Genomic DNA, 115,343 nt, shown 5'->3' with positions numbered 1-115,343 from the left:
TTATGTATTTTATCGAGGCGGGCAGACAACATCTTTGCTAAAAGCAATACTTGGACTGTAAAAATTAATCGCTTCCTAATAATAAAAAGACGCATGAGAACCATGCGTCTTTTTTCGATTATAATGCAAACTTACTTACTTCAGCTTTTACCTCATCGAGAATTTTTTTACATTGATTCACAAGAGAGGTTGGGAAGCTTTCGCCTTCACCATATTCTACACCATGCGGGTAATAATGTTTGCCTAAAAGCGGTGTCATTAATTGAATAGTTGCTTTATCAGCGCCAATATCGCCCTCAACCGCATGACCACGTACACGCAAGTAAAATACCCCTTCTTTTAATTCAAACTTGCGGTCGTATGTAACTCGTTCGTAGTCCCATTGTCCTTCGCGAACTAAACCGTGATCTAACATTACTTCATCTAAACGGTTTAAGTCAGCCCTTAACTTTTCAATTTCAGTATTCTCGAATTTCATAATGAATCCCTCCTAAAAACAATACCATTGCCCCTATGTTTCCTATTTAAGTAGGAAAGCAATAATAATTCAATTTAATAATAGTTGAAAATGTTTCAACTTGCAATGAATACCTTCAGCGAATAAAACAATCTTGGTAGGAAACCCTAAAATAATGGTAAGAGGAATTAAATAAACTTAGGGGGCAGCAAAATGGAAAAAATCCGAGATATAATGACTGAAGAGGTAGAATGCTGTACGTTACTGGATAATGTTTATGAAGTCTCCTTAAAGATGAAGCAATTAAATGTTGGGGCTATACCAATTATTGACCAGGAAAAGCTTGTCGGAATGATTACAGACCGTGATATTGTTGTTCGAGGTGTTGCTGAAAAACATCCTGGTTCAACAAAAGTAGAAGATATCATGAGTAATGACCTTATTACTGTTACTCCTGATTCTTCCAGTAAAGATGCAGCAAAATTAATGGCAAAGCATCAAATCCGACGTTTACCTGTGGTAGAGGAAGGTAAGTTAATAGGAATTGTTTCCCTTGGTGATTTCGCGATCCGCGAATTGACTGACGACCAAGCAAAAGAGGCATTAACGGAAATATCTGAGCAAAATTATAATGGAGCACAACATTAAAAATTATTATATAAAAAAATAGTTTTACCATTAGAAAACAGGTACTCATTGTGCCTGTTTTCTTTTCGTCAGTTCATTTGTCTGACATTTTTGATAATGACTATTACTATTCAAGATATTGATGATATAATAATTTTATCTATATATATAATGATACATGAAAGTAATAGAGAGGGTGAATGCCTCTGCGTACACTGACTAGAATTCTTATTCTTTCAGCAGTTTTCTTAACTATCGGTTTTTATGTGAGTATAAACGAAAATAACGATAGTAATATTTTAATTAAAGAAGATCGTACTTCAGAAATGAAACAACCTATTTCACAAAATCCTGATAATAAGCCAAGTAAAAAAATAATCTCGGAAAAACCGAAAGAAGGTTTGGCTTTATTAATTGGGAAAAATGAAGGGGAATTAGAAAAAATACTTGGTTCACCAGATCGGATCGATGAGTCAATGTATGGTTACCAGTGGTATATTTATAATCAAGAAGATAAAAAGTATGTCCAAGTGGGTGTTGAAAATAAACGTGTAGTTACGATTTTCGCCATAGGCCAAAATCTTGATGTAGCACCTTTTGAAATAGGAGAGCCGGTTGAGGAAATCTTTAATACGCATTATATTGATACAAATATTAAGATTGACTTTAATGGTAATTCGTATCATTTTGAATTGAATGATGCTGATTTAAATCTACGGCCAATGGTGCAATTGGGTGATGTCTTTGTCCAGCTCTACATAGATAAATTTACTGGCAATCTTTCAAGTGTTCGGTTCCTTAATGCAGAAACACTAATTAAACAAAGGCCATATGAACTTGTTTATAGTGGATATTTAATCAAAGCACCTGAACCTAGTGAAGAAATGGGGCGTGCCATTGAAGAAGATACAGAACAAGAGATATTTGACCTAACGAATGTCTTACGAGTAAGACATAATTTAAAGAAATTAAAATGGGATGAGAATACGGCAGAGGCCGCGTTTGAGCACAGTAAGGATATGTCAGTAAATAACGACTTTTCACACACTTCCAAGAAATTTGGAGATCTTACCAAACGATTAAAAACGGCCCATGTGGTTTACCAGGCTGCAGGCGAGAATATTGCGGCAAATTATACAGATGGACCAGCTGTTGTCGAGGGTTGGCTAAATAGTAAAGGACACCGTGAGTCACTGTTAAACAAGGAATACTCTCATCTTGGTGTAGGGGTGTTCCAAAAGTACTATACCCAAAATTTTATATCAAAAACAGAACAATGAAAAAGGTGACGAATATGTCACCTTTTTTCAATCTTATATTGATTAAATATAAATCTGTTTTGCTCCCATTTCCCGTATAATCGGATCACATCCCCCACATTAAAAGACACTTTATTGAAATTGTTAGTAATGGGTGTGATCTTTTGGGCGGTGACTAGTTTTGTTTCTGTTTGTAGTTTTAAGGATTGAACATAAATGTAGCGATGATAATAAAACCGTTGCTTTTCTTCGACAATACTTTTAATTTCACCTGTTATGATTGCTTCTTGCTGTACTTGGCCAGTATCAAGCCACTTTGCATCGTGCTCCTTCATCTCTTTTTTTGTAAGCCAAAAAAAGTAAAGGCAAATAATTGGGATTACGATGGCGGTGACCATTATTGATCACACCTCCGCTTATTATTTTTTTATAATAAAGAATGTACCTGTGGCATAGGCGATTTTTTTTCCGTCACTCCGATATGCTTCACCTGAGATGACCATTGTTTTGCTGCCTCTATGAACAATTTCCGCTTTACAGTAGAGTGTTTCTCCGATACCTGGTGCTGTGTAATGGATATTCAATTGATTTGTTACGGCTCCATAACCTTCTGGTTGAAGATAATTAGCCAGACTCCCCATTGCTGTATCAAGAACCGTCGCAGTAATCCCGCCATGGACAATATCTAGGTTGTTATTAAGAGTTGGGTCTAAAGGAATCGTAATTTCGCAGGTTTTCTCATTTAGTTTTCTATCCATTTGTAGAATTCCGTCAATATATGTACTTCGCTTTTGTTTAATTTTTACTTGGAATCCCGATAAAAGGTAGGCAAGAGAATTTAAATCAGCCTCTGAACCAGTTTCAATACATGTTTCTAATAATCGACGTAATTCATCTTTCATTATACTTACCTCTTTCATTTCTTTGTCTTTTGACATCTTACCATTTACAAGGCAAATATTAAATATTTTAATCTCGGTGTTCTTTCACATTTGTAAAATTCTTTCATATTGTATTATTGGGACTAATTTGGGCTGAGGTGAGATAAATGACACAAAAAAAATTACACCCTTCCGTGTCACAATTCAAAGAATTTGTTAAAAACAATCCAAAACTAATTAAAGAAGTACGGAAAGGGCAGGCAACTTGGCAGGAACTATATGAAGACTGGTATTTATTGGGTGAAGAAGATAGCCGCTGGGAATCGATGGGATCTGATACTGGATCAGTGGATGAAACGAGCACAGAGTCTAAAGGTGATTGGCTTTCTAATATTATGGGAATGGTTAAGAAAATGGATCCGAATCAAATGCAAAACCACATGAATAACCTAAGTCAGGCTCTGGGGGCGATCCAAGGTGTAATTTCACAATTTCAAGGAGAAAACCCTGGTACAGGTCCTGTTAAGCCGTCAGAAGGACCTAAACATCCATTTCTATTTAGAAAAGATTGATGGAAAGGAACTTTAACTTATGCGAAGAGATATACTGCAATATATTGAAAGTCAAAAGGACTTAAAACAATTCATTCGCGAACAACCAATATGGTATAGAAAGCTGTCAAGAAATCCATATGATTTGCAATCGCTTGAAATTGAATCCTTACACTATTATAAGAAAACAATTCCTGACCAAGTGAATAAATTTTCGAATAGTGTACAAATGGCTTCGATGATGTATAACATGTTTCAGGCGATGAAAAATCAAAATTAAACAAAGTCACAGGATTTATTTTGTGGCTTTTTTTATTTGTCATAGCGGAGTAAGACTAAAAAAAGAAAAGGAGGCGAACAATACAAGCAAAAGAAGGAGTGAATTTAAATGAAAAAGCTAGTTCCGCAATTAGTCCTAATGATCTTTTTGATTGGAATCCTTACTGGATTTAATAATGTCTTACCTAGAACTGAAATTCCTTCACTATATGTCCACCACCAGATCGAAAGTGATACAGTTTTAATTAATTGTATTGTTACAGGAATCAGCTTCCGTGACGCAGACCCTTCAAAAGGAAGAATCGGGAAGATTGTTGTTTGGGTGGATGGAAAGAAAAATAGCGAGGTTAAAGCGGCAGCTTTTATAATTAAAGGTTTTTCACCGGGAACCCATAAGGTAAAGTTAGAAGTTGTCAATCCAAATAATGAACCGTATGGATTAGCGAAAGAATTTATGGTAAATATCCCTAGATAAAATGAAATTTTCACATTACTGCCACTTTCATGTTAAAATATCTTTGGAGGTGGGCGTAAAATGCTTGCAACGTTAGAGAGAATTGAATTATTGGAACAAGCTGAGCAATTGGCAAAGATGGTTTTAGAATCTGAAATAGCTGAACAATATCAAATATGTTTATATAAATTGCAAAATAACAAGGAAACACAGCGGAAAATAAATCAATTCGTTCGTCTAAAGGAGTTATATGACGAGGTCCAGCGGTTTGGTAAATACCATCCTGATTATAAAAAGGTAATGACACAAATCCGCGAAAATAAAAGGGAAATGGATATGGATCCCCTGGTAGCAGAATTCAAATTGGCTGAGAATGATTTGCAAGACCTACTAGATGCAATTAGTATTATTGTAGGCGGTGCGGTCTCTGAACATATAAAAGTTCCAACAGGAAATCAGTTTTTTGAAACGAAAACCAGCCACGTTAGTGGTTGTGGCGGTGGAGGAAGCTGTGGGTGCGGCTGAAAAATCAGCGAATTGTGCTGATTTTTTTTTGTAATTTCAATTTTTTCAGATTTTAAGCACTTATCTGGAATAAGTAGCAAAGTTTGAATTGAAAAGGAACGTTTTAATATGCTAGACTTATGTAAAATGATGGTTTGTTGAAGGGGAAAAAAGTATGTTTGTTCAAAGACAAGGATTGGTTGTTTGGCTTTACTCGTTAAAACAAGCTAAAATGCTTCGGCGTTTCGGAAACGTTCATTACGTTTCAAAAAAGTTGAAGTATGTTGTTCTGTATTGTAATCAAGAAGAGCTGAATGAAATAATGGAAAAGTTGAATTCTTTTTCGTTTGTAAAGAAAGTAGAACCTTCATATAAACCATTTTTAAGAATGGAGTATGAGAATTCGGCGCCAGATAAAGCAAAGGAATATGATTATAAAATGGGTATTTAAAAAGGTGAGGGATATTTATTCCCCTCACCTTTTCCTATTGAAGCGGAAGTAAATAATGATTAAGACGGAGAATGCCGATTAAGTGCTGGTAATACAGCTCTTTTTCATAAAAAATGGTTGACGGCTTAACAGATAGCTCATGTATTTGCTTACCATGTTTTACAGCAGTAGAAGCAAAGATATCATACCTCTTATTTGAAATAAATTTTGGGTTTGGAATACCCTCCCGACAAATATATAGGGCTTGAAATTTTCCTGGGTCTGTTGGCTTTAATACGACAACCAATGAGGTTCGTTCCTGATCATCAATCTTTGTGTGCAGTGCGAGCATATGTTGAAGTCGGTGTTGATTTGCATTTGTAAGCTCAATCAGTTCATATATATCTGAATATCCTTCTCCTAATTCAATAAAACGCTGGATCAATGAAAACTCTCCTTTAAAATGGCTTATTTCAAGAATACTCTACCACTAATTTCCGATCTTTTGAATAATAAGTAAAAAAAAACCTGCAGAAAATTCTGCAGGTTCCTTCCATATCCTCATAAAGGATAGAAGGCAAAGGGAGAGGAGAAACCGGAGGAAGAACTTATGGGGAAACGTAAGTCTTCTCCGCGGTTGGCAACAACATCCTCGAATTGATGTTGTTAATTACATTATTTCCACAACCTAAAAGCTTATACGTACTTTCGAATAAATTTTCCTGATGAAAGAATCATATTCTGTAAATCATTACTCTAATGAAAAGATATTCACTTACTAATTGTCTCCTTTTTGTATATTATGGTAGGATGGATTAAGAAATTATTTCTGAAAAAATGTGGTGATATGGTAGTGAGAGTGGTTTCAGGGATTTGCAAAGGTAGACCTTTGAAAGCTGTTCCAGGTAATACAACGAGGCCGACAACTGATAAGGTAAAAGAGGCTTTATTTAATATGATTGGTCCTTATTTTGATGGCGGCATTGGATTGGACCTATTTGCTGGAAGCGGTGGATTAGGTTTGGAGGCACTTAGTAGGGGCTTGGATAAAGTTATTTTTATTGACAGAGAATTAAAGGCCATTCAAGTGATCCAGGAAAATATTAAAGCTTGTAAATTTGAGGACCAAACGGAAGTCTATCGCAATGATGCCGATAGAGCATTAAAGGCTCTCATAAAAAGAGAAATCTGCTTTGATTACATATTTTTAGACCCGCCGTACAAAAAACAACAACTCGTCAGTTTAATGGAAAAAATGGATAAACAGGATGTAGTAAAAATAGATGGATGCGTTGTCTGTGAGCATAGCTTCGATGTTGAATTACCAAAATCATTAGGGCGGTTTATCCAAATAAAACATGAAAAGTATGGAATGATCGCGATAACTATTTATATACGAACAGATATTGAGTGAGGGGGAGTCAATTTGACAGGAATAGCCGTTTGTCCAGGAAGCTTTGATCCAATTACATATGGTCATTTAGATATTATTAGAAGAGGTGCCAAAGTATTTGATACTGTCTATGTGAGTGTTTTAAACAATTCATCTAAAAATCCATTATTCAGTGTTGAAGAGCGAATGAATCTAATCAAGGCTGTAACAAAAGATCTTCCTAATGTTAAGGTAGATGTCCATTCTGGCTTACTTGTTGATTATGCAAAGGCTGTTAATGCTAATGCTATCATCCGTGGATTGCGGGCAGTTTCAGATTTTGAGTACGAAATGCAAATCACTTCGATGAATAGAGTGCTAAATGAAGATATCGAGACCTTTTTTATTATGACCAATAATCAATATTCCTTCTTAAGCTCCAGTATTGTAAAAGAAGTGGCAAAATATAATGGGAACATATCAACGCTCGTCCCACCAATTGTTGAAAAAGAATTACAAAAGAAATTCAAAAAACAATAAAAAAGAGCTTTGGCAGCTCTTTTTTATTGTTTTTTTACGCGGGAAAACAAAATTAGCACATACACTAAAAGGGAGAAAATGGTGATAAGCGGACCAACTTCTATCATTTTATGATAAAAATGATCTGCCCATGAACCGTCTTCAAAAAAACCAACAGGTAAAGCGTTAGAAGGTTGCTCTTGATTATTGAAACGCAAGTAAACTGGCTTCCACAAAATCAATGCAAACAAGCTTGCAAATATACCTTGAAGGATTCTTGCAATAAAAAATGGTTTAAATCGGATATCTGTTTGTGCCAGGATGCTTGCAACCTGTGCTTGGACACTAAATCCACTAAATGCCAGGATAAAGCTGGTAATCATTGCTTTTTGTAATAGAGTAGCATCTTGAACCAGACTCGTTAGTTGGCTGCCTAATGTGATTTCAAATAAACCAGATATAAAAGGAATGCTTAACATTTCAGGGAAAGACAATGAGGATAACAAGATCTCCACTGATTTTGCAAGTGTCGCTGTGATATGTAAATGATAAAGTAATTTGTTAATCACAGAAAATAAAATAATAAACCCGCCAACCATTAATAAAGTTTGAATAGAAGAATTAACTGCATCACCAAGAAGTTTACCAATTGGTCGATTATCTTTTAATCTTGTTTGATGCAAAGCGGATAAAGCCAATCGGATTTTGAACTTTTTATTTTTCTTACTAATTTCGTCAGGGGATTCATTCCCATAAAAACGCATGATTAATCCAACACAAATATTTCCTAAATAGTGGGCTAATGCAAGAATAACACCTAAATGAGGATTATAGAAAAAACCTACAGATACTGCCCCAAAGATAAATAAAGGGTTAGAAGAATTTGTGAAAGAAACAAGTCTTTCTGCTTCAATTCGTGTTAAGTGGCCTTCCTGACGTAATCTTGCGGTAAACTTTGCTCCAGCAGGGAATCCTGAAGCCATACCCATCGCCCAAACGAACCCTCCAACACCAGGTACCTTAAAGAGAGGCCTCATTAATGGCTCCAATAATACGCCGATAAATTTGACAACCCCAAAGCCAATTAACATTTCAGAAACAATAAAAAAAGGTAATAGGGATGGAAAGACAATTTCCCACCACATATTTAGCCCTCGTATAGAAGCGTCTAATGACTCTTGAGGAAAAGAAATAAGGGAGGCAGCTAAAATAGTGACGGATATAGATAAAAAAATAGTTTTTAGTTTGGAACGAAACAATGAAGGAACCTCCTTCCGAGAGGGATCGATGAAACTGTGCAATCAATTAATTGAATGGTAAAATAAGAAATATTCTTATCCTGACTTGTCCTCATATAAAACAAATATACTCATAGAACGTTTATTTAGACCATAAGATTGAACGAGATTTCTTATTTCTGTGGATTGGCTTCAGGAAGTCCTGTCTGTTACGTAGAAAAAACATCTAATAGGTTTAAATAGGAGGTCTTTAGTAATGGAGCACCCTAAAATAGGCTTGGCGCTTGGTTCGGGTGGTGCACGCGGGTTTGCTCATTTAGGAGTCATAAAAGCATTGAAAGATGCTGGAATTCCGATTCATCTGATTGCAGGCAGCAGCATGGGGGCGCTGGTTGCAAGTTTTTACGGGGCAGGAATTGACATGGATCGGTTATATAAATTATCCACAGCTTTTAAAAGAAAATACTTTTTGGATTTTACTGTTCCGAAAATGGGATTTATCTCAGGAAAAAAAGTAAAGGAATTTATTAAGGTTTTTACTCATGGAAAAAACATTGAGGACTTGTCTATTCCAATAGGTATCGTCGCAACTGATTTATTGACAGGAGAAAAGGTTGTTTTTCAAACGGGGCCGGTTGCTAATGCTGTAAGAGCAAGTATTTCCATCCCGGGGATTTTTGTTCCAGAAAAATATAATGGGAGAATCCTTGTTGATGGTGGTGTATCTGACCGTATTCCTGTTTCTGTGGCTAAAGAGATGGGGGCGGATATAGTTATCGCAGTAGATGTCTCCAGAGTGAAACGGAACGCAGAAATTACCTCTATTTACGATGTGATTATGCAGAGTATAGACATTATGCAAGCGGAAATAATTAACAATAGAGAGATCGCTGCTAGTGTAATGATTCGACCCCCTGTTGAAATTTATAGTTCACGAGCCTTCACAAATATTGATGAGATCATTAATCTTGGTGAGGAAGAAGCGAAAAAACATCTAAAGCAAATAAAAACCGTGATTGAACAGTGGAAGGGGTAGAAAATGCGATGCGCAAAAAATTATATATAGGTTCTGCACTAATCGTTGCCATTCTTTTTATCTGGGGAATGTTCTATTCATTGCCTTATTATGTTTCAAAACCTGGAATGGCGAAAGAACTTGGACCAATCATTATGGTTGATGGCGGCGATAAAGATAAAGGTAATTTTATGCTTACAACAGTTAGAATGGGTAGAGCAAATATTTACTCCTATTTAGAAGCAAAGATACGAAATTATGAAGAACTTTATCCATTAGATATGATTTTAAATAAAAAAGAAACAGAGGAAGAATATAATGCAAGACAGCTCCATCTGATGGCAGGCTCAAAACTTAATGCGATAGAAGTTGCCTACCGTAAGGCGGGATTACCTGTAAATTATAAATATAAGGGGATCTATGTCATGCAGGTGATTCCAGAAATGCCTGCGGACGGAAAGCTTTCCACGGGTGACCGAATTTTTAAGGTCGATGGGCAGCAATTGCCTTCTTCGGAAAAATTTATTGATTACGTAAGCAAAAAACAAGCTGGGGACAAGGTGAAATTAACCTACTTACGAAATAAAAGTACAAAGACTGTTACATTAGAACTTCAGCCTTTTAAAGAGAATCCTCAAAAGGTGGGGATAGGGATTTCTCTAGTGGACGATAAAGAAATAGTTGTCAATCCAAAGGTTAAAGTAAAAACAGATGAAATTGGGGGACCATCTGCTGGATTCATGTTTTCATTAGAAATCTATAACCAGTTAACAGAAGGAGACTTAACTAAGGGCTATCAAATTGCCGGTACCGGGACGATTGATGTGGATGGAACGGTTGGACCTATTGGAGGAATTGAACAAAAAATCGTAGCTGCTGACAAGGCTGGGGCGGAGTACTTTTTAGCTCCTAATGAAAAAGGGATAAAGAATTCCAATTACCGGAATGCAGTAAAAACTGCAAGGGACATAAAAACCAAAATGAAGATCGTTCCAATTGATACATTTGACGACGCAGTTAGGTATTTAGAAAAACTACAGGAAAAATAAAAATGATGGTGCGTCTGCATCATCATTTTTATTTTTCCTGTATATAAATTGGCGGTTGCTCAAATTCCTGACGAAGCATTTTGTTTTTTAAATGACTAGGAATCCCTAGAGAATAAATCCGAGCTGCCTTAATATCAAGGTTTATTTCTTTTTCTTTAAATGAGGCTAGTTTTGAAATAAGGGGGAGACTAAGGTGAGACTTCATCTTATTTAAGTATTCTCTGCCCATACTGGTCATTCCTAAAAGTCTTAGATAAGAGGCTTTTTCCGAGTGTCTCGTTATTTCCCCCTTTTTTGTGTTCGTTAAAATATGAACACATAACCTTTGCAGCCTTGTCCATGTATATCTTTTTGTTTTAATTTGCTGCATAAATTTATGAAAGTTATCAGTTACAAGAGCTGCTGCTTGAAGTCGGTTCTCAAGTCCCTCTTCCATCTCATAAATTTCCCTGAGTTCACTTGGGCTAGAATGAATCAAGCGAAATTGAAGGTAGCTCCAATAATTTTCCCATTGGTGAAATCTCTGAAATTGTTGTTCATACTCTTTTAATAAAAATTTTGTTTGCTCTGGTACATATTGATCAATTTCTGCTTGGCCTTCGTTATCTGTAAAAATGGCTTTTCGAATACTCGTCGCACTTGCAATTGTTGCAGAAGCAAAATGTTCATCGTGATAGTCAGCGTTTTTTCGTGCGATTGTCATCGGTCTGACTGAACTCTTTTGTCGTTGGATTGCTTTTATGTATTCAAGTCCAAGAATATTATTTGGTTTTGCTAAATCCAAATAATTATTTGCATCAGGCAATTGTTTAAAAGCTAAGGAAAGAGCTTTAGGATAGCTGACACCAGTATCTAAGTGCCATTTGATGTTTTCATTAAATGAGTTTTGTTGTTCTTTTAAGTAATCGATAGTTTGAATGAAGGAGGGTAAATCTCCACTTTCACTGCCAAAACAGAGAGAGTTGCAGCCGACTGCATCTAAAATTGACACAGCACCGTTTGCGAACGTTTCCGCTTTCTGAGTAGCGAAGCGATAGGGAAGCTCAAAGACAATATCTACCCCATTTAACAATGCCATCTTGGTGCGCTGCCATTTGGAAACAAGTGCCGGTTCTCCACGTTGTAAAAAGTTTCCGCTCATTACTGCAATGACAACATCTGCCTCTGCAGCCTCCTTTGATGCTTGTAAATGAAAGGCATGTCCATTATGAAAAGGGTTGTATTCCACTATTAAACCAACAGATTTCATTTATTTTCTCCCTTTTTTTTTTAACTACTAACATTATATCAATAATTTAAGGAAACCAATCAAATTATATGATAAGATATTAAAGATGTTTGCAAATAGCTTATCTGGTTAAACTAGTATGGGAAACCTATATGAGCGATTGCTTTTAATCACCTGACGGGGTGTAAAGAAAAAACATTGACAAAAAATTTATCGAAGGCTATAATTACCTTTGTTGCCTTGGGGTGATTCAATTGAAATGGACATTAAGTCAATTACAAAAATATCGAAACAAGGATTTTATGATTGATGAGATGGTTCGTGTGGATGAGATCAAACAAGATGATCCAACCATCCGAGAAGTTTCTCCGATGCATATTACTGGTCGGGGAGATATCGATTCAACAAAAGTGACATTCCATTTACAAATCGAAGGTTACTTAATACTTCCTTGTTCTCGTACTTTAGTGGATGTAAAACTTCCAATTAATGTCGAAACAACTGAAACGTTCCTCTTGCAAGGTTCAGTTTATGAAACTGAAGAGGAAGCATATCAAGTAAATAGTGATGTGATTGATGTAATGCCAATCCTTCGAGAAATTCTTTTACTTGAAGTTCCAATGCAAGTTTTTTGTGACGATGTTAATCATGAAGACGCTGCTCCACAGTCTGGCAAGGATTGGGAAGTTGTTCATGAGGAAGATCAATCTAAAAAAATGGATCCGAGACTAGCTGTTCTCGCAAAGTTTTTTGACGAAAACAATTCTTCTTCCGAATCATAATCGACAAATCTAAGAAGCAAAGTGAAGACCCAGCATTCCTGGCCTTCATTACTTTCTTAATACTCTTTAAGGAGGTGGGAAGAATGGCTGTACCTTTTAGAAGGACTTCTAAAACTGCAAAAAGAAAACGTCGTACTCATTTTAAATTAAACGTACCTGGTATGGTAAGCTGCCCAAACTGTGGTGAAATGAAACTTTCACACCGCGTATGTAAAGCTTGCGGAACATACAAAGGAAAAGACGTAGTGAACGACTAATTTTAAGGTAAGATAGAAAGCACAAGGGTGTTAAAGCCCTTGTGCTTTTGTCGTTTTAAAAAAAATACATACTCTAAATAAGTAATGAAAGGTTGAGATAGATTGTCTTATTCGATTGAAAAACAGGAAAAGGGTTATTTATTATTTACGATTAATAGAACTGAAAAAAGAAATGCTATTAATTTTGACGTGATGGAAGGCTTAGCTGAAGCTATAAAAAGAGCCTCTGAACCAGATATAAAGGCACTTGTGATTACTGGAAAAGACGACCGTGCTTTTTGTTCGGGAGGAGATTTATCTGTTTTTCACAAGCTTCATACAAAGGAAGAAGCGTACCCAATGCTTTCTAAAATGGCTAATATTCTTTATTCGCTGCTAACCTTAGCGGTTCCAACCATTGCACTCATAAATGGAACAGCGATTGGAGGCGGGTGTGAACTTGCAGCAGCTTGCGACTTTCGTATTGCGCGAGAGGGTATAAAGGCAGGGTTTGTACAAGGTAAGCAAGCGATAACAACAGGCTGGGGCGGAGGTTCAATTTTATCAGAAAAGTTCACAGTCTCAGCTGCTATGAAGCTTTTAATAGAAGCTGAACTGCAAACAGCATCATATTTAAACGAAATCGGTTTTATAGATGCTTTATATAGGGGTAACTCTCTTCAGGCTTGTGAAGCATACCTTGAGAAAATGTTAACAAATGATCGAAGTGTGCTGAAATCCTATAAAATGCTTTGGGTTAGAAAGTGGGAGGAAACTAAACTGCGTGAAAGAATAGAGGAAGAGGTAAGAAATTGTTCCTTACTGTGGGAAAGTGATGCCCATCATCAATATGTAAAAACTTTTATAGGTAAAAACAATGAATAAAGATTAAAACAGCGCTTTTGATTAAGTCTATCTTTTCTAGTAGATGCATATGTATTATAAAAACACTAGGAGGGATGATTTAATGTCACCAACTCGACAAGATGCATGGTCCCAAGACGAAGACTTGTTGCTTGCTGAAGTTGTGTTACGGCACATCCGTGAAGGCGGGACACAGCTGCAAGCGTTTGAGGAAGTAGGGAAGCAGCTTTCGCGTACCTCTGCAGCCTGTGGCTTTCGCTGGAATTCATTTGTTAGAAAACAATATAAATCAGGAATAGAGCTTGCCAAAAAGCAGCGTAAAGAGTTGAAAAAGCAACCTGTCTCGAATGAAGGAGAGACTATTCAGGAAGCAGTTAAAGTAGAAACCGTTCCTTCATCAATGGGAAATGAGCCAAACAGCACAATTACATTTTCGGCTGTTATTCAATTTTTAGAGGGTCTCCATCATAAAGCGCAAGCTTCATCCGATTATGAAGCAGACAGGAAGAGATCTTTTGAAAAAATCAAAGAGTTGGAAAAGAAGGCATTCTATTTAGCAGCAGAAAATGAAAGATTATCCAAAAATTTAAAGGCAATCGAAGAGGATTATCGATCATTAATTGAAATTATGGAAAGAGCTCGAAAAATGGTCGTCCTTCAGGATGAGGACCGACAACAAAAGGTTAAATTCCAAATGGATAAAAACGGGAACCTTGAAAGAGTAGAAAAGTAGAAAAAGCGGACCTAATGTCCGCTTTTTCATTTTTTTTAATTATGATGTTGTGGTTCGACGCCTTTAGGATACCAAACCAATGGATTTTCTCCACGGTCACGCTCCATATCGTATTCTACATTGGCAAAGTCCATTTTTTCCCAGAAACTCCTTGATTGAACTCTAGGATTCGTCTTAATCGGGAGACCAAAGCTCATCGCAAATTCTACAAGCACTTTGCCATACCCCTTACTTTGATAATCAGGCAATACCTCGAGCTTCCATATTTCTAAGTAACTTTGCGGCGGATAGAAGTAGCGGTCAAATTTTGCATCAATTTGATATAAACTCATTCGTGCTACTAGTTTGTCCCCGAAATAAATCCCGTAGAATGGTGAGTCGCTATTGTTATCAACCATATTTGCTTCAAGATCTTCAAGCATAGACAATTCTTGAATCCCATATTCTTTAAACTTTTTAAACTCTTCTAGTGTTTTAAAGTTTACTTTAAGTCTTTCCACTTTAACTGCCATAGTCGACCTCCTAAATATGAAAACCTCATAATCTTGTATATATTCATTTGTTCCTGAATATCATGATATGAAATTAATTTAGCATTATTCAAATGAATTACCTTCATTATATAACAAAACCTCAAAAAATTCTTCAAATAAGTTCAGAGAGCGTTTTCAAAGATTGCAGGAAATTTAGAAAATGATGTAGAAACATATTAACGGACGTTTTTTGAGGAGGAGAATTATTGAATAATCAATTAAACGAGAACCGTAAAATAATTGAATCGGGCGGACATCCAAAATATCATGAGAAGGCTAAAGAACAAAAAAAGCTCTTTGTTCGTGAGCGTCTTGTATTATTGTTTGATGAAGGAAAATACGAAGAAGATGGTAAATTCGCCAATTTTAAGGCTGGTGACCTTCCTGCAGATGGTGTCGTAACAGCGATTGGTAAAGTTAAAGGTCAGACTGTCTGTGTCATGGCAAATGATTCAACAATCAAAGCAGGGTCATGGGGAGCAAGAACGGTTGAAAAAATAATCCGCATTCAAGAAGTAGCGGAGAAATTAAAAGTTCCGTTATTTTATCTGGTCGATTCAGCAGGAGCAAGAATAACAGATCAATTAGAGATGTTTCCAAATCGAAGAGGTGCGGGAAAAATTTTTTATAATCAAGTGAAGCTTTCCGGGATGATTCCCCAAGTTTGTATTCTGTTTGGCCCATCCGCTGCTGGTGGGGCTTATATCCCGGCATTTTGCGATATTGTCATTATGGTCGATCAAAATGCTTCGATGTATTTGGGATCACCACGTATGGCAGAAAAGGTTATCGGCGAAAAAGTAACGCTTGAGGAAATGGGCGGTGCCAGGATGCATTGTTCTGTCAGCGGCTGTGGAGATGTTCTCAGTTATAGTGAGGAAGATGCGATTGAATCAGCTAAAAAGTATATCAGTTTCTTTCCAAGCAGTTTTAAAGAAAAACCAAAGATGACTGAAGGCACTTCAGCGAAACAAGGCCGTGAACTAGAAGCGATCATTCCAGAAAACCAAAACGCACCGTTTGATATGTATGAATGTATTGATAGACTTGTGGACCAAGATAGCTTTTATGAAATTAAAAAATTATTTGCCCCGGAATTGATAACGGGATTAGTTAGAATCGATGGAAGAGCTATTGGAATTATTGCTAATCAGCCAAAAGTAAAAGGCGGCGTTTTGTTTGTTGATTCCGCTGATAAAGCCGCAAAATTTATTCAGCTTTGCGATGCTTTTCATATTCCGCTATTATTTTTGGCAGATGTACCTGGTTTCATGATTGGAACAAAGGTTGAACGTGCAGGAATTATCCGTCATGGGGCAAAATTAATTGCTGCTATGAGCTCAGCTACTGTTCCGAAAATATCTGTAATTGTTAGGAAAGCTTATGGTGCTGGTCTATATGCGATGGCAGGTCCCGCTTTTGAACCTGATTGCTGCATCGCGTTGCCGACCGCACAAATTGCCGTTATGGGTCCAGAAGCCGCTGTCAATGCGGTCTATTCAAACAAAATTAATGAAATAACCGACCCGAAAGAAAAAATTGCTTTTGTACAAGAAAAACAGAAAGAATACAAAGAGCATATCGACATTTACAAGCTTGCTTCAGAGCTTATTATCGATGAAATCGTCGCTCCGTCTGAATTACGAAATATACTTATTCAACGCTTTGCTTACTATGAAACGAAAGAATTAAATTTCAGCGTGCGTAAGCATCCGGTTTACCCCGTATAATTTTATAGACCCTATTCGGCGGTTGTCGAATAGGGCTTATTTTTTCTAATCTTTCTAACAAACTATCGACAGCATCTGATAAAATATGGGTAAAGATGACTAAAAAGAGGGGTTACCATGAGGGTTGGAATTATAGGTGCTGGATCAATTGGCTTATTATTTGCCGCTTATATTAGTAGGGCGTTTGAGGTTACGATATACTGTAGATCAACAGAGCAAACATCTGAGATAAATAAAAATGGAATCGTACTAAAGAAAAAAGGAGAACAAACGAAATCCTTTGTACAGGCCCTGCCAATTACAGAGTGGAAGGGAGTAGAGGATTTAACAATTATCACGGTCAAACAGTATCAACTTTATCCAATCATTGAGAAAATAAATCAATTACCGGTAATTCCTAACAATCTATTATTTTTACAGAATGGCATGGGGCATTTAAAACAGCTTGAAACAATCCCGTTTACTAATATTTATGTGGGCTCAGTGGAGCACGGAGCCCTTAAAGAAAATTCATATACTGTATCCCATAATGGTGAAGGTATAACTAATGTTGCTGTTTTCAAGGGAGATATAACACTTTTGAGTGAATTTGTTTTTTCAGCACCCATCGAATTTCCACTTGTTCTCAAAGAGGATTACTTTCAAATGCTGCAAAATAAATTAATTGTCAACGCAGTCATTAATCCATTAACGGCAATTCTTCAGGTTAAAAATGGCGAATTAATAAATAATCAATACTATTTTCAAGTATTAAAAAATTTATATTCCGAAATTTCTACAGTATTAAATTTGAAAAATGCTGAAGAACATCTCCTACAAATTATTGATATTTGTAAAAACACCTCCGAAAACCGCTCCTCCATGCTTAGAGATATTGAAGCGAACAGAATGACAGAAGTAGATGCAATCTTAGGGTATATTTTAGAAGAAGCACAATGCAAGAAAATGGCAGCACCTCAGTTAGAGAACTTTTATTATTTAATAAAAGGGAAAGAAATGATAAAGGGGGCAAATCCTTGATTACTTTTCTATCCTCCATTATAACTATTTTCTTCACTTTACCATTTTTAGGATTATTCATCGTTTTTTTTATAACAAAACTGGTGACAAACAATACGCGAAAATCAGTCCACAGGGCACTTGATTATACAACGATTTTATTTATTATTTCCGTTCATTTTTTAATCGCTACTATTTGGGGTAAATCACTTTTTTGGTTAATAATACTAATAATGCTTTTAATAGCGATGATTTTTGTATTTGTTCATTGGAAGGTAAAAGAAGAAATTGTTTTGAAAAAAGTGATGAAGGGTTTTTGGCGTTTTAATTTTATCCTCTTTCTCCTTGCATACATCACCTTAACGCTATATGGATTAATTCATCGTGCATTAATATTTACCTTTTCCAACTGATTTCAAGCCAAAGTTTTTTTCAAATCCGGTTGGTAGTGGTATACTCTTAAAAGAATGAATTTGGGTGATCAGAAAGGAAGTACATGAATGGAGATTTTAAATCTCTCTTTACCAGCAACAAATCGGTTTGCTTCGAATTATTTGGAACAGTCTACTGAAATCGAGTCTTTTTTTCATTACAGGTATAATGAATTAACCGATGATGCCAAAAGGGTTTCTGAACTAAGTAACCGGTCATTTCCTCGCATAGAGGTTGCTGAACACATTGAGAGCTTTATGAAGCAGTTTCCATCGTCTGAAGCTGTTATCAAGTCAGTAGATAAACTTAAAACAAATAATAGCCTCGTAGTTATTGGTGGTCAGCAGGCAGGTATCCTCACAGGACCGCTTTATTCAATACATAAAGTCATTTCGATTATTAAATTAGCAGAGCAAAAGGAAGAGCAGCTTGGAGTACCAGTCGTTCCAGTATTTTGGATTGCAGGCGAAGATCATGATTTCCAAGAAGTTAATCATGTGTTTGTGCCAGTTAATCGAAAGGTAGATAAATGGACCTATCCGGAGAGAGTAGTTAATAAGAAAATGGTCTCCGATATTCAGTTAAACAAAGAAAGCTGTCTAGCATGGGTTAATAATCTAATTGAGAATTTCGGTGAGACAGAGCATACGAATACACTATTAGAATTTGCGAAAGAACAAATATCCATATCAACCACCTTCGTCGATTTCTTCGCAAATATTATTATGGAATTGTTCAAGGATTATGGGTTATTAATTGTTGATTCAGGTAACAGAGAGTTTCGTTTGCTGCAGAAAGAATTTTTAAAAAGTCAAATTCTTCACCATGAAGCGATAACAAACAAATTATTGGAACAACAAAGGGAAATTGGAAAAAAGGGTTTTCCGATTACGCTTGATGCAAGTGAAGAAAATGCCAACCTATTCTACTATGATCAGAAAATGAGTGAACGGATTCTACTTGAGTACGATAGAGGAAATGATCGTTTTGTGGGGAAAAATGGGACCTTGGCATTTACGAGAGAACAATTAGTGGTGCTAGCTGAGGAGAATCCGGCAAATTTAAGCAATAATGTGGTGACGCGTCCGTTAATGCAGGAATGGCTCTTTCCAACTGTTGCGTTCATTGCGGGGCCAGGTGAAATATCATATTGGGCAGAACTCAAACTAGTTTTTGAGCATTTTGATATGAAGATGCCGCCGATCGTTCCCCGTTTGAATATTACCATCCTTGATCGATCGGTGGAAACAGATGTTGCAGAATTGCATCTAAATTTAGCAGAGGTTTTGAGCAATGGAACGGACAAAGGAAGACACCAATTTCTAGAAGCGATAAAAGACAAAGAAGTGGAGTCACTATTTTCAATTACTAAAGAACAATTAGTAAAGCAATATAGACAAATTGAAGCAAAAACAGCTGAGTTAGACCGCGGCCTCTTACCATTATTTAAGAAAAACGAAGATTACCTATTAAAAGAAATCGATTTTTTGAAAAAGAAACTTGATGAAGCAGTAAGATTAAAGCACGATAATATGATCAAAAAATATGCGCGTGTTGATCTTGCTTTAAGACCTGATGGTTTTCCGCAAGAGAGGGTTTGGAATGTATTTTATTATCTAAATCAATATGGATTGAATTTTATTAATGACTTAATGACAGGAAGATTCGAATTTGATGGAAGGCACAAGGTCATGAAAATATAGAAAAACTTCACTTACATTGTGGAGTTTTTCTTTTTTTTGTAAAAAAATAACATCATGAAACAGGATTATTAAGAATTAACGCGAATAGTTATAAAATAGGTGGTGGAAAGTGGGGGAATGTGGTACATTTTTAATAGAAAGTGGGGGTCATGGGTATGTTCATGGGTGAATACCATCACAGCATTGATAATAAAGGCCGCATGATTGTGCCCTCCAAATTCCGTGATGAGCTTGGTGAAATGTTTATTATCACACGTGGATTGGATCAATGTTTATTTGGTTACCCCATATCAGAGTGGGAGCTTATTGAAGAAAAGTTAAAAGGCTTACCTCTGACAAAAAAAGATGCCCGTGCTTTTACCCGCTTCTTCTTTTCTGGAGCAACAGAGAGTGAACTTGATAAGCAAGGAAGAATTAATATCCCAGCACCACTATTGCAATATGCAAAGCTAGAAAAAGAATGTGTAATTTTGGGTGTTTCCAATCGAATTGAAATTTGGAGCAAACAGATTTGGGAAGACTATTTTTCACAGTCTGAAGAATCTTTTGCGGAAATTGCAGAAAATATGATTGGCTTTGATATATAATGGATAAATTATGTTAATATATTTTCTGTTATATATCGTTCGATTGGAAAAGGTGGTTACTACATGTTTGAACATACAACTGTGTTGTTAAAGGAAGCTGTTGATGGATTAAATATTAAGTCAGATGGTATTTATGTTGATTGTACTTTGGGTGGGGCGGGACACAGCTCCTTGATCCTTTCAAAACTCGGAGCCCGCGGTAAACTATTTGCATTTGACCAGGATGAAACAGCTATTGCACATGCTAAAGAGAAGTTGGCACAATATGGAGACCGTTTAGAGATAATAAAAAGCAATTTCTTATATTTAAAAGAAGAGCTTAATGATCGAGGAATTGCTAAAGTTGACGGAGTCCTTTACGATCTTGGGGTATCCTCACCACAATTGGATACACCAGAAAGAGGTTTTAGCTATCATCATGATGCACCACTCGATATGAGGATGGATAATGATGCTGATGTTTCTGCCTATGATGTGATTAATCATTGGGCATATGAAGACTTGGTCCGCATCTTTTTCCGCTATGGCGAAGAAAAATTCTCTAAACAAATAGCACGTAAAATTGAAGCGGCAAGACTTGCAAAACCAATTGAAACAACGGCAGAATTAGTTGAATTGATTAAGGATGCTATTCCAGCACCTGCTAGAAGAAAAGGTGGACATCCTGCCAAGCGAGTTTTTCAAGCAGTAAGAATTGCTGTTAATGATGAATTAGCTGTGTTTGAAAAGTCGATAAATCAGGCAATTGACTTATTAAACCCAGAGGGGAGAATAAGTGTTATTACCTTTCATTCTCTAGAGGACAGGATTTGCAAGGCAGCCCTTAAGAAAGCAAGTGAAACCCCTAATTTACCTCCAGGTTTACCAATCATTCCAGATGAGTATAAACCGATCTTAAAGCTAATCTCACGGAAACCAATTCTTCCATCTGAAGAAGAGTTAGAACAAAACAATCGTGCCCGATCTGCAAAGCTCCGTATTGCAGAAAAATTATAAAAAATACCATCACCTAGGCATTGGTGGTAGAAAATGAATAAAATCTGGAGGGGAAGCGTTTGAGTAATCTTGCCAGGAAGTATCTAGAGCAGCAACAAACAGAGCAGAAAGTCCAAAAAAAAGGTCAAGTAATTATCAAAAAATCCTGGCTTACTCCAGGAGAAAAAATAATTGGATTAGCCTTTGCTGGATTTGTATGTTTTGGGGCCATTCACATTATTTCGAACCAATCTAAAATTTACGAGGTCAATAAGGACATCCAGGTTATCGAAGCAAAGGTGTCCGAACAACAGAAGGTAAATAGTGATTTACAGGTTCAGGTAAGCGAATTAAGTGCCTACGATCGAATTTATGAAAAGGCCAAGGAAATGGGCCTTATTAAAAATGAAAATAATGTCAAGGTAGTGCATTAAAATGAACAAGAAACAACCATATATGAATGCAGGAGCAGCCATTTTATTTGGATTATTTGGCTTGCTCTTTTTTGTATTACTCTTCAGGTATTTTTCGATTCAAATCTCTGGAGAAGTAGACGGGCAGCCTCTTGCAGCGAAAGCTCAAGAAAAATATAGCAGGGAAGGGAATTTGGCGGCATTAAGAGGCAATATCTTAGACCGGAATGGCGGGGTAATTGCTGAAGATACGAATGCCTATAAATTAATCGCTATTTTGGATAAGAAGATGACGACGAATCCCAAAAAACCGCAACACGTAAAAAACCCAGACAAAACAGCAAAGGAATTAGCTAAATACTTAGAAATGGATGAGTCAGAGATTTATAGTATTTTAACTACAGGAATAAGAAATAAGAAATTTCAGGTTGAGTTTGGCAAGGAAGGCAAAGATATTACTAATCAGACAAAGAAAAAGATAGAAGATTTAAAGTTGCCTGGAATAACTTTTCTCCGTGAGTCCAAACGCTTTTACCCAAACGGAGTTTTTGCTTCACATTTAGTTGGTTATGCAGACCGGATTGAGCAAAAGGATAAAACGATTAAATCAATTGGGAAAATGGGAATCGAGAAAATTCTAAATGATGAATTAACAGGAAAAAATGGTAAATTAAATTTTGAGAGTGATTTGTGGGGCTATATACTTCCGGACGAGAAGGAAAAAATTACTCCTGCTCAAAATGGTAATGATGTCTATTTGACCATTGACCAAAAAATTCAAACCTTTTTAGAAGATGCAATGAACAAGGTAGATAAGGAATATAAACCTCAAAAAATTATTGCGATTGTAGCCGATCCGAAAACAGGAGAAATATTAGCGATGGGGCAACGACCGTCCTTTCATCCAAAAACAAAAGAAGGAATTGATAAAGGCTGGCATAATGAAGCGATTGAAACCTCATTTGAACCTGGATCGACAATGAAAATATTTACACTTGCAGCAGCGGTGCAAGAAAAGGTTTTTAATCCGAATGAAACCTATCAATCTGGTTCGTATCAAGTTACCAAAAAGGATAAAGCAATTCATGACCATAATTACTCCGGCTGGGGAACCATCACCTATCTTGAAGGTGTTCAACGTTCATCAAACGTTGCATTTGCTAAGATTGCGAAGGAGAAGTTGGGTTTTGAAAAGTTAAGAGAATATTTAACAAAATTTGGTTTTGATAAACCTACGGGTATTGATCTTCCCGATGAAACCTCAGGAAAGATTCAGTTTACTTATCCGATTGAAAAAATTACAACTGCATACGGACAGGGAACGGCAATTACACCGATTCAACAAATTCAAGCGGCAACAGCGATAGCTAATGGTGGGAAAATGATAAAGCCGCATGTAGTCAAAAAAATTGTCAATCATGACACAGGAGAAACGATTAAATCAACCACTCCTGAGGTCGTTTCAACTCCTATATCAAAAGAGACTGCCAAACAGGTTCGTGATATCCTTGAAACCGTGGTTACCTCACCTAAAGGAACGGGTGGCCGTTACAAAATTGATGGTTACAGTGTCGCTGGTAAAACGGGGACAGCTAATATCCCAGGACCGAACGGAGGATATTTACAAGGGGCAGATAACTATATGTTTTCGTTTCTAGGCATGGCACCTAAGGATGATCCGAAGTTGATTGTATATGTTGCTGTTCAGCAGCCTGATCTTGATGGAACCGGCTTAGGTGCCCTTCCTGTCTCGGCAATTTTTAATCCTGTCATGAAAAACAGCTTGCAATATTTAAATATCCAACCTTCTAAGAGTCAAAAAGCACAATTAAATAAACTATCAGATTTTATCGGGAAGTCGGTCGAGGCAACAGAAAAAGAACTTAAGGCAAAGGACATTGAAACCGTTGTAATAGGCAAAGGAACAAAAGTTGTCAGACAACTACCAGAGTCAGGTACGACTGTTTTAGAGGGAGAAAAGGTAATCATCCAAACAAATGGAGATAAACTAGCCCCAGATATGACAGGCTGGTCACTTAGAGATGTAATGAAAGTAGCTAATATAGCTGGCTTAAAACTAAATTCAAAGGGACAAGGCTACGTAACTCAGCAAAATATCAAACCAAAAACGATTATGCGAAACGGTGATTTCTTAATAGTTGATTTAAAAACCCCTGAAGAACAGTGGACTCAAGAAAATCAGGCTAATTCAAATGGCCAAGACCAATCAGAAGAAAACATTGAAGAAATAGTTCAAGATTAAACGTTAATCCCGCTTACTAGAGCGGGATTTTGTCATAATGTCGAGAAAGGGTATATTTCTCGGCAATTTATTTATTTTGTCTAATCTAAATTACCGATTTTTTATTAATTGATTGATTGTCTCTGCTAACTGGCCTGTTAATTTCCGCTCCTGGCACTCGCTTTCCGCGGGGAGGTCCTCCGGCACGCCCGCGGAAAGCGAAGTGCCTGGAGCGCCAATCAACAGACATGTTGAAAAGCCAATATATACTACGCGGTGAGCTGATAAAGGAATTGGGTGAATTAAAAGGCTATCGAAAGTTTTTTCGATAGCCTAAGAAAATTCCGCTTCTAATGCGGGATTTTCTCTTATTTATTAACGGTTGTCTGCGTTCTAATAAAAAAAGTACAAGCATATAAATGAACGATAGAAAAAGGAGGGTCGTTCAAAATATGCGAGTTTCAAATGTAACTGTCCGTAAACGATTAATGATTGCTCTATTCGTTGGTATTCTAACCTTCTTAATTATTGATGTACGGCTTGGGTATGTTCAATTTGTTTTGGGTGATTGGTTGACCGCAGGAGCAAAAGACTCTTGGAGCCGTAATATCCCTTTCGAACCTGAACGAGGAGAAATTGTAGACCGTAATGGGGTGCCGTTGGCAACGAATATAAGTACCCCCACTGTTTGGGTAGTACCAAGACAAATAAAGGACCCAGCAACAACCGCGGAAAAGCTGGCTTCCGTTTTAAATATGTCAAAAGAAAAGGCATACCGGGATATCACATTAAGGGAGAGAATTGTTCGTATTAAGGAAGGCAGAAAAATTTCTCATGAAAAGGCTAAGGAAATCAGATCCCTGGGTCTTGAAGGGGTCTATATTGGGGAAGACTCCAAGCGGCATTATCCCATGGGGAGTTATCTCTCACATGTACTTGGGTTTGCAGGAGTGGACAACCAGGGGTTGATGGGACTAGAGCAATATTATGATAAAGAGCTAAGTGGTGAAAGGGGCTCAGTTAAGTTCTATGCGAATGCTAAAGGTGAAAGAATGAACGATATGGCAGATGATTATGAGCAGCCGATCAACGGTCTCGATTTGAAGCTGACAATTGATTCAAAAATACAAACCATTGTCGAAAGAGAACTAGATATTGCTGAGGCAAAATACAACCCAGATGGAATTATCGCCATTGCAATGAACCCAAATAGTGGTGAAATTTTAGCGATGTCGAGCAGACCAACTTTTGATCCTGCTAATTTCCGGAATGTACCCCAAGAGGTCTATAATCGGAACCTGCCAGTTTGGTCAACCTATGAACCTGGTTCAACTTTTAAAATTATTACTCTTGCTGCAGCATTGAATGAAGGAAAGGTTAACTTGGAAAAGGAACATTTCCATGATTCTGGGTCGGTTCAAGTAGCAGGTGCAAGGTTAAAATGCTGGAAGCGGGGCGGGCATGGTGATCAAACATTTTTAGAGGTTGTTGAAAACTCGTGTAACCCTGGATTTGTTGAATTAGGCGAACGACTAGGAAAAGAAAAGCTTTTTAAATATGTTAAGGATTTTGGATTTGGGCAGAAAACTGGAATTGATTTACAAGGTGAAGGAACAGGGATTTTATTTAATTTGAACCGAGTAGGTCCTGTTGAACAGGCAACAACTGCTTTTGGACAAGGAGTATCTGTAACACCGATTCAGCAGGTAACTGCAGTGTCAGCAGCGGTCAATGGTGGAATATTATACAAGCCGTTCATTGCGAAAGAGTTAATTGATCCTGTAACCAAAGAGATTGTAATGAGGAATTCTCCTGTTGAAAAAAGAAGAGTAATTTCCGAGAAGACTTCAAAGGAAATCCGCCATGCACTTGAAAGTGTAGTGGCCCAAGGGACAGGTGGCAGGGCATTTGTTGAAGGCTATCGTGTTGGTGGTAAAACAGGGACTGCACAAAAAGCACAAAACGGCAGATACTTAGAAAATAACTTTATTGTTTCTTTTATGGGCTTTGCCCCTGCTGATGACCCACAGATTGTCGTTTATGTTGCTGTTGATAACCCAAAAGGAGTAACGGCATTTGGGGGAACCATTACCGCTCCAATTGTAGGTAATATTATGAAGGATAGCATGAAAGCAATGGGGGTTGAGCCGAGAAAGGATCAAATTGAAAAAGAACTAAAATGGCCAGATACTCCTTTAATAAAACTTCCTGATTTTACCGGTTTAACAAAAATGGAGTTAATGGATCAGCTTATTAACTTAAAGGTAGATGCCAGCGGGGAGGGAGATGTGGTTATTAGGCAATCTCCTGTAGCCGGAACCAAAGTAAAGGAAGGGTCAAAAATTAGGCTTTATTTTGGTAAAGAAGAATAACTCGGGTTGAATTTCTTATTGCTAGGGCGGTCGGAATGTTTTCCGCCGCCTAATTTTTTCTTTAAGCTTATATAACTAAATAGCAAAATAAAATATTTTAATGTAAAATAAGATGGAACTTTCGTTAAGAAGAATTTTGAGGTAAATACTGGTAATATGTATGTACGGTCATGAGAGGATTTGAGAGAAATGAAGCTACAAAAGCTGCTTAAGAATTTGCATCTTTTAGTTCCTTTTAAAGGTGAAGATCTAGAAATTACATCGATCGAAAACGATAATCGGAAGGTGCAAAAAGGGAGCTTATTTATTTGTATTAAAGGTTATACAGTTGATGGTCATGATTTTGCAGAATCAGCTGTAAAAAACGGCGCAGCAGCCATACTTGCGGAACGACCGTTATCACTTGATGTGCCTGTTATTCTTGTAAAAGATACAACAAGGGCAATGGCTGTGTTAGCTGATACTCTTTATGGGCAGCCAACTAAAAAGCTGCATTTAATTGGGATCACAGGAACAAACGGAAAAACAACCACCAGTCATTTAATTGAAAAAATAATGGTAGATGCTGGTCAAAAAACCGGTTTGATTGGCACGATGTACACTAAAATAGCTGAAAAGACGATTGAAACCAAAAACACCACACCTGAAAGCTTGACACTTCAAAAAACCTTTCAGCAAATGGTTGAAGCAGGGGTAAATACTGCCGTAATGGAGGTTTCTTCGCATGCCTTAGACCTTGGCAGGGTCCATGGCTGCGATTATGATGTGGCTGTGTTTACAAATCTAACGCAAGACCACCTGGATTATCATAAGACAATGGATGAATATAAGCGTGCGAAGAGCTTATTATTTGCCCAGCTCGGTAATACATTTGATCATCATAAACCAAAATTTGCCGTTTTAAATGCAGACGACCCTGCCTCTGATATGTATAGCAGGTCAACTGCCGCACATGTAATTACATATGGAATCGACAACAAGGCCGATATTCAAGCGAAAAACATCCAAATGACTTCCTCTGGTACTCATTTCAATCTCTTTGTCGAAACGGAAAAATTTCCGATCCAAATGCAATTAATTGGGAAATTCAGTGTTTATAATGTTTTAGCAAGTATTGCTGCTTCACTTGTGTCCGGAGTCGAAATTAATGAAATTATCAAGTCCATTGAAAGTGTAGAAGGTGTATCAGGAAGGTTTGAACTTGTAAATGCAGGACAAGATTTCACGGTTATTGTGGATTATGCTCATACACCTGACAGCCTTGAAAATGTATTAAAGACGGTTCAGCATTTTGCCAAAAAAAGAATCTTCGTCATCGTAGGCTGCGGTGGAGATCGAGATCGTACGAAGCGGCCATTGATGGCTCAGATAGCCTGTCAATTGGCCACAGATCCTATCCTCACTTCAGATAACCCTAGAAGTGAAGACCCATTAGCAATATTGAAGGAAATGGAAGCGGGGGTTGAGGGTGAAAAATATATGACCATACCTGACCGTAAAGAAGCGATTCATACAGCAATACAACAGGCAACAACAGGAGATGTGATCTTAATAGCCGGTAAGGGCCATGAAACATATCAAATTATTGGCAATGTCGTTCACGATTTTGATGACAGGCTAGTAGCACGGGAAGCGATTGAGGGGAGATAGCTATGTATTTAGCTTTGAAAGACTTGGAAGGTCTATTTGATTCTAGCCGTGGAATCCAAGATGATTTTTTGTTTACTTCGGTTAGCGACCAAGCAAACGAAGCGCAGCCAAAAGGATTATTTGTGTCATTTAACGGAATGTACGGTGAGCTTTCAGAAGCGATTGCAAATGGAGCAATTGCAGCTATTTGGAATCAAGAACACGATCTTCCAAGGTATACTCCGAACCATTTTCCAGTATTTTTTACAAACGATCCTGCTGATGCAATTGTAACAATTTTAAAAAGATATATTGAAAAATTAAATGGAGAAACAGACAAAATTATGGCGATAACTAACTTTAAATTTTCAAATAAAAAACTTCTTAATAAAAATAACGAAACATATGATATATCTGTGTTATTAAACGAGGTAATTAATAAAAACGAACCTAAAAGGAGGGAATAAAATGCTCGAGCAAGTTATTTTTTTCACAATAATTATGGGCTTTCTTATATCAGTATTGCTTTCTCCTGTATTTATTCCCTTCTTAAGAAGGTTGAAATTTGGACAAAGCATTCGTGAAGAAGGGCCAAAATCCCACCAGAAAAAATCTGGCACACCTACCATGGGCGGTGTGATGATCTTGTTTTCGATCGTTATTACGACACTTGTAATGACTGGAAAATTTTCTGAACCGACCGTTAAAACATATTTGCTGCTTCTTGTAACGCTCGGTTTTGGATTGCTTGGATTTTTAGACGATTTTATCAAAGTCGCGTTAAAACGGAATTTAGGATTAACCTCTAAACAAAAGCTAGCAGGTCAAATCATTATTTCAATTATCTTTTATCTTATCTATAAACAACAAGGTTTCTCGACCGAAATTAGTATCCCATTTACTGATACAACATTTGATTTAGGCTGGTTTTTCATCTTTTTCATCATATTCTGGTTAGTTGGCTTTTCAAATGCGGTCAACTTAACAGATGGACTTGATGGCCTGGTGTCAGGTACCGCAGCAATTGCTTTTGGTGCACTAGCAGTACTTGCTTGGAATCAATCACAGATAGAAATTGCGATATTTTCTGTGGCGGTTGTAGGAGCTGTGTTAGGGTTCTTGGTGTTTAACGCCCATCCTGCCAAGGTTTTCATGGGAGATACCGGTTCACTTGCTCTTGGAGGGGCAATTGCCACTATCGCAATTCTTACCAAACTTGAAATTTTGCTGATCATTATCGGAGGAGTATTTGTCATTGAAACATTATCCGTTATTTTACAGGTTATCTCCTTCAAAACAACCGGTAAACGGATTTTCCGTATGAGCCCATTGCATCACCATTATGAATTAGTAGGTTGGTCGGAATGGCGTGTTGTCGTCACTTTTTGGAGTGTTGGATTAATCCTTGCGATACTAGGAATCTATATAGAGGTGTGGTTATAAATTGAAACAGATTAAAACTTTCAGTCATAAAAAAATTCTTGTCCTTGGTTTGGCGAAAAGCGGGGTAACAGCAGCCGCTCTATTACATAAGCTTGGAGCATTTGTGACGGTTAATGATAAAAAGCCATTCTCGGAAAATCCTGAGGCACAAGGGCTATTAGAACAAGGGATTAAAGTGATTTGTGGTGAACATCCTATTGAACTTCTTGATGAAGGCTTCGAGCTGATCGTTAAGAATCCAGGTATTCCTTATAACAACCCAATGATTGCTGGAGCTATTGAAAAAGGAATTCCGGTAATCACCGAGGTAGAGCTTGCGTATGAGGTTTCGGAAGCCCCGTTTATTGCTATTACAGGAACAAACGGGAAAACAACAACGACAACATTAGTCTATGAAATGTTGAAAGAGGATGAAAAGAACCCGCTAATTGCAGGGAATATTGGTACAGTGGCATCAGGTGTTGCGGAGGAAGCAACAGCAGACAATACGATTGTCATTGAATTATCTTCGTTTCAATTAATGGGAATTGTCAATTTTAATCCTAAAATTGCCATTCTTACAAACCTATATGATGCCCATTTGGATTATCATAGGACAAAAAAAGAATATATTACAGCAAAGGCAAACATCACAAAAAATCAAACAGAACTTGAATATCTAATTGTCAATGCGGATCAAGAAGAAACTTTAGAAGTTGCTCGTCACTCTAAGGCCAGCATCATTCCTTTTTCTACAAAGAAGAGACTGTCGGAAGGTGCTTATATTTCCGATGGCTGGATTATATTTAATAGAGAAAAAGTGATGGAAATTGAGAAAATAGCTCTACCCGGCAACCACAATCTTGAAAATATATTATCTGCTATGGCTGCGGCAAAGCTTTCAGGCGTAGAAAATAGCGCGATTCAAAGGGTTCTTCGTACATTTACTGGTGTCAGGCACCGCCTGCAATTCGTTACAGAAGTGAACGGTAGAAAATTCTATAATGATTCTAAAGCGACGAATATTCTGGCATCCATTAATGCTTTAGCTGCGTTTGAAGCTCCAGTTATTCTGCTAGCAGGCGGTTTGGATCGCGGTAACGAGTTTGATGAGCTCCTGCCTTATTTAAAAAATGTAAAAGCAATGATTACATTTGGGCAAACCGCTCCTAAGATGGAACGGATCGGGACATTGGCTGGAATAAAAACAATCATCCGTGTCGATAATGTTGACAAGGCAGTGCCTGAAGCTTATCGATACTCCGAATCAGGTGACGTAATCTTGTTATCTCCTGCTTGTGCGAGCTGGGATCAATATAAAACTTTTGAGGTCAGGGGAGACATTTTTATCGAAGCGGTGCATAAGCTTAAGTAAGGGCTTGTACCTCGCGTGGTTCTGCAAAGCCCTAAAACTAGCAGTTGAGGTGTATTGTAGTGCCGACAAAAAGAACAACTCCCGATTTTATTTTAATGATCGTAACATTCACGCTTCTGGCAATAGGGCTTATCATGGTTTACAGCGCAAGTGCTATCTGGGCCGAATATAAATTTAATGATTCCTTTTTCTTTGCGAAAAGACAAACTCTTTTTGCAGGGGTAGGAGTCGCTGCTATGTTTTTTATTATGAACATCAACTATTGGACGTGGAGGACTTGGTCGAAAACCTTTATCATTATTTGTTTTGTCCTACTTATTCTTGTTTTAATTCCGGGAATAGGTAATGAAAGAAATGGTTCTCGAAGTTGGATTGGTGTAGGGGCTTTTTCAATTCAACCTTCAGAATTTATGAAACTGGCGATGATAGCTTTTTTGGCAAAATATCTGTCCGAACGGCAAAAGCTCATTACTTCATTTAAGAAAGGTCTTGTTCCATCATTAGGGCTTGCCTTTTTAGCCTTTTCAATGATCATGCTCCAACCTGATTTAGGTACGGGAACAGTTATGATGGGAACCTGTGTCGTCATGATTTTTATTGCTGGTGCACGGATTAGCCATTTTTCTTTCCTTGGACTGTTGGGTATAGCAGGGTTTGTCGGCTTAATTGCTTCCGCACCTTATCGAATGAAAAGGATAACTTCCTTTTTAGATCCATGGTCCGACCCGCAGGGAAGTGGCTTTCAAATGATTCAATCGCTTTTTGCAATTGGACCTGGCGGATTGTTTGGACTTGGACTTGGTGAAAGCCGACAAAAGTTTTTTTACTTACCAGAACCACAGACCGACTTTATCTTTGCAATACTATCTGAAGAATTAGGTTTTATCGGTGGTTCATTTATATTACTATTATTTGCACTGTTGTTATGGAGAGGTATTCGAATCGCCCTAGGTGCACCGGATTTATATGGCAGTTTTTTAGCCGTAGGGATCATCGCCATGGTAGCTATTCAGGTAATGATTAATATTGGAGTTGTCACAGGGCTAATGCCCGTTACGGGCATTACCTTGCCATTTTTGAGCTATGGGGGTTCTTCATTGACCTTGATGTTGATGGCGGTCGGTGTTCTTCTTAATATTAGCAGGTATTCTCGATTTTGAACCTTACCCCTGTTTAGCAGCAGGGTTCTTTTTATTTTTAAGCGATATCTAATTCATAAGGTTACAATTAGATAACATTCTTTTTTCATATGCATTATTTCGTTCGTTTTTATAGTAAGATAGTTATGGCAATCAGGTGTTAAATAGTTAATGAGGTGGAAAAATGAAAATAGTTGTTAGCGGTGGAGGGACTGGCGGACATATCTATCCTGCTCTCGCACTAATTAGAGAAATTCAAAAACAGAATAAGGATGCACAATTTTTATATATTGGGACTAAAAATGGTTTGGAAAGTAAGCTTGTTCCGATGGAGAATATTTCTTTTAAAGCAATTCATATTACTGGTTTTCAAAGAAAGCTTTCCTTTGAAAATATAAAAACTGTCCTACGTTTTCTAAAAGGGGTAAAAGACAGTAAAAGAATGTTAAAAGAGTTCAAACCTGATATTGTCATTGGAACAGGCGGATATGTATGCGGACCTGTTGTTTATGCTGCATCAAAGCTCGGTATCCCAACGATTATCCACGAACAAAATAGTGTTCCTGGACTTACCAATAAATTTTTAAGCCGTTATGTAAATAAAATTGCGATTTGTTTTGAAGAAGCCAAAGAATTCTTTCCGAAAGAGAAGACTGTTTTCACAGGTAATCCTCGTGCATCCGAAGTAATTGGCAAGGATGGGATTCAAGGACGTCTTGCAGCTGGGCTTAGTACAACAATACCAGCAGTTTTAATTTTTGGCGGCAGCCGTGGTGCCAGGCCAATTAATGAGGCTGTTGTAAAGGCCTTTGGGGAATTGGCTGAAAAGCCATATCAAATTCTTTATATTACAGGAGACGTTCATTTTGAGGATGTTAAAAAAGAAGTAGATCTAATTGGAAACCCAAAAAATGTAGTAATTAAGCCATTTATTCATAATATGCCAGAGGTTCTTGCGGGGATTGATCTAGTCGTTTCAAGAGCAGGAGCAACGACACTAGCAGAGATTACCTCGCTCGGTATTCCAAGCATTCTTATTCCTAGCCCGTATGTTACAAATAATCATCAAGAGAAAAACGCTAAATCTTTAAGTGACCATGGTGCGGCAGAATTACTATTAGAAAAAGATTTAAATAATAAAAGTCTTGTGAACCACATCGATCGTATTCTCTTAAATAAAGAAAATTTAAAGGAAATGAAGCTAAAAGCTAAAAAAATGGGTGTGCCTGATTCAGCTATTAGACTGTATTCCTTAATGCAAGAGCTTGTAGATACAAATCAAAGGTAGCCCATAATCGTTTTTAGCATAAACTGAAATAAATGCATCTTCGAAAGATAGGTGGTAAATATGGACGCAATAATAACGGAATTGCAAAATTCAAATATAGGAAAAGTGAAAATAAGTGAACCTCTTGTCAACCACACCACAATCAAAATAGGCGGTCCTGCTGATCTCTTTATTGAGCCTTCATCAGTTGAAAATTTAAAACAGGCGATGGGTTTGGTAAAAAAGCACAGCTTAAATTGGCGGGCGATTGGCAGAGGTTCTAATCTTTTAGTCTCTGACAAAGGCATCGAAGGAGCGGTAATTAAACTTGGCTCTGGAGTGGATGGACTTAAAATTAATGGCACAGAGATTACAGTGGGAGGCGGACATTCCCTGATAAGTTTGGCTACACTTATTAGCAAGAAAGGGATGGCCGGATTAGAATTTGCCAGTGGAATCCCTGGATCTGTTGGCGGTGCTGTGTATATGAATGCTGGTGCACACGGCTCAGATATTAGCAAAATACTGACAAGGGCTCATATTTTATTTGAAGATGGGACGATGGAGTGGCTTTCGAATGACGAAATGAAATTCTCTTATAGAACATCTGTCTTGCAGAAAATTAGACCAGGCATTGTTGTAGAAGCTGCATTTCAACTTGTCGAAGGTGATAAATCCGTCATTGTATCAAAAATGATCAAGAATAAGGATTATCGAAAAGATACCCAACCATGGAATTTTCCCTGTGCTGGCAGTATATTTAGGAACCCGCTTCCGAATTACGCAGGAAAATTAATAGAAGATGCTGGGTTAAAGGGATATAGTATTGGCGGTGCAAAAATATCAGAAATGCACGGGAATTTTATAGTAAATGCTGGAAATGCTACTGCAGAAGATGTGCTTGCCTTAATTCAACATGTAAAGGATACCATTTACAGCCTTTATAATGTAAAAATGGAAACAGAGGTAGAAATAATCGGACGGAAATAAGAAAGAAAATAATCGTACGAATGACAAATATTGTGTTATAATTACTGATAATATTATAGGTGCAACCTCGAAAAGTAACTGACGGCATGATTTTTCGTGCCGTTGTTTCTCTTTTCAAGGTAACACTATCGAATGTTTGGACAGGCTTAGTTAGCTATTCCTGAGGCAGCTGCTTTTTATTTGGAGGAATAATAAATGGAAAAAGGTAAAATCGTTGCTCTCGAGGATCGTATCCCTAAACTTAAAGAGCAAAGACGACGAAAAGCGAATAGACGCCTTGTGCTCCTGTTAATTCTGTTTTTTACAATGATAGTAGTTATCGCCTACTCACAATCACCATTAAGTCATGTAAAGACGATAACAATAAAAGGCAATGGAGTGTATTCCGCTGAAGAATTAGTCCGTCAGAGCGGCCTTTCGAATAATACGAATATTTGGAAAATAAAGAAGGAAGAAACCATTGTAAAATTACAGCGATTATCCGAGATCAAAAAAGCTGATATTCAGATTCACTGGCCTAGTACAGTTATTATTCAAGTAAAAGAATATAAAAGAATTGCCTATCTAAAACAAGGGAATAATTTCCTTCCAGTTATGGACAATGGGGAAATTTTAAAAAATCGAGAAGCAAATAAAATTCCTGTTAATTCTCCAATTTTATTTGAGTTTAAAGAAGGGGCAGCCCTCAATCAATTGGTTAAAGAGTTAGAAAAACTTCCTAGAGAAATTTCAAACTCGATCTCTGAAATCCATTATACTCCCAAGAAAACAGATCCATTTCATATATCCTTATTTATGAATGACGGATTTGAGGTGAGTGCGACATTAAGAAGTTTTTCAGAAAAAATGGTGCATTATCCCTCAATTATCTCCCAATTAGATCCTAACAAAAAGGGAATTATTGACTTAGAAGTAGGATCTTACTTTAAGGCTTTTGAAACAGAAGGGGAGGAAAAAGAAGTTGAGCAAGATAAAGGTGAAGGGTAAACATGTTATCTTGTCCCTCGTCTGCCTTGTATTAGGATTTATGATTGCCTTTTCTTATCATTTGACGCAAATAGAAAATAAAAATGAGAAGCCAAATGTATCGGGTAAACAGTGGGAAAAGACACTTGCATTAAGAAATCAATTAATTGCAGAAGAAAAGAGTAATCGAGAACTGCAAAAGGAGTTACATCAAAAACAAGATTTGGTTCTTAAAAATGAAAAAGATCTCTCAAAGGAAGCACAGGTCTTTCTTAATCTTGCTGAGGATGCCGAAAAATATCGTATGTTCTTGGGGAAGGTGAAGGTACAGGGGAAAGGGGTTAAGATTACTCTCACTGACGGTGCATACGACCCAAAAGAAGACAATATTAATAATTACCTTGTTCATGAACACCATGTATTTAAAGTGGTGAATGAACTATATATATCAGGAGCAGCAGCTGTTGCTATAAATGGCCAAAGGCTGACAAGTCATTCCTATATTATTTGTAATGGACCGGTTATTACTGTGGATGGAATTGAACATCCAGCACCATTTATTATTACAGCAATCGGAGACCCTGACGTCCTTTCATCATCAATAAACTTAGTTGGAGGAGTTAAGGATCAACTAGTTAACGATAATATTGTTTTTACATTAGAAAAAAATGATGAAATTGTCCTAAATCCAATTCTAGGAAGTTAGCCATTTTCAAAGTAGTGTCCACGGGATGATTATATAAAAGGTTAGGTGAAAAAATGTGGACAACCAAAAAATTAATGCAAGTTTTACATTGATAGCAATCTTGGTTGGTTTCATGATTGCGATCCAATTTCAAACAGTAAAAAAACCTGCTGAACGTGACACACGCGATATTTGGCAGCTTCGTGAAGCGTTACTTAAAGAAAAAGAACTTCAATCCAATTTATTAAGTGAAATTCGTTCAAATGAAGAAAAGCTGGCAGCCTATGAATCTAAGCGAAAACAAAGTAAGGAACAAGCTTTAAAGGATACATTAGATGAATTAAAGATTGAAGCTGGATTATCCAAAATTACTGTTCCTGGAATTACCTTACATATTGAGCCAGTAATCGAAGAAATAAAGCCGGGTACTCCAGTTAATAGGGTGGTTTCACCAGAACTTTTAAAAAGATTACTCAATGAATTGAATATGTACGAAGCAAAATATGTAGCGATTGATGGACGAAGAATTATTAATACGACTGTCATTCGGGACATCAATCGGGAAACAAAAATCGATGGACATACAATTAATAGTTTGCCGATAGAAGTTATCGTGGGTGTAGATGATAATAATACAGCTGAAAAATTATACAATCGGATGAAAGTTTCTAAATCTACGGAAGAATTTTTTATTGAAAATCTCAGACTTTCCATTTCAAAACCAAATCCGAACGTCACGGTACCTGCCTATGATAATTCCATTCGTATCCGCTACATGGAACCGACAATAGAAGGAGGCGATTCTTAATGTGGCTTCCATTCATTGGATTAATAATTGGAATCATACTTGGTTTGTTAACGGAGATTCGAATACCTGAAGAATATTCCAATTATTTGTCGATTGCTGTCTTAGCAGCATTCGACACGCTTTTCGGCGGCATAAGGGCATACCTGCAAAATATATATGATGAAAAGGTGTTTGTTTCAGGATTCTTTTTTAATATAATGCTGGCTGCAAGTTTAGCTTTTCTCGGTGTTCATCTTGGTGTAGACTTGTATTTAGCGGCAGTTTTCGCGTTTGGTGTCAGATTATTTCAGAATATTGCCGTAATAAGGCGAATAATATTGACGAAATGGTCAACAAACAAAGAAAAAGTAGAAAAAAATTGAAATTTTTTAAAGGGAATCATTTAGTTGTGACGAATAATTTAAATATTACTATGGAAACTTTTATTGAACAAAAAAATAGTTGTTGTTCAACTTAAGGAAATCTAAAGGAGGTGCCAAAGAATGAACAGCAATGAAATATATGTTAGTCTTGACATCGGTACATCCAGTGTGAAAGTTATCATTGGTGAAATGGTCAATGACTCGGGTAAAGACTCGTTAAATATAATTGGTGTTGGAAATGTGCTATCTGAAGGATTGCGCAAAGGGTCGATCGTGGACATGGACGACACCGTTCATTCGATTAGAAGGGCAATTGAGCAAGCAGAAAGAATGATTGGGATGGAAATCAGAGATGTGGTAGTTGGCATTTCTGGAAACAATGTTATGCTTCAACAATGTCATGGTATTGTAGCTGTTTCAAGCCAAAACCGAGAGATTACGAATGAGGATGTCATTCGTGTCATTGAAGCATCCCACGTTGGTTCTATCCCGCCTGAGAGAGAGAACATTGGCGTTATTCGAAAACAATTCATACTGGATGGTAAAGATGAAATCAATGATCCCCGCGGTATGATTGGGGTTCGCTTGGAAATGGATGGAACACTCATTACCGGATCCAAATCGATCATCATTAATACACTTCGCTGTGTAGAACGCGCTGGACTTGAGATTGTAGACATTGTCCTTCAGCCTTTGGCAGCTGGAGATTATGCATTGTCAAAGGATGAGAAGAACCTCGGGGTAGCTCTTATTGACCTTGGTGGAGGATCTACAACGATCGCTGTTTTCGAAGAAGGATTTATCACACAAACGAGTGTCATTCCAGTTGGCGGAGATTATATCACGAAAGATCTTTCTGTAGGGTTACGGACTTCTACAGAAGATGCAGAAAAAATCAAAGTAAAACATGGACACGCATTTTATGATGAGGCTTCAGAAGATGAAGTATTCAGTGTTCCTATAATCGGCAGTGATCAGCATCAACAATTTAATCAGCTTGAGATTTCTGATATTATTGAAGCAAGAATGGAAGAAATTTTTGAACTAGTTTTACATGAAATGAAACGCCTAGGATTAAGTGACCTTCCTGGCGGTTATGTTTTAACTGGCGGCATGGCAAATATGCAAGGTGTTCTAGAACTTGCCCAGGTGATTTTACAAAATCGAGTTCGGATTGCAGTCCCTGACTATATTGGTGTGAGAGAACCACAATATACTACAGCTGTCGGTTTAATTAAATATGCCTACAAGAATGCTAGATTACCAGGTGGTACCATTGGTTCATCGACCATTTCTGAACCTGTAGAAAAGAGAGTACCAAAACAACAACAACATCAACAACAACCTAAAGCAAAAGTAGAAAAACATCCGGAAGAAAAGATGTCATCAAAAGTAAAAAAATTCCTTGGTTACTTTTTTGAATAGGAAAATCAAAAAAGGAAGCGACGAATTAGGAGGATTGTCATGTTAGAATTTGATACAAATTTAGATTCTCTTGCAACAATAAAAGTAATCGGTGTAGGCGGCGGTGGTAATAACGCGGTAAACCGAATGATTGAACATGGCGTTCAAGGGGTAGAATTTATCGCTGTAAATACTGATGCTCAAGCATTAAATCTTTCTAAAGCAGAAGTTAAGATGCAGATTGGCGCAAAACTTACTCGTGGACTAGGTGCAGGTGCTAATCCTGATGTGGGGAAGAAAGCAGCCGAAGAAAGTAAAGAACAGCTTGAAGCAGCATTAAGCGGAGCAGATATGGTATTTGTAACAGCTGGAATGGGCGGAGGCACAGGAACTGGTGCTGCACCAGTTATTGCTCAGATTGCCCGTGACTTAGGTGCATTGACGGTGGGTGTTGTCACACGTCCGTTTACATTTGAAGGTAAAAAACGATCTGGTCAAGCTTCAGGCGGAATCGGTGCGATGAAGGAAGCTGTAGATACACTAATTGTGATTCCTAATGATCGTCTTCTAGAAATCGTTGACAAAAGTACGCCAATGCTTGAAGCTTTCCGTGAAGCAGACAATGTCCTCAGACAGGGTGTACAAGGTATTTCAGATTTAATTGCTGTCCCTGGTCTTATTAACTTGGACTTTGCAGACGTAAAAACAATTATGTCTAATAAGGGTTCAGCATTAATGGGTATCGGTGTATCTGCCGGTGAAAATCGTGCAGCAGAAGCCGCTAAGAAAGCAATAAGTTCTCCTTTATTAGAAACTTCTATTGATGGAGCACAAGGAGTACTAATGAACATTACAGGCGGCACAAACTTAAGCCTTTACGAAGTGCAAGAAGCTGCCGATATTGTAGCAACCGCATCAGACCAGGAAGTTAACATGATTTTTGGTTCTGTTATCAATGAAACGCTTAAAGATGAAATTATTGTTACTGTCATCGCAACCGGCTTTAAAGAAGAAGGAGTGCAGCCAAAAGCTACTCGTCCTACTTTTGGACAAGCCAAGCCGACAATTGGCAATGTTAAGAGAGAGCAGCCAAAACGCGAAGAGGTTCAGCAAGAACCCGTTCGCCACACCCAAGTTTCCCAAGAAGAAACTTTGGATATTCCAACCTTCTTACGTAACCGAAATCGGAGAAGATAAATAACGAATCATCTAAGAAAGGCATGGCCAATTATGGGTCATGTCTTTTTTTATTTATTGCAACAAAATCTATCTGACAAAATCCGTTGTGAATAGTGGAAAATTCTGTTTTTTTGATTACAGAAAGTGACACACTTCAGCCATGCAAGTACGTTATACTTTTTCGTAAACAGAAAGGAAAAGCTGACAATTTAAAGGGAGGAAGCTGGTTGACTATTTATTTAGATGTGATTTGGGCACTAAATTTGTTATTTGATAGCCTGCTTCTGTATTTAACAGCTATTTTTCTAAAAAGAGAAATTAAATTAGGGAGACTACTTGTTGGCGGTTTTATTGGTTCAATGATAATTTTATTATCCTTTACACCATTAAATGTCTATACAAGCCATCCAATTTCAAAATTCATGTTTTCAATCTTGATGGTGTTAACTACCTTTGGGTATAAGCGAATGACTTTTTTCATTAAAGCCTTAATGACGCTATATGTTTCAACTTTTTTAATTGGCGGGGCATTAATGGGGGCACATTATTTTATTCAATATGACTCTGAATTGACAACTAAGGTCCTAATGACCAGTGTAAAAGGTTTTGGAGACCCAATTAGTTGGGTATTCGTTCTTATTGGTTTTCCAATTGCCTGGCATTTCTCAAGAAAAAATGTAGAAAGTATGGAGATGACCAAAATTCAATTTGATCAAATTGTTAAAGTAACCGTGGAAATTGACAATGAAACACTTACTTTTAAAGGATTAGTGGATAGTGGAAACCAACTTTATGATCCGTTGTCAAAGCTTCCTGTTATGTTCGTCTCAATTAAAAACCAACTAGATACAATCCCAGAAACGATACAGAAACTTGCGGATGATCCAGAAATACTTTTAAAAGGGAGTGGAGAAATCCCAGATGAATGGCAAAGCAGGCTCAGGATCATCCCTACTCGCGTGATTGGACAAGAGCATCAGCTTATTATAGCGGTTAAACCTGAAAGCATATTGATCGAACATAACGGCACTCAGTATTTATGTGAAAAAGGCCTTGTATCTTTCACAATAAAGCAACTCTCTAGTGAGGATGCATTTCAATGTATTGTTCATCCAAAAATGCTAACTGGGCATAAACAGCAAACTGAAACCGTTAAGGTGAGTTAATATTACTATACTCAGAAAAACATATTTTAGAAGGAGGAACACGCATGAAAAAATGGAGGATTCGCCTATCCTACTACTGGTATAAACTATTAATGAAATTGGGCTTAAAAACAGATGAAGTTTATTATATTGGTGGCAGCGAAGCATTACCGCCTCCTTTGAGTAAAGATGAAGAAGAGTTGTTGTTAAAAAAACTACCGGGTGGTGATAAAGCCGCAAGGTCGATTTTAATTGAACGTAATCTCCGTCTAGTTGTTTATATTGCTAGAAAATTTGAGAATACAGGTATTAATATCGAGGATTTAATTAGTATCGGGACCATTGGATTGATTAAAGCCGTAAATACCTTTAATCCTGAGAAAAAAATAAAACTTGCTACATACGCCTCTAGATGTATCGAGAATGAGATTCTCATGTACTTACGACGTAATAATAAGATCAGATCAGAGGTATCCTTTGATGAACCTTTGAACATTGATTGGGATGGAAATGAGCTTTTATTATCTGATGTATTAGGAACAGATGATGATATTATCACAAAAGACCTAGAGGCCAATGTGGACCGAAAGTTATTGACAAAGGCACTGCATCAGCTTACAGACCGTGAAAAACAAATAATGGAGCTTCGGTTTGGTCTGACAAACGGGGAAGAAAAAACCCAAAAAGATGTAGCCGACATGCTGGGAATTTCCCAATCCTATATTTCACGATTAGAAAAAAGAATCATAAAAAGATTACGGAAAGAATTTAATAAGATGGTGTAAAGAAAAGAAAATTTTTTTCATTCGAAAAACCTAAGAATTTCGCGACTTAATTACATTTTTCGACAAATATGCACTTGTCCACCATCGTGGATAAGTGCATATTTTTCCTTCTCAAGGAAATACTGTTTTTTGTACAGCAACTCCTGTGAGGAGGGAAAAGGATTGACTCGAAATAAAGTTGAAATTTGCGGTGTGGACACAGCAAAACTTCCTGTATTAAAAAATGAAGAAATGAGAATACTCTTCAAGCAAATGCAAGAGGGCGATATTTATGCCAGAGAAAAGCTCGTCAACGGTAATTTACGACTCGTATTAAGTGTCATTCAACGATTTAACAATCGAGGCGAGTTTGTTGACGACTTGTTTCAGGTTGGCTGTATTGGACTGATGAAATCAATCGATAACTTTGATTTAGGTCAAAACGTAAAGTTTTCGACTTATGCCGTACCAATGATTATTGGAGAAATTCGAAGGTATCTACGTGATAATAATCCAATTCGGGTTTCAAGGTCCTTGAGGGATATAGCTTATAAGGCCCTCCAAGTAAGGGAGCGATTGATGAGCGAAACTTCACGTGAACCCACTGCAGAAGAAATCGCAAAGGTCTTAGAAGTTCCACACGAAGAAATCGTGTTCGCTCTTGATGCCATACAGGACCCAGTGTCCCTTTTCGAGCCAATTTATAATGATGGCGGCGACCCAATTTATGTAATGGACCAATTAAGCGACGAGAAAAATAAAGATATCCACTGGATTGAAGAAATTGCTTTAAAAGAAGGAATGCGAAGGTTAAACGATCGTGAAAAATTAATTTTACGTAAACGATTTTTTCAAGGAAAAACACAAATGGAAGTCGCGGATGAAATCGGGATATCTCAAGCTCAGGTTTCTCGACTAGAGAAAGCGGCCATAAGGCAAATGAATAAAAATATTCAAAGTTAAGCTGTCCTTTGGGCAGCTTTATTTTTATTCTTTTTACTAAAATGATATGAACAATCATATATTTTCTATAGTAATAAAACTGGGAGTGAGAGATGATGGTGAAAATTTCCGAATTCCAAATAAAAGATGTGGTTAATGTATCAGACGGAAAAAGGCTTGGTAATATAGGTGATATAGAGATCAATTTAACCACAGGTAAAATTGATGCCGTCGTGATTAGTGGCAGCGGCAGAGTACTCGGCTTTTTTGGAAAAGATGATGACGTGGTTATTCCGTGGAAAAATATCATTAAAATTGGTCAGGACGTAATTTTGGTAAGGTATAAAGGAAGTGAAGAGAGATTTTCATCGGAAACAGAGGATTGACAATAGTTATTTGCGGTGACCATTTTTTCGTTTCATGGTAAACTATAGAAAAAAACAAAAGAGGTATGGAAATGGAACCCTTTGTTTTAAAGAATGAGTCATTTTTTTCAATAGAAAGCTGGATAAGGCAGTTTCCTGGTTTGGCTGCGGGTATGACAACCAAAAATGGAGGAGCGAGTAAAGGGAATTACAAAACCCTAAACCTTGGCTTACATGTTGGAGATGACAGAAGCGATGTTTGCATCAACCGAGGAAAAGTTTCTGAACTTCTGAAGTTTCCTCTAAACACCTGGGTTGGGGCAGAACAAACACATGGTATTCATCTTAAGAAAATTTCAAAAGCAGATCGAGGTAAAGGGTCCAATTCCTATGAAGATTCTTTTAAAGACACTGATGGTTTTTATACGAATGAGGAGGGTATTCTTTTATCGCTTTGCTTTGCCGACTGCGTCCCTCTTTTTTTTATTGCACCTGAATCAAGGATGATTGGAATTGCCCATGCTGGCTGGAAAGGGACTGTGGGTCAAATTGCCAAGGAAATGATAAACGCATGGGGAAGAGAAGGAATTAATCCCCAACAGATTTTTGTGGCAATTGGCCCATCAATTTGTGAAAAATGTTATATTGTTGATCAACGAGTTATAAATTTAGTTGAAAATACTCTAGTAGATGTCGAAACATTACCCTATAATTTAATTAATGATGGCCAATACTCTTTAGATTTACGTGAAGTAAATAGACAAATTATTGTCAATTCAGGTGTACCTGATACTAATATTCAGATGACTGGTTTTTGTTCTAGTTGTGATAAAGAGTTTTTTTCCCACCGCCGTGATCAAGGTAGGACAGGAAGAATGGTAAGTTTTATTGGCTGGAAGGAGATTATGAAAAGTTTATGAGGGTTGCAGTAAAGTTTGAACAAATAAAACAACAAATTATTGAGACATGCCTTCGAGTAGAGCGGGACCCTGAAGAAGTGAAAGTGATAGGAGTTACGAAATATGTTAGTACGGAGAGAGCTATCGAAGCGTTACAAGCTGGCATAATAAATTTAGGTGAAAATCGTGATGAGGGGCTCCTTCAAAAGTGGGAAGTACTTAAGGACAAGCCTAATTGGCATTACATCGGATCGCTTCAGACGCGAAAAGTAAAAAATATTATTAATATAGTTGAATATATTCATTCTTTGGACCGGATTTCTCTTGCAGAAGAAATCAATAAACGAGCAGAACAAAAGGTAAAATGCCTGGTTCAAGTCAACGTCTCTGGGGAAGAATCTAAGCACGGCTTAACTCCTGAAGATGCGATAGTTTTTATTGAATCGCTTCGCAAATTTGAGAGAATTAGCGTGGAAGGTTTAATGACAATGGCCCCGTTAACGGATGATGAAGACCAAATTCGAGAATGTTTTCGCAAATTAAGAGAACTTCGCGATCAAGTTCAAGCCCTAAATTTGGATTACGCCCCATGCACAGAGCTTTCGATGGGTATGTCTAATGATTATGTAATTGCTATTGAAGAAGGGTCAACAATGGTAAGAATAGGCACAGCGCTTGTTGGTGAAGATGGTTAGGAGAGAAGATAATGACGATTAAATCAAAATTAAAAACATTTTTCTTTTTAGATGATGAATATGATGATAATAATGATGATTATGCACAAACAGTTGAACCGGCTCCCGTAAAGCAAAAGCAACAGCAACAGCAACAGCATCTGCCAGTGGTAAAAAACCAAAATGTTGTTAGCTTGCAAAGCGTCCAAAAAACTACCACTTCATCAAAGTCATCCAAGGTAATATTAGTTGAACCACGGACATATTCTGAGTCAACTGATATTGCAGACCATTTAAAAAATCGCCGGGCAGTTGTCGTGAACCTGCAGCGGATTGATAGTGAACAAGGCAGGCAAATTGTTGATTTTCTAAGCGGAGTTGTCTATGCCCTCGGTGGTGACATTCAAAAAATTGGTTTAAGTATATTTTTATGTACTCCTGATAATGTTGAGGTGTCAGGAAATATATCCGATTTGATTCCTGACTTTGATAATCAAAATATGAGGTGGTAATGTTAAATGGCATTTGTATTTAGTTTATTACAACAGTTAATTCAAGTTTATTCGTGGGCATTAATTATTTATATTTTAATGTCTTGGTTTCCAAATGCTAGAGAGTCCTCTATTGGTCAATTTTTAGCAAAAGTTTGTGAACCTTATTTAGAGCCATTTAGAAAAATCATCCCACCTCTTGGTATGATGGATATATCACCTATAGTTGCATTTCTTGTTTTAAACTTCGCTAGCAGTGGTTTAGGCAGTGTATATCGCTGGCTTGCATAAGAATACTGAAACTAGGTTGTGTTTTGAAAAATGAATATTTACCAGCATTTCCGGCCAGAAGAACGAGAATATATTGACCAAGTGTTAAATTGGAAGGATTATGTCGAGACGCAATATACTCCTAAGTTAACAGATTTTCTTGATCCAAGGGAACAGCATATTCTAAAAATATTAATTGGTGAACATGGCCAAGTAAATTATAAACTTTTTGGCGGCAGCCCGGATGTAGAACGAAAAAGAGCCTTAATCTTTCCAGATTATCTAACCGCCACGGAGGAAGAATTTCAAATCAGTCTTTTTGAAATCCATTATCCAACCAAGTTCGTCACGATCGAACATCGACAGGTATTGGGTACGTTAATGTCTTTAGGGCTAAAGCGAGGGAAATTTGGTGATATCCTTAATAAGGATGATAAATGCCAATTTTTCGCTGCAAAGGAAATAAGCGACTATATAAAAACTAATGTTGAAACAATTGGCAGGGCTGGCGTTAAACTAACTGAAACCGATATCGAGAATGCCATCCGTACCAATGAATTATTGGTCGATAGTGATTTAACAGTATCTTCACTACGATTGGATACTGTTATTTCAGGTATTTACCATGTGTCACGTCAAAAATCACAACTTTTTATTCAACAAGGTCTCGTGAAAGTGAATTGGACATTAACCGAAAATCCTTCATTTGAATGCGATATTGGTGATATGATTTCAGTTAGAGGATACGGCAGAGCAAAAATTCTTGCCATCGAAGGGAAAACAAAAAAAGAAAAATGGCGAATAAATGTCGGTAAACAAAAATAACAACATAAGTAAAGAAGGAAATTCGAAGAATGTTGTCGAATAATTGCTTATACATATAGAAATAGACATTGTATGGAGGTGGCATCAATGCCGTTAACACCGTTGGATATTCATAACAAAGAGTTTAATAAGGGTTTTAGAGGATATGATGAAGATGAAGTGAACGAATTTCTCGATCAAGTCATCAAAGATTATGAATTAGTACTCAGAGAGAAAAAAGAAATGGAAGAACGCTTAAACGATATGAATGAGCGTCTCGGTCATTTTGTTACTATTGAGGATACTCTGAATAAATCAATCATCATTGCTCAAGAAGCTGGGGAAGATGTAAAACGTAATGCCCAAAAGGAAGCGAAGTTAATCATTAAGGAAGCAGAGAAAAACGCGGATCGAATTGTCAATGAATCACTTTCAAAAGCAAGGAAAATTGCTCTTGAAATCGAGGATTTAAAAAAACAATCAAAAGTATTCCGAACTCGTTTTAAAATGTTGATTGAAGCTCAGCTTGATATGTTGAACACGGATGATTGGGATCATTTATTAGAGTATGAGGTAGATGCGACAGAGCTAAAAATTCATCAAGAAGAAGATTCATTAGCTTGACGAAATGCGTTTTTTTAGCATATAATTTCTTAACAGTTATAAAGAATGGTCAATGACGATGAAAGGGAAAGTACAATTTTCTAGGGCTTTTTAAAAGCGAGTCGGGGGTGGTGGAAGCCCGGTAAAGTTGGAAATTGGAAAATCACCCTCGAGTTCCAGGTCGAACCTCCTTCTTTAAGGATAGTAGGCTTAGGCGGTTTATTCACGTTACGAATGTTTAAGAGGATAGAACGATTATTTCGTACTATTTATCAGGGTGGTACCGCGGGAATAAAACCTTCTCGTCCCTATTTTGGGATGAGAGGGTTTTTTTGTTTGTCTATTGGCTATTCTTTGTTATATGAAGAGGATTACAGGAGGAAGAAAAGATGGAATATAAAAATACGTTATTAATGCCGCAAACTGAATTTCCGATGCGTGGTAATCTTCCACAAAGAGAACCTGAGATTCAGGCAAAATGGGAAGAGATGAATATTTATAAAAAAGTACAGGAACGGACCAAAGGACGTCCTATGTTTGTTTTACATGATGGGCCTCCGTATGCCAATGGTGATATCCATATGGGCCATGCCCTTAACAAAATTTTAAAAGATATGATTGTCCGTTATAAATCTATGAGTGGTTATCATGCACCATACGTACCTGGCTGGGATACACATGGACTCCCTATTGAGCAGGCGTTAACCAATAAGGGAGTGAAACGCAAAGAAATGACGGTTGCAGAATTCCGTCAACTTTGTACAAAATATGCTCTTGAACAAATTGATAATCAACGTGAACAATTTAAACGTCTTGGTGTACGTGGTGACTGGGAAAATCCTTATATTACTCTTAACCCAGCATATGAAGCACAACAAATTAAGGTTTTCGGTGAAATGGCCAAAAAAGGTTATATTTATAAAGGTCTTAAGCCTGTCTATTGGTCCCCTTCAAGTGAATCAGCACTTGCAGAAGCAGAGATTGAATATCAGGACAAGAAGTCTGCATCCATTTATGTGGGCTTTAAGGTGAAGGATGGTAAAGGCGTTCTTGACTCGGATACCCAAATTATTATCTGGACGACTACTCCATGGACAATTCCTGCAAACTTAGGAATTTCAGTGCATCCTGACTTAACATATGTGGTGGTATCTGCAAATGAAAACAAATACCTAGTTGCTGAAGCTCTTCTGGAAGAAGTTTCGAAGCTAATTGGCTGGGAAGAAGCAACAGTTATTAAGAAGGTAAAAGGAAATGAATTAGAGCATATTCTTGCCATCCATCCTCTATATGGTCGTGATTCATTGGTCATGTTAGGTGAACACGTAACAACTGATGCCGGTACTGGATGCGTTCATACTGCACCAGGCCACGGGGAAGATGACTTCCATGTAGGTCAAAAATACGGTTTAGAAGTATTATGCCCTGTAGATGATAAAGGCGTGATGACAAGTGAAGCACCTGGCTTTGAAGGATTATTTTACGATAAAGCTAATAAACCAATTACACAAGCGTTAGAAGATGCAGGTGCACTACTTAAGCTTTCGTTTATTACTCACTCTTATCCGCACGACTGGAGAACGAAGAAGCCGGTTATCTTCCGTGCTACAGCCCAGTGGTTTGCTTCTATTAAGGATTTCCGTAATGAATTACTCGATGCGGTGAAGGAAACCAAGTGGATTCCTGCTTGGGGAGAAACGCGGTTATTTAATATGGTGCGTGACCGTGGGGACTGGTGTATTTCCCGTCAACGTGTCTGGGGGGTACCAATTCCTGTTTTTTACGCAGAAAATGGGGAAGAAATTATCACTGATGAAACGATCAATCATGTTTCAGATTTATTCCGTGAGTTTGGTTCTAATATTTGGTTTGAACGTGAGGCAAAAGATTTACTTCCGGAGGGCTTTACCCATCAAGGTAGTCCAAACGGAACATTTACAAAGGAAACGGATATCATGGACGTGTGGTTTGATTCAGGTTCATCACATCAAGCAGTGTTACTTGAAAGAGATGATTTAGTTCGACCTGCCGACCTTTATCTTGAAGGCTCTGATCAGTATCGTGGCTGGTTTAACTCGTCATTATCAACTGCGGTAGCTGTGACAGGTGAAGCACCTTATAAAGGAGTATTAAGCCACGGCTTTGCTCTTGACGGTGAAGGTAGAAAGATGAGTAAATCAATCGGAAATGTAGTGATCCCTGCAAAAGTGATGAATCAATTAGGCGCAGATATCTTACGCCTTTGGGTTGCTTCCGTTGATTATCAAGCAGATGTTCGTGTTTCCGATGCTATTTTGAAACAGGTTGCTGAAGTGTATCGTAAAATTCGTAATACTTTCCGGTTCTTATTGGGGAATTTAGCAGACTTTACCCCTGCTGATAGAGTTCCTTATGAAAATCTACGGGAAGTCGATCAATTCATGCTTGTTAAATTAAATAAGCTGATTAAAAATGTTCGTAAGGCTTATGAAAACTATGAATTTGCAGGTATTTATCATGCGATTAATAATTTCTGTACCCTTGATTTAAGTTCATTCTATCTAGATTTTGCAAAAGATGTCCTTTATATTGAGGCTACAGATAATCATGAGCGTCGTGCGATCCAGACAGTTTTATATGAATCACTTCTTGCTTTAACTAAGTTGGTTTCGCCAATTCTGTCCCATACAGCTGATGAAGTGTGGAAATTCATTCCATCTGTAACAGAAGAAAGTGTTCAATTGACTGACCTTCCAGAATACCAGGAGTTGAGCAATGCAAATGCTTTGGAAGAAAAGTGGACTGAATTCATGAATCTGCGTGATGATGTGTTAAAAGCACTTGAAGAGGCCCGTAATCAAAAGGTGATTGGAAAATCGTTAACCGCAAAAGTAACCCTTTATGTTAATGAAAAATCGAGACAGCTATTAGATTCTATTGATGAAAATATGAAACAGTTGTTTATTATCTCAGGCTTCGAAGTGGCGGGAACATATGAGGAAGCACCTGAACATGCGGTGAAATTAGAAACTGCAGCCATTGTTATTACGAAAGCTGAGGGAGAAACATGTGAGCGTTGCTGGATTGTTACACCAGAAGTGGGTCAAAATCCAGAACATTCCACACTTTGCAACCGTTGTGCCGACGTAGTAAAAGAAAACTATACCCATTTAGCATAAATAAAACGAAGCCCTGTGCAAAATGCACAGGGCTTTTAATTTTTTCCTTCTCCGTTAATTGTTGTAGTTGTTGTCAAATGTTTTTCCGAGTTAAGAAATAGTTGACGGAAATAATAAGACAAATGAGTAACGGAGGTAACAACTATGAATGCCACGCAGGAAAAGCTGTTCTTTGAACTCCGTCAAACGAAAGAAGAAATCGAGTATTCGTTAAAAAATAAACAAGTAAAAAATTGGTTTACAACCATTTTGGAAGAAGAATTGTCAGATACTATTACAGCAATCCGAAAATTGGAAAATGGGAATTTTGGGCAATGTGAAATTTCCGGTGAATTTTTATCCGCTGATTTATTAAACATGATTCCGACATTAAAATCACAAAGAGACTCAGAGTATTTGGAAAGTTACTTCAAAAAATCAATTTACCATCCTTAATTAATAATGTTCCATTTTCGTTTAGCGAAAAAGTATGCTAAAATGCTTAAGAAGTATGAAAAGCGAAAGCACCTAGAATCGTAAGTCTAGGTTGATGTGGAGGTATTTCTTAGTGTTTTATTACTTAATCGCTCTTTTTGTTATTTTATTAGATCAAATTACGAAATGGTTAATTGTAAGCAACATGTATCTAGGAGAAAGTATTACCATCATTGATAAAATTTTCTATATTACTTCTCATCGTAACCGTGGAGCTGCATGGGGGATATTACAAGGTCAAATGTGGCTTTTTTATGTAATTACTGTCATTGTAATAGTTGCTATTATGTATTATCTCTACAAAGCAGTAAAAGGAAAATGGCTGCTAGGGTTATCGTTAGCATTAATGCTCGGAGGCGCCATAGGCAATTTTATTGACCGTGTGATTCGTAAGGAAGTTGTCGACTTCATTCATACGTATGTTTTTGGCTATAATTTCCCAGTCTTTAATATCGCGGACTCAGCTTTAGTGATCGGAGTCATCATGTTAATGATTCAAATGTTGTTAGAAGAGAGAGAATCAAAGGAGAAATCATATGGAGAAAATGGAACACACCATTCTTGAGGAGCAAAAAGGGGATCGGATTGATAAGGTGATCTCAAGCTTTGATGAAGAATGGTCCCGAACACAAGTACAGCAATGGATAAAAGAAGGTAATGTCCTTGTGAACGGACAACAGATTAAAACCAATTATAAATGCAGCACAAATGATCAAATTGAGATCACAATACCAGACCCAGAAGAACTAGATGTTTTACCTGAAGATCTAAACTTAGAAATTTTTTATGAAGATAAAGATGTATTGGTTGTAAATAAACCAAGAGGGATGGTTGTTCATCCGGCACCAGGGCATTTGTCAGGGACATTAGTCAATGGTTTAATGTTCCACTGTAAGGATTTATCGGGTATTAATGGTGTATTAAGACCCGGGATTGTTCACCGGATTGATAAAGATACTACTGGGCTGTTGATGGTGGCCAAAAATGATATGGCTCACGAAAGCCTTGTCAATCAATTGGTGGCTAAAACTGTTACTCGTAAATATAAAGCGATTGTCCATGGTGTCATTCCACATGACTTTGGAACTGTTGATGCTCCATTAGGCAGGGATACAAAAGACCGCCAAAGCATGACAGTTGTTGACCACGGAAAACATGCTGTCACTCATTTCCATGTGATTGAACGGTTTAAAGACTTTACTTTTGTAGAGTGCCAATTAGAAACTGGACGAACACACCAAATTCGTGTTCATATGAAATATATTGGCTATCCGCTCGCTGGTGATCCAAAATATGGACCGAAAAAAACACTGGACATAGAAGGACAAGCCTTGCATGCAGGTGTGCTCGGATTTAACCACCCGAGAACTAACGAATATTTAGAATTTGAAGCGCCACTTCCAGAAGATATCGAATTGTTGCTAACTCAGCTTCGAAATAATCGTTGACACAGTCGTTTATTTAAAGTAAGATGATTTTAGCTTAATAAGCCTTTAAAACAGTCCCGAGAGGCTGAGAAGGAAACGGTTAAGATAATGGGCGAATTATGCCCATATCTATAAATTAACTTGTTAACCTCTCACTAGAATTGGGTGAGAGGTTTTTTATTTTTACTAAAGAAGAAGGTGTAATATGAACCAAAAAGCTGTTGTCCTTGATGAACAAGCAATCGGTAGAGCGCTGACTAGAATAGCCCACCAAATTATTGAAAAAAACAAAGGTATAGAAGACTGCATTCTGGTTGGTATCCGGACGAGAGGCATCTATCTTGCGGATCGACTTGCAGCAAAAATTGAAGAGATTGAGGGCAAGTCGATTGCTATAGGTGAGATAGATATTACCCTTTATCGAGACGATTTAACTAAGAAGACGGAAAGTCAAGAACCACTTGTTAAAGGCTCAGATATTCCGGTTGGTATAAATAATAAAAAAGTAATTCTTGTTGATGATGTTTTATATACGGGAAGAACAGTCAGAGCAGGACTGGATGCCTTAATGGATATAGGACGCCCATCAGTTATCCAACTTGCGGTATTAGTCGACCGAGGACATCGTGAACTTCCAATCCGGGCAGATTATGTCGGCAAAAATATCCCAACCTCAAGTGACGAAAAAATCGTTGTTGAGTTAGCCGAAGTGGATAAGGTTGATCAAGTAAGTATATTTGAAAAATAAATAGCAACCCTTTTAAATTTAGTCCTGTGAGGCTGACAAAGGGGAATATGCCAACATGAGACTTCATTAAGGCATTTCCATACCCTCTTTGTACCCTTACCGGCAAAGAGGGTTTTTTTTATGAAAAAAATAGATACTAAAATAAAGCAGTAGATTAAATGGGGGAAATCCAAATGAACAATAAGCCTATCTTAGACGTAAAAGAGATTCCAAAACCCTTTCAATGGATAACATTAAGCTTACAGCATTTGTTTGCTATGTTCGGTGCAACAATACTTGTTCCCTACCTAGTGGGTTTAAGCCCAGCGATTGCACTTATTTCAAGTGGACTTGGAACATTGGCGTTTTTATTAATAACTAAATTCAAGGTTCCAGCTTATCTTGGTTCATCCTTTGCCTTTATCGCACCTGTCATTGCTGCCAAAGCAGCAGGTGGCCCTGGTGGTGCGATGGTCGGTACTTTTCTCGCAGGATTAGTTTACGGAATTGTTGCACTTGTAATCAGCAAGGCAGGTCATCGTTGGATCATGAATCTACTTCCGCCAATTGTTGTCGGACCAGTTATCATTGTTATCGGATTAGCTCTATCCGGAACTGCAGTGAATATGGCGATGAATAATCCTGCAAGCGGAAAGTACAGTTTGCTTCATTTCTCCGTCGCACTTGTAACCTTGGCAGCAACAATTATTTTTTCGATATATGCCAAAAAAATGTTAAGCATGATACCTATCTTAGCTGGGATTATTGTGGGATATATCTATGCACTATTAGTTGGGATCGTCGATTTCACACCAGTATTAGATGCTAAATGGTTTGAAATGCCTGAATTTATCCTTCCATTTGTAAGTTATAAAGTAAAATTCACTTGGGATTTAGTCCTGTTAATGGTACCAGTTGCAATTGTAACTTTATCGGAACATATCGGACACCAGTTAGTACTAAGTAAAGTAGTTGGTCGTGATTATATTAAAGAACCCGGCTTGCACCGCTCGATTCTTGGTGATGGAACAGCAACAATTATTTCTGCCTTGGTTGGCGGCCCCCCAAAAACAACTTATGGTGAAAACATTGGTGTCCTTGCCATTACACGAGTATACAGTGTGTATGTCATTGCTGGTGCAGCAGTCTTCGCTATCATCTTTGGTTTTATTGGAAAAATAACGACCTTAATCGGGACCATTCCAACACCAGTTATGGGCGGAGTTTCGATTCTGCTTTTCGGAATTATTGCTTCTTCAGGGTTGCGAATGCTGGTTGATAGCAAAATTGATTTTGGAAACAAGCGTAACCTTGTCATATCTTCTGTCATCCTGGTGATTGGAATCGGTGGCGCTGTGATAAAAGTATCTGAATCATTGCAAATCCAAGGTATGGCATTGGCAGCAATTTGCGGGGTTCTCTTAAATCTCATCCTGCCTGGCAAAGAACCAATTAATGAAAATATGCTTGAGGAGAATCAATCCTCAGAAAAGCGGAAAACTGCATAATAAAGTTTCAACTTTTTAAATAAATCCAGTGAGATTTATAAGGGTGTAAGCTTGATTCCATGATTTTAATCTCATGGATTAAGTCGTGAATTCTTACACCCTGAACCAACCAATGGTCAGGGTGTTTTTTTATCAAAATGAGAGGCGGGAAAAAGACTGATGATAAATCACTTACTAACCACAAATGAATTAAAGGTGGAGGAGATTAATCAAATCTTAGCAGATGCTCATGGATTCAAAAACGGAATGAAGTGGCATCCTGAAGGGCAAATGTTTACTGCCAATCTATTTTTCGAACCAAGCACAAGAACTAAGAGCAGCTTTGAAGTTGCACAAAGAAGATTAGGATTAGAAGTTATCCCTTTTGAAGTTCTAACCTCAAGTGTTCAAAAAGGGGAGACACTTTATGATACTGTGAAGACCTTAGAATCAATTGGCGTAAATACGATTGTCATTCGTCATGATCAGGATCGATACTTTGATGAGTTAGTTGGGAAGATTAACATCCCAATCATCAATGGCGGTGATGGATGCGGACATCATCCAACACAATCGCTTCTAGATTTATTGACCATCCAACAAGAATTTTGCCAATTTGCAGGATTAAAAATTGCCATTATTGGAGACATCCGACATAGCAGGGTGGCGCGTTCCAATGCAGATGTTCTGACCAGGCTGGGAGCGGAAGTGGTTTTTTCTGGACCAGAAGAATGGTTTGATACTAGGAGTGTAGATATATCTAGGTATAGGCCTATTGATCAGGCAGTACAAGAAGCAGATGTAGTAATGCTGCTGCGAGTTCAACACGAACGGCACCATAATAAAAGCAGTTTTACAGCAAATGAGTACCATAAACAATTTGGGCTCACTTTAGAAAGAGAAAAAATGATGAAGCCGGGCAGTATCATTATGCATCCTGCTCCAGTAAATAGAAATGTAGAAATAGCTGATAGTCTTGTGGAGTGCAAGCGGTCAAGAATTTTTAAGCAAATGGAAAACGGTGTATATGTAAGAATGGCAGCAATTAAGAGATCAATTGAAAGTCTTGAAGGAGGAAAAAATTATGAACATTCTTATTCAGAACGCATGCTGCATAGCCTCTAATGGGGAAACAAAACAAACTGATATATTGGTAGAAAATGGTATTATCGCAAAAGTTGAATCGAACATTGATGCGATTGTGGATCGGATAGTGGATGCAGCTGGGAAGTTAGTTTCACCAGGATTTATTGATCTACATGTTCATCTTCGTGAGCCTGGCGGCGAAAAAAAGGAAACCATCGCTACAGGGACACTTGCCGCAGCTAGGGGCGGGTTTACAACAATAGCAGCGATGCCGAATACAAGACCGGTGCCTGACACCAAGGAACAAATGGAATGGTTGCAAAACAGAATCAACGAAACAGCAAAGGTAAGGGTTTTGCCATATGCATCGATTACGACAAGACAGCTTGGCCAGGAACTAACAGATTTTGAGGCATTAAAAGAAGCGGGGGCATTTGCCTTTACCGATGATGGTGTCGGTGTTCAGTCGGCTGAGAGGATGCTAGCAGCGATGCGGAAAGCGGCTGCCAATAATATGGCAATCGTTGCACACTGCGAAGAAAACACGCTAATTAATAAAGGCTGTGTCCATGAAGGTTCTTTCTCAGAGAAACATGGCTTGAATGGTATTCCTTCCATCTGTGAATCAGTTCAGATTGCAAGAGATGTCCTCTTAGCCGAAGCCACAGGCTGTCATTATCATGTCTGCCATATTAGTACTAAGGAATCCGTCCGGGTGGTAAAGGATGCAAAACGAGCAGGCATTAATGTAACCGCAGAAGTATCGCCGCATCATTTATTATTATCTGAAGATGATATTCCAGGGCTTGATACGAATTTTAAGATGAACCCACCGCTTCGTGGTGCAGATGACAGAACGGCCCTAATCGAAGGACTTCTAGATGGAACGATTGATTTTATTGCAACCGATCATGCGCCGCATACAGCAGAAGAAAAAAGTGAAGGAATGGTTCTCGCTCCATTCGGAATTGTTGGACTAGAAACTGCGTTCCCACTGCTATATACACATTTTGTATTAAAAAATATCATCACGCTTAACCAATTAATTGAATTTTTAACAATAAAACCAGCGGAAGCATTCGGGCTTCCATATGGAAGAATAGAAGTAGGCGCACCAGGAGATTTAGTAATCTTGAACCTCGATGATGAATATGAAATTAAACCAGAAGAATTCTTATCAAAAGGAAAAAATACTCCATTTGGCGGCTGGAAATGTAAAGGCTGGCCTGATATGACCATAGCTGGAGGGCAAATTGCTTGGGAAAAAGGATGTGTACTAGCATGAAAAAACAGCTTATCTTAGAAGACGGTACAATTTTTATCGGTAAAGGATTTGGCAGTGATACTGAAACGATTGGTGAAGTGGTGTTTAACACAGGTATGACTGGCTATCAAGAAATCCTTTCTGACCCATCCTATTGTGGACAAATTGTTACACTAACTTATCCGCTAATTGGTAACTATGGGATTAATCGTGATGATTTCGAATCGATCAATCCGGCTGTAAAGGGATTCGTTGTAAAAGAAGCGGCTGAATTTCCGTCCAATTGGAGAAGTGAATGTACGTTAGACGAATATTTTGAAATGAAAAAAATCCCTGGGATTGCTGGGATTGATACACGAAAATTGACAAGAATTATCCGCCAATACGGAACACTAAAAGGAGCAATTTGCAGTATTGAAAAAGATGCAAATGAGGTTCTGCAAAAATTGCGTGGAACATCACTTCCAATCGATCAGGTACGCCAAGTATCAACTAAAAATGCCTATCCTAGTCCTGGACGCGGGAAAAGAGTTGTACTTGTTGATTTTGGAATGAAGCATGGAATTTTACGTGAATTAAATCAGCGCGGCTGTGATGTGATCGTTGTACCATATCACACTACTGCTGAAGAAATTCTTCAATTAAGTCCAGACGGAATTATGCTGTCAAATGGACCAGGGGATCCAAAGGATGTACCAGAAGCAATCGATATGTTAAAAGGGGTATTAGGCAGAGTCCCATTATTCGGAATTTGTCTTGGCCATCAATTATTTGCCCTGGCCTGCGGGGCGAACACCGAAAAAATGAAGTTTGGTCATCGCGGTTCCAATCAACCTGTCAAAGACTTATCTACAGGGAAAGTTGCGATTACCGCACAAAACCATGGATATACAGTTGAAGAAGAGTCAATCAAAAACACAAGATTAAAAATTACTCATATTGCCATAAATGATGGAACGGTTGAGGGCCTAAAACACCTAGATTATCCGGCATTTACTGTTCAGTATCATCCGGAAGCATCTCCAGGACCTGAAGATGCAAACGGCTTATTTGATCAGTTTCTTGCCCTAATGGAAGAGAACAAACAGGAGGTTACAGCAAATGCCTAAACGTACAGATATCAACTCCATTTTAGTAATTGGTTCGGGTCCAATCGTCATTGGGCAGGCTGCAGAATTCGACTATGCTGGTACTCAAGCATGTATCGCTCTAAAAGAAGAAGGCTATCGTGTTATTCTAGTAAACTCTAATCCTGCAACCATCATGACAGATACAGAAATTGCTGATGCTGTGTATATCGAACCATTAACAGTAGAGTTTGTCAGCAGAATTATTCGTAAAGAACGTCCAGACTCCCTTCTAGCTACTCTCGGCGGACAAACAGGTCTTAATCTGGCCGTTGAGTTGTCTGAATCCGGAGTTTTAACTGAGTGCGAGGTTGAAATTCTTGGTACTAAACTTTCCGCGATTAAACAAGCAGAAGATCGGGACCTATTCCGCAGCTTAATGAATGAGTTAAACGAACCTGTACCTGATAGTGCAATCATTCATGAATTAGCTGAAGCTAAGGCTTTTGTTGAACAGATTGGTTTCCCTGTGATTGTCCGTCCTGCCTATACTCTAGGTGGAACGGGAGGCGGCATCTGTCATAATACAGAAGAACTTGAGGAAATCATTGCTAGCGGACTAAAGCATAGTCCTGTGAATCAATGTTTGCTCGAAAAAAGTATTGCCGGTTTCAAAGAAATTGAATACGAAGTTATGCGCGATGGAAACGACAATGCAATTGTCGTTTGTAACATGGAAAATATTGATCCGGTGGGTGTTCATACTGGGGACTCCATTGTGGTTGCACCAAGTCAGACCCTAAGTGATCGAGAATATCAACTGCTAAGGAATGTATCACTAAAAATCATTCGTGCTCTAGGGATTGAAGGGGGCTGTAACGTTCAGCTGGCCTTAGATCCAGATAGCTACAATTACTATATAATCGAAGTTAATCCACGTGTTAGCCGTTCTTCGGCATTAGCATCAAAAGCCACTGGTTATCCAATTGCCAAGCTTGCTGCAAAAATTGCCGTTGGCTTAACGCTGGATGAAATGTTGAACCCGGTTACTGGGAAAACGTACGCAAGTTTTGAACCAGCTCTCGATTATATTGTAACAAAAATCCCTAGATGGCCGTTTGATAAATTTGAATCAGGGAATCGTTCACTAGGGACACAAATGAAAGCAACCGGAGAAATTATGGCGATTGGCCGGACGTTTGAAGAATCCCTATTAAAAGCCATTCGCTCCCTTGAGGCGGGCGTCTTCCATTTTGAATTAAATGGTGCGGAGGAAATTGATGATGAATTACTCGAGAAACGGATTCGAAAAGCAGGAGATGAGCGTCTCTTCTACATTGCAGAAGCGTTAAAACGAGGACTAACCATAGAAACCTTGCATCAATGGAGTAAAATTGATTTATTTTTCTTGAAGAAAATGGAAGGGATTATATGTCTGGAAGCAAAAATTGCTGCTAATCCTTTTGATAATGAAATCCTTTTTGAAGCAAAGCAAAAAGGTTTTACTGATAAAAAAATCGCTGAACTTTGGAATAATACTGAAAAAGAGATTATTAACCTGCGCAAGAGCTTAGGGATTATCCCCGTTTATAAAATGGTTGATACTTGTGCAGCAGAATTTGAATCGGAAACACCTTATTACTATGGTACGTACGAAGAGGAAAACGAGTCGGTGGTAACGGACAGAAAAAGTGTGATTGTTCTCGGGTCGGGACCCATCCGTATTGGTCAAGGAATTGAGTTTGACTATGCTACTGTTCATTCGGTTAAAGCTATTAAGGAAGCAGGATATGAAGCAATTATTATTAATAATAACCCTGAAACGGTATCCACCGATTTCAGTATTTCTGATAAGCTTTACTTCGAGCCGCTGACGATTGAAGATGTCATGAGTATTATTGAGTTAGAAAATCCAATTGGGGTTGTGGTCCAATTTGGCGGGCAAACAGCTATCAACCTTGCCGCAGATCTTGCTGAAAATGGGGTCAAAATCCTTGGAACAAGCCTTGAAGATATAGACCGTGCTGAAAATAGAGATAAGTTTGAACATGCTCTTCAACAATTAAATATTCCGCAGCCGTTAGGGAAAACAGCATTATCAGTGGAAGAAGCGGTGGTAATTGCCAACGAAATCGCCTATCCCGTTCTAGTCCGCCCATCCTATGTTCTTGGGGGAAGGGCAATGGAAATTGTCTACCATGAAGAGGAATTACTTCACTACATGAAAAATGCTGTAAAAATTAATCCAGATCATCCAGTGTTGATTGACCGCTATTTAACAGGAAAAGAAATCGAAGTAGATGCCATCTGTGATGGAGAAAATGTACTCATACCTGGAATTATGGAACATATCGAGCGAGCGGGGGTCCATTCTGGTGATTCGATTGCTGTGTATCCGCCGCAAACTCTTACTGAGACAGTAAAACAAACACTTGTGGAGTATACAGAGAAATTAGCAAAGGGCTTAAACATTATCGGATTATTAAATATCCAGTACGTTCTGGCAGGGGATCAAGTCTATGTGCTTGAGGTCAATCCGCGTTCAAGCCGTACGGTTCCATTCTTAAGTAAAATAACGAATCTTCCAATGGCGAAAATAGCCACTAAAGCAATTTTAGGCGTATCGATTGTTGATCAAGGGTACATTCCTGGTCTTGCTACTGAAAAAGAAGGGGTTTTCGTAAAGGTTCCTGTTTTCTCCTTTGCTAAGCTCAAAAGTGTGGATATAACCCTCGGACCTGAAATGAAATCGACAGGGGAAGTAATGGGTAAGGATGTAACGCTTGAAAAGGCTCTTTATAAAGGATTAGTTGCTTCAGGAATGAACATCCAAAAGTTTGGTACGGTATTGTTTACTGTAGCAGATAAAGATAAACAGGAAGCGTTAAAGCTGGCGAAGCGATTTTCCGCTAACGGCTATCGTTTAATGGCAACGAGCGGTACAGCATCTGTCTTAGAGGCAGCTGGACTAAGAGTCAAAGAGGTTGGAAAGATTGGTTCGGAAGGAAAGACGCTTTTGGATGTCATTCAACATGGAGAGGCGCAATTCATTATTAATACACTTACTAAAGGAAAACAACCGCAACGCGATGGGTTTAGAATCCGCCGGGAAGCTGTTGAAAATGGGGTTCCGTGTTTAACTTCATTAGACACAGCAGATGCTATCCTTAAAGTGATTGAGTCGATGAACTTCTCGGCTGAAGCGATGGATTCAGTAAAAAAGGAGGCTGTCTTTGCTTGATTAGAAAAGAGTTCTGCAAAATCAGCAGCCAAAAAGAAATTGCTGCAGACATATATGAGCTTACTGTTAAAGGAGAATTGGTCGGACAAATTAGTGCCCCGGGTCAATTCGTGCATATTAGGGTCTCAAATGGGTGGGACCCGCTTTTACGAAGGCCCATTAGTATCTCTTCCTTCGATAAAAAACAAAAGAGCATGACCATGATCTATCGCAAGGAAGGAAGAGGAACAACAATGCTAGCAGAATTGGGTCCAGGGAAGCTAATTGACATCCTTGGGCCGCTCGGCAATGGCTTTCCTGTCGATGAAGTCAGCAGAGGTGAGACAGCCTTGCTTGTTGGCGGTGGAATCGGTGTTCCGCCACTATATGAACTTTCTAATCAATTAGTCAAAAAAGGTGTAAAGGTTATCCATGTACTAGGCTTTCAAACGGAGGCGACGGTTTTTTACGAAAAGGAATTTTTAGAAAATGGTGAAACCTACGTGACTACTGTTGATGGTTCCTATGGAAGGAAAGGATTTGTAACAGATGTCATGAAAGATTTACGATTTGATTGTATTTATACATGTGGACCAACACCAATGTTAAAGGCGATTGAACAAAGTTATTCGGATAAAAAAATGTTTTTATCATTAGAAGAACGAATGGGCTGCGGAATTGGGGCATGCTTTGCCTGCGTGTGTAAAAGTAAAGATGACCCAACCGGAGTTGCCTATAAAAAGGTATGCAGCGATGGGCCCGTTTTTCGCGCCGGGGAGGTATTGATATGAGCCGTTTGAACATCGAATTACCGGGTTTAACACTGAAAAATCCTATCATGCCTGCCTCGGGATGTTTTGGATTTGGACGGGAGTACAGCCAATTTTATGATTTGAGTGTATTGGGCGCGATTATGATTAAAGCCACAACAGTAGAACCGCGGTTCGGAAACCCAACCCCAAGGGTAGCAGAAACAACATCAGGGATGTTAAATGCAATCGGATTGCAAAATCCAGGCCTTGAAAAAGTACTAGACGCGGAGCTGCCTTGGCTCTCCCAGTACGATGTCCCGATTATCGCAAATGTTGCAGGGTCACTCGAAGAAGATTATGTGGAGGTTGCTCGCCGTATTTCAAAAGCACCAAATGTGCATGCATTGGAACTAAATATCTCTTGTCCAAATGTAAAAACGGGAGGGATTGCATTTGGTACAATACCTGAAGTAGCTAAGCAATTAACCCGGAAGGTAAAGGAAGTTTCTGAAGTGCCAGTGTATGTAAAGCTGTCACCGAATGTCACTAATATTGTAGAAATGGCGAAAGCGGTGGAAGCAGGGGGCGCCGATGGTTTAACCATGATAAATACACTTGTTGGGATGAGGCTTGATTTAAAAACGGGCAAACCGATTTTAGCCAATCGTACAGGCGGCTTATCAGGTCCAGCTATTAAACCTGTGGCCATACGGATGATTTATGAGGTCAGTCAGGCTGTATCCATTCCGATTATTGGCATGGGTGGAATTGAGTCGGCAGCGGATGTGATTGAGTATTTCTATGCAGGCGCAAGTGCCGTAGCAGTTGGGACTGCAAATTTTGTGGACCCCTTCGTATGTCCGACCATAATTGAGGAATTACCAGCTTTACTAGAAAAATTAGGGTTTGAACACATCAGTGAATGTACAGGAAGGAGCTGGAAGGAAGATGGACAACTCGCTTATCATCGCGCTTGATTTTGCCAATGGCAGCGAAGTGAATCGTTTTTTGCAGCCTTTTGAGGGCAAGGAGCTTTTTGTGAAAGTTGGCATGGAGTTATTTTATCAAGAAGGCCCTTCAATCGTTCATCAATTAAAAGAAAAAGGTCATCATATTTTTCTGGATTTAAAGCTTCATGATATTCCGAACACTGTGAAAAGTGCGATGAAGGGGCTTGCCCGATTGGAATGTGACTTAGTTAATGTTCATGCTGCTGGGGGAAAAGAGATGATGGCAGCTGCACTTGAAGGACTGGAGGCAGGGACTTCTGCAGGACGGAAACGACCTGATTGCATCGCGGTAACACAGTTGACGAGTACATCAGAAGAGCAAATGAATAAAGAACAGCTCATTCCTGTTTCATTGGAAGAATCCGTTTTACATTATGCGTTACTTACAAAAGAAGCTGGTCTGGACGGTATCGTCTGCTCTGCATGGGAAGCTGCTTTTATTAGGGAGAAAGCTGGGCAATCGTTTTTGACCGTATGCCCAGGAATTCGCATGGAGTCTGATCAGGTTGGAGATCAAAAGAGAGTGGCTACACCGGATTTTGCGAGAAATTCGGGGGTAAGTTCTATTGTTGTGGGGCGTTCGATTACTCGGTCAGTTGACCCAGTAAAAAGCTATGAAAAATGGATGGAAGCATGGAAGGGGATACGACGATGAAACACGTGATTGCTGAAAGATTATTAGAAATTAATGCGGTTGCCTTAAAGCCACAGGATCCATTTACTTGGACATCAGGGCTCCGGTCACCAATCTATTGTGATAATCGGCTAACTCTCTCATTCCCGGCTGTTAGAAGAGAAATTGCTGCTGGTTTGCAAAAACTCATTCTTGAGAATTTTTCAGAGGCTGAAGTTATTGCTGGTACGGCGACAGCAGGGATCCCGCATGCAGCGTGGGTGAGTGAACTAATGGATTTACCAATGTGCTATGTTCGTTCAAAGGCAAAGGGGCATGGCAAAGGAAATCAGATTGAAGGCAAGGTTGAATCAGGTCAAAAAGTTGTCGTTGTTGAGGATTTAATTTCAACAGGGGGCAGTGTGATTACGGCAGTTCAAGCATTAAGGGAAGCAGGCTGTGAAGTGCTTGGAGTTGTTTCCATTTTTACATATGGGCTGGAAAAGGGAAAGGAAGCATTTGAACAAGCTGATATTAAGAGTCTGTCACTGACTAACTTTCCTGCATTAGTAAAGGTAGCGATTGAAAAAGGCTACATAATGGAAAAGGATCAAGAGAGTTTATTATCGTGGAGTCAGGCACCTTCTGAATGGAGTAAACAATTTGATGAGGTTTCTCTTTAATAAAATAAGGAAGTGGGATATCTTTCAATTTGAGATTCTCCCATAGAATTGTGAAATTCGCCGATAAACAGGTAATATCCGCTGATAAATAGAAAAAGAGGGCATCCAAGTTCTACCGGGTGCCCTCTTTTCCTTCTATTTCTTCAAATTAAGCACCAATTCTTCATCCGGCGTTACATAAACCGTCTGTTGATTGTCGTAAATCACAAATCCAGGCTTTGCACCGCTAGGTTTTTTAACAAACCGGACCTTCGTAAAGTCGACAGGAACAGAGCTTGAATTCCTCGCTTTACTATAATAAGAGGCTAAAACGGCAGCCTCCCGAATCGTCTCATCAGATGGTTCCTTGCTGCGAATCACCACGTGTGAGCCGGGAATATCTTTCGTATGCAGCCAAATCTCATCCCTTGCTGCCAGCTTATTTGTTAAATAGTCATTTTGTTTATTATTTTTTCCAACGATGATATCCGTCCCATCTGTAGATAAGAAGTGATCTAAAATTGGTTTAGCATTCTGAGCCTTTTTCAATTTCTTTTTCTGCCGTTCGCGGATATAGCCACCCTCAACTAATTCTTCACGAATCTCTTGAATATCCTTTGGTGAGGCAGCTTGTACCTGCTGTAGTAAATTATCAAAATAAGCTACTTCGACTTGTGCCTTTTCAATTTGATCAACGACAATTTCAACTGCATTTTTTGCCTTTTGGTATTTTGAAAAATACTTTTGGGCATTTTCAGATGGTGTCTTTCTGGGGTCAAGCGGAATTAATATCGTTCCACCCGATTCATCATAATAATCGAGAACTTCAATATCACGCATCCCTTTCTTAGCAGCATATAAATTGGCAGTTAACAACTCGCCAGAGCGTTGATATTGATCAGCCTTTTCTGCTTCTTTCAGAGTTGCCTTCAGTTTGTTAATTTTCTTTTCATTCTTTTCTTTTTCATTTTGAATAAATCGTTCTATATCATTTCCTTGCTGCTTGACCCGGTCTCTTTCCGCTTTGCCAAAATAAAAACGGTCAAGCATTTCACTTAGTGTGGGGAAGGTCTTTATTTCTCCTTTTAGATGCTCAAGGGGAAATAAGTAAAAAGCGTCCTTACCGCCCGACGATATAATCGAAGGAGAAATCTCACCGGTTTCCACCTTTTTAATCATACGATTAAACGTTCCTGGAATTGTAGAACGATTGGCAAGACCACTTTGGAATATAACTTCCTTGGCAAAAAGGGGAGAGATCCCTGCAAATTGCTCAACTAATTGGCGGTCGAGTTTTCCTGCATTGTAATCAATTTTTCTTAATAGATCATCTTCGCTCGAATGAAACGGATTTTGCTTATTCTGTTCTGGCGGAAATACATAAGGCTGTCCTGGCAAAATGGCCCTGTGGCTATTGACGGCAAAGGAGACATGTTTGATACTATCAAGAATGACATTTCGTGTTTTATCAACCAGGACGATATTGCTATGTCTGCCCATAATTTCAATAATTAATTGTTTATAGCTGATATCGCCAATTTCATTTCTGCCCTTTATTTCTAGTACTATCATCCGGTCTGTTTCTACTTGATATATATCCTCTAAAATATACCCCTCAATATGTTTCCTAAGCAGCATACAGAACATTGGGGCTTCACTAGGATTATCGTAAGCTTCATTCGTGAATTGGACCCGCGCGTAGCTTGGGTGTGCTGATAAAAGCAGCTTTTGATTAACTCCATTCGCACGAATAGTGAGAATTACTTCATTTTTATAGGGTTGATGAACCTTATTGATCCGTCCGCCCTTTAAGGAACGAACAAGTTCATCGACCATTGCTTTTGTAAATAAACCATCAAATGACATGGAAAACATCCTTTACTACAATCATTGAATTTATTATATCCTACTAAAAAAATACTGTCTTATTTTTGCTCTGTTAAACGTGCCCGTTGATTTCCGCTCCAATCAATAGGGTTCCATTTATTCTCTAATTTATCTTTCACTATATCATAGCATTTTTTTGGACGACCCTGAATAAGCTTTCTTTAGAGCAGGTATTTATATGTATTTAAAGGGGGAAGTGAGATGGTCGGATGAAATTCCATGAAATGCAGATAGAACAAGTAGAAAAGTCTCTAGAAACCGACTTTTCTTCTGGATTATCACAGGAAGAAGTAAAAAAGAGAATTAACTTGCACGGACTAAATGAGTTGGACGAAGGAGAAAAGCAATCAGCTTTACTCTTATTTTTTAGTCAATTTAAGGATTTTATGGTCTTAGTTCTTCTCGCAGCCACCTTAATCTCAGGATTGCTTGGCGAATATATTGATGCCATTGCTATTATTGCCATCGTAATTATCAATGGCTTTCTTGGTTTTTTTCAAGAAAGGCGGGCAGAGAAATCACTTCAGGCATTAAAGGCATTATCTGCACCACAGGTCTCTGTGCTCCGGGATGGTCAGTGGATCAAAATTCCTTCGAAGGAAATTGTGGTAGGGGATATTTTGAAGTTTGTCAGTGGGGACCGCATCGGTGCCGACGTCCGTGTGATTGAGTCAAAAAGTTTAGAAATTGAAGAATCAGCGCTTACAGGAGAATCCGTCCCTGTTTCCAAGCATATAGAAATCCTGACTAACCCTAACCCTGGCATAGGAGATATGGAGAATATCGCATTTATGGGTACGATGATTACGAGGGGAAGCGGGATAGGAGTCGTCATTGCAACAGGTATGAAAACAGCAATGGGACAAATTGCAGATTTGCTTCAAAATGCAGAGGCGCAAGATACTCCATTGCAACGCCGCTTAGAGCAGTTGGGAAAAATACTAATTACAGTAGCTTTACTGTTAACTGTTCTGGTTGTAGTGGTTGGAGTTTTGCGAGGACACGACATATATGAGATGTTTTTAGCAGGTGTTTCTCTTGCAGTTGCGGCCATACCTGAAGGGCTGCCGGCTATCGTGACAGTGGCATTATCCCTCGGTGTGCAAAAAATGATTAAGAAAAATGCCATTGTCAGGAAATTGCCCGCAGTAGAAACACTAGGCTGTGCTTCGGTCATATGTTCAGATAAAACGGGAACAATGACACAAAACAAAATGACGGTTACCCATTTATGGAGTGGGGGTCAAACTTGGACAGTTGATGGGGTAGGGTATCAGCCGCGAGGAAATTTCTATAGAAATGAACGCAATATTAATCCTAAAGATGAAAAGGCATTGCAACAAATGCTGATTTTTGGGATGTTATGTAATCATTCAGATTTAGTCATTAAGGATGATGATTATATTCTTGACGGAGACCCAACCGAAGGGGCGCTGTTGGTAAGTGCAATGAAAGCAGGTTTTGATCGTCCCAAATTATTAGACGAGTTTACGATCATAAATGAATTCCCATTTGACTCAACCAGAAAAATGATGAGTGTTCACGTTAAAGACAAGCAGGGACGGCATTTTATTGTCACAAAAGGGGCACCTGACGTCATTTTAGATATTAGTGAATCCGTTCTTTGGGACGAGAGGACACAATTTTTAAATAAAGAGACACAAGGGAAGGTTCAGGAGGCAATAAATGGACTCGCATCACAGGCACTTCGAACGATCGCGATTGCCTTTAAACCAATACAGGCTAATACGATTATTTTAAGTGAACGAGAAGCTGAGAAAAATTTAACGCTTATTGGTATTCAGGGAATGATTGACCCGCCGAGACCTGAAGTGAAAAAGGCTGTAAAGGAATGTAAAGAAGCAGGTATTAAAACTGTCATGATTACCGGTGACCATGTCATCACTGCAAAAGCGATTGCCTCCCAACTTGGAATTATAACGAATAAAAGCAAGGTCATTGATGGGAATGCATTATCTGAAATGACAGTCGAAGAGCTTGAAGAAATAGTCGATGATGTTTCAGTTTTTGCTAGGGTTTCACCAGAGCATAAACTGAAAATTGTCAAAGCATTACAAAATCGCGGACATATTGTCGCAATGACGGGTGATGGTGTGAACGATGCGCCAGCTATTAAAGCCGCTGATATTGGAGTCGCAATGGGGATTACCGGGACAGATGTCGCCAAAGAAGCTTCCTCTCTTATATTGTTGGATGATAACTTTGCCACGATCAAGGCTGCGATAGTAGAAGGCAGAAATATCTATGAAAATATTCGTAAATTTGTTCGATACTTGTTGGCTTCTAATGTTGGTGAAATTTTGGTCATGTTGTTTGCAATGGTTTTAGCGCTGCCACTGCCGCTTATTCCTATCCAAATCCTTTGGGTGAATTTGGTTACTGATGGGTTGCCGGCTATGGCACTTGGGCTCGATCGACCTGAAGAAAATGTAATGAAACGTAAACCCCGCAGTCCAAATGAAGGTGTTTTCTCGCGAGGGCTGGGCTGGAAGGTTGTGTCACGTGGCTTCTTAATAGGGCTGGTAACATTACTATCCTTTATGATTGTTTACAATAACGATCCTGCCAAGTTGCAATATGCACAAACCGTTGCCTTTGCAACACTTGTCATGGCTCAGCTGATTCATGTGTTTGATTGCCGCAGTGAGAAATCAGTGCTCTCGAGAAATCCTTTCGGAAATCAGTACCTTGTTTGGGCAGTTTTATCTTCACTTGCATTGATGTTTGTCGTTATTTATTACCCGCCATTACAGCCTATTTTTCACACACTGCCGGTAGAAGCTAAGGATTGGCTGTTGATTGTTGGATTATCATCGATACCAACTTTTTTACTAGCAGGGTCATTTTTGTTAAGAAAAACAAAATAAAGTGTGTTATAATCCAAAAGGTAATAGATTCCACTCTATTACCTTTTGTCTTTTTTGAAAAATATAGCTAGCCGATCAATTTTTCAGAAGATTGGATGTGCACAAAATGGTTATAAGTATGACAGGCTTTGGAAGAGCTAAAACAGAATCAGATTGCTTCTCTGTCAATGTGGAAGTAAAAACAGTGAACCACCGTTTCTGTGAAATGAATATCCGCATGCCAAGGCAGCTTTTAAAAATAGAAGATAGAATGAAAAAGAAACTTAATCAGTATATCCGCCGTGGAAGGGTAGAAGTTTATGTTAGCTTAGAGGGTGAAGGCGTCGTGACCCGCAAAGTCCACGTGGATTGGAAACTGCTTGATGAGTATTATCAATTTATCAAACAGGCTCGTGAAAAATATGATGTTGAAGGAACGTTAACACTTCAGAATTTGCTAAGTAGAAGTGAACTTTTACATATTGAAGAAAGTGAAGCTGGCAATGAAGAGCTTGATAATCTAGTTCTGGCTGCAACAGAAGAAGCTGCCAAGTATTTAACACAAATGCGGATGGCAGAAGGTGAAGAATTAAAAAAGGATTTGCTCGCCATTTTATCTCAATTAGAATCACATGTTTTTGAACTCCAGAAATTTGCTCCTCTCGTTGTTCAATCCTTTAAAGAGCGGTTAACAAAAAGAATGGAAGAGTTTGTTAATGGGCAATTGGACGAAACGAGGATCTTGACGGAAGTAGCCGTTTTTGCTGATAAAGCAGATATAAATGAAGAAGTCACACGATTAAAAAGCCATTTTCAACAATTCTTGCAAACCCTTGAGAGTATGGAACCAATTGGAAGAAAATTGGATTTTATCGTCCAGGAAATGAACAGAGAAGCAAATACCATTGGTTCAAAAGCAAACGATTCAAACATTGCTAAAAAGGTTGTAGATATTAAAAGTCTACTTGAGAAGCTAAAAGAACAGGTTCAAAATATCGAGTGATCCTTGTTTAGAAACTGTTTAAGACGGTCAAAATATATTATTAATGATTGGATGAGTCCCATGTCGATAAAATTAATTAATATTGGATTTGGAAATATCGTTTCTGCCAATCGAATTATTTCAATTGTCAGCCCTGAATCTGCTCCAATAAAAAGAATTATTCAAGATGCCCGGGACCGGGGAGCATTAATTGATGCCACATACGGTAGGCGGACACGAGCGGTGATTGTTATGGATAGTGATCATGTTATTCTATCAGCTGTACAACCTGAAACGGTAGCGCACCGCTTAGCTGATCGTGATGAAATAATTGATGAAGGGTAGGATTTCTGAAAATGCAGGAAAAAGGATTGCTGATTGTACTTTCTGGGCCCTCCGGGGTTGGAAAAGGAACTGTTCGGAAAGAAATTTTTTCCCATCCGGATACAGCTTTTGAATACTCCATTTCGATGACAACCCGCTCACCACGAGATGGGGAGATTGATGGAGTGGATTACTTCTTTAAGTCAAGAGAAGAGTTTGAACAATTAATTGAACAAGGCAAATTGTTAGAGTATGCCGAATTTGTCGGGAATTATTACGGTACCCCTGTTGACTATGTACGTTCCACTTTGGATGCTGGAAAAGACGTCTTCTTAGAGATTGAAGTAAAGGGTGCCCGTCAGGTACGAGAAAAGTTCCCTGAAGGTTTATTTATTTTCCTTATGCCGCCAAGTTTATCTGAACTAAAGAACCGGATTGTAACAAGAGGAACGGAAACAGATGACATTATACAAAACCGCCTGCTTTCAGCTCGCGAAGAAATTGAAATGATGGAATTATATGATTATGTTGTTGAAAATGATCAAGTGGAGCACGCCTGTGAACGCGTGAAATCCATTGTTACTGCGGAGCATTGCCGCAGAGAACGTGTTGAACACCGCTATAAAAAATTGCTGGAGGTTGAATTATAATGTTATATCCTTCTATTGATTCGCTGCTTGAGAAAATTGATTCGAAATACTCGCTTGTTTCCGTAGCTGCGAAGCGCGCTCGCGTGATGTCCCAGGTAAGAGATGAAAGATTGCCAAAATACGTTTCCCATAAACATGTTGGAAAAGCACTAGAGGAAATATATAGCGGTGAACTAACCTACCGAATTTCTAAAAAAGCAGACACATCTGCTGAGTAGTCTTAAATAGGTATTAATTGACAGTAAATTTCTGAGAGAAGGCCTGACAAAAGGGGAAATCCTTACATGTCAGCCTTTTTTATTTTGGTTATTCTCGTTATGTAGAATTTGTCGAATTACGAGTGGAAAAAGGTGAAAAATTGCATTCATTCTAGCATAATAAAGAAAGAGTGAAATGGACGAGAAGCGGGGGAATCCAATAATGGTACAGGATAAAAAAATATTATTATGTGTTACAGGCGGAATCGCCGTCTATAAGGCAGCTGCACTAACAAGTAAGCTTGTTCAGGCTGGTGCTCATGTAAAAGTCATTTTAAGTGAATCTGCACAGAAATTTGTTACGCCATTAACTTTTCAGGCGTTATCCCGTAATGAAGTATATGTTGATACCTTTGACGAAAAAAATCCACGTGTCATTGCCCATATTGATTTAGCTGATTGGGCAGATTTAATCCTTGTTGCGCCTGCTACAGCAAATACGATTGGAAAAATAGCTGGTGGAATCGCCGATAATATGATAACAACGGTCCTGCTTGCAGCAACCTCACCAGTCTGGATTGCCCCTGCGATGAATGTGCATATGTACGACCATCCTGCTGTGAAAAAGAACCTCTCAATATTGGCTGAGTACGGATATCAATTTATTGAACCTAGTGAAGGTTATCTTGCCTGTGGATATGTAGGAAAGGGCAGATTGGAAGAGCCGGAAAAAATTGTCCAGCTTGTACATCAATTTTTTACCGATCAATTCCAACAAACCTTAAATGGAAAAACAGTTGTGGTTACAGCTGGGCCAACACGGGAAAAGATTGATCCTGTTCGTTTTATTTCCAATCATTCAACAGGGAAAATGGGTTATGCCCTTGCTGTTGAGGCAAAAAAACAAGGTGCCCATGTTGTATTAGTTTCGGGACCGGTGGGGTTGCCAGCTCCATTAGGTATGGAAGTGGTGAAGGTCGAGAGCGCTGAAGAAATGTATAATGCAGTATTGAAGTATTATGACTCAGCGGATGTAGTCATTAAAACAGCCGCCGTTGCCGATTACCGTCCAAAAATTGCATATGATCATAAGGTAAAGAAACAAGCAGGTGACTCGAGTATTGAGTTGGAACGAACGAAAGATATCCTGCTTGAGTTGGGTAAGAGAAAGAAGAACCAAGTGCTTGTAGGCTTTGCAGCTGAAACGGAAAATGTTGAAGAATATGCAAGGAAAAAATTAAATGCGAAAAATGCGGATATGATCGTTGCAAACAATGTGAAAGCGGAAGGGGCTGGGTTTGGGACAGATACAAATATTGTCACACTTTTCAAACGGTCTGGCTCAAATATAGATTTACCGATTATGTCAAAAAGTGATGTAGCAAAAAGGATTATCGAAGAAATTACTTCCCTATTGAAGGATATGGATGAAAATGGAAATAGCTAGTGTGATTGTGGATGTACCGGCAAAACAAACGGATAGAGCGTTCGATTATTTAATTCCAGAGCAGTGGTGGGGAACAATCCAGCCGGGCATGAGGGTAATCGTTCCGTTTGGTCCGAGAAAAATCCAAGGATTTGTCACATCGCTTAAAACACAATCTGAATTTAAAAAATTAAGAGAAATTATCGAGCCTATGGATCTTGAGCCAATCTTAAATAAGGATTTACTTGACCTGGGTGACTGGCTAACTGAGAATACACTTTGTTTTAAAATCTTTGCTTTTCAGGTTATGCTTCCAGCCGCGTTAAAAGCTAAATACGAAAAAAAAGTGAAGATTACTGCAGGGGTGGAGGTTGCTGATTTATCAGAACCCCTTCAAACTCTTTTTGAAAATAATCCAATAATTGACTGGGAAGATGCTTTGAATAATGGAGTGGTTCCCTTATTACAAAAGGAAGCAGCAAAAGGTAAACTTGAAGTCCTTTACATGGTTAAGGAGAAGGTCAAAAAGAAACAGCGTAAGTTTGTCCGCCCACTTGTATCGCTTGCTGAATTGAAAGATGAAGTAGCCCGATTTCCAGCAAAAGCTGAAAAGCAAAAACTAGTATTGAGCTATTTTATCAATCATTTCGAACCAGTCGAATTGAGGCAGCTTGTCGCTGAATTAAATACGACATCCTCAACTGTTAAGGCACTTGTAGAAAAGAAACTTCTTACTGAGTATGAAATGGAGGTTTACCGCGATCCGTTTGAACATAGGACCTTTAAACGAACAAAGCCCTTACCATTAACAAATTCTCAACAGACCGTGATTGGGCCGATTCTAAACGCGATTGAATCAAAACGACATGAGGTATTCTTGCTCTATGGTGTAACAGGAAGCGGAAAAACCGAAATTTACCTCCAATCCATTCAAGAAGTTATTGAAAGAGGACAGGAAGCAATAGTGCTTGTACCAGAAATTTCACTAACTCCCCAAATGGTGAATCGTTTTAAAGGGAGATTTGGGGACTTAGTGGCTGTTTTGCACAGCGGTTTGTCAGCTGGAGAAAAATATGATGAGTGGCGAAAGATTCAACGTAAAGAAGTAAAAGTAGCTGTAGGAGCAAGATCAGCGATTTTTGCCCCATTTGAGAACTTAGGAATTATTATTATTGATGAGGAGCACGAAACAAGTTATAAGCAGGAGGATATGCCTCGATACCATGCTAGGGATGTTGCAGTTGAAAGAGCTAAAACGTATAACTGTCCGGTAGTGCTCGGAAGCGCTACCCCATCACTCGAGTCGTTTGCCAGGGCTCAAAAGAAGGTGTATCATCTATTATCGCTCCCTAACCGGATGAATAATCAAACCCTGCCCTCAGTAGAGATCATTGATATGCGTGAGGAGCTTCGTGACGGAAATCGGTCAATGTTTTCACGTAAGCTTTTTGATATGCTTAAGGACCGAATAGAAAAAAAACAACAATCTGTTTTATTTTTAAATAAACGGGGTCATTCGTCATTTGTGATGTGCCGGGACTGCGGTTATGTGATGAACTGCCCAAACTGCGACATATCGCTTACCTACCACCGAGTAAATGAACAAATGAAATGCCATTATTGCGGGTATGAAAGCCATGTTCCAAAGCAATGCCCGGAGTGTTCCAGTGATTATATTCGGTATTTTGGGACTGGTACTCAAAAGGTCGAGGACGAGCTTGGTAAAATTCTCCCAGAAGCAAGGGTTATTCGGATGGATGTTGATACAACTGGTCGAAAGGGCTCACACGAACGATTATTAACTGATTTTCAGAATGGCAAAGCAGATATTCTCCTCGGGACTCAAATGATTGCAAAAGGGCTGGATTTCCCAAATATCACCTTAGTTGGTGTCCTTTCGGCTGATACGATGCTGCATTTACCTGATTTCCGTGCGTCTGAAAAAACCTTTCAATTATTAACACAGGTAAGCGGAAGAGCGGGACGTCATCAATTGCCGGGGGAGGTCATCATTCAGACCTACACCCCTGAACACTATAGTGTCGAACTTGCAGGAACACAGGATTATGATCTCTTTTACCAAAGAGAAATGATGATTCGAAAAACCCATCATTATCCACCCTTCTATTATCTATCACTCATAACAGTCAGTCATGACCAGTTGATGACTGTCGTTACAGCGACAGAGAAAATTGTTAATTATGTACGTTCGCAGGTTTCAAAGGATGCCGTCGTTTTAGGACCCGCAGCCTCGCCGATTCCTAGGATTAATAATAGATATCGCTATCAATGTCTGATAAAATACAAGCGGGAACCGAACTTGACAAAAATGTTAAAAACCATCTTGGATCAACACCAGAAAGATACTAAAAGCGGCTTATTGGTTTCAATAGATGTAAATCCATTTATATTAATGTAAGTTAGCCAAAGGTAACCTGGTCATTAAGGTTATTATTTCGCATTTTTGGTGAAAATGTAAGCAATTAATAAATTTAAAACGCCTATATAAGAATGGAATTAATGGGGGAAATAATTTGCCTATACTCAAAGTAATAAATTACCCTGCTGAGATACTTGAGCAGACTTGCAAGCCAGTGATTAAGTTTGATAAAAAGCTTGCAAAAATACTTGATAATATGTATGACACGATGATTGAATATGATGGGGTGGGACTAGCTGCTCCGCAAATTGGATTGGAAGCACGCATCGCAATTGTTGATATCGATGATGAATTAGGGACAATCGAAATGATTAACCCAGTAATATTAGAAACATCCGGTGAACAAACTGGACCAGAAGGTTGTTTAAGTTTCCCTGGATTATTTGGTGAAGTGACAAGGCCCAATTTTGTTAAAATTGAAGCATTTGATCGAAAAGGAAGAAAATACACATTAGAAGCAGAAGAATTCCTAGCAAGGGCGATTCAACATGAAATCGATCATCTGGACGGGATTTTATTTACATCTAAAGTGACGAGATATCTCGAGGAAGATGAGTTAAAAGGAGTAGAAGTTGAATGACCAAAATTGTTTTTATGGGTACTCCAGATTTTTCTGTGCCAATCTTACAACAACTGATTAAAGATGGATATGATGTCATTGGAGTAGTTACACAACCAGATCGACCAGTGGGAAGAAAAAAGATTTTAACACCTCCCCCGGTTAAGGTAGAAGCCTTGAAACATTCTATTCCTGTCTTTCAACCAGAAAAAATCCGTCAAGAAGAAGAACTTGAAAAAATCCTTTCCTTGAATCCAGATTTAATTGTTACTGCTGCTTTTGGGCAAATCCTACCCAATAAGCTGTTAGAAGCGCCTAAATACGGTTGTATAAATGTTCATGCATCCCTGCTCCCAGAACTACGTGGTGGTGCTCCTATTCATTATGCAATTATGCAAGGGAAACTAAAAACAGGTGTTACCATCATGTATATGGTTGAAAAATTAGATGCTGGGGATATTTTAACAAGGATTGAAGTCCCAATTGCTGAAGAGGACAATGTTGGTACATTGCACATTAAATTAAGTACAGCCGGGGCTAAATTGTTGGCAGAAACCTTGCCGCTTCTTTTGGAAGGCCGTCTGACGCCTAAGCCTCAAAACAATGAAGAAGCCACATTTGCTGCCAATATTAAGCGAGAACAAGAAAAAATTAATTGGACAAAAACAGGTGAAGAAATTTTTAATCATATCCGTGCTCTAAATCCATGGCCAGTTGCGTTTACAACCTTGAATGGTCAGGTCTTAAAGATATGGCGAGCTGAAAAGGTATCTGGACAGAAAATGGAAGTACCCGGAACAATTATTAATATAGAATCGGATGGCTTTTCGGTATCAACCGGTAATGAAACGTCAATCAAAATCATTGAGCTTCAGCCCTCTGGAAAAACAAAAATGATGAGTGAACAATTTTTAAGGGGTTCAAAAATTTCAATAGGCACCAAGCTGGGAGAATAAAATGACTTCAACAATAAATAATGTACGGGCAATCGCAATGGATAGTTTAGTTGCTATTGAGAAAAACCAATCTTACAGCAATTTACTTCTTAATAATACAATTGAAAAACACGAATTGTCTCCTAAAGATGTCGGACTGTTAACGGAATTGACGTATGGAACCTTACAAAGAAGAATGGCACTTGACTATTATTTAGAGCCTTTTGTCAAAGATAATAAAAAATTAGCCAATTGGGTTCATCATTTACTTAGACTAACGCTTTATCAAATGATTTATCTCGATCGAATTCCGGATAGAGCAGCGATCTACGAAGCAGTAGAAATTGCCAAAAGTCGTGGTCATAAGGGTATAGCAAGTTTGGTAAATGGAGTATTGCGGAGTATTCAAAGAGAAGGGCTCCCATCCATGGAGGAAGTCTCGGACCCAAACAAAAGACTATCACTTGAAACTAGCCACCCTGAATGGCTAATTACCCGATGGGTTAACCAATTTGGCTATGAAAAAACAAAAGAAATGTGTGAAGTAAACCTAACAGCACCATTGCAAACAGCTAGAGTTAATCTCACGAAAATTTCAAGAGATGAATGTGTTGCGATTTTAGAAGAAGATGGTTTTCAAATCGAAAAAAGTCCAATTATTCCTGAGGCGATCAGATCGTTAAAAGGGAATTTAGCGTCTACCATTGCTTTTAAATATGGAATGTTTACTATTCAAGATGAAAGCTCGATGCTCGCCGCCTATGCATTAGGGGCAAAGCAGAACGAATTTATCCTTGATGCTTGTGCAGCACCAGGTGGTAAAAGTACACATATCGCTGAAAAAATGGATAATACGGGAGAAGTCATATCGGTTGATCTCCATCAGCACAAAGTCAGATTAATCAATGATAATGCCAAGCGACTAGGGTTAGAAAATATAAAAACAAGCGTTTCAGATTCCAGACAAATACAGGAAAAATTCAACAAAGAATCATTTGATCGTATCCTTCTGGATGCTCCGTGCTCGGGTCTTGGAGTAATGCGGAGAAAACCTGATATGAAATACACAAAAACAGAGAAGGATATTGAACGGTTAAGTACGATTCAACAAGACTTATTAATGTCCGTATCCCCTTTATTGAAAAAGGATGGCATACTTGTCTATAGTACTTGTACTGTAGATAAAGAGGAAAATGAATACACGGTTAAGACATTCCTAGAGAATAACCCTGAATTCGAAGGAGATTTATCATTTAAAAACAGGATGCCTGAAGCTATCCAACCATTGATTACAGGTTTTGATTTACAGATATTCCCACAAGATCTTGGGTCTGATGGGTTCTATATTGCAGTCTTAAGGAAGAAGGTGTAACAGTTGGTACAATTAAATACAACTGAGACAAACACAGCTAAGGAAATTAAGAAGAAATCAATTTATTCATTGCAGCTTAACGAATTAAAGAATTGGCTAACTGAAAATGCTGAAAAGGCATTCCGTGCCGAACAAATCTATGAATGGCTTTATAAAAAACGAATTACATCGTTTGAGGATATGAGTAATGTATCAAAAGGATTAAGAGATAAGCTTGATAGCCATTTTGAATTAACAACATTAAATACGGCGATTCAACAAACATCATCTGATGGAACCATAAAATTCCTTTTTGAACTTCAAGATGGATACTCGATTGAAACGGTGCTAATGCGTCATGATTATGGAAACTCCGTTTGTGTTACGACACAGGTAGGCTGCCGAATAGGGTGTACTTTTTGCGCCTCTACATTAGGCGGCTTAAAAAGACACTTAGAGGCAGGAGAGATTGTCGCACAAGTTGTAAAAGTTCAGCAAACACTTGATGAAACAGATGAGCGTGTAAATTCAGTTGTTATCATGGGAATTGGTGAGCCATTTGATAATTATGATAACATGTTATCATTTTTAAAAATAATCAATCATGAAAAGGCTCTTAATATCGGAGCACGCCATATAACCGTATCAACAAGTGGTATCGTTCCGAAAATTTATCAATTTGCAGATGAAAATACACAAATTAATTTTGCTATTTCTCTCCACGCTCCCAATACGGAATTACGTTCAAGGCTAATGCCTATTAATAAGGCTTATAAACTTGATGACTTAATGGAATCAGTAAGGTATTATATCGATAAGACAGGTCGTCGAATAAGCTTTGAATATGGTCTTTTTGGCGGTGTAAACGATTCAGTCGAGCATGCTGAAGAGTTAGCTATATTATTAAAAGGATTAAAATGTCATGTGAATCTAATTCCTGTAAACTATGTTCCTGAAAGAGATTATGTACGGACTCCAAGAGATAAAATTTTTGCCTTTGAAAAAACATTGAAAAACCGAGGTATTAATGTAACCATTCGCAGGGAGCAAGGTTCAGATATCGCTGCAGCATGTGGGCAACTTCGTGCAAAGGAGCGGAAAGAGGAGACGAGGTGACAAAAGTGAAGGCTGTTTTTAAAACGGACCAGGGTAGAGTTCGCCAGAATAATGAGGATAGTGGTGGTACTTTTGTTAATCGGGATGGACACCGTCTTGCCATCGTAGCAGATGGCATGGGCGGTCACCTTGCCGGTGATGTTGCTAGTAGCATGAGCGTTTCGCATCTACAAGAAATGTGGGAGAAATCTGAAGGAATTCGTACAGCAGATCAAGCTGAAGAATGGCTGAAAACCCATGTTCTCCAGGTTAATCAATTATTGTTTGACCATTCAAGAAGTCACGTGGAATGTGAAGGTATGGGTACTACGATAGAGGCAGTGATTGCTTCTGAAAATTTTACAACGATTGCACATGTGGGGGATAGTCGTTGTTATATCTTAAATGATACCGGCTTCAAGCAGCTAACTGAGGACCATACACTTGTGAATGAGTTAGTCCGAACTGGACAAATCACTAAAGAGGATGCAGAACATCATCCCAGGAAAAATTGGATATTAAGAGCGTTAGGAACAGAACAGGATGTAAAAATCGATTTAAAAACGATAATGTTCGAAGAAGGAGATTTTCTCCTTTTATGCTCTGATGGATTGTCAAATAAAGTCAACGAACAAGAAATGGTTAAAATTCTTCAAAATGAAGAATCACTTGAACAAAAGGCTTCCACATTAATTAATATTGCAAATGATAACGGTGGAGAAGACAATATTACCCTGATCATATTAGAATATGCTAATGATTTTGAATTGGGTGATGAGCAGTGATTATTGGGAAAAGAATAAGCGGCCGCTATAAAATTCTTAAAATGATAGGCGGAGGCGGAATGGCCAATGTCTATTTAGCACATGATATGATACTGGACAGAGAAGTTGCCGTGAAAATGCTCCGCCTTGACTTTGCCAATGATGAAGAATTTATTCGACGCTTTCATAGAGAAGCACAATCTGCCACAAGTCTTACCCATCCAAATATCGTTAGTATTTATGATGTGGGTGAAGAGGATTCTCTTTACTATATTGTTATGGAATATGTGAATGGGCAAACATTAAAGCAATACATAAACCAGCATTCGTCACTCCGTGTAGAAAAGGCATTAGACATAATGATGCAATTAACATCTGCAATTTCCCATGCCCATCAAAATCATATTATTCATCGTGATATAAAGCCGCATAACATTCTAATTGATCCTAATGGCAGTGTGAAAATTACTGATTTTGGGATAGCCATGGCCTTAAGTGCGACAAGCATTACCCAAACAAATTCTGTGTTAGGTTCTGTCCACTATTTATCACCGGAACAAGCTCGTGGGGGAATGGCTAATCGGAAATCTGATATTTATTCACTTGGGATTGTCATGTTCGAAATTTTAACAGGCAGGCTTCCATTCTCAGGGGAATCAGCCGTTTCGATTGCATTGAAACATCTCCAGTCAGAAACACCTTCTGTTAGAAGGTGGAATTCAACTATACCGCAAAGTGTAGAGAATATAGTCCTAAAAGCAACGGCAAAGGATCAATTCCATCGTTATAACAGTGTCGATGAAATGGAGGAGGATTTAAGGACGGCGCTAAATCCTGAAAGAATGGATGAACCAAAGTTTATTATTCCAATTGATGATGAAGCAACAAAAGCCATTCCAATCATAACAAATGACCGTCCACATAAAAACCTTGATGAAACATTAGTGCATAGTAATGATAAAATATTGCCTGCCAAAAATGATACACCTAATAAGGAGAAAACTAGTAAGAAAAAGCGGAAAAAATGGCCGATGATCTTAATTTCGACTTTCCTTATACTTTTCATTCTCGGACTATTAACGGTTACATTTTTACCTGATTTATTGTCTGCTAAGGACGTCAAAATTCCTGACGTAAGTGGAATGGATGTTGATGATGCGATTTCTGAGCTTCAGCTCAGCGGAATAGTGGTTGACAAACAGGTTGAAATTCCTGATGATCTGGTGGCTGAAGGAAAGGTTATCAAGACCGACCCCGAAATTGGCAGTACAGTCAAGGAGAACGCAAAGGTTAATTTATATATTAGTACTGGTAAAGAAAAAATTGAGCTATCTAATTATGTAGGCCGGATATATGATGATATTTTCCGTTTATTAGAAGACAGGGGTTTTAAAGATATTCTGAAAACTGAGAAATACGATGAGAGTGAACCAGGAACCATTATTAGCCAAAACCCATCAGGAGGCGAAGAAATTATTCCTGAAGATACTGCATTAGAATTTGAAGTCAGTAAAGGACCTGAAATAATTGTCCTAAGGGACCTAACCGAATACAATTTAAAAGGGGCCGAGGATTATGCCTTATTAGTAGGGCTGACTTTAAATGTCTCAGAAGAAAAATATGATGAAAAAATTCCTGCTGGCATGGTGATTTCACAAACTCCAAAGTCTGGAACAGAACTGAAAAAAGGCGATAAGGTATCAGTCATTATTTCAAAAGGAAAAGAAGAAAAACCGCCAAAAACGGTAGTTAAAGATATAACAATTGATTATGAACCGACTGTCCCAGTGCCAGTGCCAGGAGATCCTGTACAAAAACAAGAGGTTTTAATCTACATCGAAGATATGAATCATAGTATGACGGAACCTGCCGAATCATTTTTTATAACTGAAACGACAAAAAAACAAATAGAACTCACTATTCCATATGGCGGAAAAGCGGGCTATAAGATTATTCGTGACAGCAAGGTGATAGCAGAGGACGTAATTAACTATCCAGAAACAGAGTAATTAATATTAATATGTTCTTTATCAAATCAGTTAACAGAATTTTGAATGATTAGTTGATGTTTTCGAAATGAATGACAAGGAGTGTGGCTATGCCTGAAGGGAAAATTGTTAAAGCATTAAGCGGATTCTATTATGTTCTTGATGATGACAAGTTGATCCAATGCCGTGGTAGAGGGGTATTTAGAAAGAATAAAATTACCCCCCTTGTTGGAGACGAAGTTGTTTTTCAAGCAGAAAATAACTTGGAAGGCTACATTATGGAAGTGAAGACACGAAAGAACGAATTGATACGTCCTCCCATTGCGAATGTAGATCAAGCGATTCTTGTGTTTTCGGCTGTTGAACCAGATTTCAGTACTGTTCTTTTAGATCGTTTCCTTGTGCTAGTTGAATTTAATCGGATTGAACCGCTTATTTGTATCACTAAAATGGACCTCACAAACGAAGAGCAGCAAAAGAAGATTAAGATTTATGCAGAGCAGTATTCGTCTTCAGGGTATAAAGTAATCCTAACTTCTTCCGAAACAGAAGCGGGGGTTGAACTGTTAAGTCCACACATTGATAATAAAATATCTGTTTTTGCCGGTCAGTCAGGTGTAGGAAAATCATCTTTGCTAAATGTACTTAGACCTGATCTTGATTTGAAAACAAATGATATTTCGTCGCATCTTGGCCGTGGAAAACACACGACAAGACATGTGGAGTTGATAAAGATTGGAAATGGATTAATAGCAGATACACCAGGCTTCAGTTCATTAGAATTTACCAATATTGAAGCCGAAGATTTGACTTCATGTTTTCCTGAAATGCAAAGAGCAAGTGAGAATTGTAAATTCCGAGGATGCTTGCATGGGACCGAACCGAAGTGCGGTGTGAAACATGCAGTTGAATCGGGTGAAATCCCTAGGTACCGATATGAACATTATCTGGATTTCCTACAGGAGATAAAAGATAGAAAGCCGAGGTATTAAAGATGGTAAAAATAGCACCTTCGATTCTTTCCGCCGATTTTTCGAAATTAGGTGAAGAGATTATTGCTGTTGAAAAAGGTGGAGCAGACTATATTCATGTCGATGTCATGGATGGTCACTTTGTACCAAATATTACGATTGGTCCGCTCATTGTTGAGGCCATTCGTCCGATTACGAAGCTGCCACTTGATGTACACCTAATGATTGATAACCCTGATCAATATATTGAGGCATTTGCCAAAGCTGGAGCCGATTTTATTACCGTACATGTGGAAGCATGTCGCCATCTTCACCGCACAGTCCAAAATATTAAATCCTTTGGTATCAAGGCGGGTGTTGTTTTAAATCCAGCAACCCCTGTGGAATCCATTCAGCACATAATTGGAGACATTGATATGGTATTATTAATGTCGGTTAATCCAGGGTTCGGTGGGCAAAAATTCATACCAGAGGTACTTCCGAAAATAAGAAAAGTTAAAGAAATGGCAGAACAAAAAGGCTTAGACATTGAGATTGAAATTGACGGCGGTGTTAATTCAGAAACGGCAAAGCTATGCATGGAAGCCGGTGCAAATGTACTTGTTGCAGGCTCGGCTATTTATAATGAAGAAGATTATGCCAAGGCAATTTCGCAAATAAGAGGTTAATGATAAAAGCCAGCTTTAGCGCTGGCTTTTTGCATATGGAAAAGGAGTTAGTTTTATGATTATTAATATTCTAGCCGGAGGACCTGAAAGCCTATTACCTGATTTAACAGAGTATCTAGAGAAGGATACAATTTGGGTCGGAGTTGACCGAGGTGTCTATCATTTGTTAAAAAGAAATATAACTCCGGTCATTGCCTTTGGGGATTTCGATTCAGTATCATCTGAGGAATTAATGTTTATTGAAGAACGGGTAGTAGAATTGAAGAAGTATAAGCCGGAAAAAGATGAAACAGACATGGAGTTAGCCCTCAATTGGGCAATTGATCAGAATCCAAGTATGATCTGTATGTTCGGTGCAACTGGGGGGAGACTTGATCATTTATTTGCCAATGTTCACTTATTGCTGAATCAGTTCAAAGCCAAAAATTCGGCTGATATCTGCTTGATTGACCGCTATAACATCATTTTTATTAAAGAACCCGGGCACTATACAATTGAAAAAATAAACAAAAAAAAATATATTTCCTTTGTTCCTTTAACGCTAAATGTCAGCAATCTCACCCTAAGGGGCTTTAAATTTCCTTTGGAAAATCGTCATATTTCAATCGGGTCAACACTATGTATTAGTAATGAACTTATTAGTGAATATGGTACTTTTTCATTTTCTGAAGGCATATTAATAGTGATAAGAAGTCACGATTAATATGCAATACAATTTGGTACTGATTTCGTTCGTTTGAATAAAATGGTAGGGCGTTCGAAAAAAGTTGAGATGAATAAGCTGGGGAGATTTGTGAGGAGGGACAGTATGAAATTCTATACAATTAAACTGCCGAAATTTTTAGGCGGACTTGTCCGTGCGATGATTGGGGCGTTTAAAAAGAACGAATAGCATGGGATTTTATCTAGATAATCTTTCATTAACGAATGGCACCCGTTTAATTTGGGTGCTTTTTATTTGGTTAAATAGGGAACAATAGGGTTGTAGAGTAATTGTACTTTTTGTATATAAAGAAAAGACATCCTCATCGGATGCCTTTTCCATATTAAACGCGTTCTACTTTACCTGATTTTAACGCTCTTGCAGAAACCCAAACACGTTTAGGCTTTCCATCAACAAGAATACGTACTTTTTGTAGGTTAGCACCCCATGTACGCTTATTTGCGTTCATAGCGTGAGAACGTGCGTTACCAGTTGTTGTTTTCTTTCCAGTTACAACACATTGACGTGGCATAATGATTTCCCTCCTTAACTACCAAAAGCTTTATACAGCTATCTTTAAGATTCTCATCTGAAAAAAGAAAATTGTTTGAACAAATTTTCTAGACTTGAGATACCTTAATAATTTATCATACAACTTATTTGATTGCAATAGTTACCTTTCAAGAAAAAAACCTTGACATCCCTATTATTTAAATGCACTTATATTAAACAGTCAGGAATAACTTTCAATATTGCATTGACTATAGTAAAATGACTGTAGTCAAGGAGCAATTTTTTCAAGAGGGGGAACGATTCATGTCCATTGAATTAAAAACAAAGTTCGGACAAATTGATATTTCAAACGAAGTAATCGCGACCATCGCTGGAGGAGCGGCAATCGAATGTTATGGAATTGTCGGTATGGCCTCAAAGAATCAAATTAAGGACGGAATTACGGAAATACTACGAAGAGAAAATTTCACTCGCGGCGTGATCGTCCGCCAAGAAAATGAGGCATTACATATTGATATGTACATTATTGTTAGCTATGGAACGAAAATTTCCGAAATTGCCCACAACGTGCAATCAAAGGTTAAATACACCCTCGATAAGACTGTTGGACTTGCCGTTGACTCGGTTAATATTTACGTTCAGGGAGTTCGAGTGACGAACCCTTAAGTTCGTGTAACGAACCTCAAGTAGAGGAGGAAAGTTTGTGTCAATAACAGCTTTAGATGGAAAACGTTTTGCCGAGATGGTGATTCAAGGTGCAAATCATTTGGCTGCAAATGCAAAAATGGTTGATGCTCTAAACGTTTTTCCCGTGCCCGATGGTGATACTGGAACAAACATGAATTTATCAATGACATCAGGGGCGAAAGAAGTAAAAAATAATGTTCAAGAACATATAGGTAAAGTTGGAGTAGCCCTTTCTAAAGGATTGCTGATGGGGGCTCGCGGAAATTCAGGAGTGATCCTTTCACAGTTGTTCCGTGGTTTTTCTAAGGCAGTAGAAATGAGAGCGCAAATTTCAGGGAATGATTTTGCCCATGCCCTCGAGGCTGGAGTAGAAACTGCGTATAAAGCAGTTATGAAACCTGTTGAAGGAACCATTTTAACTGTAGCAAAGGATTCAGCTAAAAAGGGCGTACAAGCTGCCTTGAATTCAAATGATATTATTGTAATTATGGAAGAAGTTTTACAAGAAGCAAAAGCTTCATTAAAGCGCACTCCTGATCTGCTTCCAGTGTTAAAGGAAGTCGGTGTTGTCGATAGTGGAGGACAAGGTCTTGTGTTTGTTTACGAAGGATTTCTTGCGGTCCTAAAAGGCGAAAAACTTCCCGATACACCTTCTGCATCTCTTTCTATGGATGAATTGGTTAATACTGAACACCACAAAAATGTCCAGGGACATATTAACACGGCAGATATTGAATTTGGATACTGCACCGAATTTATGGTTCGCTTTGAACAGGAAAAGACAGCCAAGCATCCTTTCAGTGAAGGGGTTTTCCGAAATGACCTCAGCAAATTAGGTGATTCTTTATTAGTCATAGCGGATGAAGACGTTGTAAAAGTCCATATACATTCCGAACAGCCTGGCGAAGTACTAAGCTACGGGCAAAAGTACGGAAATTTAATAAATATGAAGATTGAAAACATGCGTCAACAACATACCAATATTGTTGGTGAAACACATATTGCACCCGTTGCTGTACAACAGAAGCCGCCAAAAGAGCAGCAAGAATACGGAATTGTAGCGGTTTCCATGGGAGCAGGTATTGCAGATTTATTTAGAAGTATTGGCGCCCATGCCGTAATAGAAGGCGGGCAAACGATGAATCCAAGTACAGAGGATATCGTGAAGGCTGTTAAGGAAGTTAATGCTAAAAAGGTATTTATTTTACCTAATAATAAAAACATTATTATGGCAGCCCAGCAGGCAGCCGATGTGGCAGAAGAAGATATTTATGTCATACCATCCAAAACTGTCCCTCAAGGACTTTCGGCTCTTTTAGCATTTAATCCGTCAGCGGAACTTCACGCCAATGAGTCTGCAATGAATGATGCCCTAAAACACGTAAAGACTGGTCAAATAACCTTCGCTGTACGAGATACCCAGATTGATGGTTTAGAAATCGAGAAAGATGATTTTATGGGTATTGCTGAAGGGAAAATTGTGGTAAAGAACAAGAACAAAGGAAAAGTAGCTGAAGAATTACTTTCACAAATGCTCGAGGACGATTCAGAAATCTTGACCATTATTTATGGGGAAGACGTTAGCGAAGAAGAAGTAAATCAGCTAACACAGTTTGTGGAAGAGACTTATGAAGATGTAGAAGTAGAAATCCATAACGGCGGGCAGCCGTTGTATTCATTTATCTTTTCAATTGAATAATGAACCGCTAAAATAGAAGGGGAGTTCCCTTCTTTTTTTTGTAGGCTGTGTTACAGGTCATTGTTGATTTTGTAGCAATGTTGATTGGAGCGGAAATCAACAGGCAAGTATAACACAGCCTGTTTGTAAAAAAGAAGTTAGAAAAAGTAAATTAAAAAAATATCAATAGATAAAACAGCGCTTAGTGGGGGAGTCGTGTTATAGTGAATCCACATCTTAATCAATCAATAACTGTTATTAAGGGAATTGGTGAAGAGACTGCTGAGATTTTTTCAGAAATGAAAATCTTTACGATACAAGATTTATTGGAATATTTTCCTTATCGTTATGAAGATTACCGCCTTCGTGAAATAACAGAGGTACAGCATGATGAGAAAGTAACAGTGGAAGGGAAGGTTCATAGCGAGCCTTCTCTTGTCTATTATGGAAGGAAGAAATCCAAACTAATGATCCGACTTTTCGTTGGTTCTCATTTAATCAAAGTAGTCTTTTTTAACCAACCCTATTTGAAAAATAAAATCATTATTAATGAAACGATAACGGTCACAGGGAAATGGGATGCCCATAGGCAAACGATCACTGCAAATGAAATGCAGTCAGGCACAAACGCCAAGACAAAGGATTTTGAGCCTGTATACTCATTAAGAGGGAAATTAACGACAAAGGGAATACGAAAATTTATCAGCATTGCTTTCCAGCAATATGGACAATTTATTGAAGAAACACTGCCAGCAGCATTCTTAAAAAAGTATCGCCTTCTTGATAGACAGAGTGCGATTGAAGCAATGCACTTTCCGAGCAGCCAAGAGGTTGTGAAACAGGCACGAAGGCGCATTGTATATGAAGAATTTCTTATGTTTCAACTAAAAATGCAGGCCTTAAGGAAATTTGAACGGGAACATTCCCCAGGAATTTGCCAAAACTATAACGTTACTCAGGTAGAGGGTTTTATCAATAGTCTTCCTTTTCCGTTAACAAATGCTCAAACACGGGTTGTCAATGAATTGTTAGAGGAACTAAAATCACCCCTGCGTATGAATCGATTGTTGCAAGGGGATGTTGGTTCGGGGAAAACTGTAGTGGCTGCAATTGGTTTATATGCCAGTGTAACAGCAGGTTACCAAGGTGCTCTAATGGTACCAACAGAAATTTTAGCAGAGCAGCATGCACAAAGCTTAAAAAGCATGCTAGAACCATTTGATGTCAGGTGCGAGCTTTTAACGAGTTCTATTAAGGGTAAACGGAGAAAGGAAATCCTTCATGAACTGGCAGAAGGGAACGTTGATCTATTAATTGGTACGCACGCCCTCATACAGGATGAGGTCACCTTCAAAAGACTCGGTTTTGTTATTACCGATGAACAGCATCGATTTGGGGTCGAGCAGCGAAGAGTGCTCAGGGAAAAAGGCGAGAATCCTGACGTTTTATTTATGACAGCGACACCGATTCCTCGAACGCTTGCAATCACGGTGTTTGGTGAAATGGATGTTTCCATTATTGACGAGATGCCAGCAGGCCGAAAATCAATTGAAACTTACTGGGCAAAGCCGGAAATGCTTGAGCGTGTACTTGCCTTTGTTGAAAAAGAATTACAAAAAGGACACCAAGCTTATGTAATTTGCCCGCTTATTGAAGAATCCGAAAAGCTTGATGTCCAAAACGCTATTGATGTATTTACTACTCTAAGTCACTACTTTCAAAACCGTTATAAAGCGGGCCTTATGCACGGGCGCTTAAGTTCGGAAGAAAAAGACTCCGTAATGAAGTCGTTTAGTACCAACGAAGTACAGGTGCTTGTCTCAACTACAGTTGTTGAGGTCGGTGTTAATGTACCAAATGCGACTATGATGGTTATTTATGATGCTGAAAGATTTGGCCTGTCTCAGCTTCACCAGCTGCGTGGACGTGTTGGACGTGGCAGCGATCAATCCTACTGTATTTTGCTTGCTAGTCCTAAATCAGAAGTGGGCCAAGAAAGAATGCGGATCATGACAGAAACAAACGATGGATTTGTTCTAAGTGAAAAGGATTTAGAACTCAGAGGTCCTGGCGACTTTTTTGGCAGAAAACAAAGCGGTGTTCCTGAATTTAAGGTTGCAGATATGGTTCATGATTATCGGGCACTAGAAACAGCGAGAAGTGATGCGATGATGCTTATCCAATTAAAAACCTTTTGGACAGCGGAAGAATATCAATTTTTAAGAAAAATGCTTGAAGAATCAGGTGTATTAGAAGGGGAAAAGCTTGATTAATAAAGTTTTTTTCCCTTTAAATGAATTCCAGAATAAAAAAAGCAGATGCTATGTATAAAAAACAAACTCTTGCAATCTGCTATTTCAAATTTTATACTACTATTAGTACCTAGTCATAAGATCTCGGACGGTGTAAAAATTTATGAGAAAAAGTAAAAAAGAGCGCCAGCAATTGTTAACCTCTACAATAGAAGATAATCCATTTATTACTGATGAAGATTTAGCAGAAAAATTCCAAGTAAGTGTACAAACAATCCGTCTTGATCGGTTAGAGTTATCAATCCCGGAACTAAGGGAACGAATTAAGACTGTTGCTGAAAAACGATTTGATGATGAGGTCCTCTCCCTTCCGCTTGAAGAAGTCATTGGTGAAATTATTCATATAGAATTGGATCAAAATGCCATTTCGATTTTTGATGTAAAAAAAGAACATGTGTTTATTCGTAATAACATTGCCCGTGGCCATCATGTTTTCGCACAGGCAAATTCCCTAGCAGTAGCCGTCATTAACGATGAATTGGCGTTGACAGCAAAGGCGAATATTCAATTTAAACGTTTGGTAAAATTAAATGAGCGTGTCATAGCCAAGGCCAGAGTAACAAAAATCGATGGGAACTTAGGCAGAACAAGTGTCGAAGTGACAAGTTTTGTAAATAATGAACTTGTTTTTACCGGAGAATTTGAAATGTACCGTTCGAAAAATCGGTAAAGGATGAGGAAAAAAATGAACCTAGCAATTGATGCAATGGGCGGCGACAATGCTCCAAAGGAAATCGTTTTAGGCGCACTAAAAGCTGTACAAGCATTTTCTGATATACATATTACCCTTGTCGGGGATGAAAATAAAATTAAAGAAACGTTAACTGATCATGAACGGATTTCTGTTATACATACAACCGAAGTGATTCTCGGAACAGACGAGCCTGTAAAAGCAGTTCGTCGCAAAAAGAATGCTTCCATGGTGCTAGCGGCCCAGCAGGTAGCAGATGGATTGGCAGATGCGTGTATCTCTGCAGGAAATACAGGTGCCTTAGTTGCGGCAGGCCTTTTTGTGGTTGGCAGGGTAACTGGGATTCACCGCCCGGCCTTAGCACCAACGCTTCCGACCATTGGCGGTGAAGGCTTCCTTTTACTAGATGTCGGGGCCAATGCAGAGGCCAAACCAGAGCATCTATTGCAATATGCATTGATGGGTTCCATTTATAGTGCAAAAGTAAGAGGAATTGCACAACCAAGAGTGGGTCTGTTAAATATTGGCACAGAGGAAAAGAAAGGGAATGAACTTACCAAGCAGGCTTTTGAACTATTAAAAACGGCTAATATCAATTTTATTGGTAATGTGGAAGCAAGGGATTTACTTGATGGTGCAGCTGATGTAGTTGTTACCGATGGATTTACGGGTAACATGGTGCTAAAGTCGATTGAAGGAACGGCACTCACCATGTTTAAAATGTTAAAAACGGCTTTAATGAGCAGTTTTACAAGTAAACTAGCTGCCGCTGTGTTAAAACCGAATCTTAAAACTTTAAAGAATACAATGGATTATTCCGAATATGGCGGTGCTGCACTGTTTGGTTTAAATGCACCTGTAATTAAGGCTCACGGATCTTCGAATGGGCAAGCTATTTTTAGCGCCATCCGGCAAACGAGGGAAATGGTAAGTAACGATGTTGTTGGATTAATTAAAATTTCAACAGAAGAAGCGAGTATTGCCAAAGTAGAACGGTAAAGGAGTATTGAAATGAAGAAAATAGCATTTGTGTTTCCAGGGCAAGGGTCACAAGCCGTAGGAATGGGGAAAGAGTTAGCAGAGAAACACTCCGAGGTAATGGATTATTTTAAGAGAGCAGATGAAAAGCTAAACACTCAACTGAGTAAACTTATATTTGAGGGGCCAAAAGAAGAATTGACAATTACCTATAATACACAGCCAGCCCTTTTAACAACAAGTATTGCTATATTGGAATATTTCCAAAAATCTGGGATTAAAGCTGATTTTGTTGCTGGTCACAGTTTAGGTGAATATACGGCCCTTGTTGCAGCGGGCACCTTAACTTTCGAAGAAGGGGTGTATGCTGTTAGAAAACGAGGCGAGTTTATGGAAAGTGCTGTACCTAATGGGGAAGGATCGATGGCGGCTGTGCTGGGTCTTGATCGCGCTCCGCTATCAAATGTGACGTCAGAAATCAGTGATGCTGGTTTTCCTGTGTCTTTAGCAAATTTAAACTGCCCAGGTCAGATTGTAATTTCAGGTTCGAAAAAAGGGGTAGAACTTGCAGCCGTGAAAGCGAAAGAAGCAGGGGCAAAAAGAGTGCTTCCATTAGATGTAAGCGGTCCTTTTCATTCCGTGTTAATGAAGCCAGCAGCAGTTCAATTGCGTGAAGTATTGGACGAAATTGAAATGAGGGATGCTAGGATCCCAATCGTGGTAAACGTTTCTGCTGAACCAATCAGTTCTGCCTCAGTAATTAAGGATAAGTTAATTGAACAACTTTATTCCCCGGTACAATGGGAAGACTCCGTTCGAAAAATGATTGATTTGGGTGTCGATACATTCATTGAAGTGGGTTCTGGGAAAGTTCTATCAGGCTTAATCAAAAAAATTGATAAAACAGTGTCAACGTATTCTGTATCGGACGAGGAAAGCGCACAAGCTGTAATAGATGCGTTAAAGGAGGAAAGACTATGAATCTTGAAGGAAAAGCAGCCCTTGTAACAGGTGCATCAAGAGGAATTGGCAGAGAAATCGCACTTGAACTTGCACGACAAGGAGCAAATGTGGCGGTTAATTTTTCCGGCAGTGAAGCCAAAGCAAATGAGGTTGTTGATGAAATAAAGGCACTTGGGAGAGAGGCGTTCGCTGTAAAATGTGATGTTTCAAACTCAGGAGAAGTCGCAGAAATGGTTAAGGGAACGATAGACCGCTTTGGGAAACTTGACATTCTCGTCAATAATGCGGGTATTACCAGAGATAATTTATTAATGAGAATGAAAGAAGAAGAATGGGACGACGTTATTAATATCAATCTTAAAGGTGTCTTCCTGTGTACAAAAGCAGTAACAAGACAAATGATGAAGCAACGGGTAGGACGCATCATTAATATTGCATCGATTGTTGGTGTAAGTGGGAATCCAGGACAGGCAAACTACGTGGCGGCAAAAGCTGGGGTCATTGGTTTAACAAAAACAACGGCTAAAGAGCTGGCATCTCGCAATATTACCGTAAATGCCATTGCACCTGGCTTCATCACAACGGATATGACCGATAAATTATCTGAAGATGTAAAAACAGAAATGTTAAAACTGATTCCTTTAGCAAGATTAGGAGAGCCTAAAGACATCGCCAAAATCACCGCATTCCTTGCTTCTGATGATTCTGCATATATGACAGGGCAGACGCTTCATATTGATGGCGGCATGGTAATGTAATCAGAAAAGCACGCTTCCTTTGCGCGGCGTATGGACTGGATCGCTCCAACTGAGATAAAGGAAACACGGAGCTGCACAAGATTCGATGTTGACTTATCGTAGGGCGGAGAGCGAAGTCCACTAGAAGTTGGGCGCTGGAGCTAGACAGTAATAAAAGTTCAAAGCAATTTAAATAAAAACTTAGTGTATTATTTTGTTGAAATACTCTATAATAGCTTGAGGGGAGGTGAATAGGCATGGCAGAGGTATTAGAACGTGTAACAAAAATCATCGTTGACCGCTTAGGCGTGGATGAATCTCAAGTTAAACTTGAAGCTTCATTCAAAGATGATCTTGGAGCTGATTCCCTTGACGTAGTTGAACTAGTTATGGAATTAGAAGATGAGTTCGATATGGAAATTTCTGACGATGATGCTGAAAAAATTAGCACAGTTGGTGACGCTGTTAATTACATACAAAGCACAAAGTAATCGTTGGATTTATTCACAAAAGCTCCGTTTTCAAACGGAGCTTTATTCTGTAAAATAGAACTTGGCTTCCAACTGTGATGCCAAGTTTCTTTGCGTTTTGCTAAATACTTTTTTTAAACTTATACTTGAGTGGTGTGTAAATTATTTAATGCAAGGTGGAGACGTTTTATATGCGCAGAAATAATAATGAAAAAGATTTAAATAATCGCGCAAAAGAAAATCTATTTAAGGGTTTTCAAAATACGATTGGTATAACGATTGAAAACGAGAAATTATTAAAACAAGCTTTTACTCATTCATCTTATGTGAATGAGCATCGAAGAAAGCCTTTTGAAGATAATGAGAGGCTTGAGTTTTTAGGAGATGCCGTTCTTGAGTTAACTGTTTCACAATTCCTATACAAAAAATATCCTACGATGACAGAGGGAGAATTAACGAAACTTCGGGCTGCAATTGTTTGCGAGCCATCTCTTGTATCATTTGCCAACGAACTGAACTTCGGAAAATTAGTTTTGTTGGGTAAAGGGGAAGAGATGACAGGCGGAAGAGAGCGTCCCGCCTTACTAGCAGATGTTTTTGAGGCGTTCATTGGAGCTCTTTATTTAGACCAAGGAATTGAAACAGTCATTAAATTTCTCGAGAAAATAGTTTTTCCTAAAATTAATGCCGGTGCTTTTTCTCATGTGATGGATTATAAAAGCCAGTTACAGGAACTCATTCAACGGGATGGGACAGGCGCTATTGAATATCGCGTTCTTCAAGAAATTGGGCCTGCCCATAATAAAGAATTTGTATCGAAAGTTTCGTTGAATGGCAAGGAATTAGGTGTAGGTACGGGAAAATCAAAGAAGGAAGCCGAACAACATGCCGCCCAAATGGCTCTCGACATATTAAGGGAAAAAACAACTTAGAAATGACAAAATGTTTGCAAGTAGTCCAGCTTGCCTGCATAGGGAGGATTAAGAAATGTTTTTAAAACGGTTGGACATTATTGGTTTTAAGTCCTTCGCTGATCGCATTGGAGTTGATTTTGTTCCAGGAGTAACGGCTGTGGTAGGTCCAAATGGCAGTGGGAAAAGTAATATTACCGACGCTATTCGTTGGGTATTGGGTGAACAGTCGGCCAAATCGCTTAGAGGCAGTAAAATGGAAGATATTATTTTTGGGGGAAGCGATACCAGAAAACCCCTAAATTTTGCTGAAGTAACCTTAACCTTGGATAATCAGGATCAAGGCGTGTCACTTGATTATAACGAAGTAAGTGTCACAAGGAGAGTATCCCGTTCAGGTGACAGTGAATTCTTGATAAATAAGCAACAGTGTCGACTTAAAGATATTATCGACTTATTCATGGATTCTGGGCTGGGAAGAGAAGCATTTTCGATTATCAGCCAAGGAAAAGTGGAAGAAATCTTAAATAGTAAAGCAGAAGAACGAAGAACCATATTTGATGAGGCAGCTGGAGTACTAAAGTATAAACATCGAAAGAAAAAAGCAGAAGTAAAACTGTTTGAAACACAAGACAACTTAAACCGTGTAAATGATATTTTACACGAACTTGAAAGCCAAGTAGAACCATTAAAAATTCAGGCCTCAATGGCAAAAGATTTTCTCGAGAAGAAAGAGGAACTTGAAAAATTTGAAGTTGCCTTAACAGTGTATGAAATTGAAGATCTTCATCAAAAATGGGAGGGCCTTTCCAAGCTGTTGAACGAACATCAGGAGGAAGAACTTAAAATCTCTTCTGAATTGCAAGTAAAGGAAGCAAAAATAGTTGAAAAAAGAGATCAAATGACAGCATTTGATGAGTCTATCACCGACCTACAGAATGTTCTTCTTCATGCTACAGAGGAGTTAGAAAAACTGGAAGGCCGAAAAGAAGTCTTAAAGGAACGAAAGAAAAATGCTTCACAAAATAAAGAACAGCTTCAAACGAACATTTCGGAACTAACGGAAAAGATTAGCCAGCTAAAAATGAATCGCGACATCCTTTCAATGTCTGCCGAGGATCTTGGTAAGCAGGTTACCCAATTACAAGCTCAATTAAAGGGAAAACAGGCGAAACTGCAGTTATTTACCGAAAATATTGAAGATAAAATAGAGAGTTTAAAAAGTGAATATATCGAATGGCTAAACGATCAAGCGGGCGCAAAAAATGAAATAAAATACATTGAACAGCAACTGGAACAGCAGGACAGAAGAAGTTCACGACTTGATGTTGAGAATGACAAGTTTATTGAAGAACGGCAAATTGCAAAGGATAAAAAAGCAACTATCCAATCTGCATTAAACGAAGTACAACAAAAAATAGAAGATCAAGTAGGAGCTTTTCGAGAAAAGCAGCATAAGCTTGAGACCACAAGAAATAATTATCAAAAACAAGAAAAGACACTCTATCAGGCTTACCAAATTCTCCAACAGGCAAAGTCCAGAAAAGAAATGCTCGAAGAAATGGAAGAAGATTATTCAGGCTTTTTTCAGGGAGTAAAAGAAATCCTTAAAGCACGTGGGAAAAACCTAAAGGGAATTGAGGGAGCCGTTGCCGAGCTTGTGACTGTTCCGAAACAGTATGAAACTGCCTTAGAAACAGCTTTTGGCGGGGCTTTGCAGCATATCGTCGTTGATAATGAACAAAATGGGCGGACAGCAATTCAATATTTGAAACAGAATTCTTTTGGCCGTGCAACCTTCTTACCGTTAAGTGTCATTAAGGGAAGACCGTTGTCTTCCGCGCAAATAGCTTCCATCCAAAATCATTCATCCTTTATTGGAACAGCCGTAAGTCTTGTTAAATTTGATCAAAAGTACTCGGAGGTTATGAGTAGTCTGCTTGGGAATGTTGTCATTACAAAAGACTTAAAAGGCGCCAATGAATTAGCGAAAATTCTTCAATACCGCTGCCGAATGGTAACGATTGATGGTGATATCGTTAATCCTGGCGGTTCAATGACAGGTGGTGCTATTAAACAAAAAAACTCGTCCTTATTAACTCGTAAAGGAGAACTTGAGGAATTAAAAGAGAAGTTAGTTGTGATGGATGACAAAACCACCTATCTAGAACAACTTGTAAAGTCATTAAAAGAAGACGTTCATCGTACAGAAAAACAACTTGAAGAAATGCGCAAAGATGGCGAAGAGTTGAGATTAAATGAACTTTCATTGAAGGGTGACCTTCGCCAAGCAGAGCTCGAAGAAAAAAATATCAATGAACGTTTAGCTATTTATGACCTTGAAAAAGGGCAATTTTCTGATGAGAAAACAACCTTAACAAATAGAAAAAAAGAATTAGCCATTGCAATGGAGACATACAAAACAACTATAGATAAGCTTGAGGCGCAAATAGCGAAGCTTACCGAACAAAAGTCGAGTGATTTGACCTCGAAAGAGACTCTAACTATTGAAATAAATGATTTAAAAGTAGCGTTTGCTTCTAAAAATGAACAGTATATGAGCACAAAAGAACGGTTGACACTTCTGCAAGCAGATTTAGAAGAGAGTGAACAAAAGCATGCTCTTTATACAGAAGATCTTAATCTGTTAAGTTCGGAAATGACAAACAGTTCATCAGGTGAAGAACAGTTAGAAACAGCTGCAATTAGAAAACAACAGGATAAAGAAGCAGCATTACAGTTAATTACGGTTAGAAGAGAAGAACGATTGTCCTTAAAGTCGGCCTTAGAAGACTTAGAATTGGAAGTTAAAGAACTAAAAAGACTCCACCGAGGAATGATTGTTGTTTTAAAAGACGAGGAAGTAAAAATCAACCGCTTGGATGTCGATCTTGAAAACCGTTTTGCACGGTTAAGAGAAGAATATCTTTTATCGTTTGAAGGTGCGAAGGTACAATATCCATTAACGATATCGATTGAAGAAGCGAGAAAAAAGGTCAAACTTATCAAACTGGCCATTGAAGAACTTGGTAATGTCAACATTGGTGCGATTGAAGAGTATGAGCGTGTCTCAGAACGGTATGAGTTCCTTAATGAACAGAAGAACGATCTCCAGGAAGCTAAAGAAACCCTTTATATGGTTATTGACGAAATGGATGAAGAAATGAAGAAACGCTTTGAACAGACCTTTAATGGAATTCGTGAACATTTTGAGCCGGTATTTAGAACCCTTTTTGGTGGTGGGAGAGCCGACCTCGTTCTAACTGTCCCAGGTGATTTGTTAAATACAGGTGTCGAAATTGTTGCGCAGCCACCAGGTAAAAAACTGCAAAATTTAGGTTTATTATCAGGTGGTGAACGTGCATTAACTGCGATTGCGCTTCTTTTTTCTATTTTAAAGGTACGGCCTGTACCGTTCTGTATCCTTGATGAGGTAGAAGCAGCATTGGATGAAGCCAATGTCCAACGCTTCAGCCAATATTTAAAACGATATAGTAAGGAGACGCAATTTATTGTGATTACCCACCGCAAAGGAACAATGGAGGAAGCAGATGTGCTTTACGGGGTAACTATGCAAGAATCAGGTGTTTCAAAGCTTGTATCTGTTCGCTTAGAGGAAACAAAAGAGCTTGTTGAATCTTAAAATTAGGAAGTGAAAAAAATGAGTTTTTTTAAAAAATTAAAAGAAAAAATCACAAAATCCACGGATACGGTGACAGAGAAGTTTAAGGAAGGTCTTACAAAAACAAGGGATAATTTCTCAGGAAAAGTAAACGACCTTGTTGCTAGGTACCGTAAAGTAGATGAAGACTTTTTTGAAGAATTAGAAGAAATCATGATCCAGGCTGATGTAGGCTTTGATACAGTGATGAAACTGATTGAAGAGTTGAAAATGGAAGTTAAACGCCGGAACATCCAAGACCCACAGGAAGTACAAAGTGTAATATCCGAGAAGTTGGTTGATATCTACAATGCGGGTGAAGAACAATCCTCAAAATTAAATATTCAAGAGGACGGGCTGACAGTCATTCTATTTGTTGGAGTTAATGGGGTTGGAAAAACAACAACAATCGGTAAGCTTGGGTTCAAGTTTAAGAAAGAAGGAAAGAAAGTACTATTAGCAGCAGGAGATACTTTCCGTGCTGGTGCAATTGAACAACTTGAAGTCTGGGGAGAAAGAGTCGGCGTCGATGTTATTAAGCAATCGGAAGGGTCGGACCCTGCCGCGGTTATGTACGATGCCATACAGGCAGCTAAATCTCGGAAAACAGATATTTTGTTATGTGATACTGCTGGCCGCTTGCAAAACAAAGTAAATTTAATGAAGGAGCTTGAAAAGGTAAAACGTGTGATAGAAAAAGAAATTCCCGGGGCCCCTCATGAAGTAATTTTAGTCCTTGACGCAACAACTGGTCAAAACGCCCTGATCCAGGCAAAAACCTTTAAAGAAGTGACAAATGTTAGTGGAATTGTTCTTTCAAAATTAGACGGAACGGCAAAAGGCGGAATCGTCCTTGCCATCCGCAATGAATTAAAAATTCCTGTGAAATTTGTTGGTCTTGGCGAAAAAATGGATGACCTTCAAGAATTTGATGCGGAAAAATATGTGTATGGTTTATTTGCAGATGAAGTGGAAAAAGCAGATTAATGGATGTAAAGGTATTATCTTGACAGATAATCTCTGACCTTGTAAACTACTTATGTAAAGGCTTTTCACTTAACATGCGCATTGGAGGGGATTGCATGCTTGAAAAGACGACACGAATGAACTATCTTTATGACTTTTACCATTCGTTGTTAACCCCAAAGCAGCAAAGCTATATGTCTCTCTATTATCTAGATGATTACTCTTTAGGAGAAATAGCCGAAGAGTATGATATAAGCCGCCAAGCCGTTTATGATAATATCAAGCGGACGGAGGCAATGCTCGAGGAGTATGAGGAAAAGCTGCTATTATTTCAGAAATTTCAAGGGCGCAGCAAACTTTTAAGAAATGTAAAAGAATTGCTCAATGAGGATCACCCTTCAAAGCAGGCAATGTTAGAAGCTGTTGCCGAGTTGGAGAATTTAGATTAGGAGGCGGCATGAATGGCATTTGAAGGATTAGCCGACCGACTGCAAAATACAATTCAAAAAATCCGCGGAAAAGGGAAAGTTTCAGAAGCGGATGTAAAAGAAATGATGCGTGAAGTACGTCTAGCTTTACTAGAAGCGGACGTAAACTTCAAGGTTGTTAAAGATTTTGTGAAAAAGGTCAGTGAACGTGCCGTTGGGCAGGAAGTACTGAAAAGCTTAACACCTGGACAGCAAATTATTAAAATCGTTAATGAAGAATTGACGGAATTAATGGGTGGAGAACAAAGCAAAATCGCCGTGTCTAATCGTCCGCCAACGGTCATTATGATGGTCGGGTTACAGGGTGCTGGTAAAACAACAACATCCGGAAAGCTTGCCAACTTGCTTCGCAAAAAGTATAACCGTAAGCCATTGCTTGTTGCTGCAGATATTTATCGGCCTGCTGCGATCAAGCAACTTGAAACGCTAGGAAAGCAATTAGACATGCCAGTTTTCTCACTTGGTGATCAAGTAAGCCCTGTCGAAATTGCAAGGCAAGCCATTGCGAAAGCAAAAGAAGAGCATCATGACTATGTCCTTATTGATACCGCCGGCCGACTTCATGTTGATGAAGCATTAATGGGTGAGTTAAAGGACATTAAGGAACTGACTAAACCTGATGAAATCTTCCTAGTCGTTGATGCCATGACAGGTCAAGACGCAGTCAATGTGGCCCAAAGCTTTAACGAACAGCTCGGATTAACTGGGGTTGTGTTAACAAAGCTGGATGGTGATACCAGAGGCGGGGCGGCACTTTCAATCCGGGCAGTAACGCAAACACCAATTAAATTTGTCGGTCTAGGCGAGAAGTTAGATGCACTTGAACCTTTTCACCCTGAACGTATGGCATCTAGAATCCTTGGTATGGGTGACGTGCTGACTTTGATTGAGAAGGCACAAGCCAATGTTGATGAAGAAAAGGCTAAAGAGTTGGAACAAAAAATGCGGACAGCTACGTTTACGCTTGAGGATTTTTTGGATCAGCTTGGTCAGGTTCGTAATTTAGGGCCGCTTGATGAACTATTAAAGATGATGCCTGGTGCAAACAAGATTAAAGGGTTAAATAATCTTCAAATCGATGAAAAGCAAATTGCTCATGTTGAGGCAATCATCCGTTCAATGACGACTCTTGAAAAAAATAATCCAGAAATCTTGAACGCTAAACGAAAAAACCGAATTGCTAAAGGCAGCGGTCGTTCTGTAACTGAAGTAAACCGTTTGTTGAAACAGTTTGAAGATATGAAAAAAATGATGAAACAAATGACTGGAATGCAGGCAAAAGGTAAGAAAAAAGGTGGATTTAAACTTCCTTTCAAGCCGTTTTAAGCTGTAGAAAATTGGTAATACTGTATGTAAAGAAAAAACACTTTACAAACTATAAAAGAATTGATATTATACTATCTTGTGTGAAACTATTCGGAGGTGCTTATTTAAAATGGCAGTAAAAATTCGTTTAAAACGTATGGGAGCAAACAAAACTCCTTTCTATCGTATCGTAGTAGCAGATTCTCGTTCACCACGTGATGGACGTTACATTGAGGTTGTAGGAACTTACAATCCTGTTGCGCAACCAGCTAAAGTTGACATCAACGAAGAATTAGCTCTTAAATGGTTACAAGACGGTGCTAAACCATCTGATACAGTACGTAACCTTTTCTCTAATCAAGGCATCATGGAAAAATTCCATAATGCAAAATTAAGTAAGTAACTCAGGGACGACGATGAAACAATTAGTCGAAACGATTGTTAAGCCCCTAGTTGATTTTCCAGAAGACGTTCGTGTGGATGTTGTGGAAGACGACAACCGTGTAACCTATCAGTTATTTGTTAATAAAACAGATATGGGAAAAGTTATCGGTAAGCAAGGGCGCGTTGCAAAGGCCATTAGAACTGTTGTTTATGCAGCAGGATCATCACAACAAAAGAAAATTTTTCTAGAAATTGGTGAATAGCTTTTTGCATCTAGATAAAAGGGAGGAATTATTTCCTCCCTTTTTTGCTATAAGAAAAGCGGAGCCGCTGGGCGCTGGAGCTAGACAGTTCTCAAAGTTCAATGAACGAGGGAGGCATCTCTTTGCAAATCATTCAAACTGTTGTGGTAAAACAAATTCTAACGGAAAATAGTAAGAAAAAAATATTTGACCAATACGAGGCAAAAAAGCTGCAGTACCAAAGGGAGATTAGTCAGCTTCAATTTGAGCTGAAGCGTTTGGAAAAAACCAAGGGATATTCCCCTGGAGAGTTAAAGAATCATTTTGAAAAAGAAATCAATAAACGTTTGGAAAAAGAAAAGCTTATTGAGTTTCAAATCGAACAATTACATATTCTGCCATTAGGCAGTGAGTTAAAGGAAAAGGAAGTACAAGCCCTCGTTGAAATTAAGATAGGTGACATATGGAACGGGCGGATTGGGCAACCTACAATTATCATAAAAGACGGAATAATAGAAGATATTCGCTAGAGGTGTAAAAATATGGAAAAATGGTTTAATGTCGGAAAAATTGTAAACACACAGGGGCTAAAGGGTGAAGTCCGAGTTATATCAAAGACTGACTTCCCTGAGAAACGCTATAAGGCAGGAAATGTATTATATTTGTTTATGCCTAATTCTAGTTCGCCGATTGAACTAACAGTTAAAAGCCGCCGAACCCATAAAAATTTTGAATTACTAACATTTGAAGGTTATAACAATATCAATGAAGTAGAAAAATTTAGGGATGGAATTCTAAAAGTACCTGAAACACAGCTTGGTACATTAAATGAGGATGAATTTTATTACCATGAGATTATTGGATGCCTTGTTGCTACAACAAAAGGCGAGGAGCTTGGAAAAGTTTCTGAAATTCTATCTCCTGGTGCCAATGACGTTTGGGTGGTTAAAGGTAAAGGCGGCAAAGAAATACTAATCCCTTATATCCATGATGTGGTCAAGAAAGTAGATGTGAAAGAAAAAGTCATATTAATCGATCCAATCGAAGGTTTACTTTCATGATGCAAATAGATATTCTCACCCTATTTCCGGAGATGTTTACCGGGGTACTGGGACAATCGATATTGCAAAAGGCTGCTGAGAAATCTGCGGTCAACTATAACGTCGTCAATTTTCGCGAGTTTGCTGATAATAAACATTCAACTGTGGATGATTATCCCTACGGCGGCGGAGCTGGTATGGTATTAAAACCGCAGCCCATTTTTGATGCTGTAACAGCCCTCAAGGAAAAAACAAAAAGTACGAATCCACGGGTGATTCTTCTTTGTCCGCAGGGTGAACGATATGAGCAGCGGAAAGCGGAGGAATTGGCAAAGGAAGAGCATTTGATTTTTATCTGTGGGCATTACGAGGGTTATGACGAACGAATTCGTGAACATGTAGTAACAGATGAAATCTCAATTGGTGATTATGTCTTAACTGGCGGTGAACTTGGTGCGATGGTTATCGTTGATAGTGTAGTCCGACTCTTACCAGAAGTGCTGGGAAATCAAGAATCTCATATGAAGGACTCTTTTAGCACAGGACTGCTTGAGCATCCTCACTACACAAGACCTGCTGATTTCCGGGGACTAAAGGTTCCAGAAGTTCTATTATCAGGTAATCATAAATTAATAGAAGAATGGCGTAATAAAGAAGCGTTACGGCGAACAATATTAAGACGTCCAGACCTACTTGAGAAAATAGAATTGACTAATGAACAGGAAAAATGGCTTAAAGAAGTAAAAAAAGAATACGAGTAGTATTGCGCGAGTTTAGCAATTATGGTATGATACTACTTGTGACTTGAGCTGATACGAATCAGATTGTGGTCTTATAACGATGTTCCGCTGCAATATAATTAAGAGTTTGATGTGCATGAGCGTCTGTTGGAAGGAGTTGAAAACGATGCAAAAATTGATTGAAGAAATCACAAAAGAACAACTTCGTACTGATCTTCCTGCTTTCCGTCCTGGTGACACTGTACGTGTACACGTTAAAGTTGTCGAGGGTACTCGTGAGCGTATTCAGTTATTTGAAGGTGTTGTAATTAAGCGTCGTGGTGGTGGAATTAGCGAAACTTTTACAGTTCGTAAAATTTCTTACGGAGTAGGCGTTGAGCGTACTTTCCCAGTACACACACCAAAAATTGCGAAGCTAGAAGTACTTCGTCGCGGTAAAGTTCGCCGTGCTAAGCTTTACTACTTACGTAACCTTCGTGGTAAAAAAGCAAGAATTAAAGAGATTCGATAATATTAAAAGAAAAAGAGCTTGCTCGGGAGCAGGCTCTTTTTTTTATATTACTGATTTGATGTCCTTGTAATATTAAATTATGAGTTTATAAATTGATGCTGATTTTTTAACAATTATTAAAGTTTGATTAAAAATATGATCCCAGCGTGTTAAAATTATTGAAGTTATGTAAAATAAATTTATAAAACATTTTTTTACGTAGAATGGCGGGGATTGTTATGACAAAAAAGAAAAATGAACTCTGGGAATGGACAAAGGCCCTTTTGATTGCTGTCATATTAGCTGCAGTTATCCGGTACTTCCTTTTTGCTCCAATCGTTGTCGATGGTTTATCGATGATGCCGACATTGAAGGATCAGGATCGAATGATTGTAAATAAGTTTAGTTATAATATTGGTGAGCCAAAGCGATTTGATATCATTGTCTTTCATGCACCAGAACAAAAGGATTACATAAAGCGCGTGATTGGATTGCCAGGCGACACAATTGAGTATAAAGATGATACATTATATGTTAATGGAAAAGCGTATAAAGAGCCATATTTGGATAAATATAAAAAAGAAGTAGAGGATGGACCGTTAACAGATCCATTTACCTTGGAAGAAAAAATAGGTCGAAAAACAGTTCCGGAAGGTGAATTGTTTGTTATGGGTGACAATCGCCGCTTCAGTAAAGATAGTCGGCATATTGGGACCATTTCCTATGATAAAATTATCGGTAAAACCAGTTTCGTTTACTGGCCTTTAAATGATGCACATATCGTAACAGTGAAATAGAATTGTACTATCCAGCTTCAGCGCCTAGCCCCTCGATGGTCTACAGCCAATCCGTCATGAAGGTTAAAAAGCAACCTTCCTGCCGGTTTGTCTTATGCTTGTCGGGGCTGGTCAAGGCGCTTACGCTTTTAAGGGAGGTGGCCAGCTATGACGATCCAATGGTTTCCAGGCCATATGGCTAAGGCTCGCAGAGAGGTCACGGAAAAGTTAAAATTAGTAGATATTATTTTTGAATTAGTGGACGCGAGGATTCCCTATTCCTCGAGAAATCCGATGATAGATGAAATCATTCAGCATAAGCCAAGGCTTGTCTTATTAAATAAGGCTGACATGGCGGATAAAGAAGCAACCAGGGAATGGATTGAGTTTTTTGCGAATAAAGGTATTAAAGCACTCGCTATAAATTCTCATGCGGGAGAAGGCATGAGAGACATTGCCAACGCTTCAAAGGAAATATTGAAGGAAAAGTTTGACCGTTTAAGAGCTAGAGGTGTCAATAATCCAAGAGCGATCCGAGCAATGATAGTTGGAATTCCTAACGCTGGTAAATCGACGTTAATCAATCGATTGGCAAAGAAAAATATCGCTAAAACAGGAAATACGCCTGGTGTAACAAAGGCCCAACAATGGATTAAAGTGGGGAAGGAAATGGAACTGCTTGATACTCCGGGGATTTTATGGCCAAAATTTGAAGACCAAGAAGTCGGCAAAAAACTTGCTGTTACAGGCGCAATCAAAGATACGTTATTAAATCTTCAGGATCTTACTGTCTATACTCTTAAGTATTTAGAACGAGCATATCCAGATCGTTTAAAAGAACGGTACAATCTTGATAACCTTCCTGAGGATGTTGTAGAGATGTTTGACAAAATAGGAGTACTGCGTGGATGCCTTATGGCTGGTGGTATCGTTGATTATGATAAGGTTTCAGAATTGGTCATCAAGGAAATTAGGTCAGAAAAGTTTGGTCGGATTACATTTGAACGACCGACTGATTTTTTGGTTGAATAACGAAAAACTATAGCTTAAGCTCTCCTAGGCGGAGAGTCTTTTTTATGTAATAATTTACCACTATTTATTGTAGGCAATCTAGCCGGATATCTTGTAAAATAAATTGAGTGAAAGTAAAGGAGCGTTCTAAATGAAATATCGATCTGCATTTGATATTATTGGTCCCGTCATGATTGGACCATCTAGCTCTCATACCGCAGGCGCAGCGCGAATTGGCAGGGTAGCAAGAACCTTATTTGGTCAGCTGCCAAAGAAAGCCATCATCTCATTGTACGGTTCATTTGCAAAAACCTATAAGGGACATGGAACAGACTTTGCCATCGTGGCAGGGCTGTTAGATTTTGATACTTTTGATGGACGGATGCCACAATCCTTGGAAATAGCAAAACAAATGGGTTTAGAGGTAATCTTTTGTATTGAAGAGGCTGTGATGGATCATCCCAATACCGTAAAAATTAATTTATATAATGATGATAACGAACTCGAATTAGTTGGGATTTCAATTGGCGGGGGTACGATTGAGATAACAGAGTTAAACTCCTTCCCGTTGAAGCTTTCCGGTGAACATCCCGCAATCTTGGTTGTTCATCAAGATCGATTTGGTATTATCTCAGCAGTAACAAGTGTTTTATCAAAGTATCAAATTAATATTGGTCATATGGAAGTTTCTCGATTAGAAAAAGGAGAAATGGCTTTAATGGTTATTGAAGTTGATCAGAAAATTGATGAAATAGTGATAGAGGAACTACATCAACTTTCAAGTGTATCGCAAATTATTCGTATGGTGGAATAGACCATTAATTAGCCAGCGGGAGGTGTCATTATGTTTAGAAATGTAGCAGAACTTGTTCAGTTGGCAGAGAGCAATCAAGTAAAAATAGCGGAAATTATGATCCAGCAAGAAATAGAAGTTTCTGGCCTTTCTAGAGAAGAAATAATTGCTAAAATGGATAAGAACTTAACGATTATGGAACAAGCAGTGGAAAGAGGACTTAACGGTGTGTACTCACATACAGGCCTTACCGGTGGAGACGCAGTATTGCTCCAAAACTATATTAAAAGTGGCAAGGCGCTGGGGGGAACCATTTTATTAGATGCCGTCAGTAAAGCGGTGGCGACCAATGAAGTGAACGCCGCAATGGGCGTAATTTGTGCAACGCCAACAGCTGGTTCAGCAGGTGTCGTACCAGGAACATTATTTGCAGTAAAAGAAAAATTAAATCCAACCCGACAAGAAATGATTGAATTTTTATTTACCTCAGCGGCTTTTGGATTTGTAGTCGCAAATAATGCCTCTATTTCTGGTGCGGCAGGGGGATGTCAAGCAGAGGTAGGCTCTGCAAGTGGTATGGCTGCAGCTTCGATTGTAGAATTGGCTGGTGGGTCACCCAAGCAAGCTGCAGAAGCGATGGCAATCACATTGAAGAATATGCTTGGATTAGTTTGTGATCCTGTAGCAGGCTTAGTTGAAGTTCCTTGTGTGAAACGAAATGCAATGGGTGCTTCCAATGCCATCACGGCAGCGGATATGGCACTTGCTGGCATTACAAGCAGAATCCCCTGCGATGAAGTCATTCATGCGATGTTCTTAATTGGCCAATCCATGCCATCTGCCTTAAGGGAAACAGCGGAAGGTGGTCTTGCTGCGACTCCGACAGGAAGAAGACTTGAACAAGAAATTTTTGGCACAAGCCAAACATTCAAACTAAAAGACTTAGTTATATCCTAACGGAATGAAATAACACCCAAGTTCATCTCGAATATTGGGTGTTATTTTGTTGTTGTTAACATAATAGCCAAGATAACAATTACAATGGGTGATAAGATGAAGCAATTAACAATCGCAGAAATTGAACGACAATTGGAAAATATATCAGTAGAAACTGATCCGTTCTTGTTGGGTATTCTTCAAGATGAGCGGAAGGGTGTCCAACAGCTGGTACATAGATGGAGTAAGAAATATGAGGAGAATCATCGACTAAAAGAAAAGTTTGTTGAAATGAATGTCTATGAGCATAAATGGCGCAAAAGAGGATATGAAAAGATTGCCGGTATCGATGAAGTGGGTAGAGGGCCGCTTGCAGGTCCGGTGGTTGCAGCAGCTGTCATTTTGCCAGAAGACTTTTACTTAGCAGGGATAGACGACTCTAAGAAGCTCTCTGAAAAAAAACGCTTGGAATTCGATTCGATAATTAGAAAAGAAGCGATTGCCTTCAGTATTGCAATGATCCATGCCAAGGAAATAGATGAAATTAATATTTATGAAGCTACAAAAAAAGCAATGAAAGCTGCAATCTCATCCTTAGATCCAAAGCCGGATTTATTGCTAATTGACGCAATGAAGCTGGAAACCCCTTTTACCTCTGAATCTATTATTAAGGGTGATTCAAAAAGTATCTCTATCGCCGCCGCTTCGATTATAGCGAAAGTAGCAAGAGATGATTTGATGAAGGAAATTTCACAGACCTATCCAGTCTATGGATTTCAACAGAACATGGGCTACGGAACAAAGGAACATATCGAAGCCATCCAAAAACACGGAATAACCTCTTATCACAGAAAAAGTTTCGCACCAGTAAAGGATTTTGTTTAATTATAAAACACGATAATAAAAAACAGGCACTGCTTGTTTTTTATTATTGTAGAAAACAAATTATACCAATTAAGGTGTAGATTCCCTTGATTTATTCAAAACAAACATTTGATTATTCTGAATATTTTTAAGGTGTATATAATTTTTTAGCATAATGGTAGACAAGGTAACTGTCATTATATAAAATGAAAACGGAGTCAGTTTTTAGAAGAGTTTGAATAGGAGGATGGGAAATGAATATCCATGAGTATCAAGGGAAAGAGATCCTCAGAAAATACGGGGTAGCAGTTCCGAATGGGAAAGTAGCATTCACTGTAGAAGAAGCAGTGGAAGCAGCAAAAGAACTAGGCACACAGGTTTGTGTGGTAAAAGCACAAATCCATGCTGGCGGACGGGGGAAAGCCGGTGGTGTTAAAGTTGCGAAAAACCTTGATGAGGTTCGTACATATGCAAGCGAAATCCTCGGCAAAACACTTGTAACACACCAAACAGGTCCTGAAGGAAAAGAAGTCAAGCGCCTGCTTATTGAAGAAGGCTGTGACATCAAAAAAGAATATTATGTTGGTTTAGTATTAGACCGCGCTACTTCACGTGTTGTCCTAATGGCATCTGAAGAAGGCGGAACGGAAATCGAAGAGGTTGCTGAAAAGACTCCAGAGAAAATTTTTAAAGAAGAAATTGATCCAGTAGTCGGATTACAGCCATTCCAAGCTCGTCGAATTGCGTTCAATATTAATATTCCAAAAGAATTAATTAATCAAGCTGTAAAATTTATGACGGCTTTGTATAGCGCCTATATCGAGAAAGATTGCTCGATTGCGGAAATCAACCCGCTCGTTGTTACAGGTGACGGTAAGGTAATGGCACTTGATGCAAAATTGAACTTTGACTCAAATGCCCTATATCGTCAGAAAGATGTACTAGAGTACCGTGACCTTGAAGAAGAGGATGCAAAGGAAATTGAAGCATCTAAATATGATTTAAGCTATGTTGCTTTAGATGGAAACATTGGCTGTATGGTTAATGGCGCAGGACTTGCCATGTCAACGATGGATATAATTAAACATTACGGCGGCGATCCCGCAAACTTCCTTGATGTTGGGGGCGGCGCGACAGCTGAAAAGGTTACAGAGGCATTCAAAATTATCCTTTCTGATCCAAACGTAAAAGGTATTTTCGTCAATATCTTTGGTGGAATCATGAAGTGTGATGTTATTGCTGAGGGTGTAGTAGAAGCAGCTAAGCAGGTTGGACTTAGTGTTCCACTTGTTGTTCGCTTAGAGGGAACAAATGTTGACTTAGGTAAGAAAATTCTATCAGAGTCAAGTGTAGACATTATTGCTGCTGAATCCATGGCTGACGGCGCACAAAAAATCGTTTCATTAGTGAAATAGGATCGAAGAAAGGGGAATTAACGTGAGCGTTTTTATTAATAAAGATACAAAGGTTATTGTTCAAGGGATTACAGGATCAACAGCCCTGTTTCATACAAAGCAAATGCTTGAATATGGTACACAGATTGTTGGCGGTACCTCTCCAGGAAAAGGCGGGTTGGAAGTAGAAGGTGTGCCTGTTTTTAACACGGTTAAAGATGCTGTTGAAGCAACTGGTGCAACTGCATCCGTTATTTACGTACCGGCACCATTTGCTGCAGATGCGATTATCGAAGCGGTTGATGCAGAATTGGATCTTGCTATCTGTATCACTGAACATATTCCGGTATTGGATATGGTTAAAGTTAAGCGTTATATGGAAGGTAAAAAGACTCGCTTAGTCGGTCCGAACTGTCCTGGTGTTATTACAGCTGATGAGTGTAAAATCGGCATCATGCCTGGTTATATCCATACAAAAGGCCATGTGGGTGTTGTATCACGCTCTGGAACATTAACATACGAAGCGGTTCACCAATTAACACAAGCCGGATTAGGCCAAACAACTGCTGTTGGTATCGGCGGCGATCCTGTTAACGGAACAAACTTCATCGATGTATTAAAAGCATTTAATGAAGATCCTGAAACATATGCTGTTATTATGATTGGTGAAATCGGCGGTACTGCCGAAGAAGAAGCTGCTGAGTGGGTTAAAGCAAACATGACCAAGCCTGTTGTTGGCTTCATCGGTGGACGTACAGCGCCTCCAGGAAAACGTATGGGACACGCAGGTGCGATTATTTCAGGTGGTAAAGGTACTGCAGATGAAAAAATCCGCGTTATGAACGAATGCGGTATTAAAGTAGCTGACACTCCATCTGTGATGGGTGACACATTAATTGAAGTATTAAAAGAACAAGGTTTGTACGAAAAGTGTAAAACCCACTAATAATTGTGCAACTAGATAATTTCAGATAGTCCCTCAAAAACGAGGGGCTATTTATTCTAATTTTATATCTATAGGGAGGCAAATATTTAAATGGATGAATTCAAAGAAAAACTTATTTCCTTGCTGCATTACCCCAATATCTCCTGGAACACCGTTTTACAAATGCTAAAAAAAGACCCGACACTGCAGAACTTATATCAGTTACAAAAGCAATCCCCTCAGCATACATGCTTGTTTCCACCCACTACCACCAATAACCCTTCAGAAAAGTCTTCTAGCGCACCTCTTCATCCTGACATTATTCGTGATCAAATTCGTCAATACAAAACAAATGAGATTACAGTCATTACTATTTTAGATAAGGAATATCCACCATTATTAAAAGAAATATATCAGCCTCCATGGGTATTGTTTACCAAGGGTGATCTCTCGCTACTTGAAACAGACCCCAAACTTGCGGTTGTTGGTTCACGGCAAGCGACTCAATATGGGAAAAATGCAATTCGGTTGATTTTTCCAGGTTTAATTGATAAAGGTGTTCTAATTGTTAGCGGCTTAGCACGGGGAATTGATGCACTTGCACATGAATATGCAATAAAAAATGGAGGAAAAACAATAGCTGTGATTGCTGGTGGTTTCTATCATATCTATCCAAAGGAAAATACGAGTTTAGCTCTAGAAATGATGAAAAACCAGCTAGTTCTTTCGGAATACCCTCCAGATACTAAGCCGCTTAGATGGCATTTTCCATCTAGAAATCGAATTATTAGCGGTTTGTCAAAAGGGACATTTATTATAGAAGCAAAACGAAAAAGCGGATCACTCATCACGGCGAATTTTGCAGTAAATGAAGGAAGAGATGTATTTTCCTTGCCTGGAAGCATTTTTAATCCATATTCTATCGGGGCCAATGAATTAATTCAACAAGGTGCTAAACTTGTAACTGGTGCAGAGGATATTTTAGAGGAAATTAGATAAGACTCTTATCTAAAGAAATTTTGCTTAAAAATCGTTAATTTTGAAGGTTTTTATGAATAAACGGAGAATTTAGCTAAAAAAGGTTGCATTATTTTCTAATTTGTTATACATTTTCCAACAGATGTTCGAAAAAAAGAATATTTGGAAATGGAATAAATAATATTCATATTAATATATAAAGAAAAACTTGGGATAGGGCAGTTTTGTAAAGTATTTTCTCCGGTCTAATTAGGTAAAACTGGAATTTAGGAAAGCTTCTCAAATGATTAGCACCTTAGAAACAGCATTTGCCAGATTCGGGGCGCTTCTACACTTTCCCTCTTAAGGAGGATTTTAAAATGGCAGATTTTCTTGTAATCGTTGAATCGCCAGCAAAAGCGAAAACGATCGAACGATATTTAGGGAATAAATATAAAGTAAAAGCATCAATGGGACATATTCGCGATTTGCCACGGAGCCAAATGGGGGTCAATGTAGAAAATAGCTATGAACCAAAATATATTACAATACGCGGTAAAGGTCCTGTTTTAAAAGACTTAAAAACAGCGGCAAAAAAAGCAAAAAAAATCTATCTGGCAGCTGACCCTGATCGCGAAGGGGAAGCAATTGCATGGCATTTAGCCCATAGTTTATCTGTCGATATTAATTCAGATTGCCGGGTGGTTTTTAATGAAATCACAAAAGATGCGATAAAAGAGTCGTTTAAACATCCTCGGCCAATTAATATGGATTTGGTGGATGCTCAGCAGGCTCGTAGGATTCTTGATCGTCTAGTTGGGTATAATATCAGCCCGTTGCTCTGGAAGAAGGTAAAGAAAGGTTTAAGTGCAGGCCGGGTTCAATCTGTTGCCGTCCATTTAATTATTGATAGGGAAAAGGAAATCAAAGCCTTTGTCCCTGAAGAATATTGGACGATTGATGGAGAATTTTTAAAGGGGAAAGACCATTTTAGTGCCCAATATTTTTCTTTAGCTGACAAAGGAAAATTTGAACTGAAATCTGAACAAGATGTCCAAACCATTTTAAAACAAATGGATGATAATAAATTCAAAGTGGTATCTGTTACCAAAAAAGAAAGAAAGAGGAACCCGGCACCTCCCTTCATTACATCATCATTGCAACAAGAAGCAGCCAGAAAACTTAACTTCCGAGCAAAGAAAACGATGATGCTTGCACAGCAGCTTTATGAAGGGATTGAGCTTGGCAAAGAGGGTACGGTTGGTCTCATTACATATATGAGAACGGATTCAACACGGATTTCTGAAGTCGCCCAAACAGAGGCAGCTAATTACATCCGCTCAGAATATGGTGAAGATTATTTAAAAGATGAACAAAGAAAAGAGAAAAAGCAATCGAATGCCCAAGATGCACATGAAGGGATTCGACCAACCAGTACTTTAAGGGATCCCAATAGTTTAAAGACATTTTTATCAAGAGACCAACACCGATTATATAAATTAATCTGGGATCGGTTTTTAGCTAGTCAAATGGCTCAGGCCGTCATGGATACAATGAGCGTGGATTTACAAAATGGTAATGTCCTTTTCCGAGCAAATGGTTCAAAAATTAAGTTTCCTGGTTTCATAAAGCTTTATGTTGAGGGATCAGATGACCAAGTGGATGAAAAAGACAGAATGCTTCCTGACCTTAAAGAAGGGGATGAAGTGTTTAAAAAGGATATCGAGCCAAAGCAGCATTTCACTCAGCCACCGCCAAGGTATACGGAGGCAAGACTTGTTAAGACACTTGAGGAGCTTGGTATTGGTCGCCCGTCTACATACGCACCAACCCTTGACACGATTCAAAAGCGGGGCTATGTGGCACTCGATAATAAAAGATTTGTTCCAACCGAGCTCGGTGAAATTATCGATGAGTTGATTTTAGAGTTTTTTCCAGATATTCTAGATGTCGAATTTACAGCGAAAATGGAACAGGGCTTAGATAATATCGAAGATGGAAAAGTACCTTGGGTCAATATTATCGGTGAGTTTTATCAAGATTTTGAAATTCATTTAAAAAAAGCAGAAGAAGAAATGCAGTCTGTTGAAATCAAAGATGAACCGGCTGGTGAAGACTGTGAGAATTGTGGAAACCCTATGGTTTTTAAAATGGGTCGCTACGGAAAATTTATGGCTTGCAGCAATTTCCCAGATTGCCGAAATACAAAACCGATTGTTAAAGAAATCGGTGTTACCTGCCCTAATTGTAAAGAAGGACAGATTATTGAGCGTAAAAGTAAGAAAAAGCGACTCTTTTACGGTTGCACACAATACCCTGAATGCGAGTTTATCTCTTGGGATAAACCATTACCGAGGGAATGCCCGAAATGTGAAGGGCTTCTTGTTGAAAAGAAGCTAAAAAAAGGTGTTCAAGTTCAATGCGTTAAATGTGATTACAAGGAAGAACCGCAAAGTTAAAGTGAGAGTGGGCATAGTCCACTCTCTTCGTTATTTGCATAAAACTTTTTTCTTTTTCATTCGTATAGTACAATGCAAGATGGACTTAAAAGTGGGAAAAGTATTGATAGGTACGTGCACTACCTTTTATTTACATAAAACCATGGTATCTATTAGGAGGATTCTAAATGAAAGATGTCACAATTAACGTAATCGGTGCGGGATTAGCTGGAAGTGAAGCCGCATGGCAGATTGCGAAGCGTGGAGTAAAAGTTCGCTTATATGAGATGCGACCAGTGAAGCAAACACCTGCACACCATACAGATAAATTTGCAGAATTAGTTTGTAGTAATTCATTACGTGCCAACACACTAACAAATGCAGTAGGGGTGTTAAAGGAAGAAATGCGAAAGCTCGATTCCGTTATTATCGCTGCAGCGGATGCTTGTTCTGTTCCAGCAGGCGGTGCGTTAGCTGTTGATCGCCATGAATTTGCCGCAAAAGTAACAGATTTGGTTAAAAACCATGAAAATGTTACGGTTATTAATGAAGAAGTAACCGAAATTCCAGAGGGAACAACAATCATTGCAACGGGGCCGCTGACAAGTCCAGACCTTTCAGAGCAGCTCAAAGGGCTAACCGGTGAGGATTACCTTTATTTTTATGATGCTGCAGCACCGATACTTGAAAAGGAAAGCATAGACCTAGAGAAAGTTTATTTAAAATCCCGCTATGATAAAGGGGAAGCAGCCTATCTTAACTGCCCAATGACTGAAGAAGAATTTAACCGTTTCTATGAAGCGCTTATATCCGCTGAAACAGTTCCAGTAAAAGAATTTGAAAAGGAAGTCTTTTTCGAAGGGTGCATGCCAATCGAAGTGATGGCGTCACGGGGAAAGAAAACAATGCTTTTCGGTCCGTTAAAACCAGTTGGTTTAGAGGATCCCAAAACAGGAAAACGTCCATTTGCCGTAGTACAACTCCGTCAAGATGATGCCGCTGGCACACTTTTTAATATTGTCGGTTTTCAGACACATTTAAAGTGGGGTGCCCAAAAGGAAGTTCTACAATTAATACCAGGGTTAGAAAATGCGGAAATCATTCGATATGGTGTGATGCACCGTAATACATTTATCAATTCTCCCAAGGTACTGAAAGCAACTTACCAATTTCGTAAACGTGAAGATTTATTTTTTGCTGGTCAAATGACTGGAGTTGAAGGATACGTTGAATCTGCTGCTAGCGGTTTAGTTGCTGGTATAAATGCAGCACGTTTAATACAAGGGATGGAGCCGCTTGAATTTCCAGAAGAGACCGCGATTGGAAGCATGGCCCGATATATTACTACGACGAACGCTAAAAATTTTCAGCCAATGAATGCTAACTTTGGTTTATTTCCAGAGCTGCCGGTAAGAATTAAAGGAAAACAGGAGAGAAATTTAGAACACGCAAATAGAGCGTTAGAAACAATTCAGAACTTTGTGAAAGTTTTGTAAAGTTTATTGCAAGGGGATACGAAGTATGTTACGATTTAGAAGCCCTTGCGAGGTGAATATTATGACAAATGTGAATGTTTTTTTAAAGTTAATTATTGAGTATTTACAAATAGATTTTAATTACTCAAAATATACACTTGAACCTAATCAACATGACATCAGTAAAATTTCTTATCTGCATGGTGGTAATAACCCATAAAGTAATGAGGTCAAATATTCCAGTTAACATAGTCAGTTTTCATAACTTTCATGTAAATGGTAGTTCACCTGTTACATACTTATCTGCGAGGTAATGTGAATAGAAATCACTCCAAAGGGAGGCTCATCTTAATGAACCAATTTCATGCGACAACGATTTTTGCAATCCATCATAACGGTGAATATTCAATGTCAGGTGATGGACAAGTGACATTTGGTAATGCGGTAGTGATGAAGCACACAGCGAGAAAAGTAAGAAAGATATTTAATGGAAAGGTATTAGCAGGTTTTGCAGGTTCTGTTGCAGATGCTTTTACTCTTTTCGAACTGTTCGAGGGAAAATTAGAAGAATTTAACGGTAACCTTCAAAGAGCTGCTGTTGAGCTTGCCAAAGAGTGGCGAAGTGACAAAGTGCTCAGGAAGCTTGAAGCGATGCTAATTGTTATGAATCGTGAATATTTGCTGCTTGTTTCAGGAACTGGAGAAGTAATTGAACCTGACGATGGAATTCTTGCGATTGGTTCAGGTGGAAATTATGCATTATCTGCTGGACGTGCTTTAAAGAAATACTCAGGAGACCATTTATCTGCAAAGGAAATAGCAAAAGCTTCTTTAGAAATAGCAGCTGAAATATGTGTCTATACGAACCATAACATTATTGTTGAAGAGCTATAACGGGAAGGAGACTAATTATCATGGGAAAAACAACTAATTTAACCCCTCGTCAAATTGTTGAAAAACTTGATCAATATATTATTGGACAAAAGGATGCTAAGAAAGCGGTTGCTGTTGCCTTAAGAAATCGCTATAGAAGAGGATTGTTAAATGAAAAACTTAGGGATGAAGTTATCCCCAAAAATATATTGATGATAGGTCCGACTGGAGTTGGGAAAACAGA

The 115,343-nt window shown here is 38.6% G+C and carries 119 protein-coding genes and 1 other annotated feature (2 of these 120 only partly in view); of the genes, 110 read left to right on the top strand and 9 right to left on the bottom strand.

What is annotated here, in order from left to right; genetic code table 11:
* Positions 1-61: the 3' portion of a DUF420 domain-containing protein gene (locus tag AB7942_RS01310; RefSeq protein WP_369445515.1), read on the top strand. 404 nt of this gene lie to the left of the window's left edge; only the last 61 of its 465 coding nucleotides appear in the window; the start codon falls outside the window, past its left edge; it ends in the stop codon at positions 59-61.
* Positions 62-118: 57 nt separating this feature from the next.
* On the opposite strand, the gene AB7942_RS01305 is transcribed toward AB7942_RS01310, so the two are convergent.
* On the bottom strand, positions 119-478 hold the full coding sequence (locus AB7942_RS01305) for a YugN family protein (protein ID WP_098933065.1): 360 nt from the start codon (positions 476-478) through the stop codon (positions 119-121).
* A 192-nt stretch (positions 479-670) separates the two neighbouring features.
* Between AB7942_RS01305 and AB7942_RS01300 the strand changes: the two genes are divergently transcribed.
* Positions 671-1,105, top strand: a complete 435-nt coding sequence (locus AB7942_RS01300) for a CBS domain-containing protein (protein ID WP_369445514.1) — start codon at positions 671-673, stop codon at positions 1,103-1,105.
* Positions 1,106-1,284: 179 nt separating this feature from the next.
* Positions 1,285-2,364 carry a CAP domain-containing protein gene (locus AB7942_RS01295; RefSeq protein WP_369445513.1) on the top strand — a complete coding sequence of 360 codons (1,080 nt, stop codon included), beginning with the start codon at positions 1,285-1,287 and terminating at the stop codon, positions 2,362-2,364.
* Between the two features lie 17 nt (positions 2,365-2,381).
* Here the strand turns inward: AB7942_RS01295 and AB7942_RS01290 are convergent, their stop codons facing one another.
* Both AB7942_RS01290 and AB7942_RS01285 read right to left on the bottom strand, forming a co-directional pair.
* Positions 2,382-2,741, bottom strand: a complete 360-nt coding sequence (locus AB7942_RS01290; protein ID WP_369445512.1) for a hypothetical protein — start codon at positions 2,739-2,741, stop codon at positions 2,382-2,384.
* Positions 2,742-2,762: 21 nt separating this feature from the next.
* Positions 2,763-3,245, bottom strand: a complete 483-nt coding sequence (locus AB7942_RS01285) for a PaaI family thioesterase (protein WP_369445511.1) — start codon at positions 3,243-3,245, stop codon at positions 2,763-2,765.
* 146 nt (positions 3,246-3,391) lie between these two features.
* On the opposite strand from AB7942_RS01285, the gene AB7942_RS01280 reads away from it, so the two are divergent.
* The 5 genes from AB7942_RS01280 to AB7942_RS01260 all read left to right on the top strand — a co-directional run bounded on the left by AB7942_RS01280 (position 3,392) and on the right by AB7942_RS01260 (position 5,463).
* Entirely contained in the window at positions 3,392-3,796 is a 405-nt protein-coding gene (locus tag AB7942_RS01280) for a YlbD family protein (RefSeq protein WP_088086277.1), read from the top strand.
* Positions 3,797-3,815: 19 nt separating this feature from the next.
* Complete coding sequence (locus AB7942_RS01275) at positions 3,816-4,055, top strand: YlbE-like family protein (RefSeq protein WP_335711450.1); 240 nt, start codon at positions 3,816-3,818, stop codon at positions 4,053-4,055.
* Positions 4,056-4,163: 108 nt separating this feature from the next.
* Positions 4,164-4,529, top strand: a complete 366-nt coding sequence (locus AB7942_RS01270; protein ID WP_369445510.1) for a hypothetical protein — start codon at positions 4,164-4,166, stop codon at positions 4,527-4,529.
* 60 nt (positions 4,530-4,589) lie between these two features.
* Positions 4,590-5,033 (top strand): YlbF/YmcA family competence regulator, encoded by a 444-nt coding sequence (locus tag AB7942_RS01265; RefSeq protein ID WP_369445509.1) that lies wholly within the window; start codon positions 4,590-4,592, stop codon positions 5,031-5,033.
* A gap of 154 nt (positions 5,034-5,187) precedes the next feature.
* The gene (locus tag AB7942_RS01260) at positions 5,188-5,463 is read left to right on the top strand and encodes a YlbG family protein (protein ID WP_088086281.1); all 276 of its coding nucleotides are present in this window, start codon (positions 5,188-5,190) and stop codon (positions 5,461-5,463) included.
* 34 nt (positions 5,464-5,497) lie between these two features.
* On the opposite strand, the gene AB7942_RS01255 is transcribed toward AB7942_RS01260, so the two are convergent.
* Positions 5,498-5,887, bottom strand: coding sequence for a DUF7147 family protein (locus tag AB7942_RS01255; RefSeq protein WP_214715943.1), 390 nt, complete (start codon positions 5,885-5,887; stop codon positions 5,498-5,500).
* A gap of 408 nt (positions 5,888-6,295) precedes the next feature.
* Between AB7942_RS01255 and rsmD the strand changes: the two genes are divergently transcribed.
* Positions 6,296-6,856 (top strand): 16S rRNA (guanine(966)-N(2))-methyltransferase RsmD, encoded by a 561-nt coding sequence (gene rsmD / locus AB7942_RS01250; protein ID WP_369445508.1) that lies wholly within the window; start codon positions 6,296-6,298, stop codon positions 6,854-6,856.
* A gap of 12 nt (positions 6,857-6,868) precedes the next feature.
* A complete protein-coding gene (gene coaD / locus AB7942_RS01245; RefSeq protein ID WP_088086284.1) occupies positions 6,869-7,354 on the top strand; it encodes a pantetheine-phosphate adenylyltransferase in 486 nt (161 codons plus the stop codon).
* Between the two features lie 23 nt (positions 7,355-7,377).
* Here coaD and ylbJ read toward each other — a convergent pair whose 3' ends face one another.
* On the bottom strand, positions 7,378-8,592 hold the full coding sequence (gene ylbJ, locus AB7942_RS01240) for a sporulation integral membrane protein YlbJ (protein ID WP_369445507.1): 1,215 nt from the start codon (positions 8,590-8,592) through the stop codon (positions 7,378-7,380).
* A 235-nt stretch (positions 8,593-8,827) separates the two neighbouring features.
* On the opposite strand from ylbJ, the gene AB7942_RS01235 reads away from it, so the two are divergent.
* Together AB7942_RS01235 and AB7942_RS01230 are read left to right on the top strand one after the other, a co-directional pair.
* Positions 8,828-9,607, top strand: a complete 780-nt coding sequence (locus AB7942_RS01235) for a patatin-like phospholipase family protein (RefSeq protein ID WP_369445506.1) — start codon at positions 8,828-8,830, stop codon at positions 9,605-9,607.
* A gap of 8 nt (positions 9,608-9,615) precedes the next feature.
* Positions 9,616-10,635, top strand: coding sequence for a SepM family pheromone-processing serine protease (locus tag AB7942_RS01230; protein ID WP_369445505.1), 1,020 nt, complete (start codon positions 9,616-9,618; stop codon positions 10,633-10,635).
* A 28-nt stretch (positions 10,636-10,663) separates the two neighbouring features.
* Here the strand turns inward: AB7942_RS01230 and AB7942_RS01225 are convergent, their stop codons facing one another.
* A complete protein-coding gene (locus tag AB7942_RS01225; protein ID WP_369445504.1) occupies positions 10,664-11,884 on the bottom strand; it encodes a nucleotidyltransferase in 1,221 nt (406 codons plus the stop codon).
* A 233-nt stretch (positions 11,885-12,117) separates the two neighbouring features.
* On the opposite strand from AB7942_RS01225, the gene AB7942_RS01220 reads away from it, so the two are divergent.
* The 4 genes from AB7942_RS01220 (at position 12,118) to AB7942_RS01205 (ending at position 14,478) form a co-directional block, all read left to right on the top strand.
* Positions 12,118-12,645 (top strand): YceD family protein, encoded by a 528-nt coding sequence (locus AB7942_RS01220; RefSeq protein ID WP_369445503.1) that lies wholly within the window; start codon positions 12,118-12,120, stop codon positions 12,643-12,645.
* Between the two features lie 83 nt (positions 12,646-12,728).
* Positions 12,729-12,902 carry a 50S ribosomal protein L32 gene (gene rpmF / locus AB7942_RS01215; protein ID WP_026566356.1) on the top strand — a complete coding sequence of 58 codons (174 nt, stop codon included), beginning with the start codon at positions 12,729-12,731 and terminating at the stop codon, positions 12,900-12,902.
* A 102-nt stretch (positions 12,903-13,004) separates the two neighbouring features.
* Positions 13,005-13,766: an enoyl-CoA hydratase/isomerase family protein gene (locus tag AB7942_RS01210; RefSeq protein WP_369445502.1), complete on the top strand. Its 762-nt coding sequence runs from the start codon at positions 13,005-13,007 to the stop codon at positions 13,764-13,766.
* A gap of 82 nt (positions 13,767-13,848) precedes the next feature.
* The gene (locus tag AB7942_RS01205; RefSeq protein ID WP_369445501.1) at positions 13,849-14,478 is read left to right on the top strand and encodes an RsfA family transcriptional regulator; all 630 of its coding nucleotides are present in this window, start codon (positions 13,849-13,851) and stop codon (positions 14,476-14,478) included.
* 35 nt (positions 14,479-14,513) lie between these two features.
* Here AB7942_RS01205 and AB7942_RS01200 read toward each other — a convergent pair whose 3' ends face one another.
* Entirely contained in the window at positions 14,514-14,990 is a 477-nt protein-coding gene (locus AB7942_RS01200; RefSeq protein ID WP_369445500.1) for an N-acetyltransferase, read from the bottom strand.
* A gap of 227 nt (positions 14,991-15,217) precedes the next feature.
* On the opposite strand from AB7942_RS01200, the gene AB7942_RS01195 reads away from it, so the two are divergent.
* The 46 genes from AB7942_RS01195 (at position 15,218) to pyrE (ending at position 63,615) form a co-directional block, all read left to right on the top strand.
* Positions 15,218-16,741, top strand: a complete 1,524-nt coding sequence (locus AB7942_RS01195; protein ID WP_369445499.1) for an acyl-CoA carboxylase subunit beta — start codon at positions 15,218-15,220, stop codon at positions 16,739-16,741.
* Positions 16,742-16,858: 117 nt separating this feature from the next.
* Positions 16,859-17,761, top strand: coding sequence for a 2-dehydropantoate 2-reductase (locus AB7942_RS01190; RefSeq protein WP_369445498.1), 903 nt, complete (start codon positions 16,859-16,861; stop codon positions 17,759-17,761).
* Positions 17,677-18,153, top strand: coding sequence for a DUF3397 domain-containing protein (locus AB7942_RS01185; RefSeq protein WP_369445497.1), 477 nt, complete (start codon positions 17,677-17,679; stop codon positions 18,151-18,153). Before AB7942_RS01190 ends, AB7942_RS01185 begins: the two co-directional genes overlap by 85 nt.
* A gap of 87 nt (positions 18,154-18,240) precedes the next feature.
* Positions 18,241-19,875, top strand: coding sequence for a bacillithiol biosynthesis cysteine-adding enzyme BshC (gene bshC / locus AB7942_RS01180; protein WP_369445496.1), 1,635 nt, complete (start codon positions 18,241-18,243; stop codon positions 19,873-19,875).
* Positions 19,876-20,030: 155 nt separating this feature from the next.
* The gene (gene mraZ / locus AB7942_RS01175; protein WP_066252575.1) at positions 20,031-20,462 is read left to right on the top strand and encodes a division/cell wall cluster transcriptional repressor MraZ; all 432 of its coding nucleotides are present in this window, start codon (positions 20,031-20,033) and stop codon (positions 20,460-20,462) included.
* Positions 20,463-20,525: 63 nt separating this feature from the next.
* Entirely contained in the window at positions 20,526-21,458 is a 933-nt protein-coding gene (gene rsmH, locus AB7942_RS01170; protein ID WP_214715958.1) for a 16S rRNA (cytosine(1402)-N(4))-methyltransferase RsmH, read from the top strand.
* A gap of 59 nt (positions 21,459-21,517) precedes the next feature.
* Positions 21,518-21,871 (top strand): cell division protein FtsL, encoded by a 354-nt coding sequence (gene ftsL, locus AB7942_RS01165; RefSeq protein ID WP_088086297.1) that lies wholly within the window; start codon positions 21,518-21,520, stop codon positions 21,869-21,871.
* Between the two features lies 1 nt (position 21,872).
* Positions 21,873-24,113, top strand: coding sequence for a penicillin-binding protein (locus AB7942_RS01160; protein WP_369445495.1), 2,241 nt, complete (start codon positions 21,873-21,875; stop codon positions 24,111-24,113).
* 431 nt (positions 24,114-24,544) lie between these two features.
* The gene (locus AB7942_RS01155; protein WP_369445494.1) at positions 24,545-26,464 is read left to right on the top strand and encodes a stage V sporulation protein D; all 1,920 of its coding nucleotides are present in this window, start codon (positions 24,545-24,547) and stop codon (positions 26,462-26,464) included.
* 189 nt (positions 26,465-26,653) lie between these two features.
* On the top strand, positions 26,654-28,114 hold the full coding sequence (locus tag AB7942_RS01150; RefSeq protein WP_369445493.1) for a UDP-N-acetylmuramoyl-L-alanyl-D-glutamate--2,6-diaminopimelate ligase: 1,461 nt from the start codon (positions 26,654-26,656) through the stop codon (positions 28,112-28,114).
* A 2-nt stretch (positions 28,115-28,116) separates the two neighbouring features.
* Positions 28,117-28,560 (top strand): hypothetical protein, encoded by a 444-nt coding sequence (locus tag AB7942_RS01145; RefSeq protein WP_369445492.1) that lies wholly within the window; start codon positions 28,117-28,119, stop codon positions 28,558-28,560.
* Position 28,561: 1 nt separating this feature from the next.
* Complete coding sequence (mraY, locus tag AB7942_RS01140; RefSeq protein ID WP_088086302.1) at positions 28,562-29,536, top strand: phospho-N-acetylmuramoyl-pentapeptide-transferase; 975 nt, start codon at positions 28,562-28,564, stop codon at positions 29,534-29,536.
* Between the two features lies 1 nt (position 29,537).
* A complete protein-coding gene (murD, locus tag AB7942_RS01135) occupies positions 29,538-30,890 on the top strand; it encodes a UDP-N-acetylmuramoyl-L-alanine--D-glutamate ligase (RefSeq protein WP_369445491.1) in 1,353 nt (450 codons plus the stop codon).
* A gap of 59 nt (positions 30,891-30,949) precedes the next feature.
* Positions 30,950-32,050, top strand: a complete 1,101-nt coding sequence (gene spoVE, locus AB7942_RS01130) for a stage V sporulation protein E (RefSeq protein ID WP_335437326.1) — start codon at positions 30,950-30,952, stop codon at positions 32,048-32,050.
* 163 nt (positions 32,051-32,213) lie between these two features.
* Complete coding sequence (gene murG, locus AB7942_RS01125) at positions 32,214-33,317, top strand: undecaprenyldiphospho-muramoylpentapeptide beta-N-acetylglucosaminyltransferase (RefSeq protein ID WP_369445490.1); 1,104 nt, start codon at positions 32,214-32,216, stop codon at positions 33,315-33,317.
* A 60-nt stretch (positions 33,318-33,377) separates the two neighbouring features.
* Positions 33,378-34,286, top strand: coding sequence for a UDP-N-acetylmuramate dehydrogenase (gene murB / locus AB7942_RS01120; protein WP_369445489.1), 909 nt, complete (start codon positions 33,378-33,380; stop codon positions 34,284-34,286).
* Between the two features lie 195 nt (positions 34,287-34,481).
* Positions 34,482-35,273, top strand: a complete 792-nt coding sequence (locus tag AB7942_RS01115) for a cell division protein FtsQ/DivIB (RefSeq protein ID WP_369445488.1) — start codon at positions 34,482-34,484, stop codon at positions 35,271-35,273.
* Positions 35,248-35,958, top strand: a complete 711-nt coding sequence (locus AB7942_RS01110) for a DUF881 domain-containing protein (RefSeq protein ID WP_088086308.1) — start codon at positions 35,248-35,250, stop codon at positions 35,956-35,958. The genes AB7942_RS01115 and AB7942_RS01110 overlap by 26 nt, the downstream gene beginning before the upstream one ends.
* A 55-nt stretch (positions 35,959-36,013) precedes the next feature.
* Positions 36,014-36,745 carry a DUF881 domain-containing protein gene (locus tag AB7942_RS01105; RefSeq protein ID WP_369445487.1) on the top strand — a complete coding sequence of 244 codons (732 nt, stop codon included), beginning with the start codon at positions 36,014-36,016 and terminating at the stop codon, positions 36,743-36,745.
* Positions 36,745-37,107: a small basic family protein gene (locus AB7942_RS01100; RefSeq protein WP_066252602.1), complete on the top strand. Its 363-nt coding sequence runs from the start codon at positions 36,745-36,747 to the stop codon at positions 37,105-37,107. Before AB7942_RS01105 ends, AB7942_RS01100 begins: the two co-directional genes overlap by 1 nt.
* 120 nt (positions 37,108-37,227) lie before the next feature.
* Positions 37,228-38,532 (top strand): cell division protein FtsA, encoded by a 1,305-nt coding sequence (gene ftsA / locus AB7942_RS01095; RefSeq protein WP_088086310.1) that lies wholly within the window; start codon positions 37,228-37,230, stop codon positions 38,530-38,532.
* Positions 38,533-38,571: 39 nt separating this feature from the next.
* Positions 38,572-39,708: a cell division protein FtsZ gene (ftsZ, locus tag AB7942_RS01090; RefSeq protein ID WP_369445486.1), complete on the top strand. Its 1,137-nt coding sequence runs from the start codon at positions 38,572-38,574 to the stop codon at positions 39,706-39,708.
* 209 nt (positions 39,709-39,917) lie between these two features.
* Positions 39,918-40,856: a sigma-E processing peptidase SpoIIGA gene (spoIIGA, locus tag AB7942_RS01085; protein WP_369445485.1), complete on the top strand. Its 939-nt coding sequence runs from the start codon at positions 39,918-39,920 to the stop codon at positions 40,854-40,856.
* Between the two features lie 44 nt (positions 40,857-40,900).
* Complete coding sequence (gene sigE / locus AB7942_RS01080) at positions 40,901-41,620, top strand: RNA polymerase sporulation sigma factor SigE (protein ID WP_215000257.1); 720 nt, start codon at positions 40,901-40,903, stop codon at positions 41,618-41,620.
* Between the two features lie 162 nt (positions 41,621-41,782).
* Positions 41,783-42,562: an RNA polymerase sporulation sigma factor SigG gene (gene sigG / locus AB7942_RS01075; RefSeq protein ID WP_026566385.1), complete on the top strand. Its 780-nt coding sequence runs from the start codon at positions 41,783-41,785 to the stop codon at positions 42,560-42,562.
* 95 nt (positions 42,563-42,657) lie between these two features.
* Complete coding sequence (locus AB7942_RS01070; RefSeq protein ID WP_088086314.1) at positions 42,658-42,927, top strand: YlmC/YmxH family sporulation protein; 270 nt, start codon at positions 42,658-42,660, stop codon at positions 42,925-42,927.
* Between the two features lie 71 nt (positions 42,928-42,998).
* The gene (pgeF, locus tag AB7942_RS01065) at positions 42,999-43,826 is read left to right on the top strand and encodes a peptidoglycan editing factor PgeF (protein WP_369445484.1); all 828 of its coding nucleotides are present in this window, start codon (positions 42,999-43,001) and stop codon (positions 43,824-43,826) included.
* Complete coding sequence (locus AB7942_RS01060; RefSeq protein ID WP_335400754.1) at positions 43,823-44,500, top strand: YggS family pyridoxal phosphate-dependent enzyme; 678 nt, start codon at positions 43,823-43,825, stop codon at positions 44,498-44,500. The genes pgeF and AB7942_RS01060 overlap by 4 nt, the downstream gene beginning before the upstream one ends.
* A gap of 11 nt (positions 44,501-44,511) precedes the next feature.
* A complete protein-coding gene (locus AB7942_RS01055; protein ID WP_335400756.1) occupies positions 44,512-44,991 on the top strand; it encodes a cell division protein SepF in 480 nt (159 codons plus the stop codon).
* Positions 44,992-44,997: 6 nt separating this feature from the next.
* Positions 44,998-45,261 (top strand): YggT family protein, encoded by a 264-nt coding sequence (locus AB7942_RS01050; RefSeq protein ID WP_088086318.1) that lies wholly within the window; start codon positions 44,998-45,000, stop codon positions 45,259-45,261.
* Positions 45,262-45,291: 30 nt separating this feature from the next.
* Complete coding sequence (locus tag AB7942_RS01045; protein WP_369445483.1) at positions 45,292-46,065, top strand: YlmH family RNA-binding protein; 774 nt, start codon at positions 45,292-45,294, stop codon at positions 46,063-46,065.
* A gap of 87 nt (positions 46,066-46,152) precedes the next feature.
* On the top strand, positions 46,153-46,668 hold the full coding sequence (locus AB7942_RS01040; protein WP_088086320.1) for a DivIVA domain-containing protein: 516 nt from the start codon (positions 46,153-46,155) through the stop codon (positions 46,666-46,668).
* A gap of 49 nt (positions 46,669-46,717) precedes the next feature.
* Positions 46,718-46,960: a binding site (T-box leader), on the top strand.
* Positions 46,961-47,036: 76 nt separating this feature from the next.
* Positions 47,037-49,805 carry an isoleucine--tRNA ligase gene (gene ileS, locus AB7942_RS01035; protein WP_369445482.1) on the top strand — a complete coding sequence of 923 codons (2,769 nt, stop codon included), beginning with the start codon at positions 47,037-47,039 and terminating at the stop codon, positions 49,803-49,805.
* 144 nt (positions 49,806-49,949) lie between these two features.
* Positions 49,950-50,240, top strand: coding sequence for a hypothetical protein (locus AB7942_RS01030; RefSeq protein WP_369445481.1), 291 nt, complete (start codon positions 49,950-49,952; stop codon positions 50,238-50,240).
* A 112-nt stretch (positions 50,241-50,352) separates the two neighbouring features.
* Positions 50,353-50,844: a signal peptidase II gene (gene lspA, locus AB7942_RS01025; RefSeq protein ID WP_098933033.1), complete on the top strand. Its 492-nt coding sequence runs from the start codon at positions 50,353-50,355 to the stop codon at positions 50,842-50,844.
* Positions 50,816-51,727 carry an RluA family pseudouridine synthase gene (locus AB7942_RS01020; protein ID WP_088086325.1) on the top strand — a complete coding sequence of 304 codons (912 nt, stop codon included), beginning with the start codon at positions 50,816-50,818 and terminating at the stop codon, positions 51,725-51,727. The genes lspA and AB7942_RS01020 overlap by 29 nt, the downstream gene beginning before the upstream one ends.
* Positions 51,728-51,911: 184 nt before the next feature.
* Positions 51,912-52,454, top strand: coding sequence for a bifunctional pyr operon transcriptional regulator/uracil phosphoribosyltransferase PyrR (pyrR, locus tag AB7942_RS01015; protein WP_168242728.1), 543 nt, complete (start codon positions 51,912-51,914; stop codon positions 52,452-52,454).
* Between the two features lie 173 nt (positions 52,455-52,627).
* On the top strand, positions 52,628-53,941 hold the full coding sequence (locus AB7942_RS01010) for a solute carrier family 23 protein (RefSeq protein WP_335397187.1): 1,314 nt from the start codon (positions 52,628-52,630) through the stop codon (positions 53,939-53,941).
* Between the two features lie 162 nt (positions 53,942-54,103).
* A complete protein-coding gene (locus AB7942_RS01005; protein WP_369445747.1) occupies positions 54,104-55,045 on the top strand; it encodes an aspartate carbamoyltransferase catalytic subunit in 942 nt (313 codons plus the stop codon).
* The gene (locus AB7942_RS01000) at positions 55,005-56,291 is read left to right on the top strand and encodes a dihydroorotase (RefSeq protein WP_369445480.1); all 1,287 of its coding nucleotides are present in this window, start codon (positions 55,005-55,007) and stop codon (positions 56,289-56,291) included. The genes AB7942_RS01005 and AB7942_RS01000 overlap by 41 nt, the downstream gene beginning before the upstream one ends.
* Complete coding sequence (locus tag AB7942_RS00995; RefSeq protein ID WP_369445479.1) at positions 56,288-57,379, top strand: carbamoyl phosphate synthase small subunit; 1,092 nt, start codon at positions 56,288-56,290, stop codon at positions 57,377-57,379. The genes AB7942_RS01000 and AB7942_RS00995 overlap by 4 nt, the downstream gene beginning before the upstream one ends.
* Entirely contained in the window at positions 57,372-60,578 is a 3,207-nt protein-coding gene (gene carB, locus AB7942_RS00990; protein ID WP_369445478.1) for a carbamoyl-phosphate synthase large subunit, read from the top strand. The genes AB7942_RS00995 and carB overlap by 8 nt, the downstream gene beginning before the upstream one ends.
* A complete protein-coding gene (locus AB7942_RS00985; protein ID WP_369445477.1) occupies positions 60,575-61,348 on the top strand; it encodes a dihydroorotate dehydrogenase electron transfer subunit in 774 nt (257 codons plus the stop codon). Before carB ends, AB7942_RS00985 begins: the two co-directional genes overlap by 4 nt.
* On the top strand, positions 61,345-62,286 hold the full coding sequence (locus tag AB7942_RS00980; protein ID WP_369445476.1) for a dihydroorotate dehydrogenase: 942 nt from the start codon (positions 61,345-61,347) through the stop codon (positions 62,284-62,286). The genes AB7942_RS00985 and AB7942_RS00980 overlap by 4 nt, the downstream gene beginning before the upstream one ends.
* Complete coding sequence (gene pyrF / locus AB7942_RS00975; RefSeq protein WP_369445475.1) at positions 62,258-62,974, top strand: orotidine-5'-phosphate decarboxylase; 717 nt, start codon at positions 62,258-62,260, stop codon at positions 62,972-62,974. The genes AB7942_RS00980 and pyrF overlap by 29 nt, the downstream gene beginning before the upstream one ends.
* Entirely contained in the window at positions 62,971-63,615 is a 645-nt protein-coding gene (gene pyrE / locus AB7942_RS00970) for an orotate phosphoribosyltransferase (RefSeq protein WP_335711850.1), read from the top strand. The genes pyrF and pyrE overlap by 4 nt, the downstream gene beginning before the upstream one ends.
* A 135-nt stretch (positions 63,616-63,750) precedes the next feature.
* Here the strand turns inward: pyrE and AB7942_RS00965 are convergent, their stop codons facing one another.
* Positions 63,751-65,460, bottom strand: coding sequence for an Rqc2 family fibronectin-binding protein (locus tag AB7942_RS00965; protein ID WP_369445474.1), 1,710 nt, complete (start codon positions 65,458-65,460; stop codon positions 63,751-63,753).
* A gap of 230 nt (positions 65,461-65,690) precedes the next feature.
* On the opposite strand from AB7942_RS00965, the gene AB7942_RS00960 reads away from it, so the two are divergent.
* From AB7942_RS00960 to spoVM, 17 genes are all read left to right on the top strand, one after another.
* Positions 65,691-68,369 carry a calcium-translocating P-type ATPase, SERCA-type gene (locus AB7942_RS00960; RefSeq protein ID WP_369445473.1) on the top strand — a complete coding sequence of 893 codons (2,679 nt, stop codon included), beginning with the start codon at positions 65,691-65,693 and terminating at the stop codon, positions 68,367-68,369.
* 106 nt (positions 68,370-68,475) lie between these two features.
* Positions 68,476-69,351, top strand: coding sequence for a YicC/YloC family endoribonuclease (locus tag AB7942_RS00955; protein ID WP_088086337.1), 876 nt, complete (start codon positions 68,476-68,478; stop codon positions 69,349-69,351).
* Between the two features lie 60 nt (positions 69,352-69,411).
* Positions 69,412-69,675 (top strand): extracellular matrix/biofilm regulator RemA, encoded by a 264-nt coding sequence (remA, locus tag AB7942_RS00950; RefSeq protein WP_026566410.1) that lies wholly within the window; start codon positions 69,412-69,414, stop codon positions 69,673-69,675.
* Positions 69,676-69,686: 11 nt separating this feature from the next.
* Positions 69,687-70,304 carry a guanylate kinase gene (gmk, locus tag AB7942_RS00945; protein ID WP_088086338.1) on the top strand — a complete coding sequence of 206 codons (618 nt, stop codon included), beginning with the start codon at positions 69,687-69,689 and terminating at the stop codon, positions 70,302-70,304.
* Positions 70,304-70,522: a DNA-directed RNA polymerase subunit omega gene (gene rpoZ / locus AB7942_RS00940; RefSeq protein ID WP_088086339.1), complete on the top strand. Its 219-nt coding sequence runs from the start codon at positions 70,304-70,306 to the stop codon at positions 70,520-70,522. Before gmk ends, rpoZ begins: the two co-directional genes overlap by 1 nt.
* Before the next feature lie 202 nt (positions 70,523-70,724).
* Positions 70,725-71,948, top strand: a complete 1,224-nt coding sequence (gene coaBC / locus AB7942_RS00935; protein WP_369445472.1) for a bifunctional phosphopantothenoylcysteine decarboxylase/phosphopantothenate--cysteine ligase CoaBC — start codon at positions 70,725-70,727, stop codon at positions 71,946-71,948.
* The gene (gene priA / locus AB7942_RS00930) at positions 71,935-74,346 is read left to right on the top strand and encodes a primosomal protein N' (protein WP_369445746.1); all 2,412 of its coding nucleotides are present in this window, start codon (positions 71,935-71,937) and stop codon (positions 74,344-74,346) included. Before coaBC ends, priA begins: the two co-directional genes overlap by 14 nt.
* A gap of 115 nt (positions 74,347-74,461) precedes the next feature.
* Positions 74,462-74,947, top strand: coding sequence for a peptide deformylase (gene def, locus AB7942_RS00925; protein WP_369445471.1), 486 nt, complete (start codon positions 74,462-74,464; stop codon positions 74,945-74,947).
* The gene (fmt, locus tag AB7942_RS00920) at positions 74,944-75,882 is read left to right on the top strand and encodes a methionyl-tRNA formyltransferase (RefSeq protein ID WP_369445470.1); all 939 of its coding nucleotides are present in this window, start codon (positions 74,944-74,946) and stop codon (positions 75,880-75,882) included. Before def ends, fmt begins: the two co-directional genes overlap by 4 nt.
* A 1-nt stretch (position 75,883) precedes the next feature.
* A complete protein-coding gene (gene rsmB, locus AB7942_RS00915; protein WP_369445469.1) occupies positions 75,884-77,233 on the top strand; it encodes a 16S rRNA (cytosine(967)-C(5))-methyltransferase RsmB in 1,350 nt (449 codons plus the stop codon).
* A 3-nt stretch (positions 77,234-77,236) separates the two neighbouring features.
* The gene (gene rlmN / locus AB7942_RS00910; protein WP_369445468.1) at positions 77,237-78,328 is read left to right on the top strand and encodes a dual-specificity RNA methyltransferase RlmN; all 1,092 of its coding nucleotides are present in this window, start codon (positions 77,237-77,239) and stop codon (positions 78,326-78,328) included.
* Between the two features lie 5 nt (positions 78,329-78,333).
* Positions 78,334-79,092 carry a Stp1/IreP family PP2C-type Ser/Thr phosphatase gene (locus AB7942_RS00905; protein WP_335439826.1) on the top strand — a complete coding sequence of 253 codons (759 nt, stop codon included), beginning with the start codon at positions 78,334-78,336 and terminating at the stop codon, positions 79,090-79,092.
* Complete coding sequence (pknB, locus tag AB7942_RS00900) at positions 79,089-81,080, top strand: Stk1 family PASTA domain-containing Ser/Thr kinase (protein WP_369445467.1); 1,992 nt, start codon at positions 79,089-79,091, stop codon at positions 81,078-81,080. The genes AB7942_RS00905 and pknB overlap by 4 nt, the downstream gene beginning before the upstream one ends.
* Positions 81,081-81,169: 89 nt before the next feature.
* Positions 81,170-82,051, top strand: a complete 882-nt coding sequence (gene rsgA / locus AB7942_RS00895; protein WP_369445466.1) for a ribosome small subunit-dependent GTPase A — start codon at positions 81,170-81,172, stop codon at positions 82,049-82,051.
* A 2-nt stretch (positions 82,052-82,053) separates the two neighbouring features.
* A complete protein-coding gene (rpe, locus tag AB7942_RS00890) occupies positions 82,054-82,698 on the top strand; it encodes a ribulose-phosphate 3-epimerase (protein ID WP_369445465.1) in 645 nt (214 codons plus the stop codon).
* Positions 82,699-82,753: 55 nt separating this feature from the next.
* Complete coding sequence (locus AB7942_RS00885) at positions 82,754-83,401, top strand: thiamine diphosphokinase (RefSeq protein WP_369445464.1); 648 nt, start codon at positions 82,754-82,756, stop codon at positions 83,399-83,401.
* 105 nt (positions 83,402-83,506) lie between these two features.
* A complete protein-coding gene (gene spoVM, locus AB7942_RS00880) occupies positions 83,507-83,590 on the top strand; it encodes a stage V sporulation protein SpoVM (RefSeq protein ID WP_035445740.1) in 84 nt (27 codons plus the stop codon).
* A 154-nt stretch (positions 83,591-83,744) separates the two neighbouring features.
* Here the strand turns inward: spoVM and rpmB are convergent, their stop codons facing one another.
* Positions 83,745-83,933 carry a 50S ribosomal protein L28 gene (gene rpmB / locus AB7942_RS00875; protein WP_026566424.1) on the bottom strand — a complete coding sequence of 63 codons (189 nt, stop codon included), beginning with the start codon at positions 83,931-83,933 and terminating at the stop codon, positions 83,745-83,747.
* A gap of 284 nt (positions 83,934-84,217) precedes the next feature.
* Here rpmB and AB7942_RS00870 point away from each other — a divergent pair, with 284 nt between their 5' ends.
* The 31 genes from AB7942_RS00870 to hslU form a co-directional block, all read left to right on the top strand.
* A complete protein-coding gene (locus tag AB7942_RS00870; protein WP_088086349.1) occupies positions 84,218-84,580 on the top strand; it encodes an Asp23/Gls24 family envelope stress response protein in 363 nt (120 codons plus the stop codon).
* Between the two features lie 37 nt (positions 84,581-84,617).
* Entirely contained in the window at positions 84,618-86,300 is a 1,683-nt protein-coding gene (locus AB7942_RS00865) for a DAK2 domain-containing protein (RefSeq protein ID WP_369445463.1), read from the top strand.
* Positions 86,301-86,503: 203 nt separating this feature from the next.
* Positions 86,504-88,552 (top strand): ATP-dependent DNA helicase RecG, encoded by a 2,049-nt coding sequence (gene recG, locus AB7942_RS00860; RefSeq protein WP_369445462.1) that lies wholly within the window; start codon positions 86,504-86,506, stop codon positions 88,550-88,552.
* A 142-nt stretch (positions 88,553-88,694) separates the two neighbouring features.
* Entirely contained in the window at positions 88,695-89,261 is a 567-nt protein-coding gene (gene fapR, locus AB7942_RS00855; RefSeq protein ID WP_369445461.1) for a transcription factor FapR, read from the top strand.
* A 15-nt stretch (positions 89,262-89,276) separates the two neighbouring features.
* Positions 89,277-90,281 carry a phosphate acyltransferase PlsX gene (gene plsX, locus AB7942_RS00850; protein ID WP_369445460.1) on the top strand — a complete coding sequence of 335 codons (1,005 nt, stop codon included), beginning with the start codon at positions 89,277-89,279 and terminating at the stop codon, positions 90,279-90,281.
* Positions 90,282-90,293: 12 nt separating this feature from the next.
* Positions 90,294-91,241, top strand: coding sequence for an ACP S-malonyltransferase (fabD, locus tag AB7942_RS00845; RefSeq protein WP_369445459.1), 948 nt, complete (start codon positions 90,294-90,296; stop codon positions 91,239-91,241).
* Positions 91,238-91,981 (top strand): 3-oxoacyl-[acyl-carrier-protein] reductase, encoded by a 744-nt coding sequence (fabG, locus tag AB7942_RS00840; protein WP_369445458.1) that lies wholly within the window; start codon positions 91,238-91,240, stop codon positions 91,979-91,981. Before fabD ends, fabG begins: the two co-directional genes overlap by 4 nt.
* A gap of 236 nt (positions 91,982-92,217) precedes the next feature.
* Positions 92,218-92,451: an acyl carrier protein gene (acpP, locus tag AB7942_RS00835; RefSeq protein ID WP_026566432.1), complete on the top strand. Its 234-nt coding sequence runs from the start codon at positions 92,218-92,220 to the stop codon at positions 92,449-92,451.
* A 170-nt stretch (positions 92,452-92,621) separates the two neighbouring features.
* Complete coding sequence (rnc, locus tag AB7942_RS00830; protein ID WP_088086356.1) at positions 92,622-93,362, top strand: ribonuclease III; 741 nt, start codon at positions 92,622-92,624, stop codon at positions 93,360-93,362.
* Positions 93,363-93,417: 55 nt separating this feature from the next.
* The gene (gene smc, locus AB7942_RS00825; RefSeq protein ID WP_369445457.1) at positions 93,418-96,984 is read left to right on the top strand and encodes a chromosome segregation protein SMC; all 3,567 of its coding nucleotides are present in this window, start codon (positions 93,418-93,420) and stop codon (positions 96,982-96,984) included.
* An 18-nt stretch (positions 96,985-97,002) separates the two neighbouring features.
* Complete coding sequence (gene ftsY / locus AB7942_RS00820) at positions 97,003-97,989, top strand: signal recognition particle-docking protein FtsY (protein WP_098933016.1); 987 nt, start codon at positions 97,003-97,005, stop codon at positions 97,987-97,989.
* Positions 97,990-98,084: 95 nt separating this feature from the next.
* The gene (locus tag AB7942_RS00815; RefSeq protein WP_369445456.1) at positions 98,085-98,417 is read left to right on the top strand and encodes a putative DNA-binding protein; all 333 of its coding nucleotides are present in this window, start codon (positions 98,085-98,087) and stop codon (positions 98,415-98,417) included.
* A 12-nt stretch (positions 98,418-98,429) separates the two neighbouring features.
* On the top strand, positions 98,430-99,782 hold the full coding sequence (gene ffh, locus AB7942_RS00810; RefSeq protein WP_088086360.1) for a signal recognition particle protein: 1,353 nt from the start codon (positions 98,430-98,432) through the stop codon (positions 99,780-99,782).
* Positions 99,783-99,891: 109 nt separating this feature from the next.
* A complete protein-coding gene (gene rpsP / locus AB7942_RS00805; protein WP_088086361.1) occupies positions 99,892-100,164 on the top strand; it encodes a 30S ribosomal protein S16 in 273 nt (90 codons plus the stop codon).
* 13 nt (positions 100,165-100,177) lie between these two features.
* Complete coding sequence (locus tag AB7942_RS00800) at positions 100,178-100,408, top strand: KH domain-containing protein (protein WP_088086362.1); 231 nt, start codon at positions 100,178-100,180, stop codon at positions 100,406-100,408.
* Between the two features lie 122 nt (positions 100,409-100,530).
* Positions 100,531-100,917, top strand: coding sequence for a YlqD family protein (locus tag AB7942_RS00795; RefSeq protein ID WP_369445455.1), 387 nt, complete (start codon positions 100,531-100,533; stop codon positions 100,915-100,917).
* A 12-nt stretch (positions 100,918-100,929) separates the two neighbouring features.
* Positions 100,930-101,448: a ribosome maturation factor RimM gene (rimM, locus tag AB7942_RS00790; RefSeq protein ID WP_088086364.1), complete on the top strand. Its 519-nt coding sequence runs from the start codon at positions 100,930-100,932 to the stop codon at positions 101,446-101,448.
* Positions 101,445-102,188 (top strand): tRNA (guanosine(37)-N1)-methyltransferase TrmD, encoded by a 744-nt coding sequence (gene trmD, locus AB7942_RS00785; protein ID WP_369445454.1) that lies wholly within the window; start codon positions 101,445-101,447, stop codon positions 102,186-102,188. The genes rimM and trmD overlap by 4 nt, the downstream gene beginning before the upstream one ends.
* Positions 102,189-102,333: 145 nt before the next feature.
* The gene (rplS, locus tag AB7942_RS00780) at positions 102,334-102,678 is read left to right on the top strand and encodes a 50S ribosomal protein L19 (protein WP_026566443.1); all 345 of its coding nucleotides are present in this window, start codon (positions 102,334-102,336) and stop codon (positions 102,676-102,678) included.
* Between the two features lie 218 nt (positions 102,679-102,896).
* Positions 102,897-103,454: a signal peptidase I gene (gene lepB, locus AB7942_RS00775; RefSeq protein WP_088086366.1), complete on the top strand. Its 558-nt coding sequence runs from the start codon at positions 102,897-102,899 to the stop codon at positions 103,452-103,454.
* 147 nt (positions 103,455-103,601) lie between these two features.
* Complete coding sequence (gene ylqF, locus AB7942_RS00770; protein WP_369445453.1) at positions 103,602-104,465, top strand: ribosome biogenesis GTPase YlqF; 864 nt, start codon at positions 103,602-103,604, stop codon at positions 104,463-104,465.
* 130 nt (positions 104,466-104,595) lie between these two features.
* A complete protein-coding gene (gene sdaAB, locus AB7942_RS00765) occupies positions 104,596-105,258 on the top strand; it encodes an L-serine ammonia-lyase, iron-sulfur-dependent subunit beta (protein ID WP_335438590.1) in 663 nt (220 codons plus the stop codon).
* 30 nt (positions 105,259-105,288) lie between these two features.
* A complete protein-coding gene (sdaAA, locus tag AB7942_RS00760; RefSeq protein ID WP_369445452.1) occupies positions 105,289-106,194 on the top strand; it encodes an L-serine ammonia-lyase, iron-sulfur-dependent, subunit alpha in 906 nt (301 codons plus the stop codon).
* Between the two features lie 96 nt (positions 106,195-106,290).
* A complete protein-coding gene (locus AB7942_RS00755; RefSeq protein WP_369445451.1) occupies positions 106,291-107,058 on the top strand; it encodes a ribonuclease HII in 768 nt (255 codons plus the stop codon).
* Between the two features lie 233 nt (positions 107,059-107,291).
* Entirely contained in the window at positions 107,292-108,452 is a 1,161-nt protein-coding gene (gene sucC, locus AB7942_RS00750; RefSeq protein WP_088086371.1) for an ADP-forming succinate--CoA ligase subunit beta, read from the top strand.
* A gap of 22 nt (positions 108,453-108,474) precedes the next feature.
* Positions 108,475-109,377: a succinate--CoA ligase subunit alpha gene (sucD, locus tag AB7942_RS00745; RefSeq protein WP_088086372.1), complete on the top strand. Its 903-nt coding sequence runs from the start codon at positions 108,475-108,477 to the stop codon at positions 109,375-109,377.
* 90 nt (positions 109,378-109,467) lie between these two features.
* Positions 109,468-110,355: a DNA-processing protein DprA gene (dprA, locus tag AB7942_RS00740; protein WP_369445450.1), complete on the top strand. Its 888-nt coding sequence runs from the start codon at positions 109,468-109,470 to the stop codon at positions 110,353-110,355.
* A gap of 338 nt (positions 110,356-110,693) precedes the next feature.
* Positions 110,694-112,772, top strand: a complete 2,079-nt coding sequence (topA, locus tag AB7942_RS00735; RefSeq protein ID WP_098933011.1) for a type I DNA topoisomerase — start codon at positions 110,694-110,696, stop codon at positions 112,770-112,772.
* Between the two features lie 167 nt (positions 112,773-112,939).
* Positions 112,940-114,247: an FADH(2)-oxidizing methylenetetrahydrofolate--tRNA-(uracil(54)-C(5))-methyltransferase TrmFO gene (gene trmFO / locus AB7942_RS00730; RefSeq protein ID WP_369445449.1), complete on the top strand. Its 1,308-nt coding sequence runs from the start codon at positions 112,940-112,942 to the stop codon at positions 114,245-114,247.
* 330 nt (positions 114,248-114,577) lie between these two features.
* Complete coding sequence (hslV, locus tag AB7942_RS00725) at positions 114,578-115,120, top strand: ATP-dependent protease subunit HslV (protein WP_088086376.1); 543 nt, start codon at positions 114,578-114,580, stop codon at positions 115,118-115,120.
* Between the two features lie 20 nt (positions 115,121-115,140).
* A protein-coding gene (hslU, locus tag AB7942_RS00720) for an ATP-dependent protease ATPase subunit HslU (protein ID WP_369445448.1) crosses the window boundary here: on the top strand, positions 115,141-115,343 show its beginning. 1,201 nt of this gene lie beyond the right edge of the window; the window shows 203 of its 1,404 coding nt (coding positions 1-203); it begins with the start codon at positions 115,141-115,143; its stop codon lies off the right edge, out of view.

The sequence above is a fragment of the Neobacillus sp. BF23-41 genome (genome assembly GCF_041106275.1).
This window is presented reverse-complemented; position numbering and strand designations above follow the sequence as displayed.

Bases quoted from the DNA above. Each gene is read 5' to 3' on its own strand.
- AB7942_RS01280 (WP_088086277.1), top strand. From the start codon at position 3,392: ATGACACAAAAAAAATTACACCCTTCCGTGTCACAATTCAAAGAATTT.
- AB7942_RS01145 (WP_369445492.1), top strand. From the start codon at position 28,117: ATGTATTTAGCTTTGAAAGACTTGGAAGGTCTATTTGATTCTAGCCGT.
- carB (WP_369445478.1), top strand. From the start codon at position 57,372: ATGCCTAAACGTACAGATATCAACTCCATTTTAGTAATTGGTTCGGGT.
- AB7942_RS01045 (WP_369445483.1), top strand. From the start codon at position 45,292: ATGAATATTTACCAGCATTTCCGGCCAGAAGAACGAGAATATATTGAC.
- rpoZ (WP_088086339.1), top strand. From the start codon at position 70,304: ATGTTATATCCTTCTATTGATTCGCTGCTTGAGAAAATTGATTCGAAA.
- AB7942_RS01020 (WP_088086325.1), top strand. From the start codon at position 50,816: ATGGAGAAAATGGAACACACCATTCTTGAGGAGCAAAAAGGGGATCGG.
- AB7942_RS01235 (WP_369445506.1), top strand. From the start codon at position 8,828: ATGGAGCACCCTAAAATAGGCTTGGCGCTTGGTTCGGGTGGTGCACGC.
- rsgA (WP_369445466.1), top strand. From the start codon at position 81,170: ATGCCTGAAGGGAAAATTGTTAAAGCATTAAGCGGATTCTATTATGTT.
- AB7942_RS01030 (WP_369445481.1), top strand. From the start codon at position 49,950: ATGAATGCCACGCAGGAAAAGCTGTTCTTTGAACTCCGTCAAACGAAA.
- lepB (WP_088086366.1), top strand. From the start codon at position 102,897: ATGACAAAAAAGAAAAATGAACTCTGGGAATGGACAAAGGCCCTTTTG.
- AB7942_RS00995 (WP_369445479.1), top strand. From the start codon at position 56,288: ATGAAAAAACAGCTTATCTTAGAAGACGGTACAATTTTTATCGGTAAA.
- trmFO (WP_369445449.1), top strand. From the start codon at position 112,940: ATGAAAGATGTCACAATTAACGTAATCGGTGCGGGATTAGCTGGAAGT.
- AB7942_RS01115 (WP_369445488.1), top strand. From the start codon at position 34,482: ATGGAAAAAGGTAAAATCGTTGCTCTCGAGGATCGTATCCCTAAACTT.
- AB7942_RS00960 (WP_369445473.1), top strand. From the start codon at position 65,691: ATGAAATTCCATGAAATGCAGATAGAACAAGTAGAAAAGTCTCTAGAA.
- hslV (WP_088086376.1), top strand. From the start codon at position 114,578: ATGAACCAATTTCATGCGACAACGATTTTTGCAATCCATCATAACGGT.
- AB7942_RS01050 (WP_088086318.1), top strand. From the start codon at position 44,998: ATGGCATTTGTATTTAGTTTATTACAACAGTTAATTCAAGTTTATTCG.
- AB7942_RS01305 (WP_098933065.1), bottom strand. From the start codon at position 478: ATGAAATTCGAGAATACTGAAATTGAAAAGTTAAGGGCTGACTTAAAC.
- pgeF (WP_369445484.1), top strand. From the start codon at position 42,999: ATGGAACCCTTTGTTTTAAAGAATGAGTCATTTTTTTCAATAGAAAGC.
- bshC (WP_369445496.1), top strand. From the start codon at position 18,241: ATGGAGATTTTAAATCTCTCTTTACCAGCAACAAATCGGTTTGCTTCG.
- AB7942_RS01260 (WP_088086281.1), top strand. From the start codon at position 5,188: ATGTTTGTTCAAAGACAAGGATTGGTTGTTTGGCTTTACTCGTTAAAA.
- mraY (WP_088086302.1), top strand. From the start codon at position 28,562: ATGCTCGAGCAAGTTATTTTTTTCACAATAATTATGGGCTTTCTTATA.
- AB7942_RS00870 (WP_088086349.1), top strand. From the start codon at position 84,218: ATGTCCATTGAATTAAAAACAAAGTTCGGACAAATTGATATTTCAAAC.
- ftsA (WP_088086310.1), top strand. From the start codon at position 37,228: ATGAACAGCAATGAAATATATGTTAGTCTTGACATCGGTACATCCAGT.
- AB7942_RS01160 (WP_369445495.1), top strand. From the start codon at position 21,873: ATGAACAAGAAACAACCATATATGAATGCAGGAGCAGCCATTTTATTT.
- gmk (WP_088086338.1), top strand. From the start codon at position 69,687: ATGCAGGAAAAAGGATTGCTGATTGTACTTTCTGGGCCCTCCGGGGTT.
- AB7942_RS01185 (WP_369445497.1), top strand. From the start codon at position 17,677: ATGCAAGAAAATGGCAGCACCTCAGTTAGAGAACTTTTATTATTTAAT.
- AB7942_RS01290 (WP_369445512.1), bottom strand. From the start codon at position 2,741: ATGGTCACCGCCATCGTAATCCCAATTATTTGCCTTTACTTTTTTTGG.
- AB7942_RS00980 (WP_369445476.1), top strand. From the start codon at position 61,345: ATGAGCCGTTTGAACATCGAATTACCGGGTTTAACACTGAAAAATCCT.
- remA (WP_026566410.1), top strand. From the start codon at position 69,412: ATGTCGATAAAATTAATTAATATTGGATTTGGAAATATCGTTTCTGCC.
- acpP (WP_026566432.1), top strand. From the start codon at position 92,218: ATGGCAGAGGTATTAGAACGTGTAACAAAAATCATCGTTGACCGCTTA.
- rpe (WP_369445465.1), top strand. From the start codon at position 82,054: ATGGTAAAAATAGCACCTTCGATTCTTTCCGCCGATTTTTCGAAATTA.
- rplS (WP_026566443.1), top strand. From the start codon at position 102,334: ATGCAAAAATTGATTGAAGAAATCACAAAAGAACAACTTCGTACTGAT.
- smc (WP_369445457.1), top strand. From the start codon at position 93,418: ATGTTTTTAAAACGGTTGGACATTATTGGTTTTAAGTCCTTCGCTGAT.
- AB7942_RS01055 (WP_335400756.1), top strand. From the start codon at position 44,512: ATGACGATTAAATCAAAATTAAAAACATTTTTCTTTTTAGATGATGAA.
- AB7942_RS01190 (WP_369445498.1), top strand. From the start codon at position 16,859: ATGAGGGTTGGAATTATAGGTGCTGGATCAATTGGCTTATTATTTGCC.
- ileS (WP_369445482.1), top strand. From the start codon at position 47,037: ATGGAATATAAAAATACGTTATTAATGCCGCAAACTGAATTTCCGATG.
- fapR (WP_369445461.1), top strand. From the start codon at position 88,695: ATGAGAAAAAGTAAAAAAGAGCGCCAGCAATTGTTAACCTCTACAATA.
- plsX (WP_369445460.1), top strand. From the start codon at position 89,277: ATGAACCTAGCAATTGATGCAATGGGCGGCGACAATGCTCCAAAGGAA.
- AB7942_RS01000 (WP_369445480.1), top strand. From the start codon at position 55,005: ATGAACATTCTTATTCAGAACGCATGCTGCATAGCCTCTAATGGGGAA.
- fabD (WP_369445459.1), top strand. From the start codon at position 90,294: ATGAAGAAAATAGCATTTGTGTTTCCAGGGCAAGGGTCACAAGCCGTA.
- AB7942_RS01155 (WP_369445494.1), top strand. From the start codon at position 24,545: ATGCGAGTTTCAAATGTAACTGTCCGTAAACGATTAATGATTGCTCTA.
- AB7942_RS01150 (WP_369445493.1), top strand. From the start codon at position 26,654: ATGAAGCTACAAAAGCTGCTTAAGAATTTGCATCTTTTAGTTCCTTTT.
- AB7942_RS01295 (WP_369445513.1), top strand. From the start codon at position 1,285: ATGCCTCTGCGTACACTGACTAGAATTCTTATTCTTTCAGCAGTTTTC.
- pyrE (WP_335711850.1), top strand. From the start codon at position 62,971: ATGAAACACGTGATTGCTGAAAGATTATTAGAAATTAATGCGGTTGCC.
- ftsY (WP_098933016.1), top strand. From the start codon at position 97,003: ATGAGTTTTTTTAAAAAATTAAAAGAAAAAATCACAAAATCCACGGAT.
- sdaAA (WP_369445452.1), top strand. From the start codon at position 105,289: ATGTTTAGAAATGTAGCAGAACTTGTTCAGTTGGCAGAGAGCAATCAA.
- AB7942_RS01010 (WP_335397187.1), top strand. From the start codon at position 52,628: ATGAACAATAAGCCTATCTTAGACGTAAAAGAGATTCCAAAACCCTTT.
- ylqF (WP_369445453.1), top strand. From the start codon at position 103,602: ATGACGATCCAATGGTTTCCAGGCCATATGGCTAAGGCTCGCAGAGAG.
- priA (WP_369445746.1), top strand. From the start codon at position 71,935: ATGGAAATAGCTAGTGTGATTGTGGATGTACCGGCAAAACAAACGGAT.
- AB7942_RS01230 (WP_369445505.1), top strand. From the start codon at position 9,616: ATGCGCAAAAAATTATATATAGGTTCTGCACTAATCGTTGCCATTCTT.
- AB7942_RS01270 (WP_369445510.1), top strand. From the start codon at position 4,164: ATGAAAAAGCTAGTTCCGCAATTAGTCCTAATGATCTTTTTGATTGGA.
- AB7942_RS01100 (WP_066252602.1), top strand. From the start codon at position 36,745: ATGTGGCTTCCATTCATTGGATTAATAATTGGAATCATACTTGGTTTG.
- pyrR (WP_168242728.1), top strand. From the start codon at position 51,912: ATGAACCAAAAAGCTGTTGTCCTTGATGAACAAGCAATCGGTAGAGCG.
- murB (WP_369445489.1), top strand. From the start codon at position 33,378: ATGGACGCAATAATAACGGAATTGCAAAATTCAAATATAGGAAAAGTG.
- sigE (WP_215000257.1), top strand. From the start codon at position 40,901: ATGAAAAAATGGAGGATTCGCCTATCCTACTACTGGTATAAACTATTA.
- ftsZ (WP_369445486.1), top strand. From the start codon at position 38,572: ATGTTAGAATTTGATACAAATTTAGATTCTCTTGCAACAATAAAAGTA.
- rpmF (WP_026566356.1), top strand. From the start codon at position 12,729: ATGGCTGTACCTTTTAGAAGGACTTCTAAAACTGCAAAAAGAAAACGT.
- AB7942_RS00800 (WP_088086362.1), top strand. From the start codon at position 100,178: ATGAAACAATTAGTCGAAACGATTGTTAAGCCCCTAGTTGATTTTCCA.
- trmD (WP_369445454.1), top strand. From the start codon at position 101,445: ATGATGCAAATAGATATTCTCACCCTATTTCCGGAGATGTTTACCGGG.
- AB7942_RS01200 (WP_369445500.1), bottom strand. From the start codon at position 14,990: ATGGCAGTTAAAGTGGAAAGACTTAAAGTAAACTTTAAAACACTAGAA.
- AB7942_RS01060 (WP_335400754.1), top strand. From the start codon at position 43,823: ATGAGGGTTGCAGTAAAGTTTGAACAAATAAAACAACAAATTATTGAG.
- AB7942_RS01225 (WP_369445504.1), bottom strand. From the start codon at position 11,884: ATGAAATCTGTTGGTTTAATAGTGGAATACAACCCTTTTCATAATGGA.
- AB7942_RS00755 (WP_369445451.1), top strand. From the start codon at position 106,291: ATGAAGCAATTAACAATCGCAGAAATTGAACGACAATTGGAAAATATA.
- mraZ (WP_066252575.1), top strand. From the start codon at position 20,031: ATGTTCATGGGTGAATACCATCACAGCATTGATAATAAAGGCCGCATG.
- AB7942_RS01275 (WP_335711450.1), top strand. From the start codon at position 3,816: ATGCGAAGAGATATACTGCAATATATTGAAAGTCAAAAGGACTTAAAA.
- AB7942_RS00965 (WP_369445474.1), bottom strand. From the start codon at position 65,460: ATGTCATTTGATGGTTTATTTACAAAAGCAATGGTCGATGAACTTGTT.
- dprA (WP_369445450.1), top strand. From the start codon at position 109,468: ATGGATGAATTCAAAGAAAAACTTATTTCCTTGCTGCATTACCCCAAT.
- AB7942_RS00815 (WP_369445456.1), top strand. From the start codon at position 98,085: ATGCTTGAAAAGACGACACGAATGAACTATCTTTATGACTTTTACCAT.
- AB7942_RS01040 (WP_088086320.1), top strand. From the start codon at position 46,153: ATGCCGTTAACACCGTTGGATATTCATAACAAAGAGTTTAATAAGGGT.
- rimM (WP_088086364.1), top strand. From the start codon at position 100,930: ATGGAAAAATGGTTTAATGTCGGAAAAATTGTAAACACACAGGGGCTA.
- murG (WP_369445490.1), top strand. From the start codon at position 32,214: ATGAAAATAGTTGTTAGCGGTGGAGGGACTGGCGGACATATCTATCCT.
- coaBC (WP_369445472.1), top strand. From the start codon at position 70,725: ATGGTACAGGATAAAAAAATATTATTATGTGTTACAGGCGGAATCGCC.
- AB7942_RS01070 (WP_088086314.1), top strand. From the start codon at position 42,658: ATGGTGAAAATTTCCGAATTCCAAATAAAAGATGTGGTTAATGTATCA.
- sucC (WP_088086371.1), top strand. From the start codon at position 107,292: ATGAATATCCATGAGTATCAAGGGAAAGAGATCCTCAGAAAATACGGG.
- AB7942_RS00885 (WP_369445464.1), top strand. From the start codon at position 82,754: ATGATTATTAATATTCTAGCCGGAGGACCTGAAAGCCTATTACCTGAT.
- fmt (WP_369445470.1), top strand. From the start codon at position 74,944: ATGACCAAAATTGTTTTTATGGGTACTCCAGATTTTTCTGTGCCAATC.
- fabG (WP_369445458.1), top strand. From the start codon at position 91,238: ATGAATCTTGAAGGAAAAGCAGCCCTTGTAACAGGTGCATCAAGAGGA.
- sdaAB (WP_335438590.1), top strand. From the start codon at position 104,596: ATGAAATATCGATCTGCATTTGATATTATTGGTCCCGTCATGATTGGA.
- rsmH (WP_214715958.1), top strand. From the start codon at position 20,526: ATGTTTGAACATACAACTGTGTTGTTAAAGGAAGCTGTTGATGGATTA.
- AB7942_RS01285 (WP_369445511.1), bottom strand. From the start codon at position 3,245: ATGAAAGATGAATTACGTCGATTATTAGAAACATGTATTGAAACTGGT.
- ffh (WP_088086360.1), top strand. From the start codon at position 98,430: ATGGCATTTGAAGGATTAGCCGACCGACTGCAAAATACAATTCAAAAA.
- AB7942_RS00955 (WP_088086337.1), top strand. From the start codon at position 68,476: ATGGTTATAAGTATGACAGGCTTTGGAAGAGCTAAAACAGAATCAGAT.
- pyrF (WP_369445475.1), top strand. From the start codon at position 62,258: ATGGACAACTCGCTTATCATCGCGCTTGATTTTGCCAATGGCAGCGAA.
- AB7942_RS01205 (WP_369445501.1), top strand. From the start codon at position 13,849: ATGTCACCAACTCGACAAGATGCATGGTCCCAAGACGAAGACTTGTTG.
- rpsP (WP_088086361.1), top strand. From the start codon at position 99,892: ATGGCAGTAAAAATTCGTTTAAAACGTATGGGAGCAAACAAAACTCCT.
- spoVM (WP_035445740.1), top strand. From the start codon at position 83,507: ATGAAATTCTATACAATTAAACTGCCGAAATTTTTAGGCGGACTTGTC.
- rsmB (WP_369445469.1), top strand. From the start codon at position 75,884: ATGACTTCAACAATAAATAATGTACGGGCAATCGCAATGGATAGTTTA.
- AB7942_RS01265 (WP_369445509.1), top strand. From the start codon at position 4,590: ATGCTTGCAACGTTAGAGAGAATTGAATTATTGGAACAAGCTGAGCAA.
- AB7942_RS01300 (WP_369445514.1), top strand. From the start codon at position 671: ATGGAAAAAATCCGAGATATAATGACTGAAGAGGTAGAATGCTGTACG.
- topA (WP_098933011.1), top strand. From the start codon at position 110,694: ATGGCAGATTTTCTTGTAATCGTTGAATCGCCAGCAAAAGCGAAAACG.
- rnc (WP_088086356.1), top strand. From the start codon at position 92,622: ATGCGCAGAAATAATAATGAAAAAGATTTAAATAATCGCGCAAAAGAA.
- rpmB (WP_026566424.1), bottom strand. From the start codon at position 83,933: ATGCCACGTCAATGTGTTGTAACTGGAAAGAAAACAACAACTGGTAAC.